Here is a 111,351-nt window from a genome sequence, read left to right on the forward strand (position 1 = left end):
CGCGCAAGGTCCGGATATTCGATCTCACCGGGCTGATGCGAGCGCGGCACCGAGACGGCGTATTGAGCATAGGCCAGGCCCGGTTGGCGGTCGGGCGTGAAGACGCCGCGCGAGCGCGGAACGCTTGCGCGTGGTGCGACGAGAACTCGACATTGCGGGCGCCGGCATCGCTGACATTCGTCGGGGCGAGCGCCGCATCGGTCGGCGCAGCCCGCAGCCGGCGAGGAGAAGCATGCCGGCGAGAGCCCAGGCCGGATCCACGCGGAACGAACGGCTTCGCTGCCAAAACCGGCTGGCGCTGCCTATTCCTGTCGGGCCCGCGGCGACGACCATCGGAGCACCCTCCCGCATCGTCAATCAGCGCATTACGACTCGTCTTCGACGTCCGTTCAACCGGCAGGCGTGATTGCAGCCGTTCTCATCCGCTCCCGCGCTCGGCGATGGCGGTGCCGGCATCGTCGACAGGGCGGCGGCGAATGCGGCGAAGCAGCGCGCCGGCGCCTTGGCTTACTATGCCGATCGAGAAGAGGCTGCCGGGGCTGCATGGATCGTATCGACGCGATGAAGGTGTTCGTTGCCGCTCTCGACGAGGGAAGCCTCGCCGGGGCAGGGCGCCAGCTCGGCCGGTCTCCGGCGGCAGTAAGCCGGGCGATCGCCTTCCTCGAACAGCAGGTCGGCGCGACGCTGCTCCACCGCACCACCCGGGCGATCAGGCTCAGCGAGATCGGCGAGCGCTATGCCGCCGCCTGCCGGCGCGTCCTCGCCGAGCTGCAGCAGGCCGAGGCTGTGGCCGGGGGCGAACGTATCGCGCCGCGCGGCACCTTGACCATCACCGCGCCGCCGATCAGCGGCGAGGAGATCCTTCGCCCGATCATCGATGCCTTCATCGAAGCCTTCCCGGCCGTCTCGGTCAATCTCGTCCTGCTCGTGCGGGGTGCGAATCTGATCGAGGAAGGAATCGACATCGCCCTGCGCATTCTGGATCTGCCGGATTCTGCGATGACCGCGATCCGCATCGGCGGCGACGTCCGGCCGGTGATCGTGGCCTCGCCACGCTATCTCAGCCAGCATCCGCGCATCGACGAACCGGGCGACCTGGCTCAGCACAGCATCATTGCCTGCACCGATTTCGGGCGCGACGCTTGGGTCTTCCCGCCAGCGAAGGGCGGCTCGATTCCGCGCTCCGTCCAGTTCAAGCCGAGGCTCGTCGTCAACAGCGTCAGGGCAGCGTTGGGTGCGGCCGTCGGCGGGCTCGGCGTCACGCGATTACTGACCTATCATGTCGCCGAACGCGTGCAGGACGGCTCGCTGCAGCTCCTGCTGCGGGACGCCGAGCCGCCGGCCCGCCCCGTCAATCTGGTGCTGCCGCAGGGACGCTCGAATGTCCCGAAGGTCAGGGCCTTCCTTGATTTCGCGGTGCCGCGGCTGCGCGCCGACTTTGCGCGGCTTTCGGCCGAGTCGGTCGCGATGCGATCCTGAGCCGTCGATCCTTCCGTTATGCGGAAGAATGCCTGCCGAACGTCGGGCATTCAGCCGCAGTGCGAAATTCCCAAAATGATCCTCACCAGGCCAGACGGGCCGGACAGCGACAATTCCGCTCGCTGTCGAAGAGATGAGGATCATCATGAGCAACGAACGGAAGGTGGCGATCATCACCGGTGCTTCGCAGGGCATCGGCGCCGCGCTGGTCAAGGGGTTCCGCGACCGCAACTATCGCGTCGTGGCGACGTCGCGCTCGATCAAGCAGACCGGAGACCATGACATTCTCGCGGTTCCCGGCGACATCGCCGATCCGGCGACTGCCGAGACGGTCATCCGCGAGGCGCTGGCTCGTTTCGGGGCGCATCGACACGCTGGTCAACAATGCCGGCATCTTCATCGCCAAGCCCTTCACCGATTACACGGCCGCCGATTTCGAAGCCAAGATCGCGACCAATCTCGCCGCTTCTTCCACATCACCCAACAGGCCGCCTCGGCGATGCTGAAGCAAGGCTCCGGCCATATCGTCAGCATCACCACCAGCCTGACAGACCATGCGATCGCCGGCGTTCCGACCGTGCTCGCCAACCTGACCAAGGGCGGCATCAACGCGGCGACCAAGGCGCTCGCCATCGAATATGCCACCCAGGGCATCCGCGTGAACGCGGTCTCGCCGGGCGTGATCAAGACGCCGATGCATGCGCCGCAGACCCATGAATTCCTGGCCAATCTGCATCCGGTCAAGCGGATGGGCGAGATCCGGGACATCGTGGATGCCGTGCTGTTCCTGGAGAGCGCCGGGTTCGTCACCGGCGAGATCCTGCATGTCGATGGCGGCCAGAGTGCCGGACACTGACCACAATCCGAAGCAGCAGGAGGTTTCCATGCCGATCGTCACTATTCAGGTTACCCGTGAGGGCTCCGGCCCGGGCGCCCCGCGGTCACCGCCGAGGAGAAAGCCCGGCTCATTGCCGGCGCCAGCCAGCTCCTGCTCGACGTGCTCGACAAGCCGCTCGACTCGACCTTCGTCGTGATCGAGGAGGTCGAGCTCGACAACTGGGGCTGGGGTGGTCTGCCTGTCCCGGAGTACCGCAGGCGACGCGCGGCGCGCTAATCTCGCCGCCGGCAAGCCCGAACTGCTCGCTCCAGACTTTCGAAGGACACGCGATGACTACGACGAACCAGTCCCGGCTGCTCGACCTTCTCGGTATCGAGCTGCCGATCATCCAGGCCCGATGGCGCTCGCGACGACGCCGGAGATGGTCATTGCCGTGAGCGAAGCGGGAGGTCTCGGCTCGCTGGCGAGCGCGCAATAAACAACGAGGCCGGCTTGCGGCCGCGCTCGACAAGGTGCGGGCCGGCACACGCCGTCCGATCAACGTCAACTTCTTCTGCCATGTCAGCCCCGCGGACGACCCGGCGCGCCAGGCTGCCTGGCTTGCACGCCTGTCCGGCTACTACGCCGAGGCCGGGCTCGACCCGGACATGCCGAAAAGCCCGAGCGGGCGCACCCCCTTCGACGCGACCTCCGCGGGCGTGGTCGAGGATTATCGTCCGGAAGTCGTCAGTTTCCATTTCGGACTGCCACCCGCCGAGTTGCTCGCGCGAGTGAAGCGCACCGGCGCCAAGGTGATCGCCTGCGCGACCACGGTGGCCGAGGCGCGCTGGCTCGCCGAACACGGCGTCGACGCTATCATCGCCATGGGCGCCGAGGCCGGCGGCCATCGCGGCACTTTCCTGACCGACAGGATGTCGGAGCAGGTCGGCACCTTCGCGCTGGTGCCGCAGATCGTCGATGCCGTCTCCGTCCCGGTCATCGCGGCGGCGGCATCTGCGACCGGCGCGGCGTCGCTGCCGCCTTCGCCCTCGGCGCCGCCGCCGTCCAGGTCGGCACCGCCTATCTGTTCACGCCCGAGGCGAGCATTTCGCCGATCTATCGCAAGGCGCTCAGCACGGGCGAGCGCCCGACCGCGATCACCAATCTCTTCACCGGCCGGCCGGCGCGCGGCATCGTCAACCGCGCCATGTCAGAGCTCGGCCGCTCTCCGAGCTCGCACCGCGCTTCCCGACCGCCGGCACGGCGCTGGGGCCACTGCGCGGCGCGGCCGAAGCGGCGGGTCGCGACGACTTCACCCTGCTCTGGGCCGGCCAGGCCTTCCCCCTCGCCAGGCCGATGTCATCGGCCGAGCTGACGCGGATGCTCGCGGGGTGATGGGTTATGTCATTCGAGCGCTGACGTGACCTCAGCAATGGCTGGGAGAGCGAGAGGCGCCCGAAGGCGTTGATCGCCCGCGGGCGCGCACTGCCTTACGGCTTGGGCGGCGTCAGGCCCTGCAGCTCGATCGTGCCGAAGGAGGGCATCGAGTTGAGCTGCTTCTCGAGCGCGGCCGGGTCGAGCGTTGCCGGCTTCTCGAGCCAGTAGGTCACCATCTGCGGAAGGCGATCATCAGCGCCACCAGGATCAGCTGCAGCACGATCCAGGGGATCGAGCCGAGATAGATGTCGCGGCTCTTCACTGTCGGCGGAGCGATGCCGCGCAGATAGAACAGCGCGAAGCCGAAGGGCGGATGCATGAAGCTGGTCTGGATGTTGGCGCAGATCAGCAGCGCGAACCAGATCAGGTTGATGTCGAGCTTCTCCGCCGCCGGCGCCAGCAGCGGAATGATGATGAAGGCGATCTCGAAGAAGTCGAGGAAGAAGGCGATGAAGAAGACGAACACCATGGTGAAGGACAGGAAGCCGATCTGACCGCCCGGCAACCCGGTGAGCATGTGTTCGATCCACTTGCCGCCGCCCACGCCCTGGAAGACCAGGCTGAACACGCGCGCGCCGATCAGGATCATCGTCACCATGGCCGTGATGCGCATGGTCGAGGACATCGCCTGATAGGTCAGCTTCCAGCTCAGGGTGCCGTACATCGCCGCCAGCAGCAGCGCGCCGACAGCACCCATCGCGCCGGCTTCCGTCGGCGTCGCCAGGCCCATGAAGATGGTGCCGAGCACGAGGAAGATCAGGGCGGCGGAGGGTACGATGCCGCGGATGCACTTCCAGACCAGCGCCCGGCCCTTGAGCGTGCGGGCTTCCGGCGGCAGGGCGGGCACCGCCTCGGGGCGGACGATGCTGAGGATGATGACCCAGATACAGAACAGGGCGACCTGCACGATGCTGGGGCCGATGGCGCCGGCATACATGTCGCCGACCGAGCGGCCCATCACGTCGGCCAGGACGACGAGGACGAGCGAGGGCGGGATGAGCTGGGTGATGGTGCCGGATGCCGCGATGACGCCGGTGGCATGGCGCATGTCGTAGCCGTAGCGCATCATCACCGGCAGCGAGATCACGCCCATGGCGATGACCGAGGCCGCGACCGTGCCGGTGATGGCGCCGAGGATCGCGCCGACGAAGATGACAGCGTAGGAGAGGCCGCCGCGGATGCTGCCGAAGAGCTGGCCGATCGAGTCGAGCAGGTCTTCCGCCAGGCCGCAACGCTCCAGAACCGCACCCATGAAGGTGAAGAACGGGATCGAGAGCAGCAGGTCGTTCGAGATGATCGAGAACAGCTGGAAGGTCAGGTTGCCCATATAGTTATGGGTGATGACGCCCATCTCGATGGCGATGAAGCCGAAGAACAGGCCAACCGCCGCCAGCGAGAACGCCGCCGGATAACCGATGAGCAGGAAGACGATCAGCCCCCCGAACATCATGGGGCCGAGATTGTCGCGGATCGTGTCGATCATTGCAGCGGCTTCTCGTAAGCGTATTCGTGCTGGTGGAAGCCGCGCAGCGCTGCGGCGCGCTTGATCATCTCTGAGATGCCCTGGAGCAGGATCAGGACGAAGCCGACCGGCAGGAGGAGGATGACCGGCCAGCGGATCAGGCCGCCGGCATTGTTCGAGGCTTCGTTCAGCGTCCAGGACTGGACGAACCACGGCCAGGTGAACCAGATCATCACGATGCACATCGGCAGCAGGAAGATCGCGCCGCCGAGCAGGTCGATCCAGTGCCGTGTGCGGTCGGAGACCGCGCCGTAGAACAGGTCGACGCGGACATGCTCGTTGACCTTGAGCGTATACGCCGAGCCGAGCAGGACCATGCCGGCGAACATGTACCACTGCAGTTCGAGCCAGGCGTTCGAGCTGTAGGAGAACAGGTAGCGGATCGTGGCGTTGCCGGCGCTGACCAGACAGGCCAGCAGCACCAGCCAGCTCGCGATGACGCCGAGCCCGCCGCCGATGCGGTCAATCAGCCGCGCCAGCGGCATCAGCTGGCGGCAGAAATACCAGGCTATCGCCACCGCGCCGGCCATGGCGCCAATGGTTGCGACGGCCAACCAAAGCTTGAACATGAGCCCCCGCGGCGACGTGCTTTCCCCGAACGCCGCTGCTAGCAGTTACGGGCTTAGCCGTTCCATGACGGGGGAATGCTCAACTCATAACCGTGGCATAACCAGCTGCGGTGAACTGTTCCTGCGTTCGCAGGCGATAGCCGACGGCGAGCTCGGTGACGATGTAGACTGGCCGTGCCGGATCGGGCTCGATGCGGTTGCGCAGCTTTTTCATGAGGATGCGCAGGTACTGCACATCCTCGTCGGGCTCCTGCGGCCAGAGCTCACGCATCAATTGACGGTGGGTGAGCACGCTGCCCTGGTGGACCGCCAGGATGCGCAGCAGGGCGAACTGCTTGGGCGAAAGTATAATCGCCGTGCCATCCCGGCTGAGGAGGCGGCGAGCGATGTCGATCACGAGCCCGCCGACGCTGACGAGCGGGTCGGGCGTTTCCTCTCTGACGGCGCGGCGGAGCACGACGCGGGCGCGCGCCAGCAACTCGGCCATGCCGAAGGGCTTCACGATGTAGTCGTCGGCGCCACTCTCCAGCAGCTTGACCTTCTCGGCCTCCGACTTCCGCACCGACAGGACGATGATCGGGGCCTTCGACCAGCCGCGCAGTGCGTCAACCACGGTTGCGCCATCGGCATCGGGCAGCCCGAGGTCGAGCACGACGAGATCGGGCTGGCGCATCACCGCCTCTTCCTGCGCCTGCCGCGCCGTCTCGGCCTCGGCGACGCGGAAGCCATGCATTTCCAGCCCGGTGCGCAGGAAGCGGCGGATCGGCGCCTCGTCATCGACGACGAGGACGAGCGGCCCGGTCGCGGGTGCCGTCAACGCTGCTGTTTCATTCGTCATCGAGGTCATGTCGTCCTGTTTTCGCCATCGGCAAGACCAGCCGCAGCGTCGTGCCCAGTCCAGATCCATCACTCGCGGCGGCAATGTGCCCGCCACAGGCCTCGACGAAAACGCGCGCGATCGTCAAGCCGAGGCCGCTGCCGCCGGCGATATCGGCATGGCGCTCGCCCCGGTGGAAGCGTTCGAAGATCATGTCTGCCTCTCCTGCTGCGAGGCCGGCTCCTTCGTCGTGGATGGCGACGGCCACCGCATCCCCTTCCATGCTGGCCGAGACGGAGATCGCGCCACCTTCAGGCGTATATTTGGCGGCGTTCTCCAGCACATTCACCAACGCCTGGGAGACGAGCATCGGATCGACCCGCACGAAGGGCAGCTCCGCGCCGAAGTCGCGTCGGACGGCATGACCGCTCAGGCGAACGGCAGCGACATCGAGGGCATTGTTGATGATATCGAGCGGGTCGACGGCGTCGAGCCGCGGTTGAAGCGCGCCGGCGCGGATGCGGCCGAGATCGAGGACGTTCTGGATCAGGCGGTCGAGGCGGGCGGCCTCGTGCTCGACCCCGCCCGCCAAGGCCAGGAGCGCCGGCTGGTCCTCGAGCCTGGGCGAGGCTGCGAGCACGCTGGCCGAGCCCATGATGCCCGCGAGCGGCGTGCGCAGCTCATGCGAGACCGATTCGACCAAGATGTCCCGCAATGCGTCGGTGCGCTGCCGCAGGCGCCGCTCCTCCAGGATCTGCGACAGTCCCAATCGCTCCAGCGAGCGGTTTCCCTCGGCAAGCACGAGCCTGATGCGCTCCATCAGCGTTTCGTGGGGCGTGCCATCGGCGGTGTCGAGCTCGATTGCGACGATGGCGCGGGCCTCGTCGGTCCCGGTCAGCCGGCACAGGAGCCAGTGCCCATTTTGTGGCAGTGCGAAGGTTGACGCCGCGGATGGAGCAGCTGAGCTCAGGAGGGTCAGCCTGGCCCGCTCGGCGAGGGCGTCCGTAACCTCGCGAGAAAAGGGCGAATGGACCGTCGCGAGCTGCCCCAACTCTGCGCGGGCAAACAGCGCCGCCGGGCGGCCGAGCGCCTGCGACAGTTGCTCGGCTACGATGCGATAGACCGAGTCCACATCGGTTGCAGTCGCGAGTGCGCTGCTGAGCTCGTAGATGCGCCGGATGGTCTGCTCGCCTTCCCTCGCCTGGACCATCTGCTGCCGGAGCTTGCCGGCGAGCTGTCCCACCACCAGGGCAACGACGAGCGAGGTGATCAGGTCGATGATCTGCGGCGGCTCGAAGACCAGCACGCTGAAGAGCGGCGGGTAGAACAGCGTCGTCATCAACGCGCCGAGCAGGGCGGCCACGACCGCCGGACCGGTGCCGTAGCGCACCGCCGCAATCAGCACCGGCAGCATGTAGATGGCCGAGACGCTGTCGAGCGGCGCAAACCAGACGACGACGCCCGCCAGCGCCGTGGCCGCGGCGACGAACGCGGCAGTCTTCAGGTAGGGCAGGAGCGAGCGCAAGACAGCCATAGACTTCGATAGCGTTCCGCCGGGATCCCCGCCACAGGTTCACAGGCCAAACGGTGGACATGCGTCGTCCTCGCGCTTGCCCGCTCGCGCCCTGCAGCGTAAACCGCGCGCGGCTTCGCCTTGATCGTGCCCGAAAGGCCCGGCAAGCGGGCGGCGTTCCAGCGCGACCGGCTTTCAGCACAGGCGCGGCCCGGCGGTCGCGAGGATGGATGATGTTTTCGCTCACGCCAGCGATCGACCGGCTGACGAGTTTCCTGACAGTCAGCCATGCGCGCGTCTGCGCCTTCCTGCTGCTGCTCTCGCTCGCGGCTTTTCTACCCGGCTTCAGCACGCTCCAGCCGCTCGACCGCGACGAGCCACGCTTCGCTCAGGCCAGCAAGCAGATGCTGGAGACCGGCGATTTCGTCGATATCCGTTTCCAGGACGAGGCCCGGCACAAGAAGCCGGTCGGCATCTACTGGCTTCAGAGCGCGGCGGTGAAGGCGGGCGAGGCGCTCGGCGTGCCGCAGGCGCGCACGCAGATCTGGCTCTATCGCATCCCCTCGCTGTTCGGTGCGACGGCGACGGTGCTGCTGACCTACTGGGCGCTGCTTGCCTTCCTGGCGCGGCGCTATGCTCTGCTCGGCGCCTCGCTGATGGCGGCCGCGGTGCTGCTCGGCGTCGAAGCCCGCATCGCCAAGACCGATGCCGTGCTCGCCGCCTGCGCGGTTGCCAGCATGGGCGCGCTGGCGCGCGCCTGGCTCGACTGGACGCGCTCGCTCGCCTTCGTGCCGGACCGGCGCAACTGGCTGGTGTTCTGGGGCGCGACCGCGATCGGGCTCCTGATCAAGGGGCCGATCGTGCCGATGGTCTGGGGCCTCGCCATTCTGGTGCTGAGCGCGAGCCAGCGTTCCTTCCGCTGGCTGAAGCCGCTGCGCTTCGGGCCGGGGCTGCTGCTTTGCCTCGTCGTGGCGCTGCCCTGGTTCGTCGCGATCATGCTCAAGACCGGCGGCAGCTTCTTCGCCGACAGCGTCGGGCAGGACATGCTCGGCAAGGTCGCTGAGGGGCAGGAGAAGCACTGGGGACCGCCTGGGTTCTACCTGCTGGTCTTTTTCGCGACCTACTGGCCGGCGGCTGCCTTCGCCGCGATGGCGGTGCCCTTCGCCTGGGTGCGGCGCAAGGAGCCGCAGATCCTGTTCCTGATCGCCTGGATCGTGCCGAGCTGGCTCGTCTTCGAGGCGGTGCCGACCAAGTTGCCGCATTACGTGCTGCCGCTCTATCCCGCCATCACCGCGCTGCTGCTGCTGGCGATGATCAACGATGGCATCGACCGCTACCGGCGCGGCGCGGTCGCGACCGCCTGCCTTGTGCTGATCGTCCCGCTTGCGCTGATGGGCGTGATTCTCGTCGGCAACTGGAAGCTCGACCAGACCCTGCCCTGGCTGGCTCTGCCCGGCTTTGCGCTGGTGCTCCTCGTTGCTGCTGGCGTCATCGCCGCCTTCCGGCGCCTCGACCTCGAAGGCGCGCTCTGGCGCTGCGTGCTCGCGAGCCTGCTGCTGACCGCCTCGGTCTACCCCTTCGCCATCGAGAGCCTGCGCTCGCTGAAGCTCTCGCCGCGGCTCGCCGAAGCGGCGCGGGCGGCCTGCCCCGATCCGGCCGTGCAGACGCTGGGCTATCGTGAGCCGAGCCTGGTCTTCCTGACCGGCACCAACCTCGCCATGGCCGCGAGCGGCCAGCAGGCCGCCGACTTCCTCGGCCAACCCGGCTGCCGCGTCGCTTTCGTCGAGAAGCGCTTCGCCGACGAGTTCCAGGCTGCGCTCGCGAACCAGCCGGTCAAGCCGCGCCTGTTCACCACGATCCGCGGCTTCAATCTCAATGGCGGCCGCCCGCTTGAAATCGCCGTCTTCGTCAGGGAGCCGGGTTGAGAAATGCTTGCCCTCGATCACCTCCCCTTTTGACAGAACCGTCAAAATGCGAAAAAGCGTGATCGCTTCTTGTCGCCTAGAGCATTGCTTTAGGCGAAAAACCGGTTCCCACTTTTTCGCGCAATGCTCTATGGGCTGCGCTGACGCAGTTTGCGGGCCGTTTTGCCGGATGATGCCGTTTTGACCGAAACTTCCTCCCATCCCCTGCTCAGCGTCGTCGTGCCCGTGCGCAACGAGGTCGGCAACATCGCGCCGCTCATCGCGGATATCGAGAAGGCCTGCGCGACGATCGGCCCTTTCGAAGTGGTCTACGTCAATGACGGCTCGACCGACGGCACGGCCGAAAAACTCGCGGAGCTGGCGGCGGTGCGGCCCTGGCTGCGGGTCGTGACCCATGCCCAATCCTGCGGGCAGAGCGCGGCGGTGCGCAGCGGCGTGCGTCACGCGCGCTCCGCAATCGTCGCGACGCTCGACGGAGACGGCCAGAACGACCCCGTCTTCCTGCCGCAGATGGTGGAGACCTTGCAGAAGGGCGGCCTGCATGCCGGGCTCGTGCAGGGCCAGCGTGTCGGCCGCAAGGATACCGGCTTCAAGCGTTGGCAGTCGAAGGTTGCGAATGGCGTGCGTGCGCGCGTGCTGAAGGACGATACGCGCGACACCGGTTGCGGGCTGAAGTGCTTCCGGCGCGAGGCCTATCTGGCACTGCCCTATTTCGACGCGCTGCACCGTTTCATGCCGGCGCTGATGGCGCGCGAGGGTTACAAGGTGCTGCACGCTGACGTGCGCGATCGGCCGCGCCTGACCGGCGTCTCGAACTACGGCTTCTTCGACCGGCTCTGGGTCGGCATTCTGGATCTCGCCGGCGTCTGGTGGCTGATCCGGCGGCGCAAGCACGTGCCGCAGATCGTTTCGGAGACGATGTGATGCTGATCGATCTGCAGCAAACCATCGGCAACTACTTCCACGACGTCTTTGTCAACAACATCGACTGGTGGGTGCTGCTCGGCGTCGTGGCGCAGGGGCTCTTCACCATGCGCTTCGTCGTGCAGTGGCTGGCGAGTGAGAAGGCCGGGCGCTCCGTCGTACCGATGACCTTCTGGTGGTTCTCGATCGGCGGCGGCGCGCTGCTGCTGATGTATGCGCTCTACCGGCGCGACCCGGTCTTCATCCTCGGGCAGGGCTTCGGCGTCTTCGTCTATGTCCGCAACCTGCAATTCGTGCTGCGCGCCAAGGCGCGCGGCGAGGACACGAATTCCGGGCCGGGTTGAGGCCAAGGGTAAGGACCCACGCCGTCATTCCGGGCTCAGGCCTTCCGCCTGCCCCGGAATGACGTTGCGGGTGCTCAGCTGCGTTGCGGCGTCGACGGTTCGGCCGTGGCGCCCTGTGCCGGCGAGGGCAGGGGTTCCGCCGGCTGCTGCGGCTTGCGCATGGCGGCCGAGAGGCCGGGGTAGCGCTCGCGATAGGCCTTGAGGAACTCCGAGACGCTGTCGGCATTCGCGGTCGCGCGCGCCATCTCGCGGATATCAGCCGCGCGGGAGCGGTTGGCGCCGGTGACGAAGGCGAAGGTGCGGGCATCGGCGCTGCGCGCCATCTTCGGCGCGAACTTGCTGCGCAGACGGTCCAGCGACAGGGCTTCGTTCGCCATCACATACGACACGCCGGCGCGCATCACGTCAGCGCGCTCGGCATCGGTCAGGGCCGTGTCGCCGCGCCAGCTCTCGTCGAGGATGCGCTCATAGGCCTCGCCGGCCTCGCGCCAGCGGCGCCCGGTCCAGTAGATGTCGGCACGCAGGCGATCGACCTCGGCGCCGCGCTCGCCCTCCAGCATCTCCAGCGCCTGGTCGGTGCGCGAGAGATCGGAGAGCGCCTTGGCCTCCAGCAGCAGCCGGGCGCGCTTGACGTCGGCCGGCAATTCGACGAGCCGCGTCGCATTGATCGCCCGGATCGCCTCGGCTGGCTTGCCGTTCATCAGGTCGATCATGGCGAGGCGGGTGGCGATGGTGGAGCGCGCTGCGCCGGTCAGGCGGCGATCCATCTGGTAGCGCAGGATCTCAGCGGCCTGATCGAGCAGGTCGAGCTCGACCAGCCGGTCGGCGAGGAGGCGGGTGATTTCGTCGCCGCGCCGGCCGATCGGCAGAAACTCCTTGAAGTCGTAGAACAGCGCCAGCGCCTCGATGCGCGGCAGGTTGCCGAGGCCCGAGCCGGTGAAGAGCTCGGCAAAGCGTTGCGCCGTCTCGTCATGCATCCGGCGGGTCAGCGGATCGTCCGGGAAGTTTTCGTTGGCCCGGCGGGCGATCAGGAAGGCGTCGCGCCAGCGCTGCTGGTCGGCATAGAGTCGGCCGAGTTCGGCCAGCGCTTCGATCTCCAGCCGGCCGCCGCGCCAGATCACCGAGACGGTCTCGAGGCGGGCGATGGCCTCCTCCGGCTTGAGGTCGGTCCGCTTCTCGGCATCGGCGAGCCTGACGGCGCGCAGCTGCGCCTCGGCGGCGACGGGGCGGCTCTTCGCCTCGAACAGCGCCTTGTAGCCGTTCATCGCGGCTTCCGGGCGGCCGCAGGTGTCGTCGAGCCGTGCCTGCAACAGGGCGAGGCGCTCCTGGTCGAAGCTGCCGCGCGGCATGTCCGTGAGCGCTTGCACCTGCCGCTCGGCCACGCCCATATCCTGCGTGGCAAACGCGGCGCGGGCCATCGCCTCGCGGAACTCGCCCTGGAGATCGACGGGGTAGCGATCGAGCACCGCTTCGGCCCGGCGAAAGCCGACCATCGCCTGGGCGTTCCGGTTCAAACGCTGTTCGACCAGCGCGCGCCAGAGCCCCGCCTCGACGTCGCCCTTGATCGCTTCGGCGTTGAAGGCGGAGATCGCATCCTGATCGCGATGCATTTGGGCCGCGATGACGCCCCGCAGGAAGAGCGCCTCCCGGTTGCCGCGCATGGCCGCGTCGTCGGCCATCATCGCGCCGAGGGGACCGGCCGCTTCCGGCATCAGGCCATTGGCGACGTAGAAGCGGGCGAGCGTCAGGCGCGCATCCGATTTGCGGCCGCGCGAGGCGTCGGTCACGTCGAGCATCAGGGCCCGGGCCCGATCGCGCAGGTTGCCGAGGCGCAGCTTCGCCCAGGCATCGGCGTCGAGCAGCGGCGGGGATTCGTGCTTCTCGGCTTGTGCTTCGGTCTGCTGTCGGTTCGGCTCGGCGACATCGAGGGACACAGTGAGCCCTCCGGCGCGGCCGATGCGTACCTGCTCGGTGCCGGCACGTACGACGACATCGTCCGAGCGCGGCTGGACGGCCAGCCCCTGCGCGGTCTGGAGCAGGCTGAACTCGACGAACTGATAAGGCTTGGGCGTGAGATGCGCGGGGCCGGTCGCGGTGGCGACGGCGATCGGCAGACCTGCGGGCCCGGATTCCAGCCAATGGATGCCGGTGAGCCCGGCGAGCGGCACGGCGAGAATGGTCTGGCCGCGCTCATCCATGCTGCGCCGTGGCTCGATCATCGCGGCAGGCTTGCTCGCATCTTCGCCGAGATCGAGCGACCAGCCATTGCCGTCGTCGAAGAAGCGGGCGAGGGGCTGGCCGGCCAGGCGCAGGCGGACGAGTGTCACGCGGCTCTCGCGCGTCACCGAACTCTCCTCGATCAGCTTCGGCAGCAGACCGGCGAGGCGGGCGGGATCGATGGTGTCGCGCGTGTCGAAGACCAGCGTCATCACGCCGGCATCGAGGAAGGCGGCGGCGCCGGTCTGGCGCGGAAAGCTGAAATCGAGGCGCGTCTCGGCCGCGGTGATCGCGACCGGACCAGGCGGCGGCTCCGGGGCTACGGCGGCAGGCTGAGGCGCGGGAGTGGTTGGCTGCGCGGTCGGTTGAGCGACGGCGGGCTTCGGCGGCTCGACGGCGGCCGGCGCTGCGGGTGGCTGCGGCTTGTCGATATCGGGCAGGGAGAGCGCGCCGATCTTGGCCGGCCGCAGCAGATCGACGACCAGCCCCGATTCGTCGTTGAAGCTGCGGGCCTGCCAATCCTTCGGCAGGGAGAGCGTCAGGCTGAGCGCGTCCTTGCCGGCGTCGAGCGCGGAAAGCGCGACATCAGCCGGGAGCGCATTGCGGATTTCGCCGGCCTCGACGTTCATGGGCTTGTCGAAGATGAGCTTGAGCGCGCCGTCCGAGAGTTCGCTGGCGAGCTTCGTCTCTGCGGGGGCCTTGAAGATCAGGCGCTCCAGCGTTGGAAGGCTGGCCGAGCGCATCGTCAGCACCGCAGGCGGGGCGGCCGGCTGACGGGCGGCTTCGCGGGCTTTCGCTTCGGCGACGCGCAGCCGTTCGGTCAGCTCGGCGATGGCTTCCGGCGGCGGGCCGGGCATCACGCCCGCCCAGTTCTGCGGCAGGAGATCGATGAAGGCCTTGTCGCCGGCTTCGATCAGGTTGGCCTTGTAGGGCTGGGTCAGAGCGAAGCGCATGCCGCGCCCGTCGGGGTCGATGCGGGCGACCGAGACGTAATTGGGCAATTCGCGGGTGATGCGCGCGATATCGACCCGGACCGGGCTGCCGAAGGCGACGATCAGCACGCCATTGGCGACGCGGATGCGGGTCTGGGTCGGTTCATCGAAGGCGAGCGAGACGCGACCGAAGCCGGCCGGCATGGCCTCGCCCCGCATCGTGGCGCTGGCGGCCAAGGCAGGCGCGTCCAGGCCGGCGGCGAGCGCGAGAGCGGCCAGCCCGATACCGAAGGCGAGGGAACGCGACAGAGGCAAACGGAATACTCGACCAACGCGACAGCGGGCCTTCGCATCACGCAGACGCGGCGGCCCTCGGGCACGCTAGCGTGTCAACCATAATGCCGTCTTAACGCGGAACGGGCTCTCGCGTGTGCGGGGTTTTCGTCGAGCGCGGGTCATTCCGGCCGGAGCGAAGCGCAGAGCCGGAATCCATGCCTGAACTTCGATCGGAATCCCTCTGGCATGGATCCCGGGTCAAGCCCGGGATGACCGCGCGTTTCCGCAAAAAATGAACTGTGTTCAGCGCTGCGGGGCGGGCGCGATCGCCGGCAGCTCGTTGCCGGGGAGCGGGGTCTCGTTCGCCACCCGTTCGAAGCCCGGCATGCGGCCGCTCGTCGCCAGCGCGACGGTCAGCTTTTCGGCGCGCTCCGGCGACATGGCAGCGAGCACCTCGGACATCTTGCGCGGGTTCATCTGCTGCACCACCGGCACCAGCACATCGAGGCCGAGGCGGTCGAAAACGCGGGCGGCGTCCTTGGGCTTCATCGCCTCATACATGATGACGAGGTTCTTGATCGCCTTCGCCTCGTCGGCGGAGGCCTTTGCGGCCGGGCTGACCTTCTCTTCCAGGCTCTTGAGATCGCCGGCGCGGCCGTCGAGCTTCTTCTCGGCCGAATCCAGCAGGCGCTCGCGCATTTCCAGCTCGCGCATGCGGCCGTCGAGCTCCTCGCGGCGTTCGCCGAGGCGTTCGAGGATGGCCTTTTCCGCCGGCGAGAGCGGCTTGGCCGTGCCGTTCATGACGCCGGCCTTGTTGTTGGGGTTGGCGGCGCGGGCAGCCTCGGCCTTCGCCTCGGCTTCCTTCTTCTCCTGCTCCTTCTTCGGATCGGGAGCGGGCACGGAGCCGGTCGTCTCGGGATCGAAGAAGTCCGGCGCGTGGGCGCGCGCGATGATCTTCGCCAGACCCCAGACTTCCTTCTCGGCGGCGGGTGTCTTGCCCACGGGCGCCTTCGCGAAAACAGGCGGATCAGGCGGAATCTTGCCGGGGGCGGGGTCCGCCGTCCAGGCGAGCAGCTTCAGCGCCAGAAGACCCATGGCGCCGAGGATGACTGCCGGCAGGAGGCGGGGTCTTTCGATCACGCAGCCTGTTCCTCAAGGCGGCGGGCGGCGCGGGCGCGGATGGCGGCAGCTGACTGGGCGGCGCTTTCGAGGCGGGACACGGGCGCGGGTTCGGCAACCGGGGCGGCTTCTGCCACCGGCGGCTTGGCGCCGACGAGGGTGGCGGCGCTGACGATCTGGCCGATACGCTCCATCACTGCCTGGCCGGCCTCGACCTGGGCGGCGAGATCGGCGGCATAGCGTTCGGCGGTGCGCAGGCGCTCCTCCAGAGTGCGGTCGCAATCGCCGAGCGTGAGCTTGAGGCCGGCGATGGCGCGCTCGGCATTGTCGGTGGCGGTGATGAGGGCACCGACCGTCTGGCGCATGCCCGCCTCGTCGGCCTTGAGGCGCTCGATGCGTTTGGTCAGGACGAAGCAGGTGATGATGGTGGCGACCAGCAGGCTGGCGACAAGCACGTCGGCGATAAGATTGATCGTCATGATGTCCTGCTCAGGTCGTGGCGCCGAGATGGCTGGCAAGGCTGTCGAAGGCGGCGAGCGTGGTCTTCGAGCGCCGGAGCGGGGCGACCACCTGGACGGCGATCTTGTCGTCGACGCGCCCGATCCGCCCTTCGGTGACGATGAAGTCGCCGCAGCGCAGCGAGACGGCGGAGTCGGGGCGGGTGTCGAACATCAGCGTGTCGCCGATCTCGAGCTTCATGACGCGCTTCAGCGGCATCTGCGTCTCGTGCAGCACGCAGGTGACGTCGACATCGGCCTGCCAGACTTCGGTCGCGAGATGGTTCTCCCAGATCGGGTCGCGCCCGAGCTTCTCGCCCATGAAGCTTTCGAGCAGCAATTCGCGGATCGGCTCGATGGTGGCGTAGGGAAGGAGGATGTGCAGCGCGCCGCCGCGGCCTTCCATGTCGAACTTGAGCTCGACGCGGATCGCGGCGTTGGCGGGGCGGGAGATCGAGACGAAGCGCGGGTTGGACTCGACGCGGTCGACCGTGAAGGTCACCGGCGAGAGCGGCTTGAAGGCGGCCTCGGCGTCGCCCAGAACCAGCTCGATGACGCGGCGTACCAGGCGGATCTCGATCGAGGTGAAGGGGCGGCCGTCGATGCGCGGCGCGGGCTGGCCGCGCTTGCCGCCGAACATGGCGTCCATGACCGAATAGGTCAGGGCCGATTCGATGGTGATCAGGCCGAAATTGTCCCACTCCTCGGCCTTGAACACCGAGAGCAGCGCCGGCTGTGAGATGGAGTTGATGTAGTCGCCGAAGCGCACGGAGCGGATGCTCTCCAGCGTGACCTCGACGTTGTCCGTGAAGAAGTTGCGCAGGCTGGTCGAGAGCAGGCGCACGAGACGCTCGAAGATGATCTCGAGCATCGGCAGGCGTTCATAGGCGACCGAGCCGGAATCGACGATCGCCTGGATGCCGTTGCGGGACGCACCGTCGTCGCCGCTGGAGAAACCGAGCATCGTGTCGATTTCGTCCTGCGACATCAGGCGGTCTACGCCGCCTTCCGATTCGCCGTCCTCCTCGACGATGTCCGGCATCGCGGCCCAGCCGGCCGCCATGCCTTCCGGCGTCAGCGGCTCGTCGGTCGGTGCGGGGTTATCGCGCTCGGTGCTCATCGTTCCGCCGTCATCTCGTTCCGGGGCTCAGGGTTACCCCGGCTCACTGCACCAGCAGTTCCTTGAACAGCACTGCATCAACCTTGGCCGGGTAGACCGTCAGGTTGACGCGGCGCAGAAGCTCCTCCTTCAGCCGGTACATGCCGGCCGAGCCTTCAAGATCGGAGGGGCGCAGTTCACGCATGAAGACCTGGAAGGCGTCTTCGACGCGCGGCAGCAGCGGCTTCACCTCTTCCGAGACCTTCGCATCGGCGATCTCAAGCACGACCTTGATCTTCATGACCGGCTGACGGTCCTGCTGGCCGCCATTGGACATGCCGATCATCATGTCCTTCATTTCGAGGAAGGTGGCAGGCTTCTTCGGCTTGGCCGCCTCGGCTGCAGCGATCTGCTCCGGGGTGGGCTTCTTCAGGAAGAACCAGCCGCCGGCGCCGGCAGCTGCCAGCAGCACGACGCCGCCGATGATGAAGAGCTTCTTCTTGCTCTTCGGCGCCTCTTCACCCGAAGCGCCTTCCTCTTCCTTCTTGGCCTTTTTTGCCATCTCGTCTGCGCCCTGGCCGCCGGGCCGCGTTCTGCCGCCCATGGACGCACCTTCGCCAATCACGGTTAACGCGCCGTTAAGGGCGGCAGAATTTGCCGGGTCGTTCTTGCCGCTTCTGCGGTTCGTGCCGGGTTGTGTCGAGCCGAGGTAAAGAAATTAAGGTTATAAATATCAGTATCTTGCGAGAATTAACCATGCTGGCACGGCGATTGCCGGGAATGGTCCGTGGCGACTGCGCTGGGGAGCGTCGAGGTCGCCGCGGGACATGATCGGGAGTTGAGCCGTGGAGAACGCGCTTCTCATCGGCCTGTCGCGCCAGGTTGCCCTGGCGCGCGAGCTGGACGTCATCGCCAACAACATGGCGAATGTCGGCACCAATGGATTCAAGGCGCGCAGCGCGCGCTTCAACGAATTCATCATGCCGGTCGCCAAGGCCGATGCCTTCAAGCCGTCCGACCGGCCGCTGTCCTATGTCATCGACAACGGCACGCCGATCGACCTGTCGCAGGGCACGATTGAGCAGACAGGCAACCCGCTCGACGTCGCTCTCAAGGGCGACAACTACCTCGTCGTGCAGACGCCGAGCGGGGAACGCTACACCCGGGCCGGTTCGCTGACCGTCGACCGGCAGGGCCGCCTCGTGACCCAGACCGGACTGCCGGTGATGGGCGATTCCGGCCCGATCACCTTCGGCTCCAGCGAATATGCGATGCGCATCGCCGCCGACGGCACGGTGAGCAGCGACCAGGGCACGCGCGGCAAGCTGCGCCAGGTCCGCTTCGCCGACCCGACCAAGCTCGTCAGCGAGGGCACCAACCTGTTCTCCGCGACGGCTGCCGCCCAGCCTGCCGGCCCCGAGGCGCGGCTCGAGCCTGGCGCGGTCGAGCGTTCGAACGTCAAGGCCGTGGTCGAGCTGACCCGGCTCATGGAGGTGCAGCGCAACTACCAGAGCGTCGCCAACATGATCAGTAAATCCGACGAGCTGCGCAGCCGGGCGATCACGCGCCTGGCGGACCAGCAGGCCTGATAGCGGAAAAGGAGCGAGCCCATGCGCGCCATGCAGACAGCCGCGACCGGCATGATGGCCCAGGAGATGAACGTCCAGGTCATCTCCAACAACATCGCCAACGTCCGGACCACCGGCTACAAGCGCCAGCAGGTGCATTTCCAGGACCTGCTCTACGAGCATTTCCGTCGCGCCGGCTCGGCCACCTCCGACCAGAACACCCAGGCACCGGCCGGTACCTTCATCGGCTCCGGCGTCAAGACGGTTTCGACCGGCCGCGTGATGACGCAGGGCAACATCACGCCGACCGAGAAACCTTACGATCTCGCCATCCGCGGCGAGGGCTTCTTCCGGATCCGCATGCCGGACGGGCGGACCACCTACAGCCGCGATGGTTCCTTCGACCTGGACTCGCAGGGCCAGATCGTCACGCGTGACGGCTACCATGTCGAGCCCGGCATCACCGTGCCGAACAATGCGACCAGCGTGAGCATCAACGCGCAGGGCATCGTCGAGGCAATGCTGCCGGGGCAGACCGCGCCGCAGCAGCTCGGCCAGATCCAGCTGGTGCGCTTCGTCAACAAGGTCGGCCTCGAGTCGATCGGTGACAACCTCTATGTCGAGACCGCCGCTTCGGGGCAGCCGATCGATGGTTTCGGCGGCGGCGAGGGCTTCGGCACGCTGCAGCAGAACTATCTCGAAGAGGGGAATGTCCAAGCGGTGACGGAGCTCTCCTCGCTCATCGCGGCGCAGCGCGCCTATGAGATGAACTCCAAGGTCATCACCGCCGCCGACCAGATGATGTCGGCGACGACCCAGATGTTCCGCGGCTGACCGGAGGCTCCGCATCATGATCCGCCGCTCCCTGATCGTGCTCCTGCTCTCCGGCGGCGCCGCCCTGGCGGCTCCGCAGCACGGCCAGCAGCATCCGCAGCCCGCGGCGGTCGCAGTCGCTTCCGCCGTCGCAGCGCCGGCTGCCGCGCTGCCGCGCAAGCTGCAGCTGCGCTCCGAGGTCAGCCTCTCCCGCGACCTCGTCACTTTCGGCGATCTCATCTCCGGGCTGATGGGCGAGGCTGCTGGAACCGCCGCGTTCCGCGCGCCGGGCCTCGGCGAGACCGGCACGATCCAGGTCACGCGCGTCGTCGAGGCGGCACGCGCCGCCGGCATCGTCCGCGAGACTTCGGATCTCGACAGCCGGGGCTTCGCCCAGGTGGTGGTGACGCGCGCTGCGCGCCGAGTCACCGCTGCGGACATCGAGATTGCGGTGAAGATCGGCTTGCAGGAGCGCTTCGGCGTCGATGCCCGCATCTTCGCACTGGCGATTGACGGCGGGGCGCCGGCCGTCGCGGTCGAGCCCGAGCTCACCGGCGATGTCGGCGTCCTCGATCTCTCCTTCGACGCCCGCTCGCGTCGCCTGCAGGCACGGCTCACCGTGCCCGGCAGCATGGCGATGCGACTGAAGCCGCTGCGGATCTCCGGCCAGCTCGTCGAGACCATGGAGGTGGTGGTGCCAAAGCGCCTGATCGCCCGCGGCGAAACGCTCGGCAAGGACGACGTCATCGTCGAGCGGCGCCCGCGCGACGGGCAGGGCGGCGAGATCATCAGTGACGCCCGCGCGGCGGTCGACAAGGTCGCGCGCCGGGCTCTGCTTGCCGGGGTGCCGCTGCGCGGCAGCGACGTCCAGCGCGAGGAGATCGTCGGCAAGGGCGACCTCGTCACCATCGTCTACGAGGCGCCGGGCCTGCTGATCACGCTGCGCGGCCGGGCCAACGAGGCCGGCGCGATGGGCGACGTCGTCTCCGTCACCAACCCCCAATCCAAGCGCGTGCTGCAAGGCAAGGTCAGCGGGCCGGGACGGGTCTCCGTCCAGCCCACCGCCGCCGGCCGCATCGCCAGCGCCCAGTGATCGCCATGGAAACCGCCATGTACGCCAATCGTCTCGCCAAGCTCTCCGGCCTGCTGATGCTCACCGCCTCGCTCGGGGCCTGCGGCATCGGCGATCGCCTCGCCAATGTCGGCCAGGCGCCGACGCTCTCGCCTGTCGAGGATCCGACCGCCGCCAAGGGTTACAAGCCGGTGCAAATGCCGATGCCGGCGATGGAGCACGCCTCCTACGCGCCGAACTCGCTCTGGCGCACCGGCTCGCGCGCCTTCTTCAAGGATCAGCGTGCCCGCAATGTCGGCGACCTCGTCACAGTGAAGGTGAAGTTCACCGATCGGGCGCAGCTCGACAACACCACCAAGCGCAGCCGCAAGAACGGCGAGGATTTCGGCGCTGCAAGGATCATGGGCTTCGAGAACAAGCTCGACAAGTTCCTGCCGGACGGGTCGAACGCCGGCGAGCTGCTGAAGCTCGATTCCGAAGGCTCGAGCGAGGGTGCGGGCTCCGTGCGCCGGAGCGAGCAGCTCGCCACCAATGTCGCCGCCGTGGTCACCCAGAACCTGCCCAACGGCAACCTCGTGATCGAGGGCAAGCAGGAGATCCGCGTCAATTTCGAGATCCGCGAGCTGATCGTCGCCGGCGTGATCCGGCCGGAGGACATCGAGTCGGACAACACGATCGACTCGACCAAGATCGCCCAGGCCCGCATCGCCTATGGCGGCCGCGGCCAGATCACCGATGTCCAGCAGCCGCGCTACGGCCAGCAGGTGATGGATATCCTGCTGCCCTTCTGACCCCACTTTCCGAAATCCGGACGGCGCGGAACGCTCCCCCTTGTCTCCGCGCCGGTCCGGCCGGCGGTCTCTCCCGAGCCGCCGACAGCCCCGGCCGCCCGCCACGCTCCCCAAGCTTCAAAGGTTGGCGGCCAGAAGCCCCGCGTTCTCTCGACGCGGGGCTTTTCCGTTGGGCGGTTGTGTGCGGAATGTCCGAGATGGGCTGGGATGCTGACGCTTCGGCGTGCTCCGGGGCTAGATGCGGACCGCCCCTGCACAGGTGTCAGTTTGGCCCACTATCACAGCCGCCAAGGCGACATTGCCTCGCGGCGCTCGCGATTGCAGATTTTCTGTTCGCCGATCTATTCCCTGTGTCCCGTCTCACCCCGATCAGCGATCTGCCAGAATTTCAGCCACGCGCTTTCTCACCTCGAGCCAGTAGCGCTCTCCGTTCTCGTCCTGCTTCTCGACTATTAATTCCAGTGCATCGGTAGCGAAGAGAAACGCCGAGCGGCCGTGGCTCGCAACGAGGTGTTCCGCCATTTCATCTGGCGGTAGAGCGTCCCAATCCGACATGCGGCCCCGCTAAAGCAATGTTGCCCAGGCGATGGTCACCTAAATCCTCAGCCCAACGTTCAAGTGACCGGCGCAGATTGTAGCGGCAACCACCGCGGAATGAAGGTCCGAGTTGGGTCGAAAGCCTCCATTCCACCGCAGCCGCCAACTCATGCAGAAAGGCCCCGCGCCATGGGTGCGGGGCCTGTCAAAATGCCGAAGCTGGTGTGCCGCGGTCAGTCGTCGCGGAAGACGCGCTCGTTGCGCTCGTGGCGCTCCTGAGCTTCGAGCGATAACGTCGCGATCGGACGGGCTTCCAGGCGCTTCAGCGAGATCGGCTCGCCGGTTTCCTCGCAATAGCCGTACGAACCATCGTCGATGCGGGCGATGGCGGCGTCGATCTTGGCGATCAGCTTGCGCTGGCGGTCGCGGGCGCGCAGCTCAATGGCCCTGTCGGTTTCGGATGAGGCCCTGTCGGCGATGTCAGGGTGATTCTCGCTCTCGCTCTGCAGCGTGACGAGGGTTTCCTTCGCCTCCTTCAGGATCTCGTCCTTCCAGGCGAGGAGCTTGCCGCGGAAATACTCACGTTGACGATCGTTCATGAACGGCTCGTCATCGCTCGGCTTGTAGTCCGCATCGAGGATGATCTGCTTCGACATGGGCGCGCTCTCTGAGTTGTCCGCTCACGCGCCCATCGGCTTTGCCGCGGGAGGGTGAGCCGATTTGGCGCCCTTATAGCGATCCGTTTCAAACGGAACAATCGCTTCCGACATGGCATCAACCGCTTCGTGATCGGGGCCTGCCGAAAGGCAGAAAAGGCGGATAAAATCGCGATTTTCTGACTATTTCTCGAGCTTTCCGATCGCATCCGCGATATCGGCCTCGACCAGCCGGGCAATGGGCTGGCGATAATGGCTGTGGTCGAAGAACAGATTCGGGTCGCGCAGAGCGGGTCGATCGACTCGCCAATCGACCAGAGCCGTGTTGGGGCGGCGGGCGGCGAGGTCGGCGAAAGCCTTGCGGCAGGCTGCGTCGGCGGCGGCATCCGGCGTGTCGGGCTTCGAGAGCGCGCTGACATAGACCGGCGGGCGCACGAGAATCAGCGCCGTCTCAGGCGGGGCCGACTTCATCAACTCCTCGAGCCCCGTCGCAGCGGGGAAGGGACCGTCGACGTTGCCGCCGCCGGCGGTGACCGGCTCTTCCAGGCGCGCGCGCAGTTCGGGGCGCTGGTGAAAGCCCTGAAGCTCATAGTCGGCTTCGTAGTTCCAGTAGCCGTCGGGCCGGCCGCGCTCGGCCTTTTTCGAGGTGAGGTAGGCGAAGCGGCGCGGAACCTCTTCGATCAGGTCGTAGCGCATCAGTCCGGCGACGTAGTCGAGCGTGCTGCGGGAGAGCAACCAGAACGGAAAGGGCTTTTCGTTCGGAAAGCGCGGGTTTGGGGTGCACCAGTACTGGTCGATACCGACGACGATCGCCTTCGGCGGCACCTGCCGGTGGTGGCGCAGGAACCAGTCGAGCGTCGCCAGCTGCTCCTTCGGCATGGTCGCGGGTGCGATCAGCGAGACGAAGGGAATGCCGGTTCTCTTTCGCAGCTCCTCCGGCGAGATCAGCTGGATATGCGAGTTGCCGAAGATCGCGCCGGTGAATTGTGGATCACGTCCGCGGCTGGCCAGGGCCGTGCGCGGCCCCTGCGGGCGCACGCCCTCCTTCAAGGCCAGCGGGGTGCGGCCGGAATCATAGGGATCGAGCAGGAATGCGACCGTCAGGAAGGCGGCGGAGACCAGCGCGGCCGCCGCAAGCAGCGTCGCGATGAAGTTCGTCCATCTGGAGCATTTCCGCGTTTCTCCGAATCGCGGACATGCTCCAGGTCTTTGTTTGATCGCATTTTCTTCACGCGAACCGGTGTCCACTTCGCTCGAAAATGCCCTAGCCGCCTGAGCTGGCGTGCCGGCCGGCTCAGAACTGGAAGTAGATGAACTCATAATTCGCGTCTTCGCCGATCTTCAGCAGGATGATGACGAACAGGAGCCCGGTCAGCACTGCGATCCAGCGGGCCGGCGGCAGCTTGTGGACGAGGTTCCAGGCGGTCGGGCCGATGATGGCGAAAGCCGCCGCAGGCACCAGCGCGCGCCATTTGAAGCCAGTCCCGATCGGGGCGAGGCCGAACAGCCCCTTGTAGATGGTCAGCGCCGCCTCGAAGGTCGAAGCCCGGAACAACACCCAGCACAGCACAACGAAGAGGAAGGTCAGGAGCCAGCCGAGCGGCGCCGGCATTGGCCAGCCGGCGCGGCGCCAGAACAGCGCGACAATCAGTGCGAGCCCGTGGGCGACGCCCCAGGCGACGAAGGTGAGGCCGGCGCCGTGCCAGAGGCCGCCGAGCGCCATGGTGGCGAAGAGTGCCCAGACCTGGGTCGGCAGGCCAGATCGGGAGCCGCCGAGCGGGATATAGAGATAGTCGCGCAGGAAACGCGACAGCGTCATGTGCCAGCGCCGCCAGAAATCCTGGATGCTCTGCGAGCGATAGGGCACCTCGAAGTTCTGCGGCAGGACTATGCCGAAGAGCAGGGCAAGGCCCAGCGCCATGTCGGTGTAGCCGGAGAAGTCGAAATAGATCTGGAAGGTGAAGGCGAGCGTCGCCTGCCAGGCTTCCACGAAGCTGACGATCTTGCCGGCCGCCGCGGCGGCGAAGACCGGGTTGGCATATTCCGCCAGCGGATCGCCGATCAGCACTTTCTTGGCGAGGCCGAAGGTCAGGAGCATCAGCCCGCGCGCGATGCGCTCGGCGGCATCAGGCCGCTGGTAGGGCCGCTCGTCGAGCTGATGCATGATCTCGCGCCAGCGCACCAGCGGGCCGGCGAGCACCTGCGGGAAGAAGGCGATGTAGAGCGCGTAGCGGACGAGATCATAGCGCGGCGCCTGGCCGCGCCGCAGATCCGTCAGGTACATGATGTGGTGGAAGGTGAAGAAGGAGATGCCGAGCGGCAGCGCGATGTCGAACTTCGGCGCCGGCAATCCGGGAATCATTCCAGCGAGACCGACGAAGAAGTTGAAGTACTTGAACACCGCCAGGACGGCGAGGTTCAGCGCGATGGCGAGCGTGATGAGCCCGCTCGACTTCGTCTTCAGGAACGCCTCGGCGATCAGCCAGTTCACTCCGACGGAAAGCGCGAGCAGCGGCAGGAAGCGCCAGTCCCAATAGCCGTAGAAGGCGAAGGACAGCACGACCAGCACTGGCAGCCGCCATTGCGGCGCGAAGCGCTCGGCCAACCAGTGCAGGGCTAGCGCCAGCGGCAGAAAGGCGAGCAGGAAAGCGAAGGAGTTGAAAAGCATCGGGCGGGATGGGTGAGAGAATGGCTGCCGCCTTAACCCATTCTCCGGCGCAAGTCATGTCATGGAGCCGGGGAATTGCCTGAAGAGCGGAGCGCAGCTTCGTTGCTGAATTTAATCAATCGATTGATTGAGGTCGGCGAGAAGAGTATTCTTCCGGCATGATCGCGATATCAGATGCAGACCGTGGAACACGGGAGGCGCTGATCCGCGCGGGGCTGGAGCTGTTCGGCAGGAACGGCTTCGACGCGAGCTCGATCCGCGAAATCGCACAGACCGCGGGCGTCAACAGCGCCGGTATCGCCTATCATTTTGGGGGGAAGGGCGGTCTGCGCCGGGCCTGTGCCGAGGCGATCGTCGCCACGATGCGGGAGAGGGTGCTCGGGCAGGATCAGCTCGCGCCCTTGCCGCCGGCGTTGCATCCGGATGTGGCCTTGGAGGCTGTGCTCATAGCGGTCAGCCGCGTGATCGCCTTTGCCACCCGTGCTCCCGAGAGCGAGGCGATCGCACGCTTCGTCGTTCGCGAGATGATGGAGCCGTCTCCCGCCTTCGATCTGCTCTACGAGGGCATGGTGGGGCCGATTCATGGCCGGCTCTGCGCGCTGTGGGGCATGGCAACCGGCAGGGATCCCGAAGCGCCGGGAACCAAGCTCGCCGTTTTCGCGATGATTGGTCAGGTCCTCTACTTCCGGCTCGCAAGGCCCGCCGTCATCCGGCGCATGGAATGGCAAGCGATCGGTGAGGTCGAGAGCGAAGCCATCGCCAGCACTATCCGCGCGGCGGTCACCGCCTCGGTTCTGGCAGCGCGAGGAGAACGCTCATGATTCTCGGCTTTCTCTGTTCCATCGCTCTGCTGGGCTCGATCGTTCCGGGCTGTGTCTCGGATTCGGTGCGCATCGCGGGCTATGTCGAGGGCGAGTATGTACGGCTTGGTCCGATCGACACGGCTCGTATCGAACGTATCGATGTGCGCCGCGGCGAGCGCGTCGAGGCCGGCAAGGTCGTGGCGGCGCTGGAGACCACGGATGCGGAGAATGCGGTCGCCGAAAGCGAGGCCCGGCTGATTCAGGCGCAGGCACAGCTCGAAAACCTGCGCAGCGGCAAGCGGGCGGAAGAGATCGCGGTGATCGAAGCAAGTCTGGCCTCCGGCAGGGCACAGGAGCGCGAGAGCGAACGGGCCTTGGAACGCCGCCAAGATCTTTTCCGGCGCGGTGTCTCCTCCCAGGCTGATCTCGACCAGGCGCTGACCGCGCGGGACGTCGCCAGCGCACGCGTGCGGGAGTTCATCGCCAATCTTGCGGTCGCCCGACTCGCTGCGCGACCGGATGAGATCAAGGCGAGCGAGAACCAGGTCGAGCAGGCGAGGGCAGCCCTGGAGCAGGCGCGCTGGCGGCTGTCGCAGCGCCGCCTTGTCGCGCCGGCCAACGGCCGGATTAGCGATGTGCTGCGCCGTGTCGGCGAGCTCGGCGGGCCGAGCGCGCCCGTGCTGCTGATGCTGCCTGACGGGGCAGCCAAGCTGATGCTCTATGTGCCGGAAATCTGGATTTCGAGCGTGAAGCCGGGGATGCGGCTCGATGTCCGCTGCGATGGCTGCGTGGCAGGGCTGACGGCGAGCGTGACCTATGTCTCGCCGGAGCCCGAATTCACGCCGCCGGTGATCTATTCGGCGCAGACGCGTCAGAAGCTGGTCTATCTCGTCGAGGCGCGTCCGGATGGCGGGCCGCAATCGGTGCTTCAGCCCGGGCAGATCGTCGACGTCATGTTGCGGGGACAAAGATGAGCGCGCCGCTCGCCATCGATGTGCGCGGCATGACCAAGCGCTTCGGCAAGCGCACGGTGGTCGACAATGTCGATCTCGCCCTGGCGCCTGGCGAGATCGTCGGCTTCCTCGGCCCCAACGGCTCAGGCAAGACCACGACGATCCGGATGATCTGCGGCCTGCTCAGGCCCGATGCCGGGGAGGGCACCGTGCTCGGGCTTGATCTCCGCACGCAGAGCGCCGCGATCAAGCGCCAGGTCGGCTACATGACGCAGCGCTTCTCCTTCTACGAGGACCTGTCCATCGCCGAGAACCTGACCTTCGTGGCGCGGCTCTATGAACTGGAGCGGGTCGAGGAGGCGGTGGCGAAGACGCTCGGCGGGCTCGGGCTTGCCTCGCGCAAGGACCAACTCGCCGGCACGCTCTCCGGTGGCTGGAAGCAGCGGCTCGCGCTTGCCGCCTGCATCATGCACCAGCCGAAGCTGCTGTTGCTCGACGAGCCGACCGCAGGCGTCGACCCCAAGGCGCGGCGCGAATTCTGGGACGAGATCCATCGGCTGGCCGGCGACGGGATCACCGTCCTGGTTTCGACCCATTACATGGACGAGGCCGAGCGCTGCCATCGCATCGGTTACATCGCCCATGGCCGCATGCTGGCAACGGGAACCGTCGACGACGTGGTCCGCGGCTCTGGCCTCGTTACTTATGTCGTCCAGGGGGCGCTGAAGCCCGCGCAGATCAGAGCGCTGTCGACGGCCGAAGGAGTCGAGCAGGTTGCTCCGTTCGGCGCGACGCTGCACGTTGTCGGGACGGATAAGGACAAGCTGGAAGCCGCGCTCGCGCCGCTTGCGCGCGAGAACGGGGTCCAGGTCGAGCCGGGCGAGACCAGCCTGGAGGATGTCTTCATCAAGTTCATGGCGGACGCACAGGAGCGGGCGGCATGAGCGCGCTGTTCTCCATCCGCCGGCTTGGCGCGCTGCTTGCCAAGGAATTCGTGCAGATGCGGCGTGACCGCATCACCTTCGCGATGATGCTGGCGGTGCCGATCCTCCAACTCCTGCTCTTCGGCTATGCGATCAACAACGATCCGCGTGGTCTGCCGGCCGCGATCCTGGCGCTCGGGCAGGATCGTTATACGCGTGCCGTGGTCTCGGCGTTGGAGGTCTCGAACTACTATCGCTTCCGCGAGCGGCCGCAGAGCGCGGCGCAGGCGGAGAGCCTGATGGCCAAGGGGGATATCTCCTTCCTCGTGACCATTCCCAGCGATTTCGGCGTGCGGGTCGAGCGGGCTGATCAGCCGCGCATCCTTGTCGAAGCGGACGCCACCGATCCGGCTGCGGCGAGCGGCGCGGTCTCGGCGCTGGGGACGATCGCTAGCCGCGCGCTGGTGCGGGCCCAGGGCCGCGTGCCCGAGACGAACCCGGCTGCTGCCGGCGGTGACGAGCTCTCCTTCGTGGTCCATCGCCGCTACAACCCCGAGAACATCACGCAGTACAACATCGTGCCCGGCCTGCTCGGTGTCATCCTGCAGATGACGATGGTGATGATGACGGCGATGGCGCTCACGCGCGAGATCGAGCGCGGTACGATGGAAAACCTGCTCGCCATGCCGACGACGGCCGGCGAGATCATGCTCGGCAAGGTCTTGCCCTATCTGGCGGTCGGCGCGGTGCAGGTCGTGGTCGTGCTCAGCGCAGCCAAGCTGCTCTTCGCCGTGCCGTTCCTCGGCGGGCTCGCGCTTCTCCTGAGCTGTGTCCTGATCTTCGTTCTGGCGCTGGTGCTGCTCGGCTACACCATCTCGACGATGGCGCGCACGCAGCTTCAGGCGATGCAACTGACCTTCTTCTTCTTCCTGCCCTCGCTGATGCTGTCGGGCTTCATGTTCCCCTTCGCCGGGATGCCGGGCTGGGCGCAGACGCTGGGCGAGATCTTTCCGCTGACGCATTTCCTGCGCATCATCCGTGCGATCATGCTGAAGGGTGCCGATCTCAGGGATATCGGCGACGAGGTGATCTATCTCAGCTTGTTCGTGCCTATTTTTGCCGGCGTTGCACTGATGCGGTTCCGAAACACGCTGGATTGAGCGGAGCCGCGGCGCAGAAGGGCAGGCCGTGAGATTGGCTTGCAAAATGATAGTGACTTCACTAACTGAGGCGCATGCAGCCCCGGCTCCTTCCGCTCGCCGAATGTCCCTGCGCCCGTGCGGTCGAGGCCGTAGGCGAATGGTGGAGCATCCTGATCCTGCGCGATGCACTGGCAGGCTTCACCCGTTTCGACGAGTTCCAGCGCAACCTCGGCATCGCGCCGAACATGCTGGCGCGGCGCTTGAAACATCTCACCGAGGCCGGCCTGTTCGAGCGCCGTCTCTATAGCGAGCGGCCCAAGCGCTACGAATATGTGCTGACGCGCAGAGGGCGGGACTTCTTCCCGGTCATTGCTACGCTGGTCGCTTTCGGCAACCAGCATCTCGCACCGGAAGGAGAGGCCTTGCTGCTCGCCGACCGGGAAACTGGACGGCCGGTCGTGCCGGCCTTCGCGGATGCGCAGACCGCGCAGCCCGTCAGCCCCGACAATGTCACCGTGATCGCTGGCCCGCAGGCCAGCCCCGCCATGCTGCAGCGCCTTGCCGTCGTCGCGACGCGGGCCGCGGCCGTGCCGTCCCCTCGCGAATAGGAGTCTCTCCATGCGTCGCATCGTCGTGACCGGAATGGGCGTGGTCTCGCCTCTCGGCTGCGGAACCGAGATCGCCTGGCAACGCTTGCTTGCGGGGCGGTCGGGTTTGCGTCGCCTGCCGGACTCGATTGTCGAGACGCTGCAGGCCAAGGTCGCGGGCATCGTGCCGTCCAAAGCCGAGGATGCCGAGGGCGGCTTCGATCCCGATGCGGTGATCGCGCCGAAGGACCAGCGCAAGATGGATCGCTTCATCCAGTTCGCGCTGGTCGCCGCCAAGGAAGCGCTGGAGCAGGCGGGATGGCAGCCGCAGAACGAGGGCGAGCGCGAGCGCACGGCTACTGTGATCGCCTCGGGGATCGGCGGCTTCCCGGCGATCGCCGAGGCGGTGCGGACTACCGACCAGCGCGGCGTGCGCCGGCTCTCGCCCTTCACCGTGCCGTCCTTCCTGGTCAACCTCGCCGCTGGCCATGTCTCGATCGAGCACGGCTTCAAGGGGCCGATCGGCGCGCCCGTCACGGCCTGCGCCGCCGGTGTGCAGGCGATCGGCGATGCAGCGCGGCTGATCCGGGCGGGCGAGGCCGACATTGCGCTCTGCGGCGGCACCGAGGCCTGCGTCGACCTCGTCGCGCTTGGCGGCTTCGCCGCAGCCCGGGCCCTTTCGACCGGCTTCAACGATGAGCCGGAAAAGGCTTCGCGCCCCTTCGACCGGGACCGCGACGGCTTCGTCATGGGCGAGGGCGCGGGCCTTCTGGTCATCGAGGCGCTGGAGCATGCGCAGGCGCGCGGCGCCACGATCCTGGCCGAGCTGACCGGCTACGGCACCAGCGCCGACGCCTATCACATCACTTCGGGCCCCGAGGATGGTTCCGGCGCGCAGCGCGCCATGGAGACCGCGCTGAAGCAGGCGGGGCTCCGACCGGCCGATGTCGCCCATCTCAACGCCCATTCGACCTCGACACCGGTCGGCGACCGTGGTGAGCTGGCTGCGATCAAGGCGGTGTTCGGTACCGAGAGCGGCATTGCGATCAGCGCGACGAAATCGGCGACCGGCCATCTGCTCGGCGCAGCGGGTGGCCTCGAGGCGATCTTCACGATCCTGGCCCTGCGCGACCAGATCGCCCCGCCGACGCTCAACCTGGAGAATCCGGACGAGGCGGCGGCCGGGCTCGACCTCGTCGCAAAGGCGGCACGGCCGCTCGCGATGGAACATGCCATCTCGAACGGCTTCGGCTTCGGTGGCGTGAATGCGAGCGCCGTATTCAGGCGCTGGCCGTAAGCAGCCCGCTCAGAGCGGGATGTTGTCGTGCTTGCGCCAGGGCCGCTCGACGCTCTTGGTCCTGAGCATCGCCAGCGCGCGGGCGATGCGTCGGCGGGTCGAGTGCGGCATGATCACCTCGTCGATATAGCCGCGCTCGGCCGCGACGAAGGGGGACATGAAGCGGTCCTCATATTCCTTGGTCTGGCGTGCGATCGTCTCGGCGTCGCCGCCGCGGAAGATGATCTCGACCGCGCCCTTGGCGCCCATCACCGCGATCTGCGCCGTTGGCCAGGCATAGTTCACATCGGCGCCGATGTGTTTTGAGGCCATGACGTCATAGGCGCCGCCGAAGGCCTTGCGGGTGATGATCGTGACTAGCGGCACCGTGCATTCGCTATAGGCGAAGAGCAGCTTGGCGCCGTGCTTGATCAGGCCGCCATATTCCTGCGCCGTGCCCGGCAGGAAGCCGGGAACGTCGACAAGTGAGACGATCGGGATCTCGAAGGCGTCGCAATAGCGCACGAAACGCGCCGCCTTGCGCGAGGCGTCGGAGTCGAGCACGCCGGCCAGCACCATCGGCTGGTTGGCGACGATGCCGACGGTGCGGCCCTCGATGCGGCCGAAGCCGGTGACGATGTTACCGGCGTAAGCAGCTTGAATCTCGAAGAAGTCGCCCTCGTCGACCGTCTTCAGGATCAGCTCCTTGATGTCGTAGGGCTTGTTCGGATTGTCCGGGACGAGCGTGTCGAGGCTCATGTCGACGCGGTCGGGCACGTCGAAGCTCGGCCATTCCGGGACGCCGGCCGTGTTGTTCGCCGGCAGGAAATCGAGCAGACGGCGCACCTGCAGCAGCGCTTCGACATCATTCTCGAAGGAGCCGTCAGCGACCGAGGATTTCGAGGTGTGGACCTTGGCGCCGCCGAGTTCCTCGGAGGTCACGGTCTCGTTGGTGACGGTCTTCACCACCTCCGGCCCGGTGACGAACATGTAGCTGGTGTCGCGGACCATGAAGATGAAGTCGGTCATCGCCGGCGAATAGACGTCGCCGCCGGCGCAGGGGCCCATGATCACCGAGATCTGCGGGATGACGCCTGAGGCCTGCACATTCCGCTTGAAGACCTCGCCATAGCCGCCGAGCGCCGCGACGCCCTCCTGGATGCGGGCGCCGCCGGCATCGAACAGGCCGACGACCGGCGCGCGCATCTTCAGCGCCATGTCCTGGATCTTGGTGATCTTCTGGGCGTGGGTCTCGGAGAGCGAGCCGCCGAAGACGGTGAAGTCCTTGGAGAAGACGAAGACGGTGCGGCCGTTGACCGTGCCCCAGCCGGTGACGACGCCGTCGCCGGGGATCTTCTCGGCCTTGTCCATGCCGAAGTCGACGGCGCGGTGCTGCACGAACATGTCGAACTCCTCGAAGGAGTCCTTGTCGAGCAGGAGTTCGATGCGCTCGCGCGCCGTCAGCTTGCCGCGCTTGTGTTGCGCCTCGATGCGCTTGTCGCCGCCGCCCTTGCGGGCGCCTTCGCGCCGGGTTTCGAGCTGTTCGAGGATGTCCTTCATGGCGGCAAGGCTCCCGGCCGGAAATCGCGTCTCGAAAGCCGGCTTAAGCGGGGCTGCCGTGAGAGTCCATTGCGACGTTTGCCGAAGCGCGCCCGCGCATCATGCAGATGACCGGTGGCTCAGGCCTGCGACAGCAGAAGCGCTGCGGCGTCGAACTCGCGGCGGCGGATCGCGCGGCGCTCGGCCGCTTCCTCATCCTGCCCCCAGACGGAGATCTGGTAGTCCTCGTCGACATGGGCCGCCTCCCAGGCCGCTGTCGCATCGATCAGCCCGTTGGCGAGGGCGAGCAGGATGATCGTCGAGCCGGTCAGCGTCATGACATTGTGCGCGCCGGCCAGCGCGAGCGGGGCGGGGATCTGCTCGACGTGCCGGGCGACGGCGGCCAGCGTCTCGGCCGGCTGCTCGGCGAAGACGACGCCCTCCGCCAGGACGAAGCGGGCGCCGATCAGCGCCTCGACGGCTTTCACGACGGGTTGCCAGACCGCATCCTGACGCGCGACGAGCGCCCCCGGTTCGCCGGCGCGATAGCAAAGCGCGTCCGAGGCGGCGTAGCGCACGATTTCGGCCCGAACCGCTTCCTGCTGGTCCTCGACGCCGTCCAGCGCCGAATTGACCAGACGCGTGAGCGGCATCCGCGCCGGGTCGATCCGCTCGGCCTGCCGTTCCCATTCGGCGGCAAGCGCTTCTGCGACATCGCGGGAGCCGACCGCGAGCGGCTTGCGCGCCGGGGTGCGGGCGGTTCGGCCGTCGAGCGCGATATGGAACAGGCCGTCGCGCTCCAGCACGCCGGCCTCCTTGTAGAAGCGCGCGGGCAGGGGATTGCGCATGGCCTGCTGGGCTGCCGCCACGGGATCGGGCTGGCTGGCGCCGGGCGAGCCGAAGCGGGCGAGGAAATCATCGGTGGACATGGCGCGCGGTCTAGCACAGCCGGCGGCCGCCTGTCGCTGGTCAGGTCGGCTCGAACAGTTCGATCAGATTGCCCGAAGGATCTTCGCACAGAATCTGCTTGCCGCCCGGCCCGACCACGATCTCGTTGCGGAAAGGGACGCTCTTGCGGCGCAGGGCCTCGACCAGCTCGGGCAGGTTCGCGACCTCGATGACGAAGCGGTTCCAACCACCGGGGATCGGCTTGCGCCCGTCCGGCATCGGCCGCGAGGCGGAAGCCGTGGGGCCGGCGAGCCAGAGCGTCAGCCCATTGCGGGTCAAGATCGCCATGGCGGGTCCGAATTGCTGTTCCACCGCGAAGCCGAGATGATCGCGATAGAAGGCGACGGCATCGTCGACACTGTCCACGATGTAGCGGGCGATGGCCATGGCATGTTCTCCGCGGGGCGTGAGCCAGGAAGCATACAGAATCCCGTCGCTTGCGCGAAACGGCGCTCGACGGTAGCTGGCAGAGCCTTTGCCGCGCGCAAGGCGGTCTGGCGCATTCGCGCCGGGCATGAAACCGGACTTCAGGCGACCCGGACGCGTCCGAGGAACTGCGCCACCTCGGCATCGAGATGGGAAGACTGGAGTGAGAGCTGGTCGGCGGATTGCGCGATGTGGCTGGCGGCCTCATCGGTCTCGGCGGCGACGCGGCTGACGATATCGATGTTGCTGGCGGCAGCGATCGTCTCATCCGCGGCCTGGCGAATATTGTCGGCTATGCCTGCCGTCGCCACGTTCTGCTGTTCGACGACGACCGCGACCGTGCCGGAGATTTGGTTCAGCGAGCCGATGGTCGCGTTCATCGCGTCGATCGCCGCGATGGCCTCGGAGCCGGAGCGATGGATCGCCTCGATCTGCCCCTGGATTTCCTCTGTCGCGCGCCAGGTCTGGTTCGCCAGGGACTTGATCTCCTGCGCCACGATGGTGAAGCCGCCGCCGGAGCGCCCGAGGCGCGCCGCCTCGATCGAGGCATTCAGCGCCAGCAGGTTGGTGTGCTTGGCGATCGTCGAGATCACGCCGGCGATATTGCCGATCTCGTCGGCCTTGCGGGAGAGATCGCCGACGGTGTGCAGGACGTTGCCGGCCTGCAGGGTCGCAGCACCGACGATGCGTGCTGTTTCCGCCACTTGCCGGTCCACCTCCGCGAAGGACTCTGCCAGCTCGGAGGTGACCTGCGTCACCGCCACGACGTTGGAGGAGGTCTGGCGCGAAGATTGAGAGGCTGCGGTCGAACGCTGCAAGACCTCAAGTGCGCCGTTCTTCATCTGCTGTGCGGCGGCGCGAAGAGACTGCACGGAGGCGATCACGTCGCGCGCGATGCGGGCGACGGCGTGCTCGAAGTCATTTGCGACGCTGTTCAGGATGCGCTGCCTTTCACTCGCCGCCCTGGCTGTGGTCTCGGCGACATTGCGGCGAGCGTCGTCGGCGACCTCGCGCGCGGCGTCGGCCTGCCGGCGTTCGGTTTCCGAGATTTCGAGCGACTGTCGCAAGGACCAAACCAGCCAGCTCAGCGCTGCCGATTGCACGGCGACGATCGCGCCGTGGAGCAGGACGCGGCCGACGTCGTTGCCGTTCAGAAAGACACCGGCCGGCTGCAGAAGGCTGAGCAGGAGATGATGGGTCGCGATCGCGATGGTGGCCGGGATGAAGATGCGCCAGTCGAGCCAGCCGGCGAGCACGGCCAGCATGGCGAAAAAGTACATGTGCATGTCGGATTGGTAGGGGTGCCCGGCAAAGGCGTAGACCAGCAGCATGACCTGGCCGAGCGTCGCGATGCTCGTGATCTGCCGGGTAGGCCAGTCCGTGCCATAGACACGCCAGGCCAGCGTGCCGAGCGCGGCCAGAGCCGCCCCCGCCAAAACAAGCGCTCGCCTGCCGATCAGAGGTTCAGCGAGCGGGGCGAGCATCAGAAGGGTGGTGTTGATCCACAGGAAGAGCAGAAGCAGGCGGGCAAAACGCGCGCGAAACCGGGCGACGTCGCTCATTGGCTGCTCCATTTGGCAGAGCCCACGCAGAGCCGGGCGAGGCCGGCATCGATCACCAGCCACGCTCCGGCCTGATAGAGCGCCCCGACAAAGCCGTCGCCTTCGCCAAGCGTCACGGTGACGGCGGATGTCGCGTCGATCTGGATCAGGCTGCCGCCGGCCGTGGCAATGGCGGCGGACATGTCGTGCGCCGAACTGCCGATCGGGAAGAAGGCCGCGACGGGGCGGCCCTGCACCGGCCACGCCGCGATCAGGAAGGCACCTAACGCTGCGGCAATACCGCAGACCAGGCCAAAGCCGATCTCCCGCATCCTGCCCCCGAGCCCTCCGGCCTTGCAGGCCGAATCTATCGTTCAGGTTGCAGGAGCTGGCTTGCGAATTGGTAAATCGGCGGCAGTTCGGAAGCGGTACGCCCGCGGTGGTTGCGTCGTCGCTCAGCTGCCGAAACGGTCTCTCCAGGCCGGTCTGGCACCGGGGAAGGGCAGCGCCGTTGCGGCATGCACGCCGCGGGCGACGGCACGGGCCAGGACATCCGCGGCGGCGGCGCAAAGCTCGGTGAGAGCGAAAGCGTCGGATGGTGCTCCGCTTTGGCCCGTCGCTGCGGCGAAGACGACGTCACCGTCGAGCGGGGCGTGGGCCGGCCGCAGGGCGCGGGCAAGCCCGTCATGGGCTGCCAGCGCAAGCCGGCGGGCCTGGGCCTTGGTCAGCACCGCATCGGTCGCTACCAGGGCGATCGTCGTGTTCTGACCGGTGCCTCCCTTGAGGCGCAGAGCCGTGTCCGCGGGTGCGATCGTCGCCGGCCAGCCGAGTCCGCCGAACTCGCCGTCACGCTCATAGGGAGCGGCCCAGAAATGCGGGCCGTCGCCGATCGTCGCGGTGCCGACGGCGTTGACGGCGACGAGGGCGCCGACGACCTGCCCGGTCGCGGCACGGGCGCTCGCCGAACCGATGCCACCCTTAAGGTTGGCCGTCGTCGCGCCGAAGCCGGCGCCGGCGGTACCCAGAGCGAAAGAGGTCGATGCCGCTGCGGTGGCCTTCGCGCCGAGTTCGCCATAGGGCGTTTCGCCGTCTCCGCGCGCCCATGGCTTCTCGCCGCCATTGGTGAGGTCGAACAGGATGGCCTGCGGCACGATCGGGACGCGGAAGGCTCCAACCGGAAAGCCGCGCCCTTCGCGCGCCAGCCAACGCATCACGCCGTCGGCGGCACCGAGGCCCCAGGCGGAGCCGCCGGAGAGCACGATCGCGTCGACATGCTCGACGGTCATTTCCGGGATGAGCAGGGCCGTCTCGCGGGTGCCGGGCGCGCCGCCGAGCACAGCGGCGGAGGCGACCGTCGGGCGCTCGAAGACGACCGCCGTCACGCCGGTCGCTGCCGCAACGTCATCTGCCTGGCCGACGAGAAGGCCGCGGACATCGGTGATGAGGTTGTGCATGGGACGTCCGATGGCGAACCGAATCGCGTTGCGTGCGTTGTCGTCACATTACGATCTTTTCATCTTGGAGCCATTGCTGGGTCAGACATCGGGGGGCAGGCTGAGCTCATCGCCAATCGGCTTCGAGACCCGCTAAGCGACATACCGATCGGACTGCCTCAAGGGAGATTCCCATGAAACCCATCGCCCTCATCGCCGCTTCGTCGATCGCGATGCTCGCTGGCACTCTCGCATTCGCGCAACCACAGCCGCAGCCGGTTCCACCGGCAGGCAGCGATCAGAACCAGAAGCAGGAGCGTACCGATAGCCGCGACCAGCGCCGGCAGGACTGGCGTGAGCAGCGCGCCGAGCGCGCCAAGGCGCGGCTCGACGAGCGGCTGGCGAAGGTGCGCGCCGATCTCAAGCTCAAGCCGGAGCAGATCCCGTTGTTCGACAAGGTCGAGGCGCTCGTCAAGCAACGGAGCGAGCAGCGTGTTCAGCAAATGGCGGCGATGCGCGAGGAGCGCGAAAAGCTGCGCCATGCCGATCTGATGGAGCGTCTCGATGCAGCCGCCAACCGGCAGAATGAGCGGGCGGCGCGTTCCAAGGAACTGGCGGACGCGGTTCGTCCGCTCTGGGCCACCCTCAGCGACGAGCAGAAGACGGTGCTGCGCCGCTCGGTGCGCGAGGCGATGGCGGAAGGGCAAGAGCGTTTCCGCGAGATGCGGGCCTGGCGCGGCGGCGGGCAGCAGGATGAGGACTATCGCGGCATGCGCCGCTGGCGCGACCGGGACGACCGGCGCGATCGTGGCGGCTACGACGACGACGAGTGAGCCGGGTTCCAGCCGTCCATTCCTGTCCTGCACTGAACTCTGACGACATGGCGCCTCCGGCTTGCCGGAGGCGGAGCTTCATGCGGAGCACCACAGCCTGCCCGGCTAGATCACAGAATCGGATTTCTCTGAAAAGCGGATTCCACTTTTCGGTCCGATGCTCTAGCCAGCGGCCATGCGCTTCATCCAGACCTTCGAACTCGCGCCTTTCCTGGATACGGTCGTCAGCCTGACGGCTGCTTTCGTGCTGGGCATGCTGATCGGTGTCGAACGCCAGTACCGGCAGCGTACCGCGGGATTGCGCACGACCGTCCTCGTCGCGCTCGGTGCCGCGGCGTTCGTCGATCTCGGCATGCGCATCGAGGGAGCGCCCGGCGCGATCCGCGTGATCGCCTATGTCGTCTCGGGCATCGGCTTCCTGGGCGCCGGCGTGATCATGAAAGAGGGCATGAACGTCCGCGGCCTCAACACCGCGGCAACGCTCTGGGGCTCAGCCGCCGTGGGTGCCTGCGCCGGCGCGGACATGATCGCCGAAGCCGCCCTCGTCGCGACCTTCGTCATCTTCGGCAACACGTTGTTGCGGCCGCTCGTCAACGCGATCAACCGCATCCCGCTCAACGAGCAGGCGCTCGAGGCAACCTATGAAGTCGTCGTCACCACGCGGACCCAGGCGCTCGCCGAGGTGCGCGAGACGCTCGTCGACTATCTCGAAGCGGCGCAATATCCGGTCAGCGATATCACAACGGTCGAGCGTGGCGAGGACGCAATCGAGATCGTCGCCAAGCTCATCAGCACGGCGGTCGACCGCAAGGAGCTCGATCAGGTCGTCGACAGGCTGGCGCGCCTGCCGAGTGTGAGCCATGCCACCTGGGAGAGCAGCACCAGCGACTGAGCAGCCCGCCCGGCCGATCCTGCGGCGGGGCGATGCTCTGAAGCTGATTTCGATCAGATTGAATCGCGCGAGCCGTCATTGCGAGGAGCGAAGCGACGAAGCAATCCAGGGGGACATAGAGCTCTACGTTCCCCTGTATTGCTTCGCCTACGCTCGCAATGACGGTTCAGCCTGATCGAAAAAGAGCTGGCCGCTCAACCGCCGACGGCGTCGGTCACGCATTTCTTGGTGAAGCTCGTCTTGGCGGCGCCGGCCAGTTTCTTGTCGGCCGCCTGCTTGTCGCAGGCCGCGGTCGCGTCCTTCTCGCATTTGGTCAGGAAGCTGGTTTTGGCCGCGCCCGCGAGCTTCTTGTCCGAAGCCTGGATGTTGCAGCTTTGGGCATAGGCCAGGCTCGCGGAGCAGGACAGTACGAGGGCAATCAACAACGTTCTGGTCATGGCGAATCTCTCCGCGGGAGCGAGGACGACGATGACGCTACGGTATTAAGGCGACAGTGAGAACGGAATTCATCGGCTTCGCCCTGATTTTGCCGAACTTGCTAACATGCGGATCTGAATAGGGATTTCGCGATTTACCATATCCATTCAGATCAGATTCACGGCTCGCCGTTTACGTTTTGTCAGGAAAGGCAATGCGAGAGGTTAGCCATGAAGCAGACGTGGTTAGCATGGGCGATGCGAGCCTTCATCGGCTCTGTCTTTGTCGTGTGCCTCTTCGGCCCCTATGCGCTGTCGATCCTGATCGGCTGCGTCGGGCTGGGCTGCTACTACTTCCGTGATGAGGTCGGCTCGCATCTTTAAAGGATGCTCCTTCGCGGCCGATCGGCCGCGGTTCACTTGATCCGGCGCAGGTGACAGGTCTTCACTCTTCCGCCCCGCCCATCCGAACGCCAGACGCAGCCGGCGTTGCTCGGCGTCCGATCATAAAGATGGATGACCGCCCGGCGCTTACGATCGAAGCTCTGGTTCGAGAAATCATGGCCTCCGACACGGACGTTGCGGCCGAACCGCACTTCGGCCTGCGCGGCCGATAGCATCGCCAGAAAGGCGAGCAGGGCGAGCCATCCGAGAGCACGGCCGGGCCGGCATCTGCGGGCTTCGGTATCGGGATTCCAGGCGAGATGCGCGGTCGTCGTCTTCATCGGCATTGCTGAAGCTTAGGAAAGCCGCGCCGGCTGCTCAAGGATGGGCGGCTGTTCTGGTGCCGGATGGAGCTGGGACAATTCCAACAAAAACGGGGATGGCTGATGCTCTGCCATCCTCCGGAGTTTGCCTGTCGGCCGGACGGAGTACCGTCACTGTATCTTTTTGCGACAGCCCCGGCATAAGCGTATGGTGAACGACACAGCCTTCGGCTGATGGAACGGAGGCGTGTTTGCTGTTTCCCAAGGGAGGACGCCATGGGACGCAAATTCATCGACTGCCGGGCATTTCCGAGTGAGATGAAGTGCTCAATCGCGATCAGCGCCGATACTGAAGACGAACTCCTGCAGGCAGCGGTGCAGCATGCCGTCGCTGTGCATGGGCATCAGGATACGCCCGAGCTACGCGACCAAATCAAAAGCATCATCCAGGATGGCATGCCGTCCGAGAGGGCGCCGGATCGCGCGGCTTGACGCGCAAACACGCCGGCTCCGCAAGTTACACCGCGCGCTCGGAGAGCGTTAAGGCGCGTTGTTGCGATGACCATGGGGCCTGAAGGGCAGCTTCTGCAGGGACAAGGAGGGGGCGTGAGGCGGACAGCCTGCAGAACCCTGCAGGGCGTCTCTAAGAGCGCCTTGAGTAAGGGGGCACGCCGAGGAGCGTAGCCTGAAGATAGAGATGGGGCAGTCGCGTGCCGCTGCCGGTGGTCGCGAGGGCGCTGGTTTGGCGGGGATGATGTTGTGCCTGCGCAAATGCGTGCGTCGTTCATGGATGATCGGGCGGCAAGCTAGCTTCCGCTTGCGGCCCATTGCGACTTTAGGAATTTGTGCCTTCGGGCAAGCCGTTGTGGTCAGCTTGCCTCAGATCCAACCCCGGCTTTCGAAGATATCCCGATAGATATCCAACACTACGTCCTGCTTCCGCCGATTGTAATCGAGTGCGTTGGTCACCCCATCCTTTGCCAGAATCTTTGCATCGGCGTAGCGTTTCCTGTCCGCTGGCTGCTCACGGAGCCGATCGCGGAACAAAACATGCCGCGCATGCTCGGGACAGGCGGGACCAAACACATGCAGGTTCACGCGCGGACTATCATGGCGCAGCATGCGGTGCTGGTACCATGAGCGCTCCCTGACCGTCAGCTCATAGCCGAGCGCCTGGAGAGCGGGGACGTATTCCTCCTCACGTTCAGGGTCCGCGACAATGAGATCGATATCGATCACCGGCTTTGCGGGGAGCCCTGGCACCGCGGTCGAGCCAACATGCTCAACTCCAACAACACCGCCGACAACCGCTTCGATTTCGGCCTTACGAATTTCATACTGCTCGGCCCAGCGCGGACTATAGGCCTCGACCTCAATCTCTTCTTGCTTCGGACGGCCGTTGACCCAAGGGTTTTCGCTCGGGTCGCCTTCCTCGAATGTGACGATTGAAGCTTCATCCGGCCAGCGTTCCATGCCTAAAATCCGATGCGAAAACAAAGACATAGATCACCGTTATCGCGTCCAATAGGACGTGCGGCGATCTAGCAGCGGTTAGCTCAAGGCCGACCGCAGTGGGTTGCGGTCGCCGACGACCATCCTATTGCCGCCGCCGGCTCAGCTGAACTCCAACATTTGAGAGTGCCGCCTGCGCAGACCTCATGCGACCTCGCCCGTGGGAGCGCGAGCAGCGCTGTGCGCCGCCGGCCTTCGCTACAGACGCTGAGCCCAGACGGATGGTCAGGGGCCGGCTGCCTCTCCAAATGGTAGTGTGCAGAGCGTCTGTAGAGGCACTACAATCGAAATTGCGGCTGATGTGGGGGGCTGGTTCGCGATGGAACCGTTCACGATTGGCGTTCTCGCGTTCCTTGTCATCTTCGGCGCGGCCTTGTTCGGCATGTTCGTGAAGAACCGGCTTCCCGAGCACCATCTCACGCCTGACTCGCGAGATGCCATCAAGCTGGCCACGGCCATCATCGGAACGCTTTCGGCGCTGGCGCTGGGCCTGCTGATCGCCTCGGCAAAGCGCTCCTTCGACGATGCGGGGGCCGAGCTGAGGGCGACCGCGGCGCGCATCCTGCTGCTGGACGGCGCCCTGGCTCATTACGGACCAGAGACTGCGGAGATGCGCCAATCGCTTCGCCGGCTTGTCGAGCACCGTAAGCTCGAGATCGACAGCGGCACGTTGAACGCCGCCTCGCTCAATGACGAGCTGGATCTCGAGCGGATCCAGGACCGCCTGCGGGACTTGATCCCGAAGACGGATGGGCAGCGCTGGCTTCAGTCGCGAGCCCTCCAGCTGACCGGGCAGGTCGCGGAGACCCGATGGTCGCGGCCGGAAACCGAGGCCGGAGGATTTCCGAGCGTTTTCATCGTCTTCATCGTCTTCTGGCTGGCGCTCCTCTTCGTATCCTTCGGATTGCTTGCGCCGGCAAACGCGACGGTGACCGTGTTCCTCCTCGTGTCGGCGATATCCGTGGCAGGGGCACTGGTGCTCATCATCGATATGGACCACCCTTATCTCGGCTACATCCGGGTGTCCGACGCGCCGCTGCGGCTGGTCCTGGAGCGGCTTGGTAAGCCCTGATCGAGGTTATCGCCGCCGGCGAACCATGCCTTTGGAACCGCAGAACCAACCGGCGAGGGCGCAAGATGGGGATGCTCGCCACAAGGGGAGCATGACGGGGGCAAGTCTCCCGGATCGATGCGGCGAATGCACGGGAGTGTAGCGTTCTGTCGTTCGAGCCGAGCATCTCGGCGGTCTTCGTCGTCATTACAGCGCCGCGGATAAATCCCTTGCGCCAGCTCGCGAACGGCGCGAACCTCCCTTCCTATGCCTCTTCGACGGCCGCCCGACCCGTTCGGGCCGGTGCGACCGCCGCCCGACCGGCGCCTCAGGGCTTTCCTTCCCGCTGCGCCGGCCTCCATCCGCGCCGATGAGGGGCGAGCCCTTTCGTCCTCGCGGTCCAACCCGAAGGAGGACGTCATGGCAGCACAGAACGGCAGGGGAGACGCAGCCCGCGGCCTTAGGCGCGCGGGGCCACGGTGCATCGCGATCGTCGGCCCCTTCCAGAGCGGCAAGACCACCTTGCTCGAAAGCATCCTGATGCGCTGCGGCGCGCTTTCGCGCACGGGCGCGGTCAAGAACGGCAATACGGTCGGCGATGCGGCGCCCGAGGCACGGGCGCATCAGATGAGCACGGAGCCCAGCGTCGCGACGGTCGAATTCCTCGGCGACACCTTCCATTTCATCGACTGTCCCGGCTCGGTCGAGTTCCTGCACGAGATGCGCCATGTGCTGCCGGCAGTCGATGCCGCCGTCGTTGTCTGCGAGGCGGATGACCGCAAGGCGCCGGCGCTGGAACTGGTCCTGCGCGAACTCGAGGAGGCGGATATTCCGCGCTTCCTCTTCCTCAACAAGATCGACACGGCCTCGCGCCGCGTCCGCGAGACGCTCGGCATCCTGCAGCGCGCCTCACGCACGCCGCTCCTGCTGCGCCAGATCCCGATCTGGAAGAACGGCATCGCCGTCGGCTTCATCGACCTCGCCCTTGAGCGGGCCTTCATCTACCGCGAGCATGCGCCGAGCGAGATCGTGCCGCTGGCGGTGGACGAGAATGGCCGGGAGAAGGAGGCGCGCTTCTCCATGCTCGAGCGGCTCGCCGACTATGACGACGAGCTGATGGAGGAGTTGCTCGGCGACATGGAGCCGCCGCGCGACCGCATCTTCGACGATCTCGCCCGCGAATTGCAGCATCGCCATGTCGTGCCGGTGCTGATCGGCGCGGCGGAGCGCGGCAATGGCGTGACCCGGCTGCTCAAGGCACTCAGGCATGAGGCTCCGACCCTCGCCGAGACGTGCGGGCGCGCCGGCATTCTCGCCGAGGGGCCGCCGCTCGCCCAGGTGATGAAGACCTGGCATTCGAGCCAGGGCGGCAAGCTCTCACTGGCGCGGGTGATGCGCGGCCGGCTGGCGGAAGGCGATGTCGTGACCTCGTCGGGAGGGGTCGAAGCCCGCATCGCCAGCGTGCTGACGCTGAAGGGCGCCGAACAGAGCCGCAAGCCGGCGGCCGAGGAGGGCGAGGTCGCGGCTTTCGCCAAGCTGGAAGGCATCGGCACCGGCGATGCCTTCATGCTCGGCAAGCAGCGGGCGAACGTCGTCAGCGCGATCGCACCGCCTGAGGCGGTCCACGCCGTCGCCATCTCCGTACGGGATCGCAAGGACGATGTCCGGCTGGCCGCAGCCCTGCAGCGGCTGGTGGAGGAGGACACCGCGCTTGCGGTCACGCAGATCCCTGAGCTGGGCGAGACCCGCCTGTCGGGGCAGGGCGAGATGCATCTGCGCGTCGCGCTCGAGAAGCTCGCGGGCCGCTACGGTGTGACTGTCGCGAGCCGTCCGCCCCAGGTCGGCTATCGCGAGAGCATCCGTGGCCACGCCGGCGCGCGCGGCCGGCATCGCAAGCAGAGCGGCGGCCATGGCCAGTACGGCGACGTCGTGATCGAGGTCGTGCCGCTGCCGCGTGGGGACGGCATTCGCTTCGTCGACAAGATCACCGGCGGGGTGGTGCCGCGCCAGTATATCGGCTCGGTCGAGGCCGGCATGCGCGACTTCTGCGAGAAGGGGCCACTCGGCTTCCCGGTCGTCGATATCGAGGTGACGCTGACGGATGGCTCCTACCACACGGTCGATTCCTCGGACATGGCGTTCCGGCAGGCGGCGCGGCTGGCGATGAGCGAGGCGATGCCGGGGGCGAAGCCCGTGCTGCTCGAGCCGATCCTGTCCGTCGATGTCGTCATCCCGTCGGAAGCAATGTCGCGCGCATCGGCGCTGATCTCGGCGCGGCGCGGCCAGATCCTCGGCTACGATACGCGGCCGGGCTGGCGCGGCTGGGACCAGATCAAGGCGCTGGTGCCGGAAGCCGAGATGCCCGGGCTCATCGTCGAGCTGCGCTCGGCGACCTCGGGCGTCGGCTCGTTCAACGCACGCTTCGACCATCTGGCGGAGCTCGCCGGCAAGCCGGCGGAGGCGGTCGTCTCCGCGCAGGCCCTGGCCTCTGCTCAGGGGCGCTGACGGGGGGCAGACTCCAGAGAGGAGCAAAACCAGAAGGCAATCGGACCTATGCCCAGGATCGGTCCGAGCTAGAGCATTTTCGAGCGAAGTGGATACCGGTTCGCGTGAAGAAAATGCGATAAAACAAAGACCTAGAGCATTTTCGCGATTCGGAGAAACGCGGAAATGCTCTAAATCCGTTCGCTCTTGACCCAGCTCGGGCATTGGTCCGACGCTGGCGGCGTCAGCCTTTTGGCAAAGACCAAGTGCTGGCGCCGCCCCGCTGTTTTGCTGGCGGTCACCTGCCTTGTTCAGGCAGCGCGGCCGCCTCGTACCAGTGCTATCGCCGGTGTCGCCGGACGTTGGTCGTCTTGCGTCCTGAAGGCGGCGACGAGCTGGCTCAGGCGTTCGATCTGCGCCAGCAGCGTGCGGGCCGACGTCGCGCTCTGCTCGGCGAGCGCCGCATTGCGCTGGGTGATTTCGTCCATATGGCTGACGGTCTGGCTCATTTCCTCGATGCCGTTGGCCTGTTCGCCGGTCGCGGCGGCGATCTCCTTGACCGTGCCGGAGACGCGTGCGGAAGCATCGACAATCTTCTCCAATGTCTCGCCGGCGAGTTTGACCAGGCGCACGCCTTCGGTCACCTCGGCATCGGAGGAGCCGATCAGACCCGTAATATCCTTGGCGGCTGCCGCCGAGCGCTGCGCGAGCGCGCGGACTTCAGCAGCGACCACGGCAAAGCCGCGTCCGGCATCGCCGGCACGTGCCGCTTCGACCGCCGCATTGAGCGCCAGAAGATTGGTCTGGAAGGCGATGCCGTCGATGACACCGGTAATCTCCGAGATCTTCTTCGAAGCCTCCTCGATCCGCGCCATCGCTTCGACGGCATCCTGGACAATGTTGCCGCCGGTGCGCGCGATGCTCGTCGCTTGATCCGCAAGGGCCGCGGATTCCCGTGAAGACTGGGCCGAGGTCTTTACCGAAGCGGCGAGCTGTTCGGTTGTTGCCGCGGTCTCTTCAAGGGCAGAGGCTTGCTCCTCCGTGCGCGCAGAAAGGTTGGTTGCGCCGTCGTTGATCTCCTGCGACGACCCGGCGATGGCCGTCGAACTCGCCTTGATGGTCGCCACCATCTCGCCAAGCCGGTTCATCGCGTCGTTGAAGTGGTCACGGATCTGGGCGTATTCGGCGGGGATGTCCTGGGCTATCCGGAAGCTGAGATCGCCGTCCGCAAGGGCCGCCATGCCCTCGCTGACCAGGGCCACGGCCTTTTCCCGCTCGGCGGCCTTGGCGTGCTCGACCGCGCGCGCTTCGGCCTCAACCTTCAGCCGGGCTGCCTCGGAAGCTTCGAGATAGACGGAGATCGAGTAGTCCATGTCGAGCAGGGCGGCCTTGACGATCGCTCCGATCTCGGCCGCGCGCTCATCCGCGCCTGGCCGCTTCGAGCCGAAACGGCCTTTCGGCCAGCGCGCTTCCAGGACTTTGCCGATGATCTGCGACAGCAACAACGCATAGCCGCCGATGTACCAGCGCGGCTCGAGGCCGATCCTGGCGTGGACCTCGCCGACGCGGGTGACTGCGGCAACATAGTCCTGATCGAACTGCCCTTTGGCGATGCGGTCCCAATGAGAGATCTGTCGATTCTTGGCGCTATCGACCTGATCTTGGCTGCTGAAGAAGCGCTTGGTTTCCGGATAGGCCTTGATCTGAGCATAGAAGGCGTCAAGCGCATTCGGAAGCGCTCCGACAATCGTCTTTTCGACATCCCGGAGCCGCTGCTGCGCATCCGCACCGAGTTCCATGAAGTCAAGTCGCCGCGTGAGTTCGTCAGAGCCAATCATTGATTCTCTCCCCCGCACCTGCCGCTCGTGGCAGCCTGGGTGACGCTACGGAATCATGATTAAAATCACTATAAAGAGGAGCCTGCGCGGTCGATGGTCCGTGGTTCGATTTTTATCTCAAGCGATTTACGGGGAGATCTCTGTTCGAGGGCTGGCGGATTTCAGAACCGCCCTCAACTGAGCCTAAAGCCGGCCGCGAAAGACGAGGTATCAGCGCGTAGGCGTGCCGACATAGTGCTCGAACTTTTCCCAGAACTGGCCATCAAAGACGCTGTGCCTGTCCAGCCCAAGCGCGATCCCCAGGTTTCGGCACAAAGCCGGATCGAGATCGCCGGGCCGGGTTGACTGCATAAGCTCTAGAAACAGGCCCTCGAATGCCATCTCATATTCGCGATTGTCCAGATATCGAAGGATTTCCCGTCGCCCCTCGGTGTCGATGCCGATGCGGTCCACATTGCTCCGGATGAAGGTCTCGGCCGCTTCAAACATCGACGTGCTTTACGATGTGATGCGTCCAGGGTGATCGGGATATCTCATCTCCGGTCGGGTTCTCCGTTTCATATTCTTCCAACTCGCCGTCCACAGAACCGGCACGCTGTCGTCCCGGCTCTCCTCTCCCTCAATGCCGCGCTCCTTCCGCCCCCTGCATCTCCACCTCAAACTCCACCAACTGCCCGAATAACGTACCCTTCCGGAAGTCCTCATCGAACCCCCAGCCGGAATGCCTCTTCTGCTTCCGGCTCTCCAAAGCCCCCAACCATGTCAGCGGTCGGAGAACCCGCGTCACCATGGCGAACTCGGGGAGATCGTGGGCAGGGACTTCGCCCAAGGTCTCCATGATCGTACAGGACTCCATCAGACTCCCTGCGTCGGACCAGCTATGCGCCGCCACGGACAGGCTCCAAAGGATCACGCCCATATGGTGCTGCGGCCAGAAGTCGATAGGGTTCCTGTCGAAGTCCTGAAGGTTCACCTTCCAGAACACCGCCTCAAACAGTTCAGCTAGCAGGGCAGGGGCCGCTTCAGGCGCTAACATGGCCTTGCCTGCCTTGGTCGCCTTCAGGACCCCTGAGCGTTTCCGGAGGAGACCCGCAGCTTGCAGCACGATCCTCGTGAACAAGACCCCGTAGGCGTCATGCTCGTTGATGACCTTGTTCATCGCGAGCGTGGTGGCCTTGTCGTATCCCGGCCATTCCGTCCGGTCGAAGACATGCCAGACATCGACACGCTTCAGGGCTCCGGCAGGCGTGAGCACCAGCCCGTTCTTCTCCACGGCCAGCTCCAGCAGGAGGCGTGCAGCGTGAACCATGGGGACCTGAAGGGCGGACTCCACGGGGACGTTGTGGGGCGTGAGGCGGACAGCCTGCGGGACCCTGCCGGGCGGCTCTAGGAGCGCCTTGAGGGAGGCAGGTTGAAGGTGCGCCCAGGCGGGAGGAGGAGTCGTCACGCTGGGAGCGTAGGCGGGCCGGAGCGAAGGCTCAACAGCCGGGCCGAGGGAGCGCCCACAAAAAGCGTGTAGGGGACAACGTGTGCGGTGGCGTGTGGGGGAAGGCAAAATCTCGCCATCCCCCAAGTCGTTGAAAATAAACGGGTATTTGTCCCCGTTCTCAGCGCTTTACCGCGAGTAGAACTCGATGACCAGGTTCGGTTCCATCTGCACCGCGTAGGGCACGTCCGACAGCGTCGGGGTGCGGGTGAAGGTGGCGGTCGACTTGCCGTGGTCGGCGTCGATGTAGTCCGGAACGTCACGCTCGGCGAGGGTGGCCGACTCGATGACGATCGCGAGCTGGCGCGAGCTCTCCTTGACCGCGACGACGTCGCCCGGCTTGACCTGATAGGAAGCGATGTTGACGCGCTTGCCGTTCACGGTGACGTGGCCGTGGTTGACGAACTGACGGGCCGCGAAGACGGTCGGCACGAACTTGGCGCGGTAGATCACCGCGTCGAGACGGCGCTCGAGCAGGCCGATCAGGTTCTCGCCCGAGTCGCCCTTCAGGCGGATCGCCTCGGCGTAGTAACGGCGGAACTGCTTCTCGGAAATCGAGCCGTAGTAGCCCTTCAGCTTCTGCTTGGCGCGCAGCTGGGTGCCGAAGTCGGACGGCTTGCCCTTGCGGCGCTGGCCGTGCTGGCCGGGGCCGTACTCGCGGCGGTTGACCGGGGACTTGGGACGGCCCCAGATGTTCTGACCGAGACGACGGTCAATCTTGTACTTCGCCTCATGGCGCTTCGACATGTCGCGTGTCCTCTATGGTTCGCGAGTTTGAGGACCGCGCCCTCCTGCTCCCTGGCAGCCTGCCGTGCATCCTGCGGATGCACCATTGGCGAGCTGCCATTTTCTTTGCATCGGGTTTGCCCGAAAAGCGGAAGCCACTTTTCGGACCGATGCACCGGGGCGACAGATCCGGCTTCCGAAGGAAAGCGGATCACGGGTGCGGAAAAAGCCACGCGGCCCCGTGAGGAGCCGCGCGACGAGAGGCCTATGACCTAAAGCCGGCTTCGAGTCAATTCCGCCCAGGCGGAAAGCACGGCTTAGCGCCAGTAGTAATGATGGCGATGATGGCGGTGGTGGTGCTTGTACCAGCCATAATGATGGCCGCGGTACCAGCCATAGTGCCGGCGCGGACCATGGCGATAATAGCCGTGATGTCCGTGGCCCCCGTGCCAGCCATGAGGCTTCGCCTGTGCTTCGGAGGTCGCCCCGAAACCGGAGAAGGCGAAGCCGAGGGCAAGCGCCGACAGAAGCAGCAGTTTTCTCATGGGTATTCATTCCTCGCGATGGTCGCCATCACACGGAACGCAGGGAAGGGATCGGAGTTCCCGTCAGTTTGCCAGCGGCATGGGCTCGATCGCGACATGCGCGAGGCCGTAGCCGGCGAGCGCGATCCGCAATGGACCGCTCAGCCCGGCGCCGGAAGTGAAGATGGCGGTGGCGTCCGGGCAGGGAGCGTCTCCGATCGGACCGAGCAGCGCGACGACGCGGCGCGCGATCGCTGGAGCGGGATCGATCCATTCGACCGGCCAGGGCGCGAGCCGCTTCATCCGCTCCAGCAGGAGCGGGTAATGCGTGCAGGAGAGCGTGACCACGTCAGTGCGTCGGCCGTTCGCCTCGACGAAGCAGGGCGCTATCTCGGCCAGCAGCGCCTTGTCATCGACGGCTTCGCCCTTCAGGGCCTGCTCGGCCAGGCCCGCGAGCCGCGTCGCGCCGACGAGCGTGACGTCGCAGCCGCCGGCATAGGTTTCGATCAGTTCGCGGGTATAGACGCGCGCGACCGTGCCAGGCGTGGCGAGCACGGAGATCATCCCACTTTTGGTTGCGGTTGCTGCCGGCTTGATCGCCGGCACCGTGCCGACGAAGGGGATGGCGAAGCGCGCCCGCAATGCTGGCAGGACCAGCGTCGAGGCGGTATTGCAGGCGATCACCACGAGATCGGGACGGCAGCGGGCAATGAGCCGCTCCATTACGGCGAGGATGCGGGCGACGAGCGCCTCTTCCGTGAGCCGGCCATAGGGGAATCCGGCATCGTCGGCGGCGTAGACGATATGGGCGCCCGGACAGGCCTGTGTCGTACGCGACAGCACGGTGAGGCCGCCGAGCCCGGAATCGAAGACGAGGATGGTGGGTTGGGGGCGCGGGAGCGCGAGGGGGCGGTATCCCGTTCCGGCGAGGAGATCGACTTGCATGTCAGCGCCGTGAGACGTCAAAGCTCGACTTCGCCAGAGACCGGTTAAGAGACGGTCAATGCCGCGTTGCTCGCTTGTCTCGAATTTATTTGACTCTGTCCACTAAATTGATTTTGCCTTCACCAGGGAGGTGAGCCATGGACGCCATCGAGGTCGAAGCCGCCGCTGCGATCCGCCGGTTCAACCGCTTCCATACCCGTTGGGTCGGGGCGCTCGGCGGCAGCCTTCATGGCTCCGGGCTGTCGCTGACGGAGGCGCGGGTGCTCTATGAATTGGCGCAGCGCGACGACTGGCAGGCGGCGGAGCTGGCCAAGGCGCTCGACCTCGACCCGGCCTATCTCTCGCGCATCCTGCAGCGCTTCGCGACGCGTGGATGGCTCGATCGCAGCCGGTCTTCGGCCGACGGGCGGGCCTGGCGCCTGCAATTGACCGATGAGGGCAGGGCGGCCTTCGCCGCGCTCGACGGCGCGTCAGAGGCCCAGGCGCGGTCGATCCTGTCGCGGCTTCATCGTCCCGAGCAGGCCATGCTGGTCGATGCGCTCGCCACGACGCAGCGCCTACTCTCGGGGGAGCGGCAGGCCCGTTCTCATCCGATTATCCGCGAGCACCAGCCTGGCGATATCGGCTGGGTGATTGCTGCCCATGGCCGGCTCTATGCCGAGGACTACGGCTGGGACCAGAGCTTCGAAGCTCTCGTCGCCGAGATTGCCGCCAAGTTCCTGCGCGAATTCAAGCCCGGCCGCGAGCGCTGCTTCATTGCCGAACTGGAGGGGACGCCCGTCGGCTCCGCCTTTGTCGTCGAAGAGGACGAGGCGACGGCGAAGCTCAGGCTCGTGCTGGTCGAGAAGCGTGTGCAAGGGCTGGGGTTGGGCAAGGCGCTGGTGCGCGAGGCTGTCGACTTCGCCCGCAGCGCAGGTTACCGGCGCGTGGTGCTCTGGACCAACGACATCCTCCATGCCGCCCGCGCGATCTATATCGCGGAGGGTTTCCGCCTGGTCGCGGAAGAGCGGCACCATTCCTTTGGCCAGGATCTTGTCGGGCAGAACTGGGAGTTGGTGCTCTAGGAGCCAGCTGCGTTTTCCTGGAAGCGCGCCGTCATTCCGGGGCAGCCCGCAGGGCTGAGCCCGGAACCCAGAACCGATGCCGCTCATCGGATAGGCGAACGAAGCGAGGAGCTTACCTGTCGCAGGACAGCGGTTCTGGGTTCCTGGCTCGGACCTCCGGTCCGCCCCGGAATGACGGTCGTGGTTCCGTCAAAACACAGCCCACATCTAGCCCGAGGTGCCGTCAGGCCTTCAGGCGCGCCAGCCTCGCCGCTGCCGCCCGGCCGGCGAGCGTGGCCCCACCCACGGTCATCGCGCCGCCGCCCGCAGTCGCCTCTCCGGCAATGAGGAGGCGCCCGCCGATCGGCTGGGCCAGGGCTTCCCGGGCTTTCTCATGTCCGGGGTCGCAGACGGAATAGGAACCGCGCGCGAAGGGATCGGTCCACCAGGCCGGGAAGGATACGGCTCTGACCGTTTTGCGGAACTCGCCGCCGACCATCTTCGCCAAGAGGTCGACGACATGGGCGTGCGCCTCTTCCGGGCCAGCCTCGGAGAGCTTGCGGGCATAATCGCCGCCGCAATAGCCGATGACGATGTCCTTGCCGTCCGGGAACATGTCGAAATTCATCATGCGCTCGGGTGCGCCAGCCTCGAGCAGGCTCGCGCCGGGCGCGAGGCCGAAGCGATCGCCTTCGACCTTGAGCGCGATCTTGGTCAGCGCTCCCATGTGCAGCCCGGCGAGCGCGTCGCGGGTGGCTGCCGGAAGCTCCGGGGTGAAGCGGATGGCGCTGGATTTGAGCACGCCGACCGACACGGTGAGAATGCAGGCATTGGCGCGGATATCGCCTGACCGCGTGGTGACCGTCACGGCCGGTCCGTCCCAGCGGATCGCCTCGACCACTTGATCGATGCGAATATCGAGGCCTGCGGCGGAGCGCGTGACGAGATTGCCGTAGCCCGAGGGGACAACGAGATCGTCGCCGGACCAGAGGCGCTGATAGTCGCGCGCGGAAATCCGGCTTGATTCCTCCCCGATCGAAAGCAACAGGCCCGACGCCGCGATGGGGGCGCTATCGGGGCCGAGGTCGCCGAGCAATTCCGCGACCGACATGTCGCGCCCGGCGAGATCGACCGTCTCGAGCCGCTGGTCGATCCGGTTGAAGGCATCGCGCCTGCGGCGGCGATCGGCATCGGCCATGGGGCGCCCGTCAGTAAAGACCCGGAAACCGCCCCCCCAGGGTTCCGATGCGGTTTCGATGCCGAGCTCGCGGGCGATCTGGACCCAAGGGTTGCGTTCCGCCCAATGGATGAACATGGCGCCCGCGTCATATGTCGCGCCGAGGGAGGCATCGGTGAAGGCGCGTCCGCCGACGCGGCCGCGCGCCTCCAGAACGATGGGCTTGCGGCCGGCGGCACGCAGCGTCTGAGCCGCGGCGATGCCTGCCGCTCCCGCGCCGACAACGACAATATCGGCATCGCTCGCCGCTGAGCTGCGGCCGGCGATCGTGAAAGCAGTGACCATGGCGCTGCCCCCAGTCAGCAGCCTGCGGCGGGTCATTCTGGGATGGCGGAGATTCATGACGGGACAATGCGCGCTGTCGACGATGTTGCAATGGCCGGAAGGGCCGAAGACGCCGCTTTGACGATCACGACCTCGGGAGCGAAGTGTGGCCGCAAATTGAGAGTGTGTAATTCTACATTAGAATAGTTCTATTTTGGAATGAATCTATTGTCTCTGCAAATATTTTCAGACAATTGACAGTATATGATTCGATCAATATCGATCCTGCAACCTTGTATTAACGTATAAGGTCTTCTTTTTACTTATTTTAAATTGCCGATCAGGGTCGAGGACCCGTGCGGTAAAGATGGGATACGGGCGATGGGGAATCTTTCCGGCCGGCTTCGCGGCAGCGTGGCGCTTGGAAGCCTGGCATTGGTGCTTTTTGCTTCGACTGCCGAAGCCCAGCAGCGGAACCAGCAGGCCGCGCCTCCGGCAAGCTCCGTCGGCGAGGCGCCGGTCGTGCTGGATCAGATCAACGTCCAGGGGGAGGGTGTGCCAGGCGGTGCGCTGGTGAGCGGGCCGACGACAACGCGCGTGACGCGCCAGGAACTCGACCGCGAGCAGATCCAGAGCCTGACGGATCTGTCGAAGCGCGTCGAGGCGGGCATCACCTTCAACCGCCAGACCAACTCGCTCAATATCCGCGGCCTCGACGGCGCGCGCGTGCTGACGACCATCGACGGCATCCGTCAGCCGTTCATCGTCGATACCCGCGTCAATCGCGGTGCCCAGAACGCCTTCGACTTCGATTCATTGTCGACGCTCGACCTGCTGCGCGGCGGCAGCGGCGCCAGCACGCTGGGTCCGGGCGCGCTCGGTGGCGCGCTGGCAGTCCGCACGCTCGATCCCGAAGATCTGCTGCGCAATGGCCGCTCCTATGGCGCGCTCGCCAAGACCGGCTATGACAGCACCGACCGCGCCTGGTTCGGCAGCGCTGCTGCGGCGGCCAAGATGGGCAACACCTCTGTCCTGCTGCAGGGCGGCTTCCGCGACGGGCACGAAACCGACAACAGGGGCGACAACAAGACGATCGGCGCGGCGCGCACCGCGCCCAACCCGGCCGATTTCAACCAGTACAACTTGCTCGGCAAAGTCTATCAGCAGGTTGGCGAGGCGCATCGCTTCGGCATCACCGGCGAGTTCTTCAAGCGTGCCGACCGAGTCCAGACCCGTACGAACACCGTTTCGCTGACCGGCAATTTCCGTCCCGGCTCCTACCAGACCGGCGAGGACGTCGAGCGCAACCGCGTCTCGCTGAGCTATGACTACAAGATGCCGGGCTCGTTCTTCGACGAGGCCCATGCCATCGCCTATTGGCAGCGCCTGAAGCGCAACGACCTCGTCAGTGCCTGGCGCTACACTTCCATCGTTGGCCCCTACGGGCGTAATAACGAGAACGAGGAGAATGCCTACGGCTTCAACGGCCATGTGATCAAGAGTTTCGAGACCGGCGCGCTGACGCACCGCCTGTTGGTCGGCACGGAGCTGCGCATGTCGACGCTGGAACAGTTTTCATCGGGCGTCGACAACTGCCCGGCCAGGCCGGCTTCCGGCCTCTTCACCGCGCCTTACACGACTTGCAACAACCTGCATACCAATCAGGCAGACCAGCCGAAAGTCGACGGAAAGCTTCTCGGTATCTACGCGCATGACGAGATCGGCATGCTCGACAACCGGCTGCGGATCTCTCCTGGCGCCCGGTTCGACTGGTATGAGGAAGTGCCACAGAACACGCCGGCCTATTTTGCGGGCGGCTCGCGGCCGACCAGCTTGCCGCGGTCTTCCAGCGATACCGGTTGGTCGCCGCGCGTTCGCCTCGAATACGATATCCTGAAGAACGCTCCGTGGGTGAAGGACATCACCTTCTTCGCGCAATGGGCCAAGACTTTCCGGGCGCCGACCGCGAACGAGCTCTATGGCCGCTTCGGCGGACCGGGCACCTATCTGCGCGTCGGCAATCCGAACCTGAGGCCCGAAGAGGGCAACGGCGTCGATGTCGGTCTGCGCTTCGGCGACAAGCAACTCGGCGGCTCGATCACCTATTTCTACACGAAGTATCACAACTTCATCGAGCAGCTTCAGATCGCTCCTCCGGACGCGCTCTATCCGCAGGATGGCATCACCAGCTTCCGCAACATTCCGCGTGCCGAGATTCAGGGCGTCGAGATCAACGGGCAGTATGCCTTCGCGCAGAACTGGCTGGTGCGCGGCTCCTTCGCCTACACCCGCGGCGTGAACGAGACCGACAACACCTACCTGAACTCGATCCCGCCGGTGCAGGGCATCATCGCCATTGCCTACGGCACGGATAGCTGGGGGGCGGAGGTTTCGACCAAGCTCGCCGGCAAGCGTGACGACGTCGCGGCGACGACGGGCTCCAACCAGGGCTTCCGGGCACCGGGCTATGCGATCTTCAATGCCTCGGCCTGGTGGCGGCCGATGCCGCAGATCGCAGACCTTGAATTGCAGATCGGTGTCTATAATATCTTTGACCGCAAGTACTGGGATGCGGTCAACGTGCCCACCGGAGTGCTGGCGCAGGCTCGCGATTACTATACCGAGCCGGGCCGTACCGTGAAGGCGACGTTGAAATATCAATTCTGACCGGGCGTTTCGAGACCCCCCGACCAGACGAGCCGGCCCTTCGGGGCCGGCTTTTTTATTCCTCGGTCTGCTCCGGTGCCCCGGTCTGCCGCGCCAGCAGACGCGCTTTCTTCGGCCCCTCGACCAGCGACTTGAAGACACCGCGCAGCGTCCGCGCCTCCTGCTCGGTCATGTCGAGCCGGTGCAGGATGTCGCGCAGGTTCGCGGTCATGATCGGCTTCTTGCCGACCGGGAAGAAGCCGCAGAGATCGAGTTCGCCTTCGAGATAGTCGAACATGGACAGGATCATCTCGCGCTTCGCCGGCGGAGACGGGTTGTTCTCGCGGAAAGGCGGCTCGCCGCCGGTCGTCTTGAACCATTCATAGCCGTTGAGCAGGACGGCCTGGGCGAGGTTGAGCGAAGCGAAGGCCGGGTTGACCGGGAAGGTCAGGATCGCATCGGCGAGGCTGATCTCCTCATTGGTGAGGCCGATGCGCTCGCGCCCGAACAGGATGCCGACGCGCTCGCCGCCGCCGATGCGCTGGGCGACCTCCGGCATCGCCTCGGCCGGCGTCAGCACGCGCTTCATCTGGCCGCGCTCACGAGCCGTCGTCGCCAGCACGTGGTTGAGGTCGGCGATCGCCTCGGCTGCGCTGGCAAAGAGACGGGCGTTCTCGAGGATATGGGTCGCGCCGGAGGCTGCGGCGGTGGCGCCCTTCTTGAGGCCGCCGCCGCTCGGCCAGCCATCGCGCGGCGCGACGAGGCGCATCTCGGAGAGGCCGAAATTCGCCATGGCGCGGGCGCACATGCCGATGTTCTCGGCGAGCTGCGGCTCGACCAGGATGACGATGGGGGCGGCGGCCTGGACGGCCGGGCGGGTGCGGTCGGTGCCGGAACCGGTCATGGGGAGCTTCGTTCGTCTACAATGCCGCCCGCTCAGCGGGCTTTGGCGCATGCCATACGCGATGCCCGCGCTTGTTGCGAGCGCATGCTTATCGTGGAGGCGCGGGGAACCCCTCTCCTGGAAGGAGAGGGGCAGGGGTGCGGTGTAGGCCCCTGGACCAGTGAGGCGTGTCCTCACCGCGGCAACCGTCAGGTCACAGCTAAAGCGTCCAGCGGCCTTCCCCTCACCCTGCCCTCTCCCTATGGGAGAGGGTTCTCTGTCGAGGTTCCGGCCGCCCTGCTGGCCCGACGATGACGCGCCGCGGGGTGTCAGCCTGCGGCGGCTTCCACGGCGCGCAGCACGCGCAGCATGTTGCCGCCGGCGAGCTTGGCGAGGTTCTCCTCCGACCAGCCGCGGCGGATCAACTCGGCGATCGCGGACGGGAAGGTGGTGGTGTCCTCGAGCCCGTCCGGGTTGACCCAGCCGAAGAAGTCCGAGCCGATGCCGATGTGATCATGGCCGATGCGCTTGGCCAGATATTCGACATGGTCGCAGTACTGCGCCAGCGTCGCCTTCGGGCGCGGGCCGGCCTTGGCGAGGATCTCGGCCTCGATCTTGGCGTAGTCGGTGCCCTCGGGCGTCTTGCCGTATTGATCCTTGGCCGGGCGGTGCCAGTCGCGCGAGGCCTGGCTGATGAAATCGGGCACGAAGGTCGCCATCACGACGCCGCCATTGCCCGGGACGCGGTCGAGCACGTCGTCGGGGACGTTGCGCGGATGGTCGCAGAGCGAAAAGGCGTTGGAATGCGACCAGACCAGCGGGGCGGCGGAAACGTCGAGCGCGTCATGCATCACCTTGGGCGCGACATGGGCGAGGTCGATGACCATGCCCAGCCGGTTCATCCGGCGCAGCACGTCTTTGCCGAAATCGGTGAGGCCGTTGTGGCGCGGCGCGTCGGTGGCGGAGTCGCACCAGTCGGTGGTGTCGTTGTGGCAGAGCGTCATCAGCCGTACGCCGAGATCATAGTAGGCGTCGAGCGCGTCGAGCTCGTTGTCGAGCGCCGTGCCGTTCTCGATCGTCATGAACAGCGCGATCCGGCCTTCGGCCTTGGCGGCCTCGACATCGGCGGCCGAGAGGCCGGGGCGGAAGACGTCGGCATGGCGCTTGAGGATGTCGCGCATCAGCGCGATCTGGGCGAGCGCGAAGCCGGCGGGCTTGGCCTGCTTCGGCGGGACATAGGCCGCGAAGAACTGCGCTGCGAGCTTGCCGGCCTGCATGCGCGGGATGTCGGTGTCGCCCTCTTCGTGGATCTTGTCGAGGCCGTAGGTCGCGACGTTGCCCTTCGCCTTGGCATCCTTGCGGATGACATAGGGCAGGTCGTTATGGCCGTCGATCAGCGGCACACGGTCGAGCAGGGCGAGCGCGGCGGCATAGGCATTGTCCTGGACGGGCGGTTTGGCGAGGGCCATGGCGAGGTCTCGATCGGGAATCGGAAGGCGCCATGGTGGCAGGCCGGCACGCGGCAGGCGAGGGGGCGAAGTGCAGGGCTGTCATCCCGCACGCGCCGCAGCACGGAAGTGCTGCTGCGCAGATGCGGGATCGTAGGACGAGAGGGCGCCTTTGTCTGATGACGGTCCCGTGTCTGCGCAGCAGCGCTTCACGCTGCAGCGCGCACGGGATGACAAGCGCTTTATGAGAAGCGCGACGGCGCGAAGGGCGTCGGGTCGACGAAGACCTTCTGGCCGCTCACCATCTCGGCGACCATGCGGCCGGTGACGGCGGCGAGGGTCAGGCCGTGATGCGCGTGGCCGAAGGAGAACCAGAGGTTCTTGTGCCGCGGCGCCGGGCCGATGATCGGCATCATATCCGGGGTGCAGGGCCGGCGGCCGAGCCAGGGCTCGGGGTCGACACGCTCGCCGAGCGGGAAGAGCGCCTTGGCGATCGGCTCCGCCCGGGCGAGCTGCACCGGGGTCTTGGGCGCGTCGCGATCGGCGAATTCGGCGCCGGTGGTCAGGCGGATGCCCTGCAGCATCGGCGCGAGGAAATAGCCCCGCTCGGTGTCGAGCACCGGGTGGTTGAGAACGGCGTTGCCCTGCGGCTTGTAGTGCATGTGGTAACCGCGCTTCACCGCGAGCGGCAGCCGATAGCCGAGCTTGTGGGTCAGCACATCGGCCCAAGGGCCGAGCGCGACGACGACGTCCTTCGCTTCGGCCTTCGTGCCGTCGGCAAGAGTGACGCTCCACCCGGCGCCGCTCTGCGTGAGCGTTGCGGCATCGCCGATGGCGAGCTTGCCGCCGAGCTTCTCGAAGAGCGCGACATAGGCCTTGGACAGGCCGAGCGGGTCGACGACCGTGACGGGATCGGTCCAGTGCAGGCCGCCGATCAGGCTGGCATGGTCGAGATGTGGCTCCTCGGCCTTGAGCGCGGCCATGTCGAGGGCGCGATAGTTCAGACCGAAATCGCGGTTCCAGCGGGCAGCCTCGGCGAGGCGCTCCTCGCGCTCCCTCTCGGTGCGGAACACCTTCATCCAGCCCTTGCGACGCAGAAGCTCCGTGGCGCCGGCTTCCTGCGCGAGCGCATCGTGCTCGCTGACGCAGTGCTCGATCAGCGTCGCGTATTTATGGGCGATCGCGTCGTGGTGAGAGGCGCGCGAATGCAACCAGTAGGAGAGCAGGAACGGAGCGAGCTTCGGGATCGCGCTCCAATGATAAGACGCATCGATGGTGTTGTTCATCGCGTAGCGGATGAGCGCACCGAAATCATGCGGGAAGCCGTAGGGGTAGACACCCTCGCGCTGGATCAGGCCGGCATTGCCGTAGCTGGTTTCCTCGCCCGGCCCGCGCCGGTCGACGAGCAGCGTGGAGCGGCCAGCCTTTTGCAGGTGAAGCGCGACCGAAATGCCGACGATGCCGGCGCCGAGAACGATCGTATCCACCTTCATGAGACTACTCCTGCCAACCCTTTTTCCCGCCGAAAATACCGGTTTGCGGCGGCTTGTCAGCGGCGCGACCGGATTTTGCGTCGGATCGCGGTATCTTTCGCAAATTCTGCGCCATCTTGCCGGGAGTAGCCAATCAAGGCGGCAGTCGAAGGAGTTGAGCGCAATTTTATGCCGGCGCAGGACCGCTCCGCTCCGCGTGCAGGTGACGCCTGAGGCGCGATGGGCCAGTGTGCGGCTGTTTCGTGAACGATTCCAGAGCCGTGCCGATGCGTCCAGTCGCCCTTCTCGCCGCCGCGCTCGCATGGCTCGGGCGCCACGGCACGCAAGGCTTTGCGCTGTCGATTTTCCTCGGTCTCGCGCTCCCGCAATTCTCCGCTGCGGCGCGGCCGGTGCTGCCGATCACCATTTTCTGCTTCACGACCGTCGTGTTCATGCGGGTCGATCTGGGCGTCACCGCCAGGCTGCTGCGCCGGCCGGCCAAGCTTGCGGCCTCCTGCCTGTGGCTGATCACCGGCCCGGTGCTGCTGATCGGCGGAGCGCTGCTTCTGGTCGGGCGCGAGAACCTCGATCCGGGGATCGTGCTGGGCTTGGCGATCATGGGGTCGGCGCCGCCGATCATGTCCTCGCCGGCGGTGGCGATCCTCTACGGCTTCGAGCCGTCGCTGATCATCGCCAGCGTCATCGTCACCACGATTCTGAGCCCGCTCATCGCACCGCTGCTGGTCGAGTTGCTGGCGGGCGCGGCCGTGCCACTTGACCGCTGGGTGCTGATGCTGCGGCTCTTGATCTTCATCGGCGGCGGCATGGTGGTCGCCTTCGCGCTGCGGGCCTGGCTCGGTACCAAGCGGATCAAGGCGATGAAGGCCAATCTCGATGGCTTCGGCGTGCTGATGTACTTCATCTTCGCCATCGCCGCGATGGATGGCGTGACGCGGGCCGCGTTCGACAATCCGCGGCTCGTCCTGTTCGTGCTGGCCTGCGTCTTCGCGGTTTCGGCGGCCGGGCTCATCTCGAGCTGGCTCGTGCTGCGCAGGCTGCCAGCCTCGGAACGCTTCATGATCGGCTATGGCACTGGCCAGCGGAACATGGGGCTGCTGGTGGCGGCGCTGGGGGCCGGCGTCTCGCCGACGACCTTCCTGTTCTTCGCGCTGGCGCAGTTCCCGATCTACCTCTTGCCGTGGCTGCTCGGCGGCATCGCAGCGCGTATCCGGCGCAAGGAGGCCGGTCAGCCTGCTGACGGGCGATGACGCGGCGCCCTGCGAGGTTCTGCTGTCGCAGGAGAACCGCGCCATGATCACACTCTATTCCGGGCCGCTGAGCCTGTTCTCACGCAAGGTCGAGATCGCCCTGACGGAAAAAGGCCTCGGCTTCCAGCGCATCATGGTGCCGTTCAACCAGACGACCGGCTACGACCCCAAGCATCCAGAGGTCGTGGCGCTCAACCCGAAGGGCCAGGTGCCGGTCCTCAGCGATTGCGGGCTCGTCCTCTACGATTCCACCGTCATCAACGAATATCTCGACGAGGCCTATCCCGAGCCGAAGCTGATGCCCGACAGCCCGGTCGAGCGGGCGCGCTGCCGGCTCGACGAGTTGTATGCGGACGAAATCCTGTTTCAGGCGGTGAAGCCGCTTATGCATCGCACGAGCCCGCCTTCGCCCGACCGCGACCGGCGCATCGCACAGGAGGCCGATGCGCTGATCGCCGAAGAGGTGCTGATGCGCCATTACGAGGTGCTGGAGCAGAAGCTGGCGGGCCGCGAATTCTTCGGCGGCCGGCTCTCGCTGGCGGATATTGCCCTGTTCATGAGCGTGCTCTTCGCCCGCCGCTTGGGCGGGCCGCCGCTCGACGGCTTCGAGGCACTGGCGGGCTGGTTCGCGCGATTGAAGCTGCGCCCCGCCTTCGCGCAGGTGGTGGCGGAGATCGCGGAAGCCGACAGAAGGCTGTCCTTTCCGGTGAAATTGCGCTCAGCCTGATTGCAGCGGCAGCCCGGCGGGGATAAACCCGCCGCCATGACCCGCCCCATCCGCATCGCCCCCTCGATCCTCTCGGCCGATTTCGCCAAGCTGGGCGAGGAGGTGCGCGCGGTCGACGCCGCCGGCGCCGACTGGATCCATTGCGACGTGATGGACGGGCATTTCGTGCCGAACATCACTTTCGGCCCCGATGTGCTGAAGGCGATCCGCCCGCATACCCAGAAGTTCTTCGACGTGCATCTGATGATCGCGCCCGTCGACCCCTATGTCGAAGCCTTCGCCAAGGCCGGCGCCGATCTGATCTCCTTCCATGTCGAGGCCGGGCCGCACCCGCACCGCACGCTGCAGGCGATCAAGGCGCAGGGGAAACAGACCGGCATCGTGCTCAACCCCGGCACGCCGGCGAGCGCCGTCGAGGCGCTGATCGAGGATGTCGACCTCATCCTGCTGATGACGGTCAACCCTGGCTTCGGTGGCCAGAGCTTCATCCGCTCGGTGGTCGAGAAGGTTTCACAGGTGAAGGCGCTGATCGGCGACCGCCCGATCACGCTGGAGATCGACGGCGGCGTGACGCCGGAGACCGCGCCGCTGGTCGCGAAGGCCGGCGCCGACACGCTGGTCGCCGGCTCTGCCGTGTTCAAGGGCGGGCCTTCGGCCTATGCCGGGAATATCGAAGCGATCCGCAAGGCGGCCGAGGCTGCGCGGGGCGATTGGGTTTGAGATTATTGCCGTTTTCGGCGCCGGTCGTCATGGTCGGGCTTGTCCCGACCATCCACGTCTTGGCAGATCGAGGGCGGTGTTCAAGTCGTGGATGCTCGCCACAAGGGCGAGCATGACGGCGGTGTAGAGGCTGAACGAGCATGATCCCGCGCTATTCCCGCCCCGAGATGGTCGCCATCTGGGAGCCGCAGACCCGGTTCCGCATCTGGTTCGAGATCGAGGCGCACGCCACCGACAAGCTCGCCGAGCTCGGCGTGGTGCCGAAGGAGGCCGCCGCGACCATCTGGGCCAAGGCCAAGGACGCGGTCTTCGATGTCGCGCGCATCGACGAGATCGAGCGTGTCACCAAGCACGACGTCATCGCCTTCCTGACGCATCTCGCCGAGATCGTCGGGCCCGAGGCGCGTTTCGTCCACCAGGGCATGACCTCGTCGGACATCCTCGATACGACGCTTTCGGTTCAGCTCGCCCGGGCCACCGACATCCTGATCGCCGATGTCGAGGCGCTGCTCGCCGCGATCAGGCGCCGCGCCTTCGAGCACAAGCTCACCCCGACGATCGGCCGCTCGCACGGCATCCATGCCGAGCCGGTGACCTTCGGGCTCAAGCTGGCGCAGGCCTATGCCGAGTTCGACCGCTGCCGGGCCCGCCTCGTCGCGGCGCGGGCGGAGATCGCGACCTGCGCGATCTCGGGCGCGGTCGGCACCTTCGCCAATATCGACCCGCAGGTCGAAGCCTATGTCGCGGAGAAGATGGGCCTCACCGTCGAGCCGGTCTCGACGCAGGTGATCCCGCGCGACCGGCACGCGATGTATTTCGCGACGCTCGGCGTCGTCGCTTCCTGCATCGAGCGGCTGGCGATCGAGATCCGCCACCTGCAGCGCACCGAGGTCTACGAGGCGGAGGAGTATTTCTCGCCGGGCCAGAAGGGCTCCTCGGCGATGCCGCACAAGCGCAATCCCGTCCTGACCGAGAACCTGACCGGCCTTGCCCGCCTCGTGCGCGGCATGGTCACGCCGGCGCTGGAGAACGTCGCGCTCTGGCACGAGCGCGATATCTCGCACTCTTCGGTCGAGCGCATGATCGGACCGGACGCGACGGTGACGCTCGACTTCGCGCTGGCGCGGCTGACGGGGGTCGTCGACAAGCTGCTGATCTATCCGCAGAACATGCGCAAGAACCTCGACCGGCTCGGCGGGCTGCATAATTCGCAGCGCGTCCTCCTGGCACTGACGCAGGCCGGCGCCAGCCGCGAGGATGCCTATTCCATGGTCCAGCGCAACGCGATGCGCACCTGGGAGCATGGCGAGGATTTCCTGACCAATCTGCTCGCCGACAAGGATGTGGCCGAGAAGCTCTCGGCCTCCGAACTGCAGGCAATGTTCGACGAGGGCTATCACTTCAAGCACGTCGACACGATCTTCCGCCGGGTGTTCGGGGAATAGCTGACGGGCTAGACTTCGGCGACGGCAGGGCTATCTACGACCCATGAAATCCTCCGACGTCGATATCCTCATCATCCCCGGCTGGTCGGGCTCTGGCCCGGATCATTGGCAGAGCCGTTGGGAGTCCCGGCTCCACACGGCGCGCCGCGTGGTGCAGGACGACTGGTACAAGCCGTCTCGCCATGTCTGGGCCGAGCGCATCGTGCAGGCGGTGCGCAACGCGACGCGGCCGGTTGTGCTCGTCGCCCATTCGGCTGGCGTGAGCGCCGTCGCCCATGCGGCGGAACATCTGCATCCGGGCGAGGTCGCCGGCGCGTTTCTGGTTGCCCCGGCCTCCGAGAAGGCCAAGCGCGCGATTCCCGGCATGGGGCAGGATTTCATCGAGCACCGCCGCGAGAAGCTGCCGTTTCCCTCGGTGCTGATCTCCAGCGCGACCGACCCCTACTGCACGCAGGACGAGGCGCGGGAACTGGCGAAAGCCTGGGGCTCGGAATTCGTCGATGCCGGTGACAGCGGCCATCTCAACACGGAATCCGGGCACGGCCCCTGGCCGGACGGCCTGTTGCGGTTCGCCGGGTTTCTCAAGAGCTTGAGCGCGGTTCCTCAGAGATTGAGTCAGTAGAGACGCTATCCGCCTCGCGACAGCTCGCGAGATGCATTTCGCTGACGAGACCTTTCGAGCATGGATGCATTCTCTGATCCGCAAGCCGTCGCCCGCTACGCCGAGGGGCCGCCGCGTCAGGTGCCGGGCTTCGCCGATCTGCAGCGCATGGTTATGCTCCTCCTTGCGGAGCGGGCGCCGGACGATGCGCGGGTGCTGGTGCTCGGCGCGGGCGGTGGACTGGAAATCAAGGCATTTGCCGAGGCGCGACCCGGCTGGCGGTTCGATGGGGTCGATCCGTCCGCCGAAATGCTTGATCTCGCAAAGCTGACCCTCGGCCCTCTGGTTGCCCGCGCGGATCTACACCATGGGCTGATCGACATCGCGCCCGAGGGGCCGTTCGATGCCGCAGCCTGCATCCTGACCTTGCACTTCGTCGAACGTGGGGAGCGCCTGCGCACGCTTCGAGAGGTACGCCGGCGCCTGAAGCCTGGGGCTCCCTTCGCGGTCGGGCATTTCAGCATCCCGCAAGGCGAGGGCGATCTTTGGCTGTCGCGCTATGCCGCCTTCGCAGCATCTTCCGGCATCGAGCCGGCGCAGGCGCAGAAGGCGCGGTCGATGATCGCCGAGCGCCTGCCGATCCTCGCTCCCGAAGAGGATGAGCAGCTTCTGCGCGATGCCGGCTTCAGCGACGTCAGCCTCTTCTATGCCGGCTTCGCCTTCCGCGGCTGGGTCGCCTACGCCTGAACGGTTCCGCAAACGGCCCGAAGCGGATGCTACGCCCCGGAAAGTCGGCGGTGGTCCGCGATGACCTCGGCTACGATCCTCCGAGCTTTTTCCATCGACCACTGATCTCCATCAGCGCTTGCGACGGTGATGAGAGCTTTCCACAGCGCCCATCCTCGAGCGCGTCTCCAAGTGTCGTCATCAAACGGAAGTTCAGCACGAAACACGGCGCGACTATCGCCGGAAAATTCTGTCCATGCCATCACCAGATCGCAGGCGGGGTCGCCGACCGCCGAGCTTCCGAAATCAATCACCGCGTAAAGGTCTCCGTCCTTTACCAGCAGATTGCCCGAAGCCACATCACCGTGAACCCATAACGGCTGGCGACGCCATTCCGACGAGAGCGCCGCAGCCCATACTTCGGCAGCGGAGGCGGTATCTATCCTTCCGGTGAGCGCAGACAGGGCGGCCCGGGTTTCCGTGTCATAGACGGCAAGATGCCCGCCACGATGAAAATTGTGGCTCCCCGCCGCAGGTCCGTTGGTTGCATCGATACGGTGCAGTGCAGCCAGGAACAAAGCCAGTGATCGGGCAAAAGCTGGTCGGTCGGTAATACTGCCTGTCGTTGCAGGCTGGCCTTCAAGCCATCGATAGATCGACCAGGGCCAAGGATAGCCTTCGGCTGGCGCGCCCATCGCCAACGGAGCCGGGACCGGGAGTGGCAAATGTGGAGCGAGCCTCGGCAGCCAGCGGTGCTCCTTTTCGACTTGCGCGACGTAAAGTTCTGCGCTCGGCAACCGAACGGACAGTTCCTGGCCAAGCCGAAAGGTTCGATTATCCCAGCCCCCAGGTTGGACGGCTTCCAATGGCAAGGTTGCGTATTGCGGAAATTGCGCTTCGATCAGCCGTCTGACCAGTTCGATGTTGATGACGACGGACAGGTGTTCCTCCAAATTTGGCATCACTGTTTCTTGCAACACCGAATTCGGCTTTCCACCCTAGCCGGGTTCGTTTCGTTGAGTCCCATCAATTGCTATGTTCGGCCCCTTACGAAGGCGACAACGTCATGAAACTCGCTCACATCAACTTGGTTGCGCGAGATGCAAAAGCACTCGCTGTCTTCTATGTGAACGTCTTCAAATGCGGATACCTTCGTGAATCCAAGGTTTTGTCGGGCGAGAAAGTATCGCGAGGCAACGGTCTTCCGAATTCCGAGATATACTCGATCTGGCTGAAATTCCCCGATTGCGATGCCCCATTCCTGGAGATACATGAGCACAAAGTCATGCATGACCGGAAGCAGCCAAGGGTGAATGAGCCTGGCTTCGGGCATCTCTCCTTTCAGGTGGAAGATATCAGCGCGGTGCTGTCGGCGGTCACCGAAGCCGGCGGCGCGCGGGTCGGCGAAGTCACAGACTTTGGATCGAGGGACAAGCCATTTCTAATTGCCTATGTGCGCGATCCGGAAGGCAATATTCTTGAGCTTGAGCAGCCTTGCAATCAATGAAAGTGCCGGCGGCAGCATTGTCCGTATCCTGCTGCTTCCGCTGAGTGAAACGCAAAGATCGCTTCCCGCTTATCGTGGACATTCACCGAAGCCAACGCCTTGGTTCCTTCCGCCCAATAGAAAAGCCGCCCCGGATCGTCCGGGGCGGCTCTTTTCGTTGGAGGCTGGATCAGCCGCCGAGATCAGTTCTCGACATAGGTGATCTTGCCGTCGGCACCCTTCTTCCAGGTGTAGACGGTGTAGTCCGGACGGGTGATGTCGCCCTTCTTGTCGAAGCCGATGTCGCCGATCACGGTCTTGACCGGCTGGCCGCCATGCAGCGCCTCGGCGATCTTCTTCGGATCGGTCGAGTTCGCGCGCTTGGCGCCTTCCGCCATGACCTGGACGGCGGCGTAGCTGTAGAGCGTGTAGGCTTCCGGCTTGAAGTTCTTGGCCTCGAACTTCTTGACGACGGCGGCCGCCTCCGGGCGCTTCTGCGGGTCCGGCGGGAAGGTCATCAGCGTGCCTTCGACACCGGGGCCGCCGATCGTGGCGAACTCGTCGGTGGTGATGCCGTCACCGGAGACGAGAACGGTCTTCAGGCCCTGGTCGCGCATCTGGCGCACGATCAGGCCGCCTTCGGTGTGCAGGCCACCCCAGTAGAGGTAGTCGGCGCCGGACGCCTTGATCTTGGAGACGAGCGCCGAGAAGTCCTTCTCGCCGGCGTTGACGCCTTCGTAGAGCACTTCCTTGACGCCGCCGGCGTTGAGGCCCTTCTTGGTCACGTCGGCCAGGCCCTGACCATAGGTGGTCTTGTCATGGACGACGGCGATCTTCTTGTCCTTGAAGTTCTTCAGCAGATAGGCGGCGGCGACGCCGCCCTGCTGATCGTCACGGCCGCAGGTGCGGAAGGTGTTCCAGAGGCCGCGCTCGGTGACCTTTGGGTTGGTGGCCGAAGGCGAGATCATCAGGATGCCGTTCTCGGCATAGACTTCGGAGGCCGGCATGGTGACGCCGGAGTTGAAGTGGCCGAGGACCCATTTCACGCCGTCGCCGACGAACTTGTTGGCGACCGAGACGCCCTGCTTCGGATCGGAGACGTCGTCGCCGACCGACATGGTGAGCTTCTGGCCGAGGACGCCGCCAGCGGCGTTGATGTCCTCGACCGCTTGCTCGGCGCCGTTCTTGAGCTGTGCGCCGAATGCGGCGTTCGGACCGGTGATCGGGCCGCCGACGCCGAGCTTGATCTGCGCATTGGCCACGCCGGACATGGCGAGGACCGCGCCGAGCGCAATGCCGCCCAACAGCAGTTTCTTCATGTGATGCAACTCCCCTCGATGATTGACAACGGGCTGGACGGTCCGCCCGTCTCGGTGCGTTTTTGTCACCCTAAGCCGCAGTCTTGCGCTTTTTCGGTGGTCTGTCACGCACCAAGCTCGTGAGCTCTTCAGAGCAATTCAGGCCTGATTACGACCCCGGCGCGAGGCTTCCAGCCGAAGGGGCCGGCGCGCTCGAAGAGCCAGTGATATTGCCGCGTCATCTGCTTGGCGCGGTTATAGCGCCAGCCGGCAAAGCCGAAGGCGAGCAGCACGATGCAGTCGACGATGTAGTAGTGCAGCGTCAGCAGCGTGGCCTGGAACAGCGCGAAATGAATGAAGCGCACGAACAGGCCGAGGATCAGCATGTAGAGGACGAGCTGCCAGTTCGGCCGCCAGGTGATGGCGATGGCGCGGCCGGCCATCCAGGCGAGCCAGCCACCCATGATCACGGTGACCAGCAGGAAGAGCCAGATCGTCGGTTCTTCGTAGATGATGCCCTGCATCTCGTGCTCCCGGCTTCACGCTAGACCGCCGCGCGTCCGATCGGACGCGATGACGGTGATCAATCTAGTCGTTATCGCATCGGATTTTTCCGAAAAGTGGAATCCACTTTTCGGTCCGATGCTATGGGGTGGAAGCGGCCAGCGTCGCCACAGCGATGGCATGGCAGGCGCGCAGCCGTCTCTCATCAAAAAGTTGCAGCGGCAGGCGCAAGCCCCTGCCGCCAGCCATCAGTGGCGCCCGCCTTCGAGATAGGCGGCGCGCACCTGCGGGTTGGCGAGGAGTTCCTTGCCCGAACCGCTCATCGTGATGACGCCGTTGACCATGACGTAGCCACGGTGGGCGAGCTTCAGCGCGTGGAAGGCGTTCTGCTCGACCAGGAAGACGGTGAGGCCCTGCGTCCTGTTGAGCTCGCGGATCGCCTCGAAGATCTGCTTCACGATCAGGGGCGCGAGGCCGAGCGAAGGCTCGTCGAGCAGCAGCAGCTTCGGGCGGGCCATCAGCGCGCGGGCGATCGCGACCATCTGCTGCTCGCCGCCCGAGAGCGTGCCGCCGCGCTGCTGCAGGCGCTCCTTGATGCGCGGAAAGAGCACGCAGATCTTCTCGAGATCCTCGTCGAAATGCTCGAAGTTGCGGACGGCGGCGCCCATCTGCAGGTTCTCGAACACCGTCATGCGCGGGAAGATGCGTCTTCCTTCGGGGGACTGCGCGATTCCCAGGCGGGCGATCTGATGACTCGGCATCCGGGTGATGTTGCGGCCGTCATAGGTGATCGAGCCCTCGCGCGCCTGCGGATTGCCGAAGATCGTCATCATCAGGGTGGATTTGCCGGCGCCGTTGGCGCCGATCATGGTGACGATCTCGCCGGCATTGACGTCGATGTCGACGCCCTTCAGCGCGATGATCTTGCCGTAATAGGTCTTGACGCCGCGGACGGCGAGGAGAGGCTGGGCCACAGTCACGAGATGCCGACCTCCGCTTCCACCACTTCGACCTCTTCATCGTCGACGCCGAGATAGGCGGCGATGACCTTCGGGTCGGCCTGAACTTCGGCCGGCGTGCCGTCGGCGATCTTGGTGCCGTAGTCCAGGACCACGACATGGTCCGAAATTTCCATGACCACCGACATGTCGTGCTCGATCAGCAGCAGCGCCGTGCCGAGATCCTTGCGGATCGAGAGCAGCAGCGTGTTGAGGTCATGGCTTTCGCGCGGGTTGAGGCCGGCGGCCGGCTCGTCGAGGCAGAGCAGGACGGGATCGGTGCACATGGCGCGCGCGATCTCGAGACGACGCTGGTCGCCATAGGGCAGGTCGGCGGCGGGATCATCGGCGCGGTGGATCAGATTGATCTTCTCAAGCCAGAACTTGGCCTTCTCGACCGCCTCCTTCTCGCGCGCCTTGTAGCCGCCGACACCGAGCACGCCGAGGAAGGTGAAGCCCGAGGCGATCATCAGCGGGTTGTGCTGGGCGATGAGCAGGTTCTCCAGCACCGTCATGCCGCCGAAGAGGCGGATGTTCTGGAAGGTGCGGGCGACCTTGGCCTTCCAGGAGATGCGGAAGTCGGGCATACGCTCGAGCAGGAAGCTCGAGCCGTCGTCATGGTTGAGCGAGATCAGGCCCTGCGTCGGCTTGTAGAAACCGGTGATGCAGTTGAACACCGTGGTCTTGCCAGCGCCGTTGGGGCCGATCAGCGCGGTGATCTCGCCCTTGCGGGCCTCGAAGGAGAGGGCGTTGACGGCGGTCAGGCCGCCGAAGCGCATGGTGACCTGCTCGACCTCGAGCAGGGGGCGGCCGGAGGGTGCGGTCGAGGCCATCAGCCATGCCCCTCCTGAACGAGATCGGCCGAGATCGTTTTCTTCTCCTTCAGGAAGGCGGTCGGCTCACGCACCGAGATCAGGCCGCGCGGCTTCCAGATCATGATCACCACCATGGCGAAGCCGAAGATCAGCATGCGGTACTTCGTCGGGTCGAAATCCGGCCCGAAGATCTGCTTCAGGAAATCGAGTTCGCGCAGCAATTCGGTGCCGCCGATCATCGCGGTCGCCGCGATGGCGCAACCCCAGAGCGAGCCCATGCCGCCGAGGACGACGATGGCCAGGATGACCGCCGATTCCATGAAGACGAAAGATTCGGGACTGATGAAGCCCTGACGGGCGGAGAAGAACGCCCCGGCGAAACCGCCGAACATCGCGCCCATCGCGAAGGCCGTGAGCTTGGTGTTGGTGGTGTTGATGCCGAGCGAGCGGCAGGCGATCTCGTCCTCGCGCAGTGCCTCCCAGGCGCGGCCGACCGGCAGCCGGCGCAGGCGCAGCGTGACGAAGGCCGTCAGCAAGGCAAGGCACAGGATGAGGTAATAGAGGAAGATCGTTCGGTAGATCGGCGAGAATTCGAGCCCGAACACCGCCGCGAAGCCATTATCGGCCGCGGTGAAGGGGATGCCGAAGAAGCTCGGGCGCGGGATGCCGGAGATGCCGGCGTAGCCGTTCGAGAGCTCCGTCCAGTTGATCAGCACCAGGCGGATGATCTCGCCGAAGGCCAGCGTCACGATGGCGAGGTAGTCGCCGCGCAGGCGCAGCACCGGGAAGCCGAGCAGCATGCCCCAGAAGGCGGAGAGGATGCCGGCCAGCGGCAGCAGGATCCAGAAGGACAGGCCGAAGTTCTTGGCGAGCAGCGCGTAGGAATAGGCGCCGACGGCGTAGAAGGCGACGTAGCCCAGATCGAGCAGACCGGCGAGGCCGACGACGATGTTCAGCCCCCAGCCGAGCATCACGTAGATCAGGATCTGGACACCGAAATTGTCGATCCACTTCAGCGCGCCACCCCAGCCGGCGAGGCCGATCGCGATCGCGGGGAAGCTGACGAGGAAGCCGAGGCCGAAGAGCGAGAACAGCCGCGAATAGCGCTGGAAGAAGGCGATGGTGCCGTGCGGCAGCAGGCGCACTTTCACCTTCTCCTTGCCGCCATTCTGCTGGCGCAGCGCGACCAGCAAGCGCCCGACGAAGACGATGCCGACGGCCCACGCGACGGCCTCCCAGCGCGGGTCAAGCACCAGCACATTGTCCATGTTCTGGCGCGTGCCCCAGGCCACGACCGGAATGCACAGGCCGAGCGTGACGAGGGCTGCGAAGCCGGCCTCCTTGAGGGCCGCCTTGAAGTCGCGGCCGGGAGCGGCCGTGGTTTTGATCGGTTGGCTCGCCATGGCGTCAGACCTTCTCGACTTCGGGGCGACCGAGGATGCCCGAGGGCATGAAGACCAGCACGAGGGCCAGGATGCAGAAGGCGGCGACGTCCTTGTAGTCGATGGTGAAGTAGGCCGACCACATCACCTCGATCAGGCCGATCAGCAGGCCGCCGATCACCGCGCCGGGCAGCGAGCCGATGCCGCCGAGCACGGCAGCGGTGAAGGCCTTGACACCCGGCGTAAAGCCGTCGGCGAAGTTCACCACGCCGTAAAGCACGAGGTACATCACGCCGGCCACCGCGGCGAGCGCTGCGCCCATCACGAAGGTGATCGAGATGGTGCGGTCGACGTCGATGCCGAGGAGGGCGGCCATCTTGCGGTCCTGCTCACAGGCGCGCTGGGCGCGGCCGAGCGGTGTTTTCTGGACGATGTACCAGAAGGCCGCGAGCAGCACTGCCGTCGTCAGGATGATGACGATCTGCTTGTAGGAGATCTGCACCGAGTATGTCGTGCTCTCGATCAGCGTGATCGACTTGTTGAGCAGCGGCGGGATCGACTTGTTGCGCGGGCCCTGCACGACCTGCACGAAGTTCACCAGGAAGATCGACATGCCGATCGCGGAGATCAGGGGCGCGAGGCGGAAAGAGCCGCGCAGGGGCCGGTAGGCGACCCGTTCGATCGTCCAGTTCCAGAGCGAGGTGAAGAACATCGCCAGCGCCAGGACGATGACGAGCGCCAGCAGGATCATGCCGGCGCTCGTGCCGAGGACCGCCGTGACCAGCATGAAAAAGATCAGGGCGATGAAGGCGGAGAGCATGAAGATATCGCCGTGGGCGAAGTTCACCATGCCGATGATGCCGAAGACCATCGTATATCCGATGGCAATGAGACCGTAGATCGATCCCAGTGTCAGCCCGTTGATGAGCTGCTGCAGAAAGACTTCCATTGACGACGCCGACCCCTCGAACCAGCTCCCGTTCTCGTCATCAGCATGACGCTGACGCATGCGGGATGCGATTTCCATGCAGAGCTACCAATGGCTTGCGCCACCGACAATCGCTCCGCGCCAAATTTCTGTCAAAAGCAATTACGAACGAAACGCCTCGAAAATGTGCAGAATACTCTGCGCCGCAGCGCGCTTTTGGCGCATGATGATTGCGCCGTGCGCGCTCGCTGCCTGTGGCTAACGGTTCCAGCGAGCGGACGTGAGTGAGCGCGGCGTTCCGAAACGGGAGCTCTTCAGCGAGGCTCGTCCCGGACCTCGGTTGACGGGCGATCAGCGGTTTTCCCGCTCCAGGACGGTCATCGATGGGGATGATCGCTCCTGGCTTCGCCATGTCAGAACCGCGCCGGGCTGAAGGGCGAAAGATCGATCGCCGGCTGGCGCCCGGCGACGAGTGCGGCAACGAGATCGGCCGTCGCGTGGGATTGCGTCATGCCGTAATGGCCATGGCCGAAGGCGTGGATCACGCGCGGATTGCGGCGTGCCGGGCCGATCACCGGCAGCGAATCGGGCAGGGAAGGGCGGAAGCCCATCCAGAGCCTGCCGCTGTCGAAGGCAGGCAGGCCGTCGATCAGGCGGCTGGCCTTGTCGTAGAGGCGGCGGGTGCGGGCGTGGTTAGGTGGCGCCTCGAGGCCGCCGAACTCGACCGCGCCGCCGATCCGCAGGCCTGAGTCGAGCGGCGTCGTGACGAAGCCGTGGCCCTCGAAGCCGACCGGCCGCGACAAGATCCCGGTGACATCGGGAAAGCTGACATTGTAGCCCCGTTCGGTATCGAGCGGCACGGCATCGCCCAGCGCTGCCGCCAGAGGTCCGCTCCAGGCGCCGGCGGCGATGACCGCGCGGTCCACGACGCGCTGCCAGCCATCGGGGCCGATCAGGGCAGGGCGCTCGCCGAGGGCGATATTGCTGACTTCGGCCTTCTCGAAGACGGCGCCGCGCTCAAGCGCGGCCTCGAACAGCGCGAGCGTCAGCTGATGAGGGTCGCTGACATGGGCGGCGTCGGGGTGGAAGGCCGCGCCAACGAAAGCGGGCTTGAGCGCGGGTTCGAGCTGACGCAGCTCGGCGGGCCCGATCATCTCGACCTTGATGCCGAAGGCGGCCTGGCGCTCCGCGACCTTGCGTGCCGCGGCCAGCGCTCCAGCATCGTCAAAAACGTAAAGCCCGCCCCTCTGGTGGATATGGCGCGTCAGGTTCGTGCGTTTGGCGCGCGCAAGCCAGGCCGGCAAGGCGAGCTTCTGCAAGGCGGCGATCCCGATGATGGAGCGCTCATAGGCTTGCGGGCGCGAGGCCAGAACGAAACGCAGCAACCAGGGCAGGAGCTTCGGCAGATAGGCCGGGCGGATGCTGAGCGGGCCGAGCGGATCGGCCAGGAATTTCGGCACCTGCCGCAGCATCTTGGGGCTGGCGATCGGCAGGATGTCGGTATGGGCGATCCAGCCGGCATTGCCGCGCGAGGGGCCGAAGGCCGGTTCCTGGCGCTCGACGATCAGCACCTCATGCCCCTCGTCGAGGAGAGCATGGGCGATCGCGACGCCGACGATCCCTGCGCCGAGGACCGCGACCTTCATGACAGGGCGAGCTCCTTGAGAGCCGAAGGCTGCTTCACCTCGATCTCGACGAAGGCGATCGGATGATCGGAGCCGTTCATCACGTCGTGGCGGATGCCGGCCGGGCGCATATAGGCCTGCCCCTGCGCCAGCGGCGTGTCGACGACCTCGTTGCCATTGTGGATGCGCAGTGTGCCGGCGATGAGCATCACCACGAAATAGGGCCAGCCATGCTCATGCCAGCCCGTCACGGCACCCGGCTCGAAATCCCAGCGCGTGATCCGGATCGTCTCGTCATCCTGCTGGACGGTCGGCACAGCGGGAATCGAACAGGCGAAGGCCATCCGGTAGCTCCTTGTCGGCTCGCCGCGTCATTGGCCGGTGCAGCTCTCCGATCCATCGGGACGGTGTCGCACTGCTGCCGGGCCGATCATGGCGATCTGCCGAGCTTGATATATCTGAATTGATATATCAAGCTGCCGAGCGAGATCAAGGTGCCGCGGCATCGCTCGGGGAAGCCATGAAGCAAAAGGAGACCATCGACCCGGAGCGTGACGGCATGCATGTCGTCAGCGCTGGCGAGAGCCAGGCCGAGGTCGCCTACCGGCGCCTGGAGGAGGCAATCGTCACGCTCTCGCTGCGCGCCGGCGCGGTGCTGACCGAAGCGCAGCTGATCGACCTCGTCGGGCTGGGGCGGACGCCGGTGCGCGAGGCCTTGATCCGGCTGGCGCAGCATGGGCTGGTCCAGATCCTGCCGCGCAAGGGCGTTCTCGTCGCCGATATCAGCGCGATCGACATTATCGCTGCGCTCGATGCGCGCGAGGTGCTGGAACGCCTCGTGGTTGGTGAGGCGGCGAAGCGGGCAGGTCCTGCCGAACGGATCGCGATCGTCGAGGCTGCAAAGGCAATGCGCCGGACCGCCGAGGCGGGCGATGTCATGGGCTATATGCGGCTCGACAAGGAGCTGGACGCGCTGGTGGCTCAGGCGGCGCGCAGTCCCTATGCGACCCGCGCGGTCGAGCCGCTGCAGGCGCTGATCAGGCGTGCCTGGTATCATTTCGAGCGGCGGGACGATCTGGTGCCAGCTGCCCTGCATCATGGCAGTCTCGCCCAAGCTATCGCCGGCGCGGATTCGCTTGCCGCCATGGCAGCGAGCGACGCGCTGATGTCGCATCTTCGCAAAGGGTTGCTGGCGACGCTGGATCGTTGAGACGATTACGGTCGGTATTCTGATATATCTGCAAGCGCGACGCGACCCGTCGCTTGCCTGGTGGCGACTGGTGCTGGCGGCTCTGAACCTCTACATGATCAGGTATTCTGCCTGATCCGGAACAGCGAGCCAGCGCCTGAGTCCATGACGAAAACCGTTCACCCGCTGCCGCCTGCCCTGGGACGTCCGGATCCTGCCACGTTCCGCGATGCCATGGCGCAGGTCGTCAGCGCGGTGCATGTCGTGACCGCGGAGGGGCCGGGCGGTCGCGTCGGGCTCACGGCGACGGCGGTCGCCTCTGTTTCCGATTCGCCGCCGACGGTGCTGGCCTGCATCGCGCGGGCGAGCCGCACGCTGGCGGCGATCGAGGCAAGCGGCGCCTTCTGCATCAACACCTTGCCGGCCCATCTTGCCGAGCTGGCCGAGATTTTTGCGAGCCGGCGCGGCATCGATGGCGATGCTCGCTTCATGACAGCCCGCTGGGGCACGCTTGCGACCGGCTCGCCAGTCCTGCTCGACGCGATTTCCGCCTTTGACTGCCGGCTGGTCGCTACGCACGATATCGCCAGCCACCGCATCCTGATCGGCGAGGTCGCAGGCCTTGGCGGGGCGGGGCAGGGTGCCGGCCTGATCTATCGTCAGCGGCAGTTCGGTTCCGTCTGACCTTTTCGACGATCGTCGCAAGCCGAGCTGCCCCTTGTGCAGACGAGCGCTTTGCGGCCATGGATAGGAACTGGACAGCCTTCGAACCGCGCCGGCCGCAATCGCCCGAGCCGCGGCCTACAGCTCGGGAGACGCGCCATGGCGATGACGATGAACGGCGAGGCGACGCTGCCTGCCGCGAAGGACGTGGTTTGGGCCAAGCTGAACGATGCCGACGTGCTGAAGGCCTGCATCCCCGGCTGCGAGCAGCTCAACAAGGACGACGATACGCATTTCTCCGCCGTGGTGAAGGTCAAGCTCGGGCCGGTGAAGGCGACCTTCAAGGGCAAGGTCGAGCTCAGCGACCTCGATCCGCCGAACGGCTATCGCATTGCCGGCGAGGGCGAAGGCGGCATCGCCGGCTTCGCCAAGGGCGGAGCCCGGGTTGGCTTGAGCGATGGCGAGGATGGGCAGACGCTGCTGCGCTACGAGGTCGAGGCCCAGGTCGGCGGCAAGCTGATGCAGCTCGGCTCGCGGCTGATCGACTCGGTCTCGAAGAAACTCGCCGACGAGTTCTTCGCCAATTTCGCCAAGGCGGTCAGCGAAGGCTGAGAGCTCCGTCATTCCGGGGCGGCGCGTCAGCGCCGAGCCCGGAACCCATGACCACGACACCGTCGAAGGTTCGCCGCGGTTGCCGTAGCGCCCATGCTCCGATCCTCGTGGTCATGGGTTCCGGGCTCAGCCTGCGGGCTGCCCCGGAATGACGCTGGAGCTCCGCGCAGGCTTGCAGCGCCAGCTGTCGACTGCATCCAGGGTCAGTCCCTTTCGTATCGAAACACGCCGTCATTCCGGACAAGCCGCCTTCGGCGGCGCCGATCCGGAATCCATCGTAAGGCGCTACGCCCTTCGATGGATTCCGGGTCAAGCCCGGAATGACGGCGTGTTTCGTCGCTCGAAAATGCTCCGAGGCGGCCCGTTCACGAAGCCTTGCGCAGGGCGTCCAGCGCCTGGGAGACCGCCGTCTCGGCCGCGCCGACCTGCAGGGCGACGTCGGCGGCGGCTGCGTTTGCCCGTTCCAGGGCGCCCTGCGTCATGTCGAGGCTGTCGTTGACGGCGTTGGCGCTTTCAATTGCGACATCCGAACTGTCGGCGACCAGCGAGGCATCGTGAGCGATCATCGCGGTGACCCGGCTCTGCTGGGAGACGGCTTCCGAAATCGCCTCGGAATCCTGCCTGATCGCATCGACCGTGGCGGCGATGGCTGCAGCATGGGCGCTGCAGGATTCGGCACTGGCGGTGAGCTCGGCGATCTGGCCGGCGATGTCCTGCGTGGCGTTCGCGGTCTGCGTCGCCAATGACTTCACCTCGGAAGCGACCACGGAGAAGCCACGCCCGGACTCGCCAGCGCGCGCGGCCTCGATCGTGGCGTTGAGGGCGAGCAGATTGGTCTGTGCGGCGATGTCGGCGATCATGCCGACAACCTTGCCGATATTGCCCGTCACCTCGCGCAAGCGGGCAATCGCCTGATTCATCTGTCCGGCATCGAGCACGGCCTGATGCGTGATCGACAAGCTCTGCCGGGCGCGCTGGCCGATATCGGCGATGTTGGCTGACATCTCCTCCGTGGCGGCGGCGGTCTGGATCGATTTTTCCCGTACGACCACCGAGGCGCTCGCGACCTTGCCGACCGTATCCTTGATGAAGGCGGTGGCGCGGCCGGTCTCGGCGGCGGTGGAGACGAACTGCTCGACGGCTTCGCTGATGGTGTCGTCCAGGTTGCCGATCCGGGAGCGCAGGGTCGCGGCGGTCTGATCGATGGCGGAGGCTCGCCGCCGCGCATCGGCCTCCTCGTACTCGCGGTTCATCGTCATCGTCGTGTTGACGTCGTAGGTCAGGACACGCTCGATGATGAACAATTCTTCGGTGAACCGGGTGGGCTGGAGCAGCGCACGCCGGCGGCTCGCCAGGCAGAGCTCCCGCATCAACGAGAAGGCGATCGAGGCGCGCGCCCGGGTGCGGACATTGCCCAGCCGCTCCAACTGGCAGAGCCGCGCGATCGAGGCGGCATAAACCTCGTCGAAGTCCCCCGTGAACAGCAGGCGGAAATGCTCGGCCTCGGCGCGATAGAGTTCTTCCGCAACAGGCCGGACGGTCTCGCGCAGCTCGGGAAGAATGACGAAGGCGCGCTCAAAATCCTCCGCGACCAGCCTGTCAATCACCCGATTGACGAGCGGCCGGTAAAGGAGCAGCTGCCGACGCTGCTCTTCGCCATAGCCGATCGCCTTCAGGCGACGCTGAATCTGATCCATTATCAGAAGCACGAACTGCTCACGCGGCCGGTCAGTCACACGCCAGATCTGGCAGATGGTCGTTAAGAATTCGAGAATGCTGCCGCGAGGTGAAGGTGTCGCCGTAGCGAAACTCGCGAAATCCGAGATTTTCGCAAGAAAATGGCGCTTTTCTAAAATGTGATGCCGCTTGACCCGGCAAAATCGCGGGTCCACACTCGTTTTTGAGCTGTTCCAAGGAAAAGCTGCCCGACGGGGCGAAGCTGCCGGAAGCGCTCGGCCTGACCCAGACCCAGGGAGGGGGTGGGCGGGCCTCAGAGACGGGTCACAGGAGATGTGCTCATGACCACTGTTTCACTGACGGTGAACGGCAAAGCCGTCACCGCCAATGTCGACCCGCGCACCCTGCTGGTGCAGTTCCTTCGCGAAAACCTCAGACTGACCGGCACCCATATCGGCTGCGACACCAGCCAGTGCGGCGCCTGCGTCGTCCATCTCGACGGCAAGGCCGTCAAATCTTGCACCACGCTCGCCGTCTCGGTCGACGGCGCGAACGTGACCACGATCGAGGGCCTGGCGGATGGTAGCACCCTGCACCCGATGCAGGAGGCCTTCCGCGAGCATCATGGTCTGCAATGCGGCTTCTGTACGCCCGGCATGATCATGGCCGCCGTCGACATGGTGAACCGGCGCGGCCACCATCTCGACGAGAAGACGATCCGCGAGGATCTCGAAGGCAACATCTGCCGCTGCACGGGCTACCACAACATCGTCAAGGCGATCGCCGCCGGTGCGGAGGCGATGGGCAAGGGCGCGGCGCCGGTGCGCCAGGCCGCCGAGTGAGGCATCCGCCTGCGCCCTGTCGCGCGGGCTTTTCGTCCTTCATGCGTTCCATGCAGTGAGGCGTCCGAAAGAGGCGCTGTGCGAGGAGGGAACACCATGTCCGTTACCGGAATCGGCGCCGCAGTCCGTCGCAAGGAAGATCATCGTTTCATCACCGGCCAGGGCCGCTATACCGACGACGTCAACCGACCGGGCCAGGCCCATGCCTATTTCCTGCGCTCGCCCCATGCGCATGCCAAGATCAAGTCGATCGATACCAAGGCCGCCGCGGCGATGCCGGGCGTGCTCGGCATCTTCACCGGCGCCGATCTTGCTGCCGACAAGATCGGCGGGCTGATCTGCGGCTGGATGATTCACAACAAGGACGGCTCGCCGATGCGCGCCGGTCCGCATCCGGCACTCGCCCAGGGCAAGGTGCGCTATGTCGGCGACCATGTCGCCGTGGTGGTGGCCGAGAGCCTGGCGCAGGCGCGCGACGCGGCTGAGGCGATCGCGATCGACTATGAGGTGCTGCCCGCCGTGGTCGACACGGGCAAGGCGGCGGGCGCCAAGACCGCGATCCATGACGAGGCGCCGGACAACAGCGTGTTCAACTGGCATCTCGGCGACAAGGACGCGACCGAGAAGGCCTTCAAGGCCGCCAAGCACGTCACGAAGCTCGACCTCGTCAACAACCGGCTGGTGCCGAACGCGATGGAGCCGCGAGCGGCGGTCGGCGACTACGATGCCGGCGACGGCGTCTTCACCCTCTACACCACCAGCCAGAACCCGCATGTGGCGCGGCTCGTGCTCTCGGCCTTCATCGGCATCGCGCCGGAGAACAAGCTGCGCGTGATCGCGCCGGATGTCGGCGGCGGCTTCGGCTCAAAGATCTTCATCTATGCCGAGGAGACGGTCTGCGTCTGGGCGGCGAAGAAGGTCGGGCGGCCGGTGAAGTGGACGGCGGATCGCACCGAGGCCTTCCTTTCGGACGCGCATGGCCGCGATCACGTCACGCATGCGGAGCTCGCGACCGACGCGGAGGGCAAGATCCTCGGTCTCAAGGTCCATACGACGGCCAATCTCGGCGCCTATCTTTCGACGTTCTCGTCGTCGGTGCCGACCTATCTCTATGCGCCGCTGCTGTCCGGCCAGTACGACATCCCGGCGATCTATTGCGAGGTCGATGCGGTCTATACCAACACGGCCCCGGTCGATGCCTATCGCGGCGCCGGGCGGCCGGAGGCGACCTTCGTGGTCGAGCGGCTGGTCGAGGTCACCGCGCGCCAGCTCGGCAAGGACCCGGCCAAGTTCCGGCTGCTGAACTACATCAAGAAGTTTCCGCATCAGACGCCGGTCATCATGATGTACGACGCCGGCAATTACAGCGCCTCGCTGAAGAAGGCGCTGGAGATGATCGACTACAAGGGGCTCGGCAAGCGCAAGCGCGACTCGGCCCGCGCTGGCAAGCTGCGCGGCATCGGCTTCTCCTCCTATATCGAGGCCTGCGGCATTGCGCCGTCGGCGGCGGTTGGCTCGCTCGGCGCGGGCGTGGGCCTGTGGGAATCCGCCGAGGTTCGGGTCAATCCGGTCGGGACGGTCGAGGTGCTGACCGGCTCGCACAGCCACGGCCAGGGCCATGAGACGACCTTCGCGCAGTTGGTCTCTGACCGATTGGGCATCCCGATCGACAATATCTCGATCGTCCATGGCGACACCGACAAGGTGCAGATGGGCATGGGCACCTACGGCTCGCGCTCCGGTGCAGTCGGCATGTCCGCTATCTTCAAGGCGCTCGACAAGGTGATCGCCAAGGGCAAGAAGGTCGCCGCCTATGTGCTGGAGGCGGACGAGGCCGATATCGACTTCGCCGACGGGCATTTCGCGGTGAAGGGCACCGACCGCAAGCTCGATTTCGGCTCCTGCGCGCTGCAGGCCTATGTCGCGCACAAGTTCAACGGGCAGGAGCTCGAGCCGGGGCTGAAGGAAGGGGCGTTCTACGACCCAACCAACTTCACCTTCCCGGCCGGCGTCCATATCTGCGAGGTCGAGATCGACCCCGATACGGGCGTGACCAGGATCGACCGCTGGGCGGCGGTCGATGATTTCGGCAACGTCATCAATCCGATGATCGTCGAGGGGCAGGTCCACGGCGGCATCGCCCAGGGCGTGGGCCAGGCGCTGCTCGAAGGCGCCCGCTACAATGGCGACGGCCAGCTCGTGACCGCGAGCTTCATGGACTACTGCATGCCGCGCGCCGACGACCTGCCGTCCTTCGATGTCGGCATGACCGTGACGCCGTGCCCGTCGAACCCGCTCGGCATCAAGGGCTGCGGCGAGGCCGGAGCCATCGCATCGCCGCCCGCCGTTATCAACGCCATCACCGACGCGCTCGGCCATGAGGACATCGCGATGCCGGCCACGCCCCAGGCGGTGTGGCGCGCGGCGCAGAAGTCGATCAGCCGCATGGCGGCCGAGTGAGCTGAAAGGAAGAGCACATGTACGCTTTCACCTATCACAAGCCCACCAGCGCCCGGCAGGCGGCGACGCTGCTCGCCAAGAAGGAGGACGCCAAGCTCCTGGCTGGCGGCCACACTTTGCTGCCGACGATGAAGCAGCGGCTGGCTTCGCCTTCGGCGCTGGTCGATCTCGGAGCTTGCGCCGATCTCAAGGGCATCGCCCGCAAGGGGCGCAACCTCGTCATCGGCGCGATGACGACCCATGCCGAGGTCGAGGCCTCGGCGGAGGTGCAGGAAGCCATTCCGGCGCTCGCCTTCCTCGCCGGCCATATCGGCGACCCGCATGTGCGCAACCGCGGCACGATCGGCGGCTCGGTCGCCAATAACGACCCAGCGGCGGACTATCCTGCGGCGCTGCTGGCGCTCGGCGCCACGGTCGTCACCAACAAGCGCAAGCTGACCGCCGACGAGTTCTTCACCGGGCTCTACGAGACGGCGCTGGAAGAGGGCGAGATCATCACCAAGGTCTCGTTCCCGCTCGCCTCGAAGGCGGGCTACGCCAAGTTCCGCAACCCGGCCTCGCGCTATGCCATGGTCGGCGTCTTCGTCGCCAAGCGCGGCAGCGAGATCCGCGTCGCGGTGACAGGGGCGGGCGAGGGCGGCGTGTTCCGCTGGCCGGAGGCGGAGGCGGCGCTCAAGGCGCGCTTCGCGCCGAAGTCGCTCGACGGGCTCAAGCACACGGCGAAGGGCATCAACGGCGATATCCACGCCGATCCCGAGTACCGCGCCCACCTGATCGGCTCCATGGCCAAGCAGGCCGTGGCGCAGGCGACAGGGAAGTAGACATGCTCCGCAGCCTTCCTTCTCCCCTTGCGGGAGAAGGTGGCAGCGCGAAGCGCTGACGGATGAGGGGTCGCGCCGCGCTATCCGTCATTGCGAGGAGCGGAGCGACGAAGCAATCCAGGAGCCGTCGAGCTCCGCGTTCCCCTGGATTGCTTCGCGGAGCCTGTCCTCGGGCTTGCCGAAGGCAAGACCCGGGGGCTCGCAATGACGATGCAGCGTCGCGCGACCCCTCATCCGCCTGCCGGCACCTTCTCCCGCAAGGGGAGAAGGGCGCATCACAACCCGGCGCTTCGAGAGCTTGGCCCGAGAATGACGATCTACGGAGAGGCTTCAGTAAAAGAAACGCTCCTCGACGATCCGGCCGTTGTCGACGGTGTAGAGACCGACTTCGTCCATCACGCGGCGTTCGCCGGTCTCCTTGACGGTGACGTCGACATGGAAGCGGACGGCGAACTGGTCACCGTTGAGATAGGGGCCTTCGCTGCTGAGGTCGTGGACCTCGTGGTTCGCGACCCACCACTCGCCCTTCTGCTTGACGGCTTCCTTGCCGCGGCAGACGGCCATCGGGCCGGGCATGTTCTCGTAGCTGACGATATCGTCGGCGTTGAAGCGGCTGGCGGCCTCGTCGTGCTTGCCCTCTTTGAGCAGGGCAACGAAGTCCTTGGCGATCTGATCGGTGGTCATGATCTGTGCTCCGTCGTTCAGGCATAGAGAGCCTAGGATCCCCTACCGCCCTGCCATGTCAGCAGCATGGCCGTGCGCTCCGCGCCTTTCTTCATTCTGCCCGCCGCGATAGAAATCGGTCATGCTGAACGCTTCCCGCATCCCCGTCTCCATCGACGCCACGCTCGCCCTGCTTCAGTCACAGGGCTATGTCGCCGACCGCGCGCTGGCGACGGTGCTGTTTCTGGCGCTTCGGATGAAGCGGCCGCTGTTGCTCGAGGGGGAGGCGGGCACCGGCAAGACCGAGATCGCCAAGGTGCTCGCGGCCGGGCTCGGTCGCCGGCTGATCCGGCTGCAATGCTATGAGGGGCTCGATCTCGCCTCTGCCGTCTACGAGTGGAACTATTCCGGGCAGATGATGGCGATCCGCCTCGCCGAGGCCGGCGGTGTCGCCGAGGATCGCGAGCGGTTGGAAGGCGATATCTTCTCCGAGAAGTATCTGGTGAAGCGGCCGCTGTTGCAGGCGCTCGAACCGCAGGATGGCGGGGCGCCGATCCTGCTGATCGACGAGCTCGACCGCACCGACGAGGCCTTCGAGGCCTTCCTGCTCGAAGTGCTGGCCGATGCGCAGGTGACGATCCCGGAATTCGGCACGGTCAAGGCGGCCGAGCCGCCGATCGTGATCCTGACCTCGAACCGCACGCGCGAGATCCATGACGCGCTGAAGCGGCGCTGCCTCTATCACTGGGTCGGCTATCCCGACGCGGCGCGCGAGCTCGCCATCCTGAAGGCCAAGGTGCCGGATGCCCCAGCCAAGCTCTCCAAGCAGCTCGTCGGTTTCGTGCAGGCGATCCGCAAGGAGGAGCTGTTCAAGGCACCGGGCGTGGCCGAGACGCTGGACTGGGCGACGGCGCTGGTCGAGCTCGATGCCGTCGCGCTCGACCCGGCCATCGTCTCCGACACGCTCGGCGCGCTGCTGAAGTACCAGGACGATATCCAGGCGATGCAGAGCTCCAAGGTGAAGGAACTGCTGGATCAGGCCAAGGCCGAGGTGGGGCGCTAGTCTTTCGCCCACGGCCGGAGATTGCTCCGGCGGAGAAGCGTGAGGGGGATGCCATGAACGCAGACATCAAGGCCGTGGAAGCGACGGTGCGGAGCTATCTCGACGGGCTCTATGAGGGCGACGCCGAAAAGCTCGCGCATGTCTTCCATCCGACAAGCGCGCTGACCACGGCCCGCGATGACGGCACGATCCAGATCGTTCCGCGCGATCAATGGCTAGATCTTGTCCGCAACCGGCCTTCGCCGCACGCGGCGGGGCTGCAGCGCGATGACCACATCCTCACCATCGATCTGGTCGGGCCGACGCTGGCGCTGGTCAAGGTCAAGTGCCAGATGCCGCCGCGCTACTTCACCGATCTGCTTTCGCTGCTGAAGATCGAGAGCCGCTGGCAGGTGGTCCAGAAGGTGTTCATGACCGAGACGCGCGGGTGACGTCATTCCCAGCCCTCATCCTGAGGAGGCCCGCAGGGCCGTCTCGAAGGATGTTCCAGAGAGCTCCCGAATCCTCTGGAGCATCCTTCGAGACGCCGCGTGCCGCGGCTCCTCAGGATGAGGGCTGTAGGATCTCAGGCGGGCCGCAATGACCGGCAAACTTCCCGAGAATGTTGCCTATTTCGCCCGAGCCCTGCGCGCGGCCGGGTTACCGGTTGGGTCCGGGGCGGTGGTCGAGGCGGTCGAGGCCTTGGGCGATGGTGCGCTGGGCGACCGCGACGACGTCTACTGGGCCCTCCATGCGATCTTCGTGAAAAAGCACGAGGACAGCCCGGTCTACGATCAGGCCTTCCGACTGTTCTGGCGCCGGCGCAATTTGATCGAGAAGATCATGGCACAGATGTCGCCGGTTTCGCCCGGGGCCGAGCGTCAGCCGGAGAAGGCCGAGGCGGGGGCGTTGCGCGTGGCCGAGGCCTTCTCGCCGCCGGCCCGCGAGGACGAACCGCCGGTCGAGCTGACGGAGCTGACGGCGCGGCTGACGGTCTCGGATCGCGAGATGCTGAAATCGCGCGACTTCGCGCAGATGACCGCGGCCGAGATCGCCCGTGCCAAGCAGCTTATCGCAGAGCTTCGGCTGCCGGACGACAGCGTGCCGATGCGGCGGTTCAGGCCCTTGGCGCATGGGCGGACGATCGATCTGCGTCGGACGCTGCGGCAATCGCTCAGGGGAGGTGGCGGCTCGATCGACCTCGCCTTCCGGGAGCGGCGCGAGATGCACCCACCGATCGTGGCGCTGGTCGATATCTCCGGCTCGATGGCGGAGTATTCGCGCATCTTCCTGCACTTCCTGCATGCGCTGACCGAGAAGCGCCGGCGCGTGCATTCCTTCGTCTTCGGCACGCGGCTGACCAATGTCACCCGGATGCTGAAGGCGCGTGACCCGGACGAGGCGCTGGCGCTTGCCGGGAAGGCAGCGCCGGACTGGGAGGGTGGTACCCGCATCTCCGCGGCGCTGCACGAGTTCAATCGGGTCTGGTCGCGGCGCGTGCTGGCGGGCGGGGCGGTGGTGCTGCTCTTCACCGACGGGCTCGAGCGCCATCTCGACGACAGCCTCGCCTTCGAGATGGACCGGCTGCACCGCTCCTGCCGGCAGCTGATCTGGCTCAACCCGCTCCTGCGCTACGATGCCTTCGCGGCGCGGGCGAGCGGCATCCGCGCGATGCTGCCACATGTCGACAGCTTCCGGCCAATCCACAATCTCGCCGCCATGGCAGATCTATGCGCGGCGCTGTCGCGGGAGGTCGGACGCGAGAATGATCCGCGCCTGTGGCTGAAACGGGCGCAGATGCCGAAACTCAGCGCCTGAAGCGGCCGTGCTGCAGGAAGTGGATGGTCTGCGCCACCGCTTCCGGATCGCGCATGATCAGGGGATGGCTCGTATGCAGCACGATGTGGTCGCTCATGCCGGCGACGCGGGTCCGCTCGACCGAGACGCGCCCGTCATCGGAGCCGGGCAGCACCAGCGACGCAAAGACATAGAGCGAGCGATCGCCGGCGATGACGCCGAGCAGGTAGTCCACTGCCCCGAGCAGACGGCACAGCTCCTCGCTGCGCCGCGTCGCGAGCTGCCCGCCCGCCGGGCCGAAGGCGCTGCGGTAGAGCCAGTTCCGCTCCAGCAGGTCGGCGATCTCGCTGCCTTCGTTCGGCGGGGCGAGCATGACCACGCGGCCGAGCCGCTCCGGCCGGAACCGGCTGAGATAGGCGCGGGCGACAAGCCCGCCCATCGAGTGGGTGACGAAGTGGAGATGTCCGGTCAACGCTGCCTCGAAGGTCGCGATCGGGCCGTGAAGCCCGTCCACGATCTCAGACAGATCCTGCCGGCGCGAGGGGTAATCGAGATTGAGGACCTGGTAGCCCTCTCCTGCGAGCGCCTGTTCGAGCAGCTTCATGGATGCCGCGCGGCGCAGGATGCCGTGGAGCAGGACGACGCCGTCTTGGCCGGTTGCGGCCATGGATTTCCTCGGACCGGAGCGGGAAGGGCCTTTGAAGTCAGCAGAGCGCTAGCACATATATCGGCTGAGCATAACGGCTGTGCCCGGTTCGCTCGACGTGGGCCGGCTGTTGGCGCATAAGATCGCAATTCGTTTCCGCGTCACCCGCGAAAGGCCCGGCGATGATCAGCACCGATACCGACATCCTGCGCGCCGCCGAGGCGTGGAGCCGCGGTGGCCGGCAGGTGGCGATCGCCACGGTGGTCGAGACCTGGGGCTCGGCGCCGCGGCCGGTCGGCTCACATCTCGTCATCGATGGCGAGGGCAATTTCCTCGGATCGGTCTCGGGCGGTTGCGTCGAGGGCGCCGTGGTGGCCGAGGCCGCCGACGTGATTGCCGACGGCAAGGCGCGCATGCTGGAGTTCGGCGTCGCCGACGAGACGGCCTGGAAGGTCGGCCTCTCCTGCGGCGGGCGCATCAAGGTCTTTGTCGAGAAGGTGAACTGAGATGGCTTCCTGGGAAACGCTGATCGCCTTCGCGACGGTGACGATCCTCGTCGCCTATTTTCCGGGACCGGCGCTGCTCTACACCGCCGCCCAGACCATCAGCCATGGCCGCAAGGCTGGCCTGATGGCGATGCTCGGCATCCATCTCGGCTGCTATGTGCACGTCTTTGCCGCCGCTTTCGGCCTCTCCGCCGTGTTCAAGCACGTGCCGGAGCTCTACGTGGCCGTGAAGATCGCGGGAGCGATCTATCTGGTCTGGATCGGCATCGGCATGATCCGCTCGCGCCTGGGCGCGCCCGATCAGCCGATCGCGCCGCAGAAGACGGTGAAGCGCGCCCTGCTCGATTCCTTCATCGTCGAGATCCTGAACCCGAAGGTCGCGCTGTTCTTCATCGCGCTCCTGCCGCAGTTCGTCGATCCGGCCGGCTCGCTGACGGTCTGGGTGCAGTTCCTGATCCTCGGCACGATCGTCAACTTCGCCTTCTCCTCGGCCGATCTCGTCACCGTCTTCGGCGCCTCCTTCGTCGTGGGCGCGATGAAGAAGACCAAGGCGGGCTTCGCCTTCGGACGCTGGATTGGCGGCTCGCTGATGATCGGGCTCGGGTTGAAGCTCGCGGCGGACAGGGGCTGAGCCCGTGGATCTCTCGGTCCTTGCGACGCTCAATTCCGAGCGGGAGGCACGCCGCGCGACCGTGCTCGTCACCGATATCGCCAGCGGTGCGCAGCGGCTCGTCAAGCAGGCCGCGATTGCCGGCGACCCGCTGGCCGAGCCGCTGGAGCGGCAGCTGCGCATGGGCAAGAGCGGCATGATCGAGGTCGAGGGCGTTCAGTACTTTCTGACCGTGCAGGCCCCGCATCCGCGGATCGTGGTGACAGGGGCGGTTCATATCTCGCAGGCGATGGCGCCGATGGCGAAGACACTCGATCTCGACCTCGTCATCATCGACCCCCGCACCGCCTTCGCGACACCCGAGCGCTTTCCGGAGAGCGAATTGCTGGCGGAATGGCCGGACGAGGCGATCGGCCGGATCGGCCTCGACAGCTACACCGCCTTCGTCGCCCTGACCCATGATCCGAAGATCGATGATCCCGGCCTGGAAGCGGCGCTGCGATCGGACTGCTTCTATGTCGGCGCGCTCGGCAGCCGGAAGACCCATGGCAGGCGCGTCGAACGCCTGACCGCGGCCGGCTTCGATGCTGCCACGATCGAACGCATTCACGCGCCGATCGGGCTCGATATCGGCGCGGTTTCGCCGGCGGAGATCGCGCTCGCAATCCTGGCCGAGATTGTCTCGACCTTGCGCGGCCCGCGCCGCAAGCCGGCCTGAGAGGCGCAGCAGATGAGATTCGGGCCCGTCACCATCGCCGAGGCTGTCGGCTGCATCGCGGCGCATACGATTCGCGCCGGCGGAGCGACCGTGAAGAAGGGCGCCACGATCACGGCGGAGCTGGCGGCAAGGCTCCGCGAAGCCGGCGTCCAGGAGATCGTCGCGGTCCGGCTGGAGCCCGGCGATATCGGCGAGAACGCCGCCGCCGAGCGCCTGGCTGAACAGATGACCGGCGAGGCCATCACAGCCGAGGCGCCCTTCACGGGCCGGGTCAACATGTTCGCGACCACGGCCGGCGTTCTCAAGATCGATGTGGCCGCCATCGATGCGTTCAATGCGGTGGATGAGGCGATTACGGTCGCGACTCTGCCGGCCCTCAAGGCGGTCGTGGCGGGCGAGCTCGTCGCGACGGTGAAGATCATTCCCTATGCGGTTGCCGAGACGCAGGTGCAGGAGGCGCTGGCGGCGCTCGGGGCCGGGCCGGCCATCGCGGTCGCACCCTATCGTCCAGCGCGCGTGGCGGTGATCTCGACCCTGCTGCCGGGCCTCAAGCCGAGCGTCGTCGACAAGACCCTGCGGATCATGGAGGAGCGTCTGGCGCCGGCACAGGCCACGCTGGCGGCAGACAAGCGCGTTCCGCATGAGCCGCAGCCGCTCGCCGCGGCGATTGCCGAGCAGGCGAAGGGGAATGCCGACATCATCGTGGTGTTTGGCGCCTCGGCGATCACCGACCGACGCGACGTCATCCCGCAGGCGCTGGTGGAGGCCGGCGGCGAGGTCGAGCATCTCGGCATGCCGGTCGATCCCGGCAATCTGTTGATGCTCGGCAGGCTCGAAGGCAAGCCGGTGATCGGGGCGCCGGGCTGCGCCCGCTCGCCGAAGGAAAACAGCTTCGACTGGGTGCTGCAGCGCAGCCTCGCCGGCATTCGGGTCGGACGCTCGGACGTCCAGCGCATGGGCGTCGGCGGGTTGCTGATGGAGATCGTCTCGCGGCCGCAACCGCGCGCGCCCGGGCATGGTGAGGCCGGCTCGGTTGCTGGAATCGTCCTCGCTGCCGGGCAGTCGACGCGCATGGGCGCGCGCAACAAGCTGCTTCAGCCGCTGCGTGGCAAGCCGATCCTGCGCCACGCCGTGGAGGCGCAGCTCGAAGCTGGCCTGTCACCGGTCTTCGTCGTCACCGGTCACGAGCAGGATGCTGTCGCGGCTGCCCTTGCGGATTTGCCTGTCCGGATCGTGCACAATCCCGATTATGCCTCTGGCCTGGCGAGTTCCTTGAAGACCGGGATCGCCGCCCTGCCTGTCGAGGTCCGGGGCGCGGTGGTTTCGCTCGGCGACATGCCGAACGTGACCCCGAATGTGATCGAGCGGCTGACCGAGGCGCATGGGGCGCGGCCGGAGGCGCTCGCCGTGGTGCCCACGCTGTTCGGGCAGCGGGGCAACCCCGTGCTGCTGGCACGAGAAGTCTTTCCGGCGGTGTCGTTGCTCACGGGCGATCGCGGTGCGAGGCGGCTGCTCGACGAGGCCGGCGAGCGGGTGGTCGAGGTCGCGTTCGAAGACCCGGCGATCGCGATCGACGTCGATACGCCGGAGGCCTTGCGGGCGTTGCAGGGCTGAGCCCAGAGCATTTTTCGATCAGGCTGAACCGTCATTGCGAGCGCAGCGAAGCAATCCAGGGGGACTGGGTTGAACGTTTCACCCAGTCCCCCTGGATTGCTTCGTCGCTTCGCTCCTCGCAATGACGGCTTCTGCGATCCAACCTGATCGGAAAACGCTCAGGAGCCTGCTGCGTTTTCACGGAAATGGGGGTCATCCCGGGCTTGACCCGGGATCCATGCCTGAACCTTGATCGGAAACGCTCCGGCATGGATTCCGGGTCTCCCGGAGCCTGCCATCGGGCCGACCGGAGGTCGGACCCGGTGGGTCGCTCGGGATGACGGCGTGTTTCCGCGTAAAATCAGCAGCCTCTAGCCCAACCAGTGCAGCCCAAGCGTGCCGTAGGCCTCCGATGGTTGGTCGCTGGTTCTCTGCCAGCCGCCGGACAGGCGCCATTCCAGACCGAGGAAGCGCAGGCCCGTGAGGTGAAGTCCGAGCCGCAGCTTGCGGTAGTTGCGCTCGCGGTAGGCCTCGACCTCAGGGCCGACATAGAACCCCATCGGCATTTGCCAGCCGGGTGCGACGCGCCCCCAGAGCCGATGATCGACCGAGGAAACATAGGCGTTGGCCTGCAGCATCATGCGATCGGCAGGCACGGCCCAGAGATCGGCCTGGAGCCGCGCGCCGTAGCGCTTCGTGATCATCGATGGGCCGAAGGTTTCGATGCGCTGCTCGCTTTCGAAGTCGGAGCCGGCATAAAGCGCGAGGAAGCTGTCGCCGACGCGCCATTCATAGCCCAGCATCGCCTGTGACTCGGCCTTGTAGGTAGTGCCATGCGGTGGCTGGCGCCGCGTCTGCTCCTGTGAGCCTCCGGCCTTGAGGAACAGCCGGAAGCCGCTTTCGGCGAGCCCGCTGCCGAGCGCCCGTTTCATGCCGACCGATACGAAGGTCTTCGTCGGCCCTGCCTCCAGCGAGCTGAATATCACCATCGAGATGGGCGAACGCTCGTCGGATTCCTCCTCGGCACGGGGCAGATCAAGCGGAGCGGCTGTCGCGAAAAGCGCCAGCCCGGTCAGTTTGGCCTTGCTCCAGCCATACGCCACGCACGCCCCCCAACACCGTCCTCTCGCGGGTGCCAGCCCACGATATCTATTGGGATTGCAGCAGTTTGGCAGTAGGATTGCAAGCTTTTGTTAACCAACCGGGAGCAGCCTCGACGTATCCGGCAAAGCTTTCATTCCGTATCGGGAGAGGAGGTGGCGATGGTCTCGGCAGATTTCATCAAGCAGCTGGAAGGCTACGGGCTGACAACGGCGACGATCCTCTACCGGATGCCGGATCATCTCAGCGTCCTGCAGACCTATATCTGGCAGCAATACGACGTGGCACCGCGCTTTCCGGTGCTCCAGGATTTCCTCGCCTTCTGGCGGCGCGAGCTCGATGGACCGCTGCACTCGGTCACCATCGCGCATTCGCGCCTGATCCGGCCGGCCGAAATCCGCAGCCTGAATGGTGTGCTGACGCTGCATTGAGCAGGCCGCCCCTAGATCGCCGCGCGTCCTATCGGACGCGAAGTGGTGATCTATCCCTTTGTTTGAGCATCGGATTTCTCCGAAAAGTGGATTCCACTTTTCGGTCCGATGCTATGGGTGGCCCTGAGCGCCCGGCATTGAACGCCTGCGCGGGGCGTGCTTGTTGGGCGGCGGCCGGCCGTGCTAGGCGGGCGCTTCCGCTCCGGTACGGCCTTTGTTCCCTTGTCATCTTCCCTGCGCACCTCCGGACTTCTGACGGCGCTCGCCGGACTGCCCGGGGAACGGATCGCGGTCGGTACGATCGTCGCCGCGCTTCAGGACCGGGCCTATGCCCTGCTCGTCGTGCTGCTCGGCCTGCCGAACTGCCTGCCGATGCCGCCGCCGATCCCGCTGGTCTGCGGCCTGGTCCTCGCCTTCATCGCCCTGCAGATGCTGATGGGCCGGCGGATGCCGTGGCTGCCGAAGGCGCTGCTCTCCCGCAGCATTGGCAAGCCCGAGCTCAATCGCGCCGTCGAGCGGGCGCTGCCAGCCCTGGTCCGGCTCGAACGCTTCTCCAAGCCGCGCCTGACGATGCTGGGCAGTCCCTACGCCGTCCCGGTGCTGGGGCTGCTGATGCTGGTCCTGGCGCTGGGCCTGATCGTCGCCGCCCCCCTCATCGGCCAGATTCCGCTCGGCCTCGCCGTCTGCCTGGTCGGGCTCGGCCTGGTCGAGCGCGACGGGGTGCTGATCATCATCGGTGCGGTGTTTGGCGCGGCGGGGCTGCTGCTCAGCGCCGGCTTCGCCTACGCGATCTTCAGCGGCATCCACGAACTGCTGTTCTAGGCCTTTGTTTTATCGCATTTTCTTCACGCGAACCGGTGTCCACTTCGCTCGAAAATGCTCTGAAGACGGATTTCAGGCGGCGATGAGGACTTCAGCAAAAGGGTTGTCGAGACCCAGCAGCCGGTCGATCTCATGGGCCGGCACGGCCTTCGAGAACAGGAAGCCCTGAAGCTCGTGGCAGCCGATCGCCTGCAGGAAGCGATGCTGCTCGGCCGTTTCGACGCCTTCGGCGCAGACGCGCAGGCCAAGCGCCCGGCCGAGATGCGCCATGGAGTGAACCAGAATCGCAGATTCGCCGGTCGCTTCCATGTATTCGAGGAAGGAGCGGTCGATCTTGATCTTGTCGAAGGCGAAGCGCCGCAGATAGATCAGGCTCGAATAGCCGGTGCCGAAATCGTCGAGTGCCAGGCCGACGCCATGAGCGCGGATATCCATCATCGCGGTCTCTGCCGCATCGGCATCCTCGATCAGCACGCCTTCGGTGAGCTCGAGCTCCAGCTGCGCCGGATCGAAATCAGTCTCCTCGATGATGCGGATGACGTTGGCGACAAAGTCCTTGTGGCGGAACTGGATCGGCGAGACGTTGACGGCGAGCCGGACACCCGACCAGCGCCGGGCTTCGATGCAGGCGCGTCGCAGCACCCATTCGCTCAATGGCATGATCAGGCCACGCTCCTCGGCGATGGCGATGAAGTCCGATGGCGGGATCATGCCGTGCACCGGGTGCGGCCAGCGCACCAGCGCCTCGACGCCGACGACGGTGGAGCCGTCGACCGAAACCTGCGGCTGATAGTGCAGCGTCAGCTCGTCGTTCTCGATGGCGCGACGCAGATCGTCCTCGACCATCCGCTTGAGCTGGAGCGACCGGTTCATCTGCGTTTCGAAGAAGGCGAAACGATTCCGGCCGCTGTTCTTGGACTGGTAGAGCGCCGTATCCGCGAGCCTCAGCAGCATCTCGCGATCCTTGCCGTCGCGCGGGGCCATCGCGATACCGATCGAGCAGCCGATGGTGACCTCGATGCCCATGACGATGAAGGGCTCGGTGAGGCGCGCAAGGATGCGTTCCGCCAGCGCGGTGCAACCGGCGGGCGTCGCCTGCGTCTGGATGATGCCGAACTCGTCGCCCCCGATGCGCGCGACGGTGCCTCCGGCCTGCGTGGCGCTGACGAGCCGCGCGGCGACCTGCCTGATCAACTCGTCGCCCGCCGTATGGCCATAGGTGTCGTTGACCGCCTTGAAGCGATCGAGGTCGATCAGCATCACGGCAAGGCCTTGGCCATCCCGCTGCAGATCGGCGAGGGTCTGGTCGAGAGTCAGGTCGAAGCTGCGCCGGTTCGGCAGGAGCGAGAGCTCGTCCTGGCCGGCGAGGCGCTGGATCTGGCGCTCGCGCAACTCGATCTGCCCGGCGGCCGCGCGCAGACGCTGGACCACGAAAATGAAGATCGCCGAGAACAGCAGGGCCACCGCAATCAGGGCCCAGAGGAACCGATGCAGCATGACGTCGCCGGGGCGCGCCGGCGTCCAGCTCAGCCAACCGGAGGCCGTGCCGTCAGGGCCGCGCAATGCCAGCCCGTTGAGCCTGTCGCCCGGCTGCGCGGAGACCAGGCGGATATCGGCAACGCGATAGCGGTCGGACAGCTCCGCCAGCAGGCTTGTCGATATGTGCCGATACGCAATCAGGAAGAGCGTTTCAGGCATGCTCGCGGCGCTGAACGGCACGACGCGTGAGAGGTCGACAACCGTCAGCATCAGGGTTTCATCCCCGTCCCGGACGATGGTCGAGCGCGTGGTTCCGAACTGCGGGAGGAGCTCCTCGCCGACGGCAACGGAAACCGGAAACTCCTTGGCGCCGCGCAGGAACGCCTCGAGGTGGCGCAATCCCTCCGCGCCGGATCGGACCAACTGCGTGTCCGTCTCGGTGCCGGCCAGCACGATGCCGCGCGCGGATGCAATATAGGCCCCGTCGAAATCGACGAGCTGGCCGCGCAGGCGTTTGAAGGCCGCTTGAAGAGCGACCTTCGGATCGTCCTCCTGCAAGGCATCCGGCAGCTCGCCGGTCGCAGTCAGGCTCTGCAGGCGCAGCTCATTGAGCCTGATCTGGGCATTGAAGGCGGTCTCAACCCGTTCGGCCTGGCGTTGCGCCTCGAGACGATTGGCCTCACGCGTGATGGCGATGACGACGCCGATGCCGGCGGCCATCAGGAGCAGGAACGCGCAGCCGAGCGTCACCACCGTGCTCGCGAACATACGAGCGGAGGACCCCGCATTCGTCATCTTCGCGGCAAACGGTTGCAGCATTCGTTATCCAAGGCAGGTCGTTCCGACGACTTAAAGCTCGAATTATTGATATCCCGTTGCCGTTTGACGGCATCAGGAGTCGGAGGGGGCGTAAGGCGGGCGGGGGATCGCCATATGGGCCGCGCGCAAAGCGGCGGACCAGCGCTCGCGCAGGTCGTGGAAATAGGGCTCTCCAGCCTCGATCCGCCGGTTGAGTTCGAGATCGTCGGCATCACGCCGCATGACGATGAGGTCGATCGGCAAGCCAACGCCGAGATTGGAGCGCATCGTCGAATCCATCGAGATCAGCCCGACCTTGAGGGCGTCGTAGAGATGCGTCTTGAAGGTCACCGCGCGATCGAGAATCGGCTTGCCGTATTTGTGCTCGCCGATCTGGAGGAAGGGTGCGTCCATGCCGCATTCGATGAAGTTGCCGGCGCCGTAGACCATGAAGAGCCGCATCGGCTGGCCCTTGATCTGGCCGCCGAACAGCATCGAGATGTCGAACTTGACCCGTGCTTCCTCCAGGGCCGTGCCGTCGATCTCGCGGACATGCCGGATGCAGCGGCCGACCAGTTGGGCGGCGCGGAACATCGAGCTCGCGTTATGCAAGGTGTCGATCTCCCCGGTCTCGGGGTTGGGCAGGCCTTCTTGCAGGAAACTGACCACGGACTGGGTGATCGAGAGGTTGCCGGCGGTCATCAGACCGAAGTTCCGGTCGCCCGGCCACGAGAAGACATGGAGCTTGCGGAAGGTCGAGATGTCGTCGAGCCCGGCATTGGTGCGGGTATCGGCGATCATGACGAGGCCATCCTGCACGAGGATTCCAGCGCAGTAGGTCACGGGGCTTGTCCTTGCATCTGCGGCATTCCCAGAGCATCGGACCGAAAAGTGGAACCCGCTTTTCGGAGAAATCCGATGCTAAAATAATGAGCTAGATCGCATGCGTCCGGTAGGGCGCACGGCGATCTAGGGGCGCGATCACTGGTTGGCGAAACGGCCCTCGGCCTCACGGGCGCTGACGAGCACCTTGAGATTCTCGCCTTCGCCGCCCTGACGCGAGCCGCGGACCGGCGCGGCGTCGGCGAAGTCGAGCCCCACGGCCACGCGAACATGCGTGTCGATCGGGCACAGGCCGTTGGCGCAGTCGAAACCAATCCAGCCATAGTCGTCCAGATGAACCTCCGCCCAGGCATGGGCGCCGTTGCCGTGCGGCAGGTCGTCGGATTGCGCGACATAGCCCGAGACGCAGCGGGCGGGCATGCCGAGATGCCGGGCGCAGGCCATGAAGACATGGGCCATATCCTGTGCGATCGCCTCCTGCGCGGCAAAGGCTGCGATCGCGCCGACACTGCTGCGGCCGCTGGCATCGACGCAATTCATCCGGTCGCCGACGGCTGCCATCAGAGCATGCATCTGCGACAACGGCGTGGCGGCGCCCGCCGTAACCTCGTCGGCGAAGCTGCGGAGCGCTTCGTCCTGCTCCGTCAGCAGGGTCTCGCGTCGATAGACATCGCAGGGAACCCGTTCGAGACCGCCGCGAACCACACCGGCGAGATCGATGGTCTCGATCAGCCCGTCAATGCGGATGCCGAGCGAGGAGATCGGGCCTTCCGCGTAGAAGCTATGGACGATGTTGCCGTGCGCATCCTGCGTGGCGCGCAAGCGGCCGTCGACGCTCGGCTCGATGCGCCAGGACATCACATGCTGGCCGTCATGGTCGCGCGGCGTCAGGCGCAGAATCTGCGTGATGTGGCGCGCCGGCTCGGCGTAATCGTAGCTGATCGTGTGGGAAATCCTGATCCGCATGGTTTAGGGTCTGTACTCGTGATGGGCGTTCTTCTGACGCTGGGCATTTTGGTCGGCGGCCAGGAGCGTGGCCGCCGCAAGCCGCCCGGTTTGCAAGGCCGGGCGACACCGCAGCCGACCAAAAGGCCCGCGCCCCTTCGGGGTTGGGCGAAAACGGCCGATAGCCGCGTCGGTCCTTTGCCCGATGCCTGGGGCATCGGGCGGCAGGCTCCTCCTGGCTCTCGGCCGTTTTGGCCCGATCAGAATAACGTCCATCATGAGTACAGACCCTAATCCGAGCGGGTTACCGCAGCCGCGTTCTTGCGGCGAGCCTGAACGTGAGCAAGCCTCTCATTGCAGATACTGCTCGAAGATGGTGTTGCCGAGGCGGTTGTTCTCTGTGATGAACTCCTCGATGAATTCGTGCAGCCCGTGCTCGAAGACATCGTCGATCCGGGTGTTGCTGAGGCCCGCCAGCGTCTTGCGCGCCTGGCGCTGGGCCGGACCCTGTCGGCCATAGGCATCGCCGAGATGGTCGAGGAAGCGCGAGATGCTTTCGTAGCAGGCGGCGAGCGACCGGGGCATGCGGCGGTTCAGGATCAGCAGATCGGCGATCAGGATCGGCTTCACCGCCTCGCGATAGACCCAGTGATAGGCGGTCAGCGCGGAAACCTCGCGCAGCACTGTCGTCCACTGGAAGTAGTCGAGCGAGCCGCCGACCTGCTCGTTGGCCGGCAGCAGCACATGGTACTTCACGTCCAGGATGCGGGCGGTGTTGTCGGCGCGCTCGAGATAGACGCCGAGGCGGGAGAACCAGTAGCCGTCGTCACGCAGCATGGTGCGGTAGGCCGAGCCGTCGAAGACCAGCGAGACGTTCTTCACCCAATCGAGGAAGCGGGCGAATTCCTCGCGGTCCATCCGTTTCTTCTCGAACCGCTGCAGCTCGAGCCAGGCGCCGTTCAGTGCGTCCCACATCTCCGAGGTCAGCGCCGTGCGGACGGCCCGCGCATTGGAGCGCGCCTGAGCGAGGCAGTTGCGGATCGAGGAGGGGTTGTCCGGGTTGAAGGTCAGGAAATCGCAGACATTGCGCTCGTTCGCCTCGCCATAGGCCTGGGCGAAGGTGTCTTCGCAGCCGGCGGTGGAGACCGCGCTCTGCCATTCCGTGCCGGCGCCGCCATAGGTGCTGGGCAGGTTGGTGAGGCGGGTCGTGGCGTCGAGGATGCGGGCGAGATATTCGGCCCGCTCGACATAGCGGGAGACCCAGTAGAGGCTGTCGGCGGTACGCGAGAGCATGGTCAGCGAGAGCCTTTCCGCAGCAGGGCAGTCGGTTGCGGGGTCGTGATGGCGTGGCGTGGGGCTGCGTCCGTCATGCGTCGATCACCCAGGTGTCCTTGGTGCCGCCGCCCTGGCTGGAATTGACCACCAGCGAGCCTTCCTTCAGCGCGACGCGGGTGAGACCGCCAGGCACGCAGGAGATGCCGTTGGCGCCGCTGAGCACATAGGGGCGCAGGTCGACATGGCGCGGCGCAACGCCCGAGGCGACGAAGGTCGGGCAGGTCGAGAGCGCCAGTGTCGGCTGCGCGATGAAGCCCTCAGGGCTCGCCTTGAGCTTGCGCCGGAAGGCCTCGATCTGCGCTTTGTTGGCGTGCGGGCCGACGAGCATGCCGTAGCCGCCCGAGCCGTTGACCTCCTTGACGACGAGCTTCTCGAGATTGTCGAGCACATAGGCGTTGGCTTCAGGCTCACGGCAGCGGAAGGTCGGGACGTTCTTCAGGATCGGCTCCTCGCCGGTGAAGAACTTCACGATCTCCGGCATGTAGCTGTAGACCGCCTTGTCGTCGGCGACACCGGTGCCGACCGCGTTGGCGAGCGTGACGTTGCCGGCCTTATAGGCGCCGATGATGCCGGGCACGCCCAAAACCGAGTCGCTGCGGAAGACCAGCGGGTCGATGAAGTCGTCGTCGATGCGCCGGTAGATCACGTCGACGCGCTTCGGCCCCTGGGTCGTGCGCATGTAGACGACGTCGTCCTTGACCAGAAGGTCCGAGCCCTCGACCAGCTCGACGCCAAGCTTGTCGGCCAGGAAGGAGTGCTCGTAGAAGGCCGAATTGTACTGTCCGGGCGTCAGCAGGCAGATCGTCGGGTCGGAGGGGGCGCTGCGCGGCGCGACCGAGCGCAGCGTCGCCAGCAGCTGGTCCGGATAGTTGTCGACCGGGGCGACGCGATGCGTGGCGAAGAGCTCAGGGAAGAGCCTGAGCATCACCTCGCGGTTCTCCATCATGTAGGAGACGCCGGAGGGCGTGCGCGCATTGTCCTCCAGCACGTAGAACGTATCCGCATCGACGCGCACCACATCGATGCCGGCGATGTGGCAGTAGATGCCGTGCGGCACCTTAAAGTCGACCATTTCGAGCTGGTAGCAGGCGTTCCGGTAGACCAGATCGGGCGGGATGATGCCGGCCTTCAGGCATTCCTTTGGCCCGTAGACATCGGCGAGGAACATGTTGAGCGCGGTGACGCGCTGGCGCAGGCCCGCTTCCAGCTTGGTCCATTCCGGCTTGGTCAGGACACGCGGGATGATGTCGAAGGGGATCAGCCGTTCGGTGGATTCAGCGTCGCCATAAACAGCGAAGGTGATGCCGATGCGGCGGAAGAACAGTTCGGCCTGGCTGCGCCTCAAGGCGAGCGTTTCCGGCGGAGCCTCCTTGAGCCAGCGGTCGAGAGCTTCGTAGGCGGGCCGCAGCTCCGTGCCCGAGCCGGTCATTTCATCGAATGCGACCATGCTGCCGTCTTCCCCTTTTCCGGCAGCCTATGCGCATTCGCTGGCGTTCGGGAAGAGGGGGAACAGACTGCCATTTGATCTGATCTGCCTAATTCGTAGGCAATACTGCGCGTGTGTTCGTGTCGTCCGAGCGAAAATGCGCGAAGAGGAAAGCCCCGACGGCGGCGTGCGCCCCCACCGCTGATCGCCATGGCGAGGCTGATTCTAGCCCGATTTCGCCGAGCCGGCCCTCTCCGCCAACCAGAGCCGCAGTGCTTCTGCGTTGTTCCGGTGTTCGTCCTTCGCTGCATAGAGCAAGGTCACCGGGCCTTCCTTCAGCTTCTCGTCCAGCGTGGCGAGGGCCGCCTGCGCCGGAGCTGTGCCGAGTTCGGCTGCATAGGCTGCGCGAAACTCATCCCAGCGGTCGGGATGGCCATGGAACTCGTGCCGCAGCGTATCGCTGGGCGCGATCTCCTTGAGCCAGAGATCGATCCTGTCCTTGGAGACGCCGCGTGGCCACAGCCGATCGACCAGGATCCGCATGCCGTCGCCGGGGGCAGGCGGATCGTAGACCCGTTTCACTGTCAGTTGCGACATGGGCTCTGCCTCCCGCGGAGGTGGTGTGCAGCTCAGATCAGGCCGAGGCTGCGGAAGCTCGCATGGCCGTCGCGGCCGACGATGATGTGGTCGTGGATGGCGATGCCGAGTGGTTTGGCGATGTCGACGAGCTCGCGCGTCATCCGCATGTCGGCACCCGAGGGCGTCGGGTCGCCGGACGGGTGGTTATGGACGAGGATGATCGCCGACGCCGAGAGTTCCAGCGCCCGGCGCATGACCTCGCGCGGATAGACCGGGGTGTGATCGACCGTGCCGGTCTGCTGCACCTCGTCCGCGATAAGTGCGTTCTTCTTGTCGAGGAAAAGGATGCGGAACTGCTCTCGTTCGGCGAAGGCCATCGCCATGCGGCAATAATCGAGCACCGAGGACCAGGAGGACAGGACCGGCCGCTTCGAGACCGCGCCCTTGGCCATGCGCTTCAGCGCGGCTTCGACGATCTTGAGATCGAGCGCCACACCTTCGCCGACGCCCTTCACCTCGGTGAGACGGGCGGCCGGCGCGGCGAGCACCTCGGCGAAGGAGCCGAAGCGCTGGATCAGCTCCTTGGCGAGCGGCTTGACGTCGCGCTGCGGGATCGAGCGAAACAGCAGCAGCTCGAGCAGCTCATAATCGGGCAGCGCGTCGGCCCCAGCTTCCTGGAAGCGTGCACGCAGCCGTTCGCGATGACCGTGATAGTGCGGCGCCGGCGTTTGCGGAGCAGCGGCTTCGGCAAAAGCGACAGGCGAGGGTGCCTTGCGTGGTCCCTTGCCGATGCCGACGCTCATTTTGCGGCGAGCGGATTGTCGAGGCCGCCTGGCGAGAGCGTGAAGATTTCGCAGCCCGTCTCGGTGACGCCGATCTGATGCTCGAATTGGGCGGAGAGCGAGCGGTCGCGCGTCACCGCGGTCCAGCCGTCGGAGAGCACCTTCACGCCCGGCTTGCCGAGATTGATCATCGGTTCGATGGTGAAGACCATGCCGGGCTTCAGCTCGATGCCTTCGCCCGGGCTTCCGTAATGCAGGATGTTCGGCGCGTCGTGGAAGAGCTGGCCGATGCCGTGGCCGCAGAAGTCACGCACCACCGAGCAGCGCTCGGCCTCGGCATAGCGCTGGATCGCGAAGCCGATATCGCCGGTCGTGGCGCCAGCGCGCACCGCCTTGATGCCGCGCAGCAGGCTCTCATAAGTGATCTCGACCAAGCGCTCGGCCTTCCGCGAAATCTCGCCGACGCCGTACATGCGGCTCGAATCGCCGTGCCAGCCGTTGACGATCAGCGTGTAGTCGATGTTGAGGACGTCGCCTTCGCGCAGCGGCTTGTCGTCGGGAATGCCGTGGCAGACGACGTGGTTGATCGAGGTGCAGATCGACTTGGTGTAGCCGCGATAGAACAAGGTCGCCGGGTAGGCGCCATTGTCCATGGCGAACTGGAAGGCGAGGTCGTCGAGGCGCTGGGTGGTGACGCCCGGCTTGACGTAGGAGCCGAGCATGTCGAGCCCTTCCGCCGTCAGGCGCCCGGCCTTGTGCATGGCCGCGAAGGCCTCGGGGCCATGAATCTTGATGGCAGGCTCGCGTGAACGCGAGCGGCCGATGGTGTCTTCGAATGTCATTGCGCGCGGAAAACTCCTCCCCTCATATCTATTGCGTTTGGTGAGGCGCGCAAGCTGCTTGAGCGCGGGGGCACGTGCGAGCGGGATGCGGCGTCTCCTCAAATCACGAGCGCCGGGACGGGACCGGCTATCCGCAAGGCCTCGCCGGCCAGGCCATTCCGCTCGCGGGACGGCTGATGGCGATTGCGGACGTCTACGATGCTCTCGTCACGGAGCGCGTCTACAAGGCGGCGATGACGCATGACGAGGCGGTCGCCGTGATCCTGAGCGAACGCGGCCGGCAGTTCGATCCCCGGCTCGTCGATCTCTTCATCGAGATCGCGCTCCGGTTCGGCGAGATCCATTCGCGCTTCGCCGACGCGCGCTGACGTCTGGCGATTATGTTCGTTACGACTGGCGTCCCGGCGCCGTGAGGTGTATCAGGCTGGCCCGATGGCCATCATGATCGATCAACCCGCTGGCGAAGAGCGGCCTTACGGCGCCTTTGCCCCGAAAGCCTTTGTCGCGCGCATCATCGCCTGGACGCGCGCGACCTCCGGCAGCTTCCTGGGGCGCAAGCTCGCCCTTGCGCTGCGCAGCATCGCCCTGCGCGCGCTCGACGGTACCCCGGTCGACATCGAGGCGCTCGGCGCCAGGATGCGACTCCATCCGAACGGCAATATCTGCGAGAAGCGCGTGCTGTTCACACCGCAGAGTTTCGACGTGTCGGAGCGCGAGATGCTGGCGGCGCGGCTGCGCGAAGGCTTCACCTTCATCGATGTCGGCGCGAATGTCGGCGCCTATTCCTTGTTCGTGGCGGCGCAGGCGGGGCGCGGCGCGCGCATCCTCGCGGTCGAGCCGCAGCCGGATATTTTCGCACGGCTCGCTTTTAACATCGCGCAGAACCCGTTCGGCACGATCAAGGCGGTGGCCTGCGCTCTCGCCGACAAGCCGGGCGAGCTGACCCTGTTCATCGATCAGGTCAATCGCGGCGAGTCGAGCGTCCGTATCATCAATTCGAGCGCGGGAACCGCGCTGAAGGTGCCGGCGATGACGCTGCTCGCTCTGGTCCAGGGCGAGGGCTATGAGCGGATCGACGCGATCAAGCTCGATGTCGAGGGCGCCGAGGACATTATTCTCGAGCCCTTCCTGCGCGATGCGCCGGAGGCGCTCTGGCCGAGCTTCATCATCATCGAGGATTCGCGCCAGCGCTGGCAGAGCGATCTCGTCGGCCTGCTGACGCGCAGCGGTTACGAGCTCGTGGCGCAGACGCGGCTCAATCTCGCCTTCGAGCGCAAGCGCGCCTGACCCGGCATGTCCGTGCCGCGTGGGCGCGCGTTCGCGGTGCCGCTTGAGCGCTGCGCAAATGCGCAATAGATCGCCGCGCGTCTCGCCGGACGCGGAAGTGGCGATCTATCTATTTGTTATCGCATCGGATTTTTCCGAAAAGTGGATTCCACTTTTCGGTCCGATGCTATAGCTCTTGTGCTCCAAGCCAGGAGCGCCGCCATGACCACCAGTGAAGCCAGTTCCTCCGCCGCCATCGTGACGGCCGCGATCCTGGTGATCGGCGACGAGATCCTGTCGGGGCGCACGAAGGACAAGAACATCGGCTATATCGCCGAGTATCTCACCAATATCGGCATCGAGCTGCGCGAGGTCCGGGTAGTGCCGGACGTTACCGAGGAGATCGTTGCGGCGCTCAACGCCCTGCGGAGCCGCTATACCTATGTCTTCACCACGGGTGGCATCGGGCCGACCCATGACGACATCACGGCGGATTCGGTCGCGGCCGCCTTCGGCGTCAGCATCGACTACGATCCGCGCGCGGTCGCGATGCTGTCGGAACGCTTCTCGCCAGCCGAGCTCAACGAGGCGCGCATGCGGATGGCCCGAATCCCGGCCGGGGCCGAGCTGATCGCCAACGCGATCTCGAAGGCGCCGGGCTTCAACATCGGCAATGTCTATGTGATGGCCGGCGTTCCGGCGATCATGCAGGCGATGCTCGACGTCGTGGCGCCGACGTTGCGGACCGGGACGAAGATCCTTTCCGACACGGTCCGCGCCGGCCTGCGGGAGGGCGACATCGGCGGCCCGCTGGCGGAGATCGCCAAGGCTCATCCGGCGGTCTCGATCGGCTCCTATCCGTTCTGGTCGGACACCGGACCCGACACGAACATCGTCGTGCGTTCGCGCGAAACAGACAAGCTCCAGGCTGCCATGGTCGATGTGAAGGCGATGATTTCGGCTCAAAGAGCCAACAGGAATTGATCCGGGTTTCGTAGAGCATTTTTTGCTCAGTCTGACCCGTCATTGCGAGCGCAGCGAAGCAATCCAGGGGCCGCTGAGCTCTACGTCCCCCTGGATTGCTTCGCTGCGCTCGCAATGACGGCTTCCGCGATCCAGCCTGATCGAAAATCGCACCAGAGGCTGTGGATTTTTACGAAATGCGGGTCGTCTCGGCCGCAGCCCTCGGGTCCGATCTTCGATCGGCCCAAGGATAAACTCCGCGGAGAGCCGGGATCCATGCCTGAATCTTTGTCGGAAGCGCTCTGGCATGGATCCCGGGTCAAGCCCGGGATGACGGCGTGGTTCCGCGTAAAATCAGCAGACTCTAGCAAAATCGATGTGGGGAGACGCGTTTCGGGGCGGACGGCTCGGCCGAATTCTAAAGGCGAAATCTCCGGCCTCGGCTGGGGATGTTCGGCGCGTACCTCTTGTCAGGCGCGCGCCGATAGGCTTTTCGGACAGAAAACCGGCGCTTCCCGCGCCGCGACCAGCCCGGAGTGCAACGCCATGGCCGAACCGTCCTCGAACAAGGCTTTCCCGGTTTCCTGGGACCAGTTCCACCGCGACGCCCGCGCGCTCGCCTGGCGCCTCGCCGAGAAGGGGCCTTTCGAGGCCATGGTCTGCATCACCCGCGGCGGGCTGGTGCCGGCGGCGATCATCTGCCGCGAGCTGGGTCTGCGCATGATCGAGACGGTCTGCGTCGCGAGCTATCACGACTACCGCAACCAGTCCGAGCTCAGGGTGCTCAAGGACATCGCGTCGAACATCAAGGCGATCGGCGACGGCAAGGGCAAGGGCGTGCTGGTTGTCGACGACCTCACCGACACCGGCAAGACGGCGCGCGTCGTGCGCGAGATGCTGCCGAACGCGCATTTCGCCACGGTCTATGCCAAGCCCGCCGGCGTGCCGACGGTTGACACCTTCATCACCGAGGTCAGCCAGGACACCTGGATCTATTTCCCCTGGGACATGGGGCTGTCCTATGTCGAGCCGATCGCCAAGGGGCATCAGGGCTGAGAAGCCCCTTCGCCGTTCAACCCACCGAGGGTGAGCGGAAGGCAACCAGCATCCCCGTCACCACCACGGCCATGCCGACGAGTTCCGTCGGCGTGGGGCTTTCCGCCAGCAGCAGGGTGCTGGAGGTGGCGGTCACGATCGGGACCAGTGGCAGGAACAGGGTCGCCTTCGCCGCGCCGAGCGTCGCCACTGTGCGGGCGTAGAGATAGAGCGCGACCACGCCGACCAGCACGCCCTGATAGAGCGCCTGCAGCAGCAATTCGGCGAAGGGCGCCCGCGCCATATGGATCGGCAGCACCAGCGCGACGATTGCGAGCAGCGGCACCGAGAGCAGGCATGAGGCGGCGGTGACCTCCAGCGAGCTTACGCCCCAGCGCCGGGCGAGAAGCCCGAAGATCGACCACAGGCAGGCGATCAGAACGAAGAGCAGATCGCCGATCCAGGCGTCGGGACGCGACGGCGTCGCCGCCAGCGCGTCGCGCGAGAAAATGCCGATGCCGAGGACGATGATGCCGAGGCCGATCAGCCGCATCCGCCCGGCGCGCTCGCCGGTGACGAGGAAGACGAGCAGGGCGGTGAAGACCGGGATCAGGCCGGGCGAGATGATCGACGAGTGCAGGGCCGGCGCGAAATGGGCGCCGCCGACCAGGATCAGGCTGTAGAGCGGGCCGATCAGCAGCGCCACGATCCAGGCCCGCGGCCAGCCGAGCGAGCCGACCGGGAAGGGGCGCATGTGCTTCAGCGCCCAGGGCAGCAGCACGGCGGCGGCCGAGACAAAGCGCAGGATGGTGACGTCGGCCGGCGTCAGGTCGATCAGCATGGCGTGCCGCGAGACCACGGCCTGCACGCCCCAGATCAGCGAGGTCAGCAGGCCGCAGAGGATGCCGAGCCATTGCGCGCGGGTGGTCATATCGAGGCGGCCTTGTGCAATCCGGGCGAGGCGCGGCGAGCGCGGTGCCGCCGCTATGCCTTTGGGCGCTGGGCGCGGCAATGCCCCCCAGCGCAGCCCGCCCCGGCGTCCCGTCTATGCCGCGCGCTTGCCGCCTGTGACCGACGGCATCTGAATCAGCGGCAGCAGACGCGAATCTTCGACCGCTGCCAGACGGTGCCCATAGCCGGCGAGGTAGCCTTCATGGCTGGCGAAGGCGAGAAAGTTCTGCACGGAGGACTGCCTGATCAGCATGGCGCGGTCCCAGCGCTCAGCTTCCGGACCGATGAAGAACGGCCCGCCTTCACCGATGAAGAGCAGCGAACCGCCGCTCGACTCGAGATAGGGCAGGGTATGGGCGACGTAGCGGTCGAAGGCTTCCGCGCCGTTGATCGGCTGGTCCGGATCCAGCTCCGGCGTGGCGGAATAGTCGGCGATCTCCCGGAGGCGCAGGAGGTTGAGCATCACGACCTCGCCGGTGGTGTTGCGCCTGAAGAGGTCGCGGCCGGATTCCCAGCTCGGTGCGAGATAGGCGGTCATGGGTTATGCTCCGGATCGGCCGGGCCGGCGAGCAGCTTCTCCGCATAGGCGCGGATATCGGCGGGCCAGGTTCGGCTGTGTGTGGCGAAGCCTTCGCTATCGCCTGCGAAGAGGGCGCGGGACGCTTCCTCGAAACCCTCGCGATCGCCCGCCATGGCGGAGATGAAGGCATAGGCGGCAGCCTGCGCGGCGCGGGTTCGGCTGCGCCCGCCATCGTTCTTGCGTGCCTCATCGATGAGGCGTCGCAGGACCTGGGAAGCGCCGCCAGGCTGGAGGGCGAGCCAGTCCCAATGCCGCGGCAGCAGCGTGACCTCGCGCGCGACCACGCCGAGCTTGGGCCGGCCTCGCCCACGCGGCGCTTCGGCGCCGCCTGTTTCCGGCGTGGTGCGTGAGGTCTCGTCGGGTTGGGGCGCAAGCCGTGCGACGATCTCAGCATCGCTGCCGCGCAGGTCGAGATCGACGACCTTTCCGGTTGCGTCGTCGAAGACGAGGAGCGCGGCTGCAGGATCGGCTGCGAGTGCCGCCTTCACGGCGAGCGCGACGGCAGGTAGCGGGCCGCTGGCGATGCGGGTGGCGTCATGGAAGGCGGTGCTGGGCCTGGGCGAGTTTTGGGACATCGGTACTCCTCGATCGCAGGCTTATTACCCGGGTGATTTGATGTAATCAATATGACCCGGGTAAAATTTATCTGATGCGGTAGCTTGCTTCCGGCTTGCGACTGCGGTCGTCCGATGCTGCAATGCAGCACAAGCCGGCTGTGCTTACGAAGCCGGACGCGCCACGGGAGGGGCGGTCATGACCGTGACGACAAAGGAAAGCCAATCAACTCCCGGTATCGAGGTGCTCGCGGAAGAACTGCTGGGCCGGATCGAAGAGGCGCGCCACGATTCCCGCGACGATCCTTTCGGCAATCCGGTGCTGCGGGTCACGCTCTGGCTGACCCGGTTGATGGATCGCGGCGAGCTGACCATGGAAGGGGCAGGCGAGTTGGTGCGCCAGCTCGGGCGGCAGGCCCTGCGGCAACGCGCCGGGCGCGTCGCCCATTATGTCGGGCTCGACAAGGATGAGGCGGCGGTCTTCGCCGTGCTGGCAGAGGGGGCGGCCGGGGCGGCTGCTTCCTTCGAGGATTTCCAGCAGGCTGTGGAGCGCGCGCGCTTTGCCGCCGTGTTCACCGCGCATCCCACCTTCGGCATGGCGCGCCGGCTCTGCCATGCGCTCGCCGATCTCGCCTCTGGCGGCAGCGCGGGGGAGGCGGTCGTCGGGGAGGCCGATCTCAGCTTCCGCCCCGATGGCCGGATCACGCTGCAGGACGAGTTCGAGCAGGCGCGCTACGCCGTGCGTCACGCCCGCGACGCCATCGACCGGCTGAACGCGGCGTTCTTTGCCGTCGCCCGCGAGCGCTGGCCGGAGCGCTGGACCGGGCTCGCGCCGAAGCCGGTCACGCTCGCCTCCTGGGTCGGCTGCGACACGGACGGGCGCACCGATATCGGCTGGTGGGACACGCTGCGCTACCGACTGGAATCGAAGAGCGGGCAGTTCGCGCGCATCCTCGAAAAGCTGCCGCGCGTGCCGGCGGCTGAGCCTGTCCATGCGCTGGTCGGCGCGGCACTGGCGGCGGTGGAGCGCCAGCTCGCGCTGGCGCCGCCCATCGGCACGCAGCCTTCGCTGCAGGCCTTGCAGGCCTTCGCGCTTGCGCTGGTGCATGAGCGCGAGACCGCGCTGCCGGAAGCCTCCCGCCTGATCGAGGCGCTCGACGGTGCCCTGGCCGCTGCTCCCGACGACGCGACACGGCTCGTGCTTGCGCAGATCCGGGCGGGCTGCCTCGCCCATGGCGTCTCGATCGCGCTGCCGCATTTCCGGCTCAACGCCTCGCAGCTCCACAATGCGCTGCGCTCGGTCATTCCGCTGGAAGAAGAGCCGGGCGAGCCGGCGCAGCGGCGCGCCTTCCTCGCTGCGGCCAACACGGCGCTCGGCAAGATCGAGCCGGTCGCGGTCGATTTCGGGGCGCTGGCGGCCGAGCGGGCCTCGGCAGCGCGCATGATGATGACGATCGCGCAGATCGTGAAGCATGTCGACGGCACCAAGCCGGTGCGCTTCCTGATTGCGGAAACCGAGACGGGCTACACGCTGCTCTGCGCACTCTGGCTCGCCAGCCGCTTCGGCATTGCCGATCGGGTCGAGATATCGCCGCTGTTCGAGACGTCGGACGCGCTGGAGCAGGGGCCGCGCATCATCGACGAGGCGCTGCGCAGCCCGCATTTCCGCGACTATCTCAAGCGCCACGGCCGGCTATGCATCCAGTTCGGCTATTCCGATTCCGGGCGCTATATCGGGCAGGTCGCCTCGACCTTCTGGGTCGAGCGGCTGCGTATCCGCATCGCCGAGCTGCTCGCGCGCTACAAGCTCGCGGATGTCGAGCTCGTCATCTTCGACACCCATGGCGAGTCGGTCGGCCGCGGCGCCCATCCCGACAGCCTGTCGGACCGGTTGGCCTATCTCGACCCGGCCTATGCACAGCAGGCCTTCGCCCGCGCCGGCATCAGGACGGTGCGCGAGACCAGTTTCCAGGGCAGCGACGGCTATCTGCTGTTCGGCACCCCGCAGCTGGCTGGTGCGACCATCGGGCGGATTGCCGAGGCGGTCTTCGCGCCGGCGCAGGCGGTGGACGACCCGATCTATGACGAGCCGGATTTCGCCAGCGAGTTCTTCCAGACCGTGCGCGAGGAGATGAACGCGCTGGTCGACGATCCCGGCTATGCGGCGCTGATCGGCACTTTCGGCCCCTCGCTGCTCGACAAGACCGGTTCGCGCCCGGCCGCGCGCCAGTCGGAAGGGGCGGGGCCGACGCGCATCCGCCATCCGCGCGAGCTGCGCGCCATCCCCAACAACGCCATCCTCCAGCAGCTCGGCTGGATGGCGAACAGCATGCACGGCGTCGGCCATGCCGCCTCGCGCTCGCCGGACCTGTTTCGGGCCATGCGCGAGCGTTCCGAACGCTTCGATCGCGCCTATCGTCTCGCTGCCTATGCCATGGCGCATAGCGACCTCGACGTGCTGCGCGCCTATCTCGACTCGCTCGATCCCGGCAGTTGGTTCGATCGGGCACGCCGGACGGTGCGGGAAGGGCGGCGCGAGGAATTGCTGGCGGTAGCCGAGGCGCTGTCGCGGCTGGAACTCGCGCCGGCGCTACGCCGCCTGTTCTGGCGGCTGTCGGCCGATGCGCTGAAGCTCAAGGTGGCGGCCGAGGATGCCCCGCAGATGCCGGTTCGCCTCGCGGCGCTCCACGCTCTCCGGCTCGCGGCCATGCATCGGATCTGGCTCGCCTGCGTCCATATCCCGGATTTCCGGCCGCATGCGGGGCTGACGCGCGAGGCGCTGATCGAGCGGCTGCTGCGCCTCGACGTGCCGGCCTGCCTGGCACTCTTGGCCGAGATCTTCCCGCGCGATCCGGACCCGACCATCGGTCTCGATTTCGGCGAGCCGCCCGGCCCGCGCGAAGGAGGCACCTATGAGGCCCTGCATCGCGACGTCTTCGCACCGATGCTGGCGCTGTTCGAGCTGATCCGGGAGATATCCGGCGCGATCCAGCATGAGATCGGGGCGTTCGGGTAGCGTGGCACCGTCATGCTCGGGCTCGACCCGAGCATCTCCTGACCGAGATTCTCGGGTCCGCACTTCGCTTCGCCCGAGAATGACGCGGAGGTTCGGCCCTTTCGCTTTGAAACCGGCGCCGATCTCACTAGTTTGACCGGCAGAGGAAATGCCGACCGGGAGACGCGCCAGACATGGCCGCCACCAGCTTCGACGCCGCAGGCGCGCGGATCACGATCTTTCGCGCGCTGCTTCAGACCATCGCCCGCCACGGCAAGGGCGGCGTCGCGCTGGAAGACCCCGAGCGCCAGCCGATTACCTATGGTCGGCTCGTGCTCGGCGCGCTGGTACTGGGGCGCAAGCTTTCGGCGCTGACGGCGCAGCGCGAGCATGTCGGCGTGCTGCTGCCGAACATGCAGGGCATGGCGGTGACGCTGTTCGCGCTCTTCGCCTATGGCCGTGTGCCGGCGCTGCTCAACTTTACCGCCGGCGTCCGCAACCTGCGGGCGGCGGCCGAGGTCGCGCAGCTCAAGACCATCGTCACCTCGCGCCGCTTCGTCGATCAGGGCAAGCTCGACGAGGAGGTCGCGGCCTTGGGTGAAGGGCGGCGCATCGTCTACCTCGAAGACGTTCGCAAGGAGATCACCAGCTTCGACAAGGCGCTCGGCGCGCTGCAGAGCCTGCTGCCAGGGCTCGTCCACCGCTCCTATGAAGCGCAGCCCGACGAGACGGCGGTGATCCTCTTCACCTCGGGCACCGAGGGCAAGCCGAAGGGCGTGGTGCTGAGCCATGCCAACATCGTCTCGAATGCGCGGCAGGTCTTCGCCCATGCCGCCGGAGCCATCTCCGAACGCGATGTCTTCATGAACCCGCTACCGGCCTTCCACTCCTTCGGGCTGACCGCCGGAATGATGGTGCCGCTGCTGCACGGCATGAAGGTCGTGCTCTATCCGAGCCCGCTGCACTACAAGCAGGTGCCGAAGCTGATCGGCGACATGAAGGCGACCTTCCTGCTCGCGACCGACACCTTCCTGCAGGGTTATGCGCGCGCGGCCGAAAAGAACGATCTCGGCAGCGTGCGCTACGTCGTTGCCGGAGCGGAGCGGGTGAAGGCCGAGACCAAGCGGATGTGGGAGCCCTACGGCACCACCATTCTCGAAGGCTATGGCTGCACCGAGTGCTCGCCGGTGCTCGCCGTCAACACGCCGGCGGCCATGCGCGAGGGCACGGTCGGCCAACTCCTGCCCGGCATCGAGGCGAAGCTGGAACCTGTCGAGGGCATTCATGAGGGCGGGCGGCTCACCGTGCGCGGGCCGAACGTCATGGCCGGTTATCTCGACCCGGAGCAGCCGGGCCGCATCATCCCGCCGGAGGGCGGCTGGCACGACACCGGTGACATCGTCGTGATCGAGGACGGCTTCGTCGCGATCCGTGGCCGGGCCAAGCGTTTTGCCAAGCTCGGTGGCGAGATGGTCTCGCTCGCGGCGGTCGAGACCATGATCGCCAAGCTCTGGCCGGACCAGAACCATGTCGTGGTCGGGCTGCCTGATCCGCGCAAGGGCGAACAACTCATCCTCGTCACCGAGAAGCCCGATGCCGACCGCGCCACGCTGCAGGAGGCGGCCAAGGCACAGGGTTTCCCGGAACTCTGGGTGCCGCGCGCGATTCTGGTGACGTCGTCGATCCCGGTGC

At 66.1% G+C, this 111,351-nt stretch carries 105 protein-coding genes and 4 pseudogenes (1 of these 109 only partly in view); 53 read left to right on the forward strand and 56 right to left on the reverse strand.

Annotated elements, in window-relative coordinates:
* The first annotated feature begins 543 nt into the window (after positions 1 to 543).
* The 4 genes and pseudogenes from FQV39_RS00010 to FQV39_RS00025 all read left to right on the forward strand — a co-directional run bounded on the left by FQV39_RS00010 (position 544) and on the right by FQV39_RS00025 (position 3,691).
* Positions 544 to 1,479, forward strand: a complete 936-nt coding sequence (locus tag FQV39_RS00010; protein WP_149128440.1) for a LysR family transcriptional regulator — start codon at positions 544 to 546, stop codon at positions 1,477 to 1,479.
* 145 nt (positions 1,480 to 1,624) lie between these two features.
* Positions 1,625 to 2,335: an SDR family NAD(P)-dependent oxidoreductase gene (locus FQV39_RS00015; protein WP_187640123.1), complete on the forward strand. Its 711-nt coding sequence runs from the start codon at positions 1,625 to 1,627 to the stop codon at positions 2,333 to 2,335.
* Positions 2,336 to 2,363: 28 nt separating this feature from the next.
* Positions 2,364 to 2,593: pseudogene (locus tag FQV39_RS00020) on the forward strand (tautomerase family protein).
* Positions 2,594 to 2,646: 53 nt separating this feature from the next.
* Positions 2,647 to 3,691, forward strand: a pseudogene (locus FQV39_RS00025) (NAD(P)H-dependent flavin oxidoreductase).
* 95 nt (positions 3,692 to 3,786) lie between these two features.
* Here FQV39_RS00025 and FQV39_RS00030 read toward each other — a convergent pair.
* The 4 genes and pseudogenes from FQV39_RS00030 to FQV39_RS00045 form a co-directional block, all read right to left on the reverse strand.
* Positions 3,787 to 5,216 (reverse strand): annotated as a pseudogene (locus tag FQV39_RS00030) (TRAP transporter large permease).
* Complete coding sequence (locus FQV39_RS00035) at positions 5,213 to 5,785, reverse strand: TRAP transporter small permease subunit (protein WP_248313479.1); 573 nt, start codon at positions 5,783 to 5,785, stop codon at positions 5,213 to 5,215. The pseudogene FQV39_RS00030 and the gene FQV39_RS00035 overlap by 4 nt, the downstream one beginning before the upstream one ends.
* 118 nt (positions 5,786 to 5,903) lie before the next feature.
* Positions 5,904 to 6,662: a response regulator gene (locus FQV39_RS00040; RefSeq protein ID WP_149128442.1), complete on the reverse strand. Its 759-nt coding sequence runs from the start codon at positions 6,660 to 6,662 to the stop codon at positions 5,904 to 5,906.
* The gene (locus FQV39_RS00045; protein WP_149128443.1) at positions 6,652 to 8,175 is read right to left on the reverse strand and encodes a sensor histidine kinase; all 1,524 of its coding nucleotides are present in this window, start codon (positions 8,173 to 8,175) and stop codon (positions 6,652 to 6,654) included. Before FQV39_RS00045 ends, FQV39_RS00040 begins: the two co-directional genes overlap by 11 nt.
* Positions 8,176 to 8,384: 209 nt before the next feature.
* On the opposite strand from FQV39_RS00045, the gene FQV39_RS00050 reads away from it, so the two are divergent.
* From FQV39_RS00050 to FQV39_RS00060, 3 genes are all read left to right on the forward strand, one after another.
* Positions 8,385 to 10,079, forward strand: coding sequence for an ArnT family glycosyltransferase (locus FQV39_RS00050; protein ID WP_149128444.1), 1,695 nt, complete (start codon positions 8,385 to 8,387; stop codon positions 10,077 to 10,079).
* Positions 10,080 to 10,259: 180 nt separating this feature from the next.
* On the forward strand, positions 10,260 to 11,003 hold the full coding sequence (locus FQV39_RS00055) for a glycosyltransferase family 2 protein (RefSeq protein WP_149128445.1): 744 nt from the start codon (positions 10,260 to 10,262) through the stop codon (positions 11,001 to 11,003).
* Entirely contained in the window at positions 11,003 to 11,347 is a 345-nt protein-coding gene (locus tag FQV39_RS00060; RefSeq protein WP_149128446.1) for a lipid-A-disaccharide synthase N-terminal domain-containing protein, read from the forward strand. The genes FQV39_RS00055 and FQV39_RS00060 overlap by 1 nt, the downstream gene beginning before the upstream one ends.
* Positions 11,348 to 11,421: 74 nt before the next feature.
* Here FQV39_RS00060 and FQV39_RS00065 read toward each other — a convergent pair whose 3' ends face one another.
* The 5 genes from FQV39_RS00065 to fliL form a co-directional block, all read right to left on the reverse strand.
* The gene (locus FQV39_RS00065) at positions 11,422 to 14,811 is read right to left on the reverse strand and encodes an ATP-binding protein (protein WP_149128447.1); all 3,390 of its coding nucleotides are present in this window, start codon (positions 14,809 to 14,811) and stop codon (positions 11,422 to 11,424) included.
* 264 nt (positions 14,812 to 15,075) lie between these two features.
* On the reverse strand, positions 15,076 to 15,912 hold the full coding sequence (locus FQV39_RS00070) for a MotE family protein (RefSeq protein ID WP_149128448.1): 837 nt from the start codon (positions 15,910 to 15,912) through the stop codon (positions 15,076 to 15,078).
* Entirely contained in the window at positions 15,909 to 16,370 is a 462-nt protein-coding gene (locus FQV39_RS00075; protein WP_187640124.1) for a DUF6468 domain-containing protein, read from the reverse strand. Before FQV39_RS00075 ends, FQV39_RS00070 begins: the two co-directional genes overlap by 4 nt.
* 10 nt (positions 16,371 to 16,380) lie before the next feature.
* Positions 16,381 to 17,508, reverse strand: a complete 1,128-nt coding sequence (gene fliM / locus FQV39_RS00080; protein WP_149128449.1) for a flagellar motor switch protein FliM — start codon at positions 17,506 to 17,508, stop codon at positions 16,381 to 16,383.
* A 43-nt stretch (positions 17,509 to 17,551) separates the two neighbouring features.
* Positions 17,552 to 18,049, reverse strand: coding sequence for a flagellar basal body-associated protein FliL (gene fliL / locus FQV39_RS00085; protein ID WP_149133573.1), 498 nt, complete (start codon positions 18,047 to 18,049; stop codon positions 17,552 to 17,554).
* Between the two features lie 283 nt (positions 18,050 to 18,332).
* Between fliL and flgF the strand changes: the two genes are divergently transcribed.
* From flgF to flgH, 4 genes are read left to right on the forward strand one after another with little or no spacing between them, the layout of a single operon-like run.
* A complete protein-coding gene (flgF, locus tag FQV39_RS00090) occupies positions 18,333 to 19,076 on the forward strand; it encodes a flagellar basal-body rod protein FlgF (RefSeq protein ID WP_149128450.1) in 744 nt (247 codons plus the stop codon).
* Positions 19,077 to 19,097: 21 nt separating this feature from the next.
* A complete protein-coding gene (gene flgG, locus FQV39_RS00095; protein ID WP_149128451.1) occupies positions 19,098 to 19,889 on the forward strand; it encodes a flagellar basal-body rod protein FlgG in 792 nt (263 codons plus the stop codon).
* Between the two features lie 16 nt (positions 19,890 to 19,905).
* Complete coding sequence (flgA, locus tag FQV39_RS00100) at positions 19,906 to 20,961, forward strand: flagellar basal body P-ring formation chaperone FlgA (RefSeq protein ID WP_149128452.1); 1,056 nt, start codon at positions 19,906 to 19,908, stop codon at positions 20,959 to 20,961.
* Between the two features lie 17 nt (positions 20,962 to 20,978).
* Positions 20,979 to 21,731, forward strand: a complete 753-nt coding sequence (gene flgH / locus FQV39_RS00105; protein WP_149128453.1) for a flagellar basal body L-ring protein FlgH — start codon at positions 20,979 to 20,981, stop codon at positions 21,729 to 21,731.
* 369 nt (positions 21,732 to 22,100) lie between these two features.
* Here the strand turns inward: flgH and FQV39_RS00110 are convergent, their stop codons facing one another.
* The 4 genes from FQV39_RS00110 to FQV39_RS00125 all read right to left on the reverse strand — a co-directional run bounded on the left by FQV39_RS00110 (position 22,101) and on the right by FQV39_RS00125 (position 25,592).
* Positions 22,101 to 22,286: a hypothetical protein gene (locus FQV39_RS00110; RefSeq protein ID WP_149128454.1), complete on the reverse strand. Its 186-nt coding sequence runs from the start codon at positions 22,284 to 22,286 to the stop codon at positions 22,101 to 22,103.
* 215 nt (positions 22,287 to 22,501) lie between these two features.
* A complete protein-coding gene (dksA, locus tag FQV39_RS00115) occupies positions 22,502 to 22,924 on the reverse strand; it encodes an RNA polymerase-binding protein DksA (protein WP_149128455.1) in 423 nt (140 codons plus the stop codon).
* A 183-nt stretch (positions 22,925 to 23,107) separates the two neighbouring features.
* Positions 23,108 to 24,172: an SGNH/GDSL hydrolase family protein gene (locus FQV39_RS00120; protein WP_248313182.1), complete on the reverse strand. Its 1,065-nt coding sequence runs from the start codon at positions 24,170 to 24,172 to the stop codon at positions 23,108 to 23,110.
* Positions 24,173 to 24,218: 46 nt separating this feature from the next.
* Positions 24,219 to 25,592, reverse strand: coding sequence for an MBOAT family O-acyltransferase (locus FQV39_RS00125; protein ID WP_149128456.1), 1,374 nt, complete (start codon positions 25,590 to 25,592; stop codon positions 24,219 to 24,221).
* A gap of 158 nt (positions 25,593 to 25,750) precedes the next feature.
* On the opposite strand from FQV39_RS00125, the gene FQV39_RS00130 reads away from it, so the two are divergent.
* The 6 genes from FQV39_RS00130 (at position 25,751) to fabF (ending at position 31,297) form a co-directional block, all read left to right on the forward strand.
* Positions 25,751 to 26,413: a CerR family C-terminal domain-containing protein gene (locus FQV39_RS00130; RefSeq protein ID WP_149128457.1), complete on the forward strand. Its 663-nt coding sequence runs from the start codon at positions 25,751 to 25,753 to the stop codon at positions 26,411 to 26,413.
* Positions 26,410 to 27,369: an HlyD family secretion protein gene (locus FQV39_RS00135; protein WP_149128458.1), complete on the forward strand. Its 960-nt coding sequence runs from the start codon at positions 26,410 to 26,412 to the stop codon at positions 27,367 to 27,369. The genes FQV39_RS00130 and FQV39_RS00135 overlap by 4 nt, the downstream gene beginning before the upstream one ends.
* A complete protein-coding gene (locus FQV39_RS00140) occupies positions 27,366 to 28,292 on the forward strand; it encodes an ABC transporter ATP-binding protein (RefSeq protein WP_149128459.1) in 927 nt (308 codons plus the stop codon). The genes FQV39_RS00135 and FQV39_RS00140 overlap by 4 nt, the downstream gene beginning before the upstream one ends.
* Positions 28,289 to 29,431, forward strand: coding sequence for an ABC transporter permease (locus FQV39_RS00145; RefSeq protein WP_149128460.1), 1,143 nt, complete (start codon positions 28,289 to 28,291; stop codon positions 29,429 to 29,431). The genes FQV39_RS00140 and FQV39_RS00145 overlap by 4 nt, the downstream gene beginning before the upstream one ends.
* 74 nt (positions 29,432 to 29,505) lie before the next feature.
* Positions 29,506 to 30,021, forward strand: a complete 516-nt coding sequence (locus FQV39_RS00150) for a winged helix-turn-helix transcriptional regulator (RefSeq protein ID WP_149128461.1) — start codon at positions 29,506 to 29,508, stop codon at positions 30,019 to 30,021.
* A 10-nt stretch (positions 30,022 to 30,031) separates the two neighbouring features.
* Positions 30,032 to 31,297 (forward strand): beta-ketoacyl-ACP synthase II, encoded by a 1,266-nt coding sequence (gene fabF, locus FQV39_RS00155; RefSeq protein WP_149128462.1) that lies wholly within the window; start codon positions 30,032 to 30,034, stop codon positions 31,295 to 31,297.
* A 9-nt stretch (positions 31,298 to 31,306) separates the two neighbouring features.
* On the opposite strand, the gene FQV39_RS00160 is transcribed toward fabF, so the two are convergent.
* From FQV39_RS00160 to FQV39_RS00185, 6 genes are all read right to left on the reverse strand, one after another.
* Complete coding sequence (locus tag FQV39_RS00160) at positions 31,307 to 32,836, reverse strand: acyl-CoA carboxylase subunit beta (RefSeq protein ID WP_149128463.1); 1,530 nt, start codon at positions 32,834 to 32,836, stop codon at positions 31,307 to 31,309.
* 119 nt (positions 32,837 to 32,955) lie between these two features.
* Positions 32,956 to 33,744 carry an ATP12 family chaperone protein gene (locus FQV39_RS00165; protein WP_149128464.1) on the reverse strand — a complete coding sequence of 263 codons (789 nt, stop codon included), beginning with the start codon at positions 33,742 to 33,744 and terminating at the stop codon, positions 32,956 to 32,958.
* Between the two features lie 40 nt (positions 33,745 to 33,784).
* Positions 33,785 to 34,150 carry a VOC family protein gene (locus tag FQV39_RS00170; RefSeq protein ID WP_149128465.1) on the reverse strand — a complete coding sequence of 122 codons (366 nt, stop codon included), beginning with the start codon at positions 34,148 to 34,150 and terminating at the stop codon, positions 33,785 to 33,787.
* A 140-nt stretch (positions 34,151 to 34,290) separates the two neighbouring features.
* A complete protein-coding gene (locus FQV39_RS00175) occupies positions 34,291 to 35,751 on the reverse strand; it encodes a methyl-accepting chemotaxis protein (protein ID WP_187640125.1) in 1,461 nt (486 codons plus the stop codon).
* The gene (locus FQV39_RS00180; RefSeq protein WP_149128467.1) at positions 35,748 to 36,062 is read right to left on the reverse strand and encodes a hypothetical protein; all 315 of its coding nucleotides are present in this window, start codon (positions 36,060 to 36,062) and stop codon (positions 35,748 to 35,750) included. Before FQV39_RS00180 ends, FQV39_RS00175 begins: the two co-directional genes overlap by 4 nt.
* 123 nt (positions 36,063 to 36,185) lie before the next feature.
* Entirely contained in the window at positions 36,186 to 37,184 is a 999-nt protein-coding gene (locus tag FQV39_RS00185; RefSeq protein ID WP_149128468.1) for a P1 family peptidase, read from the reverse strand.
* Between the two features lie 173 nt (positions 37,185 to 37,357).
* On the opposite strand from FQV39_RS00185, the gene FQV39_RS00190 reads away from it, so the two are divergent.
* Together FQV39_RS00190 and FQV39_RS00195 are read left to right on the forward strand one after the other, a co-directional pair.
* Complete coding sequence (locus FQV39_RS00190; RefSeq protein ID WP_149128469.1) at positions 37,358 to 37,996, forward strand: Spy/CpxP family protein refolding chaperone; 639 nt, start codon at positions 37,358 to 37,360, stop codon at positions 37,994 to 37,996.
* A 175-nt stretch (positions 37,997 to 38,171) separates the two neighbouring features.
* Positions 38,172 to 38,888, forward strand: coding sequence for an MgtC/SapB family protein (locus FQV39_RS00195; RefSeq protein ID WP_149128470.1), 717 nt, complete (start codon positions 38,172 to 38,174; stop codon positions 38,886 to 38,888).
* A 194-nt stretch (positions 38,889 to 39,082) separates the two neighbouring features.
* Here the strand turns inward: FQV39_RS00195 and FQV39_RS00200 are convergent, their stop codons facing one another.
* A complete protein-coding gene (locus FQV39_RS00200) occupies positions 39,083 to 39,325 on the reverse strand; it encodes a hypothetical protein (RefSeq protein ID WP_149128471.1) in 243 nt (80 codons plus the stop codon).
* A 210-nt stretch (positions 39,326 to 39,535) separates the two neighbouring features.
* On the opposite strand from FQV39_RS00200, the gene FQV39_RS32975 reads away from it, so the two are divergent.
* Positions 39,536 to 39,688, forward strand: a complete 153-nt coding sequence (locus FQV39_RS32975) for a hypothetical protein (protein ID WP_187640126.1) — start codon at positions 39,536 to 39,538, stop codon at positions 39,686 to 39,688.
* A 32-nt stretch (positions 39,689 to 39,720) separates the two neighbouring features.
* Here the strand turns inward: FQV39_RS32975 and FQV39_RS00205 are convergent, their stop codons facing one another.
* Positions 39,721 to 40,029, reverse strand: coding sequence for a hypothetical protein (locus FQV39_RS00205; RefSeq protein ID WP_248313183.1), 309 nt, complete (start codon positions 40,027 to 40,029; stop codon positions 39,721 to 39,723).
* 258 nt (positions 40,030 to 40,287) lie between these two features.
* Here FQV39_RS00205 and FQV39_RS00210 point away from each other — a divergent pair, with 258 nt between their 5' ends.
* Complete coding sequence (locus FQV39_RS00210) at positions 40,288 to 40,503, forward strand: DUF1059 domain-containing protein (RefSeq protein ID WP_149128472.1); 216 nt, start codon at positions 40,288 to 40,290, stop codon at positions 40,501 to 40,503.
* 387 nt (positions 40,504 to 40,890) lie between these two features.
* Here the strand turns inward: FQV39_RS00210 and FQV39_RS00215 are convergent, their stop codons facing one another.
* Positions 40,891 to 41,484 carry a GrpB family protein gene (locus FQV39_RS00215; RefSeq protein WP_149128473.1) on the reverse strand — a complete coding sequence of 198 codons (594 nt, stop codon included), beginning with the start codon at positions 41,482 to 41,484 and terminating at the stop codon, positions 40,891 to 40,893.
* Between the two features lie 358 nt (positions 41,485 to 41,842).
* Between FQV39_RS00215 and FQV39_RS00220 the strand changes: the two genes are divergently transcribed.
* On the forward strand, positions 41,843 to 42,595 hold the full coding sequence (locus tag FQV39_RS00220; protein ID WP_187640294.1) for a bestrophin-like domain: 753 nt from the start codon (positions 41,843 to 41,845) through the stop codon (positions 42,593 to 42,595).
* Between the two features lie 399 nt (positions 42,596 to 42,994).
* Positions 42,995 to 45,079, forward strand: coding sequence for an elongation factor G (locus tag FQV39_RS00225; RefSeq protein WP_149128474.1), 2,085 nt, complete (start codon positions 42,995 to 42,997; stop codon positions 45,077 to 45,079).
* Between the two features lie 290 nt (positions 45,080 to 45,369).
* Here the strand turns inward: FQV39_RS00225 and FQV39_RS00230 are convergent, their stop codons facing one another.
* The 6 genes from FQV39_RS00230 to murI form a co-directional block, all read right to left on the reverse strand.
* Positions 45,370 to 46,896: a globin-coupled sensor protein gene (locus FQV39_RS00230; RefSeq protein WP_149128475.1), complete on the reverse strand. Its 1,527-nt coding sequence runs from the start codon at positions 46,894 to 46,896 to the stop codon at positions 45,370 to 45,372.
* Positions 46,897 to 47,106: 210 nt separating this feature from the next.
* Positions 47,107 to 47,385 (reverse strand): hypothetical protein, encoded by a 279-nt coding sequence (locus tag FQV39_RS00235; protein WP_149128476.1) that lies wholly within the window; start codon positions 47,383 to 47,385, stop codon positions 47,107 to 47,109.
* A gap of 130 nt (positions 47,386 to 47,515) precedes the next feature.
* The gene (locus tag FQV39_RS00240; RefSeq protein WP_149128477.1) at positions 47,516 to 48,205 is read right to left on the reverse strand and encodes a hypothetical protein; all 690 of its coding nucleotides are present in this window, start codon (positions 48,203 to 48,205) and stop codon (positions 47,516 to 47,518) included.
* Positions 48,206 to 48,511: 306 nt separating this feature from the next.
* The gene (gene rpsD / locus FQV39_RS00245; protein WP_149128478.1) at positions 48,512 to 49,129 is read right to left on the reverse strand and encodes a 30S ribosomal protein S4; all 618 of its coding nucleotides are present in this window, start codon (positions 49,127 to 49,129) and stop codon (positions 48,512 to 48,514) included.
* Positions 49,130 to 49,425: 296 nt separating this feature from the next.
* Entirely contained in the window at positions 49,426 to 49,653 is a 228-nt protein-coding gene (locus FQV39_RS00250; RefSeq protein ID WP_149128479.1) for a hypothetical protein, read from the reverse strand.
* 63 nt (positions 49,654 to 49,716) lie between these two features.
* On the reverse strand, positions 49,717 to 50,577 hold the full coding sequence (gene murI / locus FQV39_RS00255) for a glutamate racemase (RefSeq protein WP_149128480.1): 861 nt from the start codon (positions 50,575 to 50,577) through the stop codon (positions 49,717 to 49,719).
* Between the two features lie 137 nt (positions 50,578 to 50,714).
* Between murI and FQV39_RS00260 the strand changes: the two genes are divergently transcribed.
* The gene (locus tag FQV39_RS00260) at positions 50,715 to 51,641 is read left to right on the forward strand and encodes a bifunctional helix-turn-helix transcriptional regulator/GNAT family N-acetyltransferase (protein WP_149128481.1); all 927 of its coding nucleotides are present in this window, start codon (positions 50,715 to 50,717) and stop codon (positions 51,639 to 51,641) included.
* A 223-nt stretch (positions 51,642 to 51,864) separates the two neighbouring features.
* Here FQV39_RS00260 and FQV39_RS00265 read toward each other — a convergent pair whose 3' ends face one another.
* Positions 51,865 to 53,142 (reverse strand): flavin monoamine oxidase family protein, encoded by a 1,278-nt coding sequence (locus FQV39_RS00265; RefSeq protein ID WP_248313184.1) that lies wholly within the window; start codon positions 53,140 to 53,142, stop codon positions 51,865 to 51,867.
* A 360-nt stretch (positions 53,143 to 53,502) separates the two neighbouring features.
* On the opposite strand from FQV39_RS00265, the gene FQV39_RS00270 reads away from it, so the two are divergent.
* Entirely contained in the window at positions 53,503 to 55,788 is a 2,286-nt protein-coding gene (locus tag FQV39_RS00270) for a TonB-dependent hemoglobin/transferrin/lactoferrin family receptor (RefSeq protein ID WP_149128483.1), read from the forward strand.
* A gap of 55 nt (positions 55,789 to 55,843) precedes the next feature.
* Here FQV39_RS00270 and FQV39_RS00275 read toward each other — a convergent pair whose 3' ends face one another.
* From FQV39_RS00275 to FQV39_RS00285, 3 genes are all read right to left on the reverse strand, one after another.
* The gene (locus FQV39_RS00275) at positions 55,844 to 56,671 is read right to left on the reverse strand and encodes an RNA methyltransferase (protein ID WP_149128484.1); all 828 of its coding nucleotides are present in this window, start codon (positions 56,669 to 56,671) and stop codon (positions 55,844 to 55,846) included.
* Between the two features lie 308 nt (positions 56,672 to 56,979).
* Entirely contained in the window at positions 56,980 to 58,119 is a 1,140-nt protein-coding gene (locus FQV39_RS00280) for a dipeptidase (protein ID WP_149128485.1), read from the reverse strand.
* Between the two features lie 221 nt (positions 58,120 to 58,340).
* A complete protein-coding gene (locus tag FQV39_RS00285; RefSeq protein ID WP_149128486.1) occupies positions 58,341 to 59,591 on the reverse strand; it encodes an NAD(P)/FAD-dependent oxidoreductase in 1,251 nt (416 codons plus the stop codon).
* Between the two features lie 266 nt (positions 59,592 to 59,857).
* Between FQV39_RS00285 and FQV39_RS00290 the strand changes: the two genes are divergently transcribed.
* From FQV39_RS00290 to FQV39_RS00315, 6 genes are all read left to right on the forward strand, one after another.
* Complete coding sequence (locus tag FQV39_RS00290) at positions 59,858 to 60,838, forward strand: bile acid:sodium symporter family protein (protein WP_149128487.1); 981 nt, start codon at positions 59,858 to 59,860, stop codon at positions 60,836 to 60,838.
* A gap of 43 nt (positions 60,839 to 60,881) precedes the next feature.
* Positions 60,882 to 61,565 carry a glutathione S-transferase family protein gene (locus tag FQV39_RS00295; protein WP_248313185.1) on the forward strand — a complete coding sequence of 228 codons (684 nt, stop codon included), beginning with the start codon at positions 60,882 to 60,884 and terminating at the stop codon, positions 61,563 to 61,565.
* Positions 61,566 to 61,601: 36 nt separating this feature from the next.
* A complete protein-coding gene (gene rpe / locus FQV39_RS00300; protein WP_149128488.1) occupies positions 61,602 to 62,285 on the forward strand; it encodes a ribulose-phosphate 3-epimerase in 684 nt (227 codons plus the stop codon).
* A gap of 140 nt (positions 62,286 to 62,425) precedes the next feature.
* Positions 62,426 to 63,730 carry an adenylosuccinate lyase gene (gene purB, locus FQV39_RS00305; RefSeq protein ID WP_149128489.1) on the forward strand — a complete coding sequence of 435 codons (1,305 nt, stop codon included), beginning with the start codon at positions 62,426 to 62,428 and terminating at the stop codon, positions 63,728 to 63,730.
* Between the two features lie 43 nt (positions 63,731 to 63,773).
* Positions 63,774 to 64,352, forward strand: coding sequence for an RBBP9/YdeN family alpha/beta hydrolase (locus tag FQV39_RS00310; protein ID WP_149128490.1), 579 nt, complete (start codon positions 63,774 to 63,776; stop codon positions 64,350 to 64,352).
* 60 nt (positions 64,353 to 64,412) lie between these two features.
* Positions 64,413 to 65,078: a class I SAM-dependent methyltransferase gene (locus FQV39_RS00315; RefSeq protein ID WP_149128491.1), complete on the forward strand. Its 666-nt coding sequence runs from the start codon at positions 64,413 to 64,415 to the stop codon at positions 65,076 to 65,078.
* Positions 65,079 to 65,107: 29 nt separating this feature from the next.
* Here the strand turns inward: FQV39_RS00315 and FQV39_RS00320 are convergent, their stop codons facing one another.
* Positions 65,108 to 66,019, reverse strand: coding sequence for an aminoglycoside phosphotransferase family protein (locus FQV39_RS00320; RefSeq protein WP_149133578.1), 912 nt, complete (start codon positions 66,017 to 66,019; stop codon positions 65,108 to 65,110).
* Positions 66,020 to 66,123: 104 nt separating this feature from the next.
* Here FQV39_RS00320 and FQV39_RS00325 point away from each other — a divergent pair, with 104 nt between their 5' ends.
* Complete coding sequence (locus tag FQV39_RS00325; protein ID WP_149128492.1) at positions 66,124 to 66,564, forward strand: VOC family protein; 441 nt, start codon at positions 66,124 to 66,126, stop codon at positions 66,562 to 66,564.
* Positions 66,565 to 66,746: 182 nt separating this feature from the next.
* On the opposite strand, the gene FQV39_RS00330 is transcribed toward FQV39_RS00325, so the two are convergent.
* From FQV39_RS00330 to FQV39_RS00365, 8 genes and pseudogenes are all read right to left on the reverse strand, one after another.
* Positions 66,747 to 67,862 carry a branched-chain amino acid ABC transporter substrate-binding protein gene (locus FQV39_RS00330; protein ID WP_149128493.1) on the reverse strand — a complete coding sequence of 372 codons (1,116 nt, stop codon included), beginning with the start codon at positions 67,860 to 67,862 and terminating at the stop codon, positions 66,747 to 66,749.
* A 128-nt stretch (positions 67,863 to 67,990) separates the two neighbouring features.
* Complete coding sequence (locus FQV39_RS00335) at positions 67,991 to 68,365, reverse strand: DUF6867 family protein (protein ID WP_149128494.1); 375 nt, start codon at positions 68,363 to 68,365, stop codon at positions 67,991 to 67,993.
* Positions 68,366 to 68,593: 228 nt separating this feature from the next.
* Positions 68,594 to 69,325: an ABC transporter ATP-binding protein gene (locus tag FQV39_RS00340; protein WP_149128495.1), complete on the reverse strand. Its 732-nt coding sequence runs from the start codon at positions 69,323 to 69,325 to the stop codon at positions 68,594 to 68,596.
* Between the two features lie 29 nt (positions 69,326 to 69,354).
* A pseudogene (locus tag FQV39_RS00345) lies at positions 69,355 to 70,176 on the reverse strand (ABC transporter ATP-binding protein); the annotation flags it as partial.
* Entirely contained in the window at positions 70,176 to 71,561 is a 1,386-nt protein-coding gene (livM, locus tag FQV39_RS00350; protein WP_149128497.1) for a high-affinity branched-chain amino acid ABC transporter permease LivM, read from the reverse strand. The pseudogene FQV39_RS00345 and the gene livM, both read right to left, overlap by 1 nt.
* A 4-nt stretch (positions 71,562 to 71,565) precedes the next feature.
* Positions 71,566 to 72,489, reverse strand: coding sequence for an ABC transporter permease subunit (locus FQV39_RS00355; protein ID WP_149128498.1), 924 nt, complete (start codon positions 72,487 to 72,489; stop codon positions 71,566 to 71,568).
* Positions 72,490 to 72,881: 392 nt separating this feature from the next.
* Positions 72,882 to 74,114 carry an NAD(P)/FAD-dependent oxidoreductase gene (locus tag FQV39_RS00360; RefSeq protein ID WP_149128499.1) on the reverse strand — a complete coding sequence of 411 codons (1,233 nt, stop codon included), beginning with the start codon at positions 74,112 to 74,114 and terminating at the stop codon, positions 72,882 to 72,884.
* Positions 74,111 to 74,437 carry a cupin domain-containing protein gene (locus FQV39_RS00365; protein WP_149128500.1) on the reverse strand — a complete coding sequence of 109 codons (327 nt, stop codon included), beginning with the start codon at positions 74,435 to 74,437 and terminating at the stop codon, positions 74,111 to 74,113. Before FQV39_RS00365 ends, FQV39_RS00360 begins: the two co-directional genes overlap by 4 nt.
* Positions 74,438 to 74,613: 176 nt before the next feature.
* Here FQV39_RS00365 and FQV39_RS00370 point away from each other — a divergent pair, with 176 nt between their 5' ends.
* The 3 genes from FQV39_RS00370 to FQV39_RS00380 all read left to right on the forward strand — a co-directional run bounded on the left by FQV39_RS00370 (position 74,614) and on the right by FQV39_RS00380 (position 76,557).
* Complete coding sequence (locus FQV39_RS00370; RefSeq protein ID WP_149128501.1) at positions 74,614 to 75,303, forward strand: GntR family transcriptional regulator; 690 nt, start codon at positions 74,614 to 74,616, stop codon at positions 75,301 to 75,303.
* A gap of 144 nt (positions 75,304 to 75,447) precedes the next feature.
* The gene (locus FQV39_RS00375; protein WP_149128502.1) at positions 75,448 to 75,966 is read left to right on the forward strand and encodes a flavin reductase family protein; all 519 of its coding nucleotides are present in this window, start codon (positions 75,448 to 75,450) and stop codon (positions 75,964 to 75,966) included.
* A gap of 138 nt (positions 75,967 to 76,104) precedes the next feature.
* On the forward strand, positions 76,105 to 76,557 hold the full coding sequence (locus tag FQV39_RS00380; protein WP_149128503.1) for an SRPBCC family protein: 453 nt from the start codon (positions 76,105 to 76,107) through the stop codon (positions 76,555 to 76,557).
* A gap of 365 nt (positions 76,558 to 76,922) precedes the next feature.
* Here the strand turns inward: FQV39_RS00380 and FQV39_RS34060 are convergent, their stop codons facing one another.
* Positions 76,923 to 78,254 (reverse strand): methyl-accepting chemotaxis protein, encoded by a 1,332-nt coding sequence (locus FQV39_RS34060; protein ID WP_149128504.1) that lies wholly within the window; start codon positions 78,252 to 78,254, stop codon positions 76,923 to 76,925.
* Between the two features lie 321 nt (positions 78,255 to 78,575).
* On the opposite strand from FQV39_RS34060, the gene FQV39_RS00390 reads away from it, so the two are divergent.
* From FQV39_RS00390 to FQV39_RS00400, 3 genes are all read left to right on the forward strand, one after another.
* Complete coding sequence (locus FQV39_RS00390; protein WP_149128505.1) at positions 78,576 to 79,076, forward strand: (2Fe-2S)-binding protein; 501 nt, start codon at positions 78,576 to 78,578, stop codon at positions 79,074 to 79,076.
* 96 nt (positions 79,077 to 79,172) lie between these two features.
* The gene (locus tag FQV39_RS00395; protein ID WP_149128506.1) at positions 79,173 to 81,536 is read left to right on the forward strand and encodes a xanthine dehydrogenase family protein molybdopterin-binding subunit; all 2,364 of its coding nucleotides are present in this window, start codon (positions 79,173 to 79,175) and stop codon (positions 81,534 to 81,536) included.
* A gap of 17 nt (positions 81,537 to 81,553) precedes the next feature.
* The gene (locus tag FQV39_RS00400) at positions 81,554 to 82,357 is read left to right on the forward strand and encodes an FAD binding domain-containing protein (protein ID WP_149128507.1); all 804 of its coding nucleotides are present in this window, start codon (positions 81,554 to 81,556) and stop codon (positions 82,355 to 82,357) included.
* A 330-nt stretch (positions 82,358 to 82,687) separates the two neighbouring features.
* Here the strand turns inward: FQV39_RS00400 and FQV39_RS00405 are convergent, their stop codons facing one another.
* Complete coding sequence (locus FQV39_RS00405; protein WP_149128508.1) at positions 82,688 to 83,041, reverse strand: nuclear transport factor 2 family protein; 354 nt, start codon at positions 83,039 to 83,041, stop codon at positions 82,688 to 82,690.
* Between the two features lie 121 nt (positions 83,042 to 83,162).
* On the opposite strand from FQV39_RS00405, the gene FQV39_RS00410 reads away from it, so the two are divergent.
* The 3 genes from FQV39_RS00410 (at position 83,163) to FQV39_RS00420 (ending at position 85,880) form a co-directional block, all read left to right on the forward strand.
* Entirely contained in the window at positions 83,163 to 84,083 is a 921-nt protein-coding gene (locus tag FQV39_RS00410; RefSeq protein WP_149128509.1) for an AAA family ATPase, read from the forward strand.
* Between the two features lie 53 nt (positions 84,084 to 84,136).
* On the forward strand, positions 84,137 to 84,514 hold the full coding sequence (locus FQV39_RS00415; RefSeq protein WP_149128510.1) for a nuclear transport factor 2 family protein: 378 nt from the start codon (positions 84,137 to 84,139) through the stop codon (positions 84,512 to 84,514).
* A gap of 148 nt (positions 84,515 to 84,662) precedes the next feature.
* Positions 84,663 to 85,880 (forward strand): vWA domain-containing protein, encoded by a 1,218-nt coding sequence (locus tag FQV39_RS00420; protein WP_149128511.1) that lies wholly within the window; start codon positions 84,663 to 84,665, stop codon positions 85,878 to 85,880.
* Here the strand turns inward: FQV39_RS00420 and FQV39_RS00425 are convergent.
* The gene (locus tag FQV39_RS00425) at positions 85,870 to 86,526 is read right to left on the reverse strand and encodes an alpha/beta fold hydrolase (RefSeq protein WP_149128512.1); all 657 of its coding nucleotides are present in this window, start codon (positions 86,524 to 86,526) and stop codon (positions 85,870 to 85,872) included. The genes FQV39_RS00420 and FQV39_RS00425 overlap by 11 nt on opposite strands.
* A 161-nt stretch (positions 86,527 to 86,687) precedes the next feature.
* Here FQV39_RS00425 and FQV39_RS00430 point away from each other — a divergent pair, with 161 nt between their 5' ends.
* Genes FQV39_RS00430 through FQV39_RS00445 form a run of 4 tightly spaced genes read left to right on the forward strand, consistent with a single transcriptional unit; the run spans position 86,688 to position 89,953 of the window.
* Positions 86,688 to 87,011, forward strand: coding sequence for an XdhC family protein (locus tag FQV39_RS00430; protein ID WP_149128513.1), 324 nt, complete (start codon positions 86,688 to 86,690; stop codon positions 87,009 to 87,011).
* 1 nt (position 87,012) lies between these two features.
* On the forward strand, positions 87,013 to 87,642 hold the full coding sequence (locus FQV39_RS00435) for a LysE family translocator (protein ID WP_149128514.1): 630 nt from the start codon (positions 87,013 to 87,015) through the stop codon (positions 87,640 to 87,642).
* A gap of 4 nt (positions 87,643 to 87,646) precedes the next feature.
* Positions 87,647 to 88,339, forward strand: a complete 693-nt coding sequence (locus FQV39_RS00440) for an XdhC family protein (RefSeq protein WP_149128515.1) — start codon at positions 87,647 to 87,649, stop codon at positions 88,337 to 88,339.
* 12 nt (positions 88,340 to 88,351) lie between these two features.
* Positions 88,352 to 89,953, forward strand: coding sequence for an NTP transferase domain-containing protein (locus FQV39_RS00445; RefSeq protein WP_149128516.1), 1,602 nt, complete (start codon positions 88,352 to 88,354; stop codon positions 89,951 to 89,953).
* Positions 89,954 to 90,303: 350 nt separating this feature from the next.
* Here FQV39_RS00445 and bcsS read toward each other — a convergent pair whose 3' ends face one another.
* Complete coding sequence (bcsS, locus tag FQV39_RS00450) at positions 90,304 to 91,035, reverse strand: cellulose biosynthesis protein BcsS (protein ID WP_149128517.1); 732 nt, start codon at positions 91,033 to 91,035, stop codon at positions 90,304 to 90,306.
* Between the two features lie 159 nt (positions 91,036 to 91,194).
* On the opposite strand from bcsS, the gene FQV39_RS00455 reads away from it, so the two are divergent.
* Positions 91,195 to 91,464 carry an usg protein gene (locus tag FQV39_RS00455; RefSeq protein ID WP_149128518.1) on the forward strand — a complete coding sequence of 90 codons (270 nt, stop codon included), beginning with the start codon at positions 91,195 to 91,197 and terminating at the stop codon, positions 91,462 to 91,464.
* A gap of 222 nt (positions 91,465 to 91,686) precedes the next feature.
* Complete coding sequence (locus FQV39_RS00460; RefSeq protein WP_149128519.1) at positions 91,687 to 92,286, forward strand: exopolysaccharide biosynthesis protein; 600 nt, start codon at positions 91,687 to 91,689, stop codon at positions 92,284 to 92,286.
* A 72-nt stretch (positions 92,287 to 92,358) separates the two neighbouring features.
* Here FQV39_RS00460 and FQV39_RS00465 read toward each other — a convergent pair whose 3' ends face one another.
* From FQV39_RS00465 to map, 8 genes are all read right to left on the reverse strand, one after another.
* A complete protein-coding gene (locus tag FQV39_RS00465) occupies positions 92,359 to 94,584 on the reverse strand; it encodes a putative bifunctional diguanylate cyclase/phosphodiesterase (RefSeq protein ID WP_149128520.1) in 2,226 nt (741 codons plus the stop codon).
* 72 nt (positions 94,585 to 94,656) lie between these two features.
* A complete protein-coding gene (locus tag FQV39_RS00470; RefSeq protein WP_149128521.1) occupies positions 94,657 to 95,406 on the reverse strand; it encodes a proteasome-type protease in 750 nt (249 codons plus the stop codon).
* A 138-nt stretch (positions 95,407 to 95,544) separates the two neighbouring features.
* Positions 95,545 to 96,372: a transglutaminase family protein gene (locus FQV39_RS00475; protein ID WP_149128522.1), complete on the reverse strand. Its 828-nt coding sequence runs from the start codon at positions 96,370 to 96,372 to the stop codon at positions 95,545 to 95,547.
* A 330-nt stretch (positions 96,373 to 96,702) separates the two neighbouring features.
* Positions 96,703 to 97,644: an alpha-E domain-containing protein gene (locus tag FQV39_RS00480; protein ID WP_149128523.1), complete on the reverse strand. Its 942-nt coding sequence runs from the start codon at positions 97,642 to 97,644 to the stop codon at positions 96,703 to 96,705.
* A 73-nt stretch (positions 97,645 to 97,717) separates the two neighbouring features.
* The gene (locus FQV39_RS00485) at positions 97,718 to 99,133 is read right to left on the reverse strand and encodes a circularly permuted type 2 ATP-grasp protein (protein WP_149128524.1); all 1,416 of its coding nucleotides are present in this window, start codon (positions 99,131 to 99,133) and stop codon (positions 97,718 to 97,720) included.
* Between the two features lie 204 nt (positions 99,134 to 99,337).
* Positions 99,338 to 99,709, reverse strand: coding sequence for a DUF488 domain-containing protein (locus tag FQV39_RS00490; RefSeq protein WP_149128525.1), 372 nt, complete (start codon positions 99,707 to 99,709; stop codon positions 99,338 to 99,340).
* 32 nt (positions 99,710 to 99,741) lie between these two features.
* On the reverse strand, positions 99,742 to 100,494 hold the full coding sequence (gene radC, locus FQV39_RS00495; protein ID WP_149128526.1) for a RadC family protein: 753 nt from the start codon (positions 100,492 to 100,494) through the stop codon (positions 99,742 to 99,744).
* Complete coding sequence (gene map, locus FQV39_RS00500) at positions 100,491 to 101,315, reverse strand: type I methionyl aminopeptidase (protein ID WP_149128527.1); 825 nt, start codon at positions 101,313 to 101,315, stop codon at positions 100,491 to 100,493. Before map ends, radC begins: the two co-directional genes overlap by 4 nt.
* Before the next feature lie 74 nt (positions 101,316 to 101,389).
* Between map and FQV39_RS00505 the strand changes: the two genes are divergently transcribed.
* From FQV39_RS00505 to gpt, 4 genes are all read left to right on the forward strand, one after another.
* Positions 101,390 to 101,683 carry an HD-GYP domain-containing protein gene (locus FQV39_RS00505; protein ID WP_149128528.1) on the forward strand — a complete coding sequence of 98 codons (294 nt, stop codon included), beginning with the start codon at positions 101,390 to 101,392 and terminating at the stop codon, positions 101,681 to 101,683.
* A 73-nt stretch (positions 101,684 to 101,756) separates the two neighbouring features.
* Positions 101,757 to 102,602 carry an FkbM family methyltransferase gene (locus FQV39_RS00510; RefSeq protein WP_187640127.1) on the forward strand — a complete coding sequence of 282 codons (846 nt, stop codon included), beginning with the start codon at positions 101,757 to 101,759 and terminating at the stop codon, positions 102,600 to 102,602.
* Positions 102,603 to 102,803: 201 nt separating this feature from the next.
* Entirely contained in the window at positions 102,804 to 103,565 is a 762-nt protein-coding gene (locus tag FQV39_RS00515) for a competence/damage-inducible protein A (protein ID WP_149128530.1), read from the forward strand.
* A 525-nt stretch (positions 103,566 to 104,090) separates the two neighbouring features.
* Entirely contained in the window at positions 104,091 to 104,600 is a 510-nt protein-coding gene (gene gpt, locus FQV39_RS00520; protein WP_149128531.1) for a xanthine phosphoribosyltransferase, read from the forward strand.
* 16 nt (positions 104,601 to 104,616) lie between these two features.
* On the opposite strand, the gene FQV39_RS00525 is transcribed toward gpt, so the two are convergent.
* The 3 genes from FQV39_RS00525 to FQV39_RS00535 form a co-directional block, all read right to left on the reverse strand.
* Positions 104,617 to 105,510 carry a DMT family transporter gene (locus tag FQV39_RS00525; RefSeq protein WP_149128532.1) on the reverse strand — a complete coding sequence of 298 codons (894 nt, stop codon included), beginning with the start codon at positions 105,508 to 105,510 and terminating at the stop codon, positions 104,617 to 104,619.
* Between the two features lie 114 nt (positions 105,511 to 105,624).
* On the reverse strand, positions 105,625 to 106,068 hold the full coding sequence (locus tag FQV39_RS00530) for a DUF1330 domain-containing protein (RefSeq protein ID WP_149128533.1): 444 nt from the start codon (positions 106,066 to 106,068) through the stop codon (positions 105,625 to 105,627).
* On the reverse strand, positions 106,065 to 106,685 hold the full coding sequence (locus FQV39_RS00535; protein WP_149128534.1) for a DUF2239 family protein: 621 nt from the start codon (positions 106,683 to 106,685) through the stop codon (positions 106,065 to 106,067). Before FQV39_RS00535 ends, FQV39_RS00530 begins: the two co-directional genes overlap by 4 nt.
* A 178-nt stretch (positions 106,686 to 106,863) precedes the next feature.
* Here FQV39_RS00535 and FQV39_RS00540 point away from each other — a divergent pair, with 178 nt between their 5' ends.
* Both FQV39_RS00540 and FQV39_RS00545 read left to right on the forward strand, forming a co-directional pair.
* A complete protein-coding gene (locus FQV39_RS00540) occupies positions 106,864 to 109,680 on the forward strand; it encodes a phosphoenolpyruvate carboxylase (RefSeq protein WP_149128535.1) in 2,817 nt (938 codons plus the stop codon).
* Positions 109,681 to 109,853: 173 nt separating this feature from the next.
* On the forward strand, positions 109,854 to 111,351 hold the 5' portion of the coding sequence (locus tag FQV39_RS00545; protein ID WP_149128536.1) for an AMP-binding protein. It continues 68 nt past the right edge of the window; 1,498 of the gene's 1,566 nt are visible here — the first part of the coding sequence; the start codon lies at positions 109,854 to 109,856; the stop codon falls past the right edge of the window.

It is taken from the genome of Bosea sp. F3-2 (genome assembly GCF_008253865.1).
Lineage (GTDB): Bacteria > Pseudomonadota > Alphaproteobacteria > Rhizobiales > Beijerinckiaceae > Allobosea.

Excerpts from the sequence above, each read along its gene's own strand:
- FQV39_RS00010 (WP_149128440.1), top strand. The coding sequence starts at position 544 with ATGGATCGTATCGACGCGATGAAGGTGTTCGTTGCCGCTCTCGACGAG.
- FQV39_RS00015 (WP_187640123.1), top strand. The coding sequence starts at position 1,625 with ATGAGCAACGAACGGAAGGTGGCGATCATCACCGGTGCTTCGCAGGGC.
- FQV39_RS00035 (WP_248313479.1), bottom strand. The coding sequence starts at position 5,785 with ATGGCCGGCGCGGTGGCGATAGCCTGGTATTTCTGCCGCCAGCTGATG.
- FQV39_RS00040 (WP_149128442.1), bottom strand. The coding sequence starts at position 6,662 with ATGACGAATGAAACAGCAGCGTTGACGGCACCCGCGACCGGGCCGCTC.
- FQV39_RS00045 (WP_149128443.1), bottom strand. The coding sequence starts at position 8,175 with ATGGCTGTCTTGCGCTCGCTCCTGCCCTACCTGAAGACTGCCGCGTTC.
- FQV39_RS00050 (WP_149128444.1), top strand. The coding sequence starts at position 8,385 with ATGATGTTTTCGCTCACGCCAGCGATCGACCGGCTGACGAGTTTCCTG.
- FQV39_RS00060 (WP_149128446.1), top strand. The coding sequence starts at position 11,003 with ATGCTGATCGATCTGCAGCAAACCATCGGCAACTACTTCCACGACGTC.
- FQV39_RS00075 (WP_187640124.1), bottom strand. The coding sequence starts at position 16,370 with ATGACGATCAATCTTATCGCCGACGTGCTTGTCGCCAGCCTGCTGGTC.
- fliM (WP_149128449.1), bottom strand. The coding sequence starts at position 17,508 with ATGAGCACCGAGCGCGATAACCCCGCACCGACCGACGAGCCGCTGACG.
- fliL (WP_149133573.1), bottom strand. The coding sequence starts at position 18,049 with ATGGCAAAAAAGGCCAAGAAGGAAGAGGAAGGCGCTTCGGGTGAAGAG.
- flgG (WP_149128451.1), top strand. The coding sequence starts at position 19,098 with ATGCGCGCCATGCAGACAGCCGCGACCGGCATGATGGCCCAGGAGATG.
- flgA (WP_149128452.1), top strand. The coding sequence starts at position 19,906 with ATGATCCGCCGCTCCCTGATCGTGCTCCTGCTCTCCGGCGGCGCCGCC.
- flgH (WP_149128453.1), top strand. The coding sequence starts at position 20,979 with ATGTACGCCAATCGTCTCGCCAAGCTCTCCGGCCTGCTGATGCTCACC.
- FQV39_RS00110 (WP_149128454.1), bottom strand. The coding sequence starts at position 22,286 with ATGTCGGATTGGGACGCTCTACCGCCAGATGAAATGGCGGAACACCTC.
- dksA (WP_149128455.1), bottom strand. The coding sequence starts at position 22,924 with ATGTCGAAGCAGATCATCCTCGATGCGGACTACAAGCCGAGCGATGAC.
- FQV39_RS00125 (WP_149128456.1), bottom strand. The coding sequence starts at position 25,592 with ATGCTTTTCAACTCCTTCGCTTTCCTGCTCGCCTTTCTGCCGCTGGCG.
- FQV39_RS00130 (WP_149128457.1), top strand. The coding sequence starts at position 25,751 with ATGATCGCGATATCAGATGCAGACCGTGGAACACGGGAGGCGCTGATC.
- FQV39_RS00135 (WP_149128458.1), top strand. The coding sequence starts at position 26,410 with ATGATTCTCGGCTTTCTCTGTTCCATCGCTCTGCTGGGCTCGATCGTT.
- FQV39_RS00140 (WP_149128459.1), top strand. The coding sequence starts at position 27,366 with ATGAGCGCGCCGCTCGCCATCGATGTGCGCGGCATGACCAAGCGCTTC.
- FQV39_RS00145 (WP_149128460.1), top strand. The coding sequence starts at position 28,289 with ATGAGCGCGCTGTTCTCCATCCGCCGGCTTGGCGCGCTGCTTGCCAAG.
- FQV39_RS00150 (WP_149128461.1), top strand. The coding sequence starts at position 29,506 with ATGCAGCCCCGGCTCCTTCCGCTCGCCGAATGTCCCTGCGCCCGTGCG.
- fabF (WP_149128462.1), top strand. The coding sequence starts at position 30,032 with ATGCGTCGCATCGTCGTGACCGGAATGGGCGTGGTCTCGCCTCTCGGC.
- FQV39_RS00160 (WP_149128463.1), bottom strand. The coding sequence starts at position 32,836 with ATGAAGGACATCCTCGAACAGCTCGAAACCCGGCGCGAAGGCGCCCGC.
- FQV39_RS00165 (WP_149128464.1), bottom strand. The coding sequence starts at position 33,744 with ATGTCCACCGATGATTTCCTCGCCCGCTTCGGCTCGCCCGGCGCCAGC.
- FQV39_RS00170 (WP_149128465.1), bottom strand. The coding sequence starts at position 34,150 with ATGGCCATCGCCCGCTACATCGTGGACAGTGTCGACGATGCCGTCGCC.
- FQV39_RS00175 (WP_187640125.1), bottom strand. The coding sequence starts at position 35,751 with ATGAGCGACGTCGCCCGGTTTCGCGCGCGTTTTGCCCGCCTGCTTCTG.
- FQV39_RS00180 (WP_149128467.1), bottom strand. The coding sequence starts at position 36,062 with ATGCGGGAGATCGGCTTTGGCCTGGTCTGCGGTATTGCCGCAGCGTTA.
- FQV39_RS00185 (WP_149128468.1), bottom strand. The coding sequence starts at position 37,184 with ATGCACAACCTCATCACCGATGTCCGCGGCCTTCTCGTCGGCCAGGCA.
- FQV39_RS00190 (WP_149128469.1), top strand. The coding sequence starts at position 37,358 with ATGAAACCCATCGCCCTCATCGCCGCTTCGTCGATCGCGATGCTCGCT.
- FQV39_RS00195 (WP_149128470.1), top strand. The coding sequence starts at position 38,172 with ATGCGCTTCATCCAGACCTTCGAACTCGCGCCTTTCCTGGATACGGTC.
- FQV39_RS00200 (WP_149128471.1), bottom strand. The coding sequence starts at position 39,325 with ATGACCAGAACGTTGTTGATTGCCCTCGTACTGTCCTGCTCCGCGAGC.
- FQV39_RS32975 (WP_187640126.1), top strand. The coding sequence starts at position 39,536 with ATGAAGCAGACGTGGTTAGCATGGGCGATGCGAGCCTTCATCGGCTCT.
- FQV39_RS00205 (WP_248313183.1), bottom strand. The coding sequence starts at position 40,029 with ATGAAGACGACGACCGCGCATCTCGCCTGGAATCCCGATACCGAAGCC.
- FQV39_RS00210 (WP_149128472.1), top strand. The coding sequence starts at position 40,288 with ATGGGACGCAAATTCATCGACTGCCGGGCATTTCCGAGTGAGATGAAG.
- FQV39_RS00215 (WP_149128473.1), bottom strand. The coding sequence starts at position 41,484 with ATGGAACGCTGGCCGGATGAAGCTTCAATCGTCACATTCGAGGAAGGC.
- FQV39_RS00220 (WP_187640294.1), top strand. The coding sequence starts at position 41,843 with ATGGAACCGTTCACGATTGGCGTTCTCGCGTTCCTTGTCATCTTCGGC.
- FQV39_RS00225 (WP_149128474.1), top strand. The coding sequence starts at position 42,995 with ATGGCAGCACAGAACGGCAGGGGAGACGCAGCCCGCGGCCTTAGGCGC.
- FQV39_RS00230 (WP_149128475.1), bottom strand. The coding sequence starts at position 46,896 with ATGATTGGCTCTGACGAACTCACGCGGCGACTTGACTTCATGGAACTC.
- FQV39_RS00235 (WP_149128476.1), bottom strand. The coding sequence starts at position 47,385 with ATGTTTGAAGCGGCCGAGACCTTCATCCGGAGCAATGTGGACCGCATC.
- FQV39_RS00240 (WP_149128477.1), bottom strand. The coding sequence starts at position 48,205 with ATGGTTCACGCTGCACGCCTCCTGCTGGAGCTGGCCGTGGAGAAGAAC.
- rpsD (WP_149128478.1), bottom strand. The coding sequence starts at position 49,129 with ATGTCGAAGCGCCATGAGGCGAAGTACAAGATTGACCGTCGTCTCGGT.
- FQV39_RS00250 (WP_149128479.1), bottom strand. The coding sequence starts at position 49,653 with ATGAGAAAACTGCTGCTTCTGTCGGCGCTTGCCCTCGGCTTCGCCTTC.
- murI (WP_149128480.1), bottom strand. The coding sequence starts at position 50,577 with ATGCAAGTCGATCTCCTCGCCGGAACGGGATACCGCCCCCTCGCGCTC.
- FQV39_RS00260 (WP_149128481.1), top strand. The coding sequence starts at position 50,715 with ATGGACGCCATCGAGGTCGAAGCCGCCGCTGCGATCCGCCGGTTCAAC.
- FQV39_RS00265 (WP_248313184.1), bottom strand. The coding sequence starts at position 53,142 with ATGGTCACTGCTTTCACGATCGCCGGCCGCAGCTCAGCGGCGAGCGAT.
- FQV39_RS00270 (WP_149128483.1), top strand. The coding sequence starts at position 53,503 with ATGGGGAATCTTTCCGGCCGGCTTCGCGGCAGCGTGGCGCTTGGAAGC.
- FQV39_RS00275 (WP_149128484.1), bottom strand. The coding sequence starts at position 56,671 with ATGACCGGTTCCGGCACCGACCGCACCCGCCCGGCCGTCCAGGCCGCC.
- FQV39_RS00280 (WP_149128485.1), bottom strand. The coding sequence starts at position 58,119 with ATGGCCCTCGCCAAACCGCCCGTCCAGGACAATGCCTATGCCGCCGCG.
- FQV39_RS00285 (WP_149128486.1), bottom strand. The coding sequence starts at position 59,591 with ATGAAGGTGGATACGATCGTTCTCGGCGCCGGCATCGTCGGCATTTCG.
- FQV39_RS00290 (WP_149128487.1), top strand. The coding sequence starts at position 59,858 with ATGCGTCCAGTCGCCCTTCTCGCCGCCGCGCTCGCATGGCTCGGGCGC.
- FQV39_RS00295 (WP_248313185.1), top strand. The coding sequence starts at position 60,882 with ATGATCACACTCTATTCCGGGCCGCTGAGCCTGTTCTCACGCAAGGTC.
- rpe (WP_149128488.1), top strand. The coding sequence starts at position 61,602 with ATGACCCGCCCCATCCGCATCGCCCCCTCGATCCTCTCGGCCGATTTC.
- purB (WP_149128489.1), top strand. The coding sequence starts at position 62,426 with ATGATCCCGCGCTATTCCCGCCCCGAGATGGTCGCCATCTGGGAGCCG.
- FQV39_RS00310 (WP_149128490.1), top strand. The coding sequence starts at position 63,774 with ATGAAATCCTCCGACGTCGATATCCTCATCATCCCCGGCTGGTCGGGC.
- FQV39_RS00315 (WP_149128491.1), top strand. The coding sequence starts at position 64,413 with ATGGATGCATTCTCTGATCCGCAAGCCGTCGCCCGCTACGCCGAGGGG.
- FQV39_RS00320 (WP_149133578.1), bottom strand. The coding sequence starts at position 66,019 with ATGCCAAATTTGGAGGAACACCTGTCCGTCGTCATCAACATCGAACTG.
- FQV39_RS00325 (WP_149128492.1), top strand. The coding sequence starts at position 66,124 with ATGAAACTCGCTCACATCAACTTGGTTGCGCGAGATGCAAAAGCACTC.
- FQV39_RS00330 (WP_149128493.1), bottom strand. The coding sequence starts at position 67,862 with ATGAAGAAACTGCTGTTGGGCGGCATTGCGCTCGGCGCGGTCCTCGCC.
- FQV39_RS00335 (WP_149128494.1), bottom strand. The coding sequence starts at position 68,365 with ATGCAGGGCATCATCTACGAAGAACCGACGATCTGGCTCTTCCTGCTG.
- livM (WP_149128497.1), bottom strand. The coding sequence starts at position 71,561 with ATGGCGAGCCAACCGATCAAAACCACGGCCGCTCCCGGCCGCGACTTC.
- FQV39_RS00355 (WP_149128498.1), bottom strand. The coding sequence starts at position 72,489 with ATGGAAGTCTTTCTGCAGCAGCTCATCAACGGGCTGACACTGGGATCG.
- FQV39_RS00360 (WP_149128499.1), bottom strand. The coding sequence starts at position 74,114 with ATGAAGGTCGCGGTCCTCGGCGCAGGGATCGTCGGCGTCGCGATCGCC.
- FQV39_RS00365 (WP_149128500.1), bottom strand. The coding sequence starts at position 74,437 with ATGGCCTTCGCCTGTTCGATTCCCGCTGTGCCGACCGTCCAGCAGGAT.
- FQV39_RS00370 (WP_149128501.1), top strand. The coding sequence starts at position 74,614 with ATGAAGCAAAAGGAGACCATCGACCCGGAGCGTGACGGCATGCATGTC.
- FQV39_RS00375 (WP_149128502.1), top strand. The coding sequence starts at position 75,448 with ATGACGAAAACCGTTCACCCGCTGCCGCCTGCCCTGGGACGTCCGGAT.
- FQV39_RS00380 (WP_149128503.1), top strand. The coding sequence starts at position 76,105 with ATGGCGATGACGATGAACGGCGAGGCGACGCTGCCTGCCGCGAAGGAC.
- FQV39_RS34060 (WP_149128504.1), bottom strand. The coding sequence starts at position 78,254 with ATGGATCAGATTCAGCGTCGCCTGAAGGCGATCGGCTATGGCGAAGAG.
- FQV39_RS00390 (WP_149128505.1), top strand. The coding sequence starts at position 78,576 with ATGACCACTGTTTCACTGACGGTGAACGGCAAAGCCGTCACCGCCAAT.
- FQV39_RS00395 (WP_149128506.1), top strand. The coding sequence starts at position 79,173 with ATGTCCGTTACCGGAATCGGCGCCGCAGTCCGTCGCAAGGAAGATCAT.
- FQV39_RS00400 (WP_149128507.1), top strand. The coding sequence starts at position 81,554 with ATGTACGCTTTCACCTATCACAAGCCCACCAGCGCCCGGCAGGCGGCG.
- FQV39_RS00405 (WP_149128508.1), bottom strand. The coding sequence starts at position 83,041 with ATGACCACCGATCAGATCGCCAAGGACTTCGTTGCCCTGCTCAAAGAG.
- FQV39_RS00410 (WP_149128509.1), top strand. The coding sequence starts at position 83,163 with ATGCTGAACGCTTCCCGCATCCCCGTCTCCATCGACGCCACGCTCGCC.
- FQV39_RS00415 (WP_149128510.1), top strand. The coding sequence starts at position 84,137 with ATGAACGCAGACATCAAGGCCGTGGAAGCGACGGTGCGGAGCTATCTC.
- FQV39_RS00420 (WP_149128511.1), top strand. The coding sequence starts at position 84,663 with ATGACCGGCAAACTTCCCGAGAATGTTGCCTATTTCGCCCGAGCCCTG.
- FQV39_RS00425 (WP_149128512.1), bottom strand. The coding sequence starts at position 86,526 with ATGGCCGCAACCGGCCAAGACGGCGTCGTCCTGCTCCACGGCATCCTG.
- FQV39_RS00430 (WP_149128513.1), top strand. The coding sequence starts at position 86,688 with ATGATCAGCACCGATACCGACATCCTGCGCGCCGCCGAGGCGTGGAGC.
- FQV39_RS00435 (WP_149128514.1), top strand. The coding sequence starts at position 87,013 with ATGGCTTCCTGGGAAACGCTGATCGCCTTCGCGACGGTGACGATCCTC.
- FQV39_RS00445 (WP_149128516.1), top strand. The coding sequence starts at position 88,352 with ATGAGATTCGGGCCCGTCACCATCGCCGAGGCTGTCGGCTGCATCGCG.
- FQV39_RS00455 (WP_149128518.1), top strand. The coding sequence starts at position 91,195 with ATGGTCTCGGCAGATTTCATCAAGCAGCTGGAAGGCTACGGGCTGACA.
- FQV39_RS00465 (WP_149128520.1), bottom strand. The coding sequence starts at position 94,584 with ATGCTGCAACCGTTTGCCGCGAAGATGACGAATGCGGGGTCCTCCGCT.
- FQV39_RS00475 (WP_149128522.1), bottom strand. The coding sequence starts at position 96,372 with ATGCGGATCAGGATTTCCCACACGATCAGCTACGATTACGCCGAGCCG.
- FQV39_RS00480 (WP_149128523.1), bottom strand. The coding sequence starts at position 97,644 with ATGCTCTCGCGTACCGCCGACAGCCTCTACTGGGTCTCCCGCTATGTC.
- FQV39_RS00485 (WP_149128524.1), bottom strand. The coding sequence starts at position 99,133 with ATGGTCGCATTCGATGAAATGACCGGCTCGGGCACGGAGCTGCGGCCC.
- FQV39_RS00490 (WP_149128525.1), bottom strand. The coding sequence starts at position 99,709 with ATGTCGCAACTGACAGTGAAACGGGTCTACGATCCGCCTGCCCCCGGC.
- radC (WP_149128526.1), bottom strand. The coding sequence starts at position 100,494 with ATGAGCGTCGGCATCGGCAAGGGACCACGCAAGGCACCCTCGCCTGTC.
- map (WP_149128527.1), bottom strand. The coding sequence starts at position 101,315 with ATGACATTCGAAGACACCATCGGCCGCTCGCGTTCACGCGAGCCTGCC.
- FQV39_RS00510 (WP_187640127.1), top strand. The coding sequence starts at position 101,757 with ATGATCGATCAACCCGCTGGCGAAGAGCGGCCTTACGGCGCCTTTGCC.
- FQV39_RS00515 (WP_149128530.1), top strand. The coding sequence starts at position 102,804 with ATGACCACCAGTGAAGCCAGTTCCTCCGCCGCCATCGTGACGGCCGCG.
- gpt (WP_149128531.1), top strand. The coding sequence starts at position 104,091 with ATGGCCGAACCGTCCTCGAACAAGGCTTTCCCGGTTTCCTGGGACCAG.
- FQV39_RS00525 (WP_149128532.1), bottom strand. The coding sequence starts at position 105,510 with ATGACCACCCGCGCGCAATGGCTCGGCATCCTCTGCGGCCTGCTGACC.
- FQV39_RS00530 (WP_149128533.1), bottom strand. The coding sequence starts at position 106,068 with ATGACCGCCTATCTCGCACCGAGCTGGGAATCCGGCCGCGACCTCTTC.
- FQV39_RS00535 (WP_149128534.1), bottom strand. The coding sequence starts at position 106,685 with ATGTCCCAAAACTCGCCCAGGCCCAGCACCGCCTTCCATGACGCCACC.
- FQV39_RS00540 (WP_149128535.1), top strand. The coding sequence starts at position 106,864 with ATGACCGTGACGACAAAGGAAAGCCAATCAACTCCCGGTATCGAGGTG.